Origin of the sequence: Niveispirillum lacus (assembly GCF_002251795.1) — a bacterium.
Lineage (GTDB): Bacteria > Pseudomonadota > Alphaproteobacteria > Azospirillales > Azospirillaceae > Niveispirillum > Niveispirillum lacus.
In genome coordinates this window covers 1-102,773 of record NZ_NOXU01000015.1, presented here as the reverse complement: position 1 = coordinate 102,773, position 102,773 = coordinate 1, and the positions used below count along the sequence as shown (strand labels likewise).

Annotated in this window: 84 protein-coding genes and 1 riboswitch; of the genes, 45 read left to right on the top strand and 39 right to left on the bottom strand. The window is 61.1% G+C overall.

Annotated features, from left to right (window positions below; all coding sequences use genetic code 11):
* From CHU95_RS01685 to CHU95_RS01665, 5 genes are all read left to right on the top strand, one after another.
* Positions 1-412, top strand: a 412-nt coding sequence (locus CHU95_RS01685; protein WP_207762337.1) for a hypothetical protein, incomplete at its 5' end; no start/stop codon positions are given.
* A 34-nt stretch (positions 413-446) separates the two neighbouring features.
* Complete coding sequence (locus tag CHU95_RS01680) at positions 447-2,438, top strand: TonB-dependent receptor plug domain-containing protein (RefSeq protein WP_094453081.1); 1,992 nt, start codon at positions 447-449, stop codon at positions 2,436-2,438.
* Between the two features lie 100 nt (positions 2,439-2,538).
* Entirely contained in the window at positions 2,539-4,239 is a 1,701-nt protein-coding gene (locus CHU95_RS01675; protein ID WP_165771948.1) for a methyl-accepting chemotaxis protein, read from the top strand.
* 159 nt (positions 4,240-4,398) lie between these two features.
* Positions 4,399-9,468 (top strand): leucine-rich repeat domain-containing protein, encoded by a 5,070-nt coding sequence (locus tag CHU95_RS01670; protein WP_094453077.1) that lies wholly within the window; start codon positions 4,399-4,401, stop codon positions 9,466-9,468.
* A gap of 137 nt (positions 9,469-9,605) precedes the next feature.
* Positions 9,606-9,860, top strand: a complete 255-nt coding sequence (locus CHU95_RS01665) for a hypothetical protein (RefSeq protein WP_094453075.1) — start codon at positions 9,606-9,608, stop codon at positions 9,858-9,860.
* 131 nt (positions 9,861-9,991) lie between these two features.
* Here the strand turns inward: CHU95_RS01665 and CHU95_RS01660 are convergent, their stop codons facing one another.
* Together CHU95_RS01660 and CHU95_RS01655 are read right to left on the bottom strand one after the other, a co-directional pair.
* Positions 9,992-10,741: a substrate-binding periplasmic protein gene (locus tag CHU95_RS01660; RefSeq protein ID WP_165771947.1), complete on the bottom strand. Its 750-nt coding sequence runs from the start codon at positions 10,739-10,741 to the stop codon at positions 9,992-9,994.
* Positions 10,742-10,998: 257 nt separating this feature from the next.
* Complete coding sequence (locus CHU95_RS01655; RefSeq protein ID WP_245837802.1) at positions 10,999-11,628, bottom strand: TIGR00645 family protein; 630 nt, start codon at positions 11,626-11,628, stop codon at positions 10,999-11,001.
* A 171-nt stretch (positions 11,629-11,799) separates the two neighbouring features.
* Positions 11,800-11,916, top strand: a riboswitch (guanidine-I (ykkC/yxkD leader).
* Between the two features lie 68 nt (positions 11,917-11,984).
* On the opposite strand from CHU95_RS01655, the gene CHU95_RS01650 reads away from it, so the two are divergent.
* The 9 genes from CHU95_RS01650 to secD all read left to right on the top strand — a co-directional run bounded on the left by CHU95_RS01650 (position 11,985) and on the right by secD (position 24,752).
* On the top strand, positions 11,985-13,061 hold the full coding sequence (locus tag CHU95_RS01650; RefSeq protein WP_207762336.1) for a putative urea ABC transporter substrate-binding protein: 1,077 nt from the start codon (positions 11,985-11,987) through the stop codon (positions 13,059-13,061).
* A 78-nt stretch (positions 13,062-13,139) separates the two neighbouring features.
* Entirely contained in the window at positions 13,140-13,961 is an 822-nt protein-coding gene (locus CHU95_RS01645; protein ID WP_094453071.1) for an ABC transporter permease, read from the top strand.
* On the top strand, positions 13,958-14,788 hold the full coding sequence (locus tag CHU95_RS01640) for an ABC transporter ATP-binding protein (RefSeq protein WP_094453069.1): 831 nt from the start codon (positions 13,958-13,960) through the stop codon (positions 14,786-14,788). Before CHU95_RS01645 ends, CHU95_RS01640 begins: the two co-directional genes overlap by 4 nt.
* 12 nt (positions 14,789-14,800) lie before the next feature.
* Positions 14,801-15,616, top strand: a complete 816-nt coding sequence (locus CHU95_RS01635; RefSeq protein ID WP_094453067.1) for an urea amidolyase associated protein UAAP1 — start codon at positions 14,801-14,803, stop codon at positions 15,614-15,616.
* An 18-nt stretch (positions 15,617-15,634) separates the two neighbouring features.
* Complete coding sequence (locus tag CHU95_RS01630; protein ID WP_094453065.1) at positions 15,635-16,285, top strand: urea amidolyase associated protein UAAP2; 651 nt, start codon at positions 15,635-15,637, stop codon at positions 16,283-16,285.
* Positions 16,286-16,305: 20 nt separating this feature from the next.
* On the top strand, positions 16,306-19,938 hold the full coding sequence (gene uca, locus CHU95_RS01625) for an urea carboxylase (RefSeq protein WP_094453063.1): 3,633 nt from the start codon (positions 16,306-16,308) through the stop codon (positions 19,936-19,938).
* On the top strand, positions 19,938-21,692 hold the full coding sequence (gene atzF, locus CHU95_RS01620; protein ID WP_094453061.1) for an allophanate hydrolase: 1,755 nt from the start codon (positions 19,938-19,940) through the stop codon (positions 21,690-21,692). The genes uca and atzF overlap by 1 nt, the downstream gene beginning before the upstream one ends.
* A gap of 66 nt (positions 21,693-21,758) precedes the next feature.
* The gene (locus tag CHU95_RS01615) at positions 21,759-22,133 is read left to right on the top strand and encodes a hypothetical protein (protein WP_133065375.1); all 375 of its coding nucleotides are present in this window, start codon (positions 21,759-21,761) and stop codon (positions 22,131-22,133) included.
* A gap of 75 nt (positions 22,134-22,208) precedes the next feature.
* The gene (gene secD, locus CHU95_RS01610) at positions 22,209-24,752 is read left to right on the top strand and encodes a protein translocase subunit SecD (protein WP_094453057.1); all 2,544 of its coding nucleotides are present in this window, start codon (positions 22,209-22,211) and stop codon (positions 24,750-24,752) included.
* A 115-nt stretch (positions 24,753-24,867) separates the two neighbouring features.
* Here secD and CHU95_RS01605 read toward each other — a convergent pair whose 3' ends face one another.
* The 13 genes from CHU95_RS01605 to CHU95_RS01545 form a co-directional block, all read right to left on the bottom strand.
* A complete protein-coding gene (locus CHU95_RS01605) occupies positions 24,868-25,446 on the bottom strand; it encodes a cytochrome b/b6 domain-containing protein (RefSeq protein ID WP_094453055.1) in 579 nt (192 codons plus the stop codon).
* Positions 25,446-25,754, bottom strand: a complete 309-nt coding sequence (locus CHU95_RS01600) for a PepSY domain-containing protein (protein ID WP_094453053.1) — start codon at positions 25,752-25,754, stop codon at positions 25,446-25,448. The genes CHU95_RS01605 and CHU95_RS01600 overlap by 1 nt, the downstream gene beginning before the upstream one ends.
* 155 nt (positions 25,755-25,909) lie before the next feature.
* Positions 25,910-26,938: a glycosyltransferase family 4 protein gene (locus tag CHU95_RS01595; protein ID WP_094453051.1), complete on the bottom strand. Its 1,029-nt coding sequence runs from the start codon at positions 26,936-26,938 to the stop codon at positions 25,910-25,912.
* A gap of 513 nt (positions 26,939-27,451) precedes the next feature.
* Entirely contained in the window at positions 27,452-28,840 is a 1,389-nt protein-coding gene (locus CHU95_RS01590; RefSeq protein WP_094453097.1) for an efflux transporter outer membrane subunit, read from the bottom strand.
* A gap of 5 nt (positions 28,841-28,845) precedes the next feature.
* Positions 28,846-31,968, bottom strand: a complete 3,123-nt coding sequence (locus CHU95_RS01585; protein WP_094453049.1) for an efflux RND transporter permease subunit — start codon at positions 31,966-31,968, stop codon at positions 28,846-28,848.
* A gap of 21 nt (positions 31,969-31,989) precedes the next feature.
* Complete coding sequence (locus CHU95_RS01580) at positions 31,990-33,177, bottom strand: efflux RND transporter periplasmic adaptor subunit (protein WP_094453047.1); 1,188 nt, start codon at positions 33,175-33,177, stop codon at positions 31,990-31,992.
* Positions 33,178-33,634: 457 nt separating this feature from the next.
* Positions 33,635-34,303 carry a hypothetical protein gene (locus tag CHU95_RS01575; protein ID WP_094453045.1) on the bottom strand — a complete coding sequence of 223 codons (669 nt, stop codon included), beginning with the start codon at positions 34,301-34,303 and terminating at the stop codon, positions 33,635-33,637.
* A 73-nt stretch (positions 34,304-34,376) separates the two neighbouring features.
* Entirely contained in the window at positions 34,377-35,225 is an 849-nt protein-coding gene (locus CHU95_RS01570) for a ParB/RepB/Spo0J family partition protein (protein WP_165771946.1), read from the bottom strand.
* A complete protein-coding gene (locus CHU95_RS01565) occupies positions 35,215-36,207 on the bottom strand; it encodes a ParA family protein (RefSeq protein WP_245837800.1) in 993 nt (330 codons plus the stop codon). Before CHU95_RS01565 ends, CHU95_RS01570 begins: the two co-directional genes overlap by 11 nt.
* Before the next feature lie 95 nt (positions 36,208-36,302).
* Positions 36,303-37,118, bottom strand: a complete 816-nt coding sequence (locus CHU95_RS01560) for an alpha/beta fold hydrolase (protein WP_094453041.1) — start codon at positions 37,116-37,118, stop codon at positions 36,303-36,305.
* Positions 37,119-37,214: 96 nt separating this feature from the next.
* On the bottom strand, positions 37,215-37,427 hold the full coding sequence (locus tag CHU95_RS01555) for an alkylphosphonate utilization protein (protein ID WP_094453093.1): 213 nt from the start codon (positions 37,425-37,427) through the stop codon (positions 37,215-37,217).
* A 121-nt stretch (positions 37,428-37,548) separates the two neighbouring features.
* Positions 37,549-38,865, bottom strand: coding sequence for a replication initiation protein (locus CHU95_RS01550; protein WP_094453039.1), 1,317 nt, complete (start codon positions 38,863-38,865; stop codon positions 37,549-37,551).
* Positions 38,866-39,547: 682 nt separating this feature from the next.
* Positions 39,548-40,051 (bottom strand): PAS domain-containing protein, encoded by a 504-nt coding sequence (locus CHU95_RS01545; RefSeq protein WP_165771945.1) that lies wholly within the window; start codon positions 40,049-40,051, stop codon positions 39,548-39,550.
* Positions 40,052-40,789: 738 nt separating this feature from the next.
* Between CHU95_RS01545 and CHU95_RS01535 the strand changes: the two genes are divergently transcribed.
* Positions 40,790-41,278: a copper chaperone PCu(A)C gene (locus tag CHU95_RS01535; protein ID WP_245837798.1), complete on the top strand. Its 489-nt coding sequence runs from the start codon at positions 40,790-40,792 to the stop codon at positions 41,276-41,278.
* A gap of 15 nt (positions 41,279-41,293) precedes the next feature.
* On the top strand, positions 41,294-41,908 hold the full coding sequence (locus CHU95_RS01530) for an SCO family protein (protein ID WP_094453031.1): 615 nt from the start codon (positions 41,294-41,296) through the stop codon (positions 41,906-41,908).
* 24 nt (positions 41,909-41,932) lie between these two features.
* On the opposite strand, the gene CHU95_RS01525 is transcribed toward CHU95_RS01530, so the two are convergent.
* Positions 41,933-42,856 carry a LysR substrate-binding domain-containing protein gene (locus CHU95_RS01525; RefSeq protein ID WP_094453029.1) on the bottom strand — a complete coding sequence of 308 codons (924 nt, stop codon included), beginning with the start codon at positions 42,854-42,856 and terminating at the stop codon, positions 41,933-41,935.
* 147 nt (positions 42,857-43,003) lie between these two features.
* Here CHU95_RS01525 and CHU95_RS01520 point away from each other — a divergent pair, with 147 nt between their 5' ends.
* Positions 43,004-43,456 (top strand): YbaN family protein, encoded by a 453-nt coding sequence (locus tag CHU95_RS01520; RefSeq protein WP_165771944.1) that lies wholly within the window; start codon positions 43,004-43,006, stop codon positions 43,454-43,456.
* 132 nt (positions 43,457-43,588) lie between these two features.
* Here the strand turns inward: CHU95_RS01520 and CHU95_RS01515 are convergent, their stop codons facing one another.
* From CHU95_RS01515 to CHU95_RS01500, 5 genes are all read right to left on the bottom strand, one after another.
* Positions 43,589-43,780 carry a hypothetical protein gene (locus CHU95_RS01515; protein WP_094453028.1) on the bottom strand — a complete coding sequence of 64 codons (192 nt, stop codon included), beginning with the start codon at positions 43,778-43,780 and terminating at the stop codon, positions 43,589-43,591.
* 169 nt (positions 43,781-43,949) lie between these two features.
* Positions 43,950-44,996: a ferrochelatase gene (gene hemH, locus CHU95_RS01510; protein WP_245837796.1), complete on the bottom strand. Its 1,047-nt coding sequence runs from the start codon at positions 44,994-44,996 to the stop codon at positions 43,950-43,952.
* A 40-nt stretch (positions 44,997-45,036) separates the two neighbouring features.
* Entirely contained in the window at positions 45,037-45,207 is a 171-nt protein-coding gene (locus CHU95_RS22265; protein ID WP_165771943.1) for a hypothetical protein, read from the bottom strand.
* 91 nt (positions 45,208-45,298) lie between these two features.
* Positions 45,299-45,775: a YchJ family protein gene (locus CHU95_RS01505; RefSeq protein ID WP_094453026.1), complete on the bottom strand. Its 477-nt coding sequence runs from the start codon at positions 45,773-45,775 to the stop codon at positions 45,299-45,301.
* Between the two features lie 75 nt (positions 45,776-45,850).
* Entirely contained in the window at positions 45,851-46,435 is a 585-nt protein-coding gene (locus tag CHU95_RS01500; protein ID WP_094453025.1) for a thymidine kinase, read from the bottom strand.
* A 93-nt stretch (positions 46,436-46,528) separates the two neighbouring features.
* Here CHU95_RS01500 and CHU95_RS01495 point away from each other — a divergent pair, with 93 nt between their 5' ends.
* The 7 genes from CHU95_RS01495 to CHU95_RS01465 all read left to right on the top strand — a co-directional run bounded on the left by CHU95_RS01495 (position 46,529) and on the right by CHU95_RS01465 (position 56,826).
* Complete coding sequence (locus CHU95_RS01495) at positions 46,529-48,019, top strand: class I SAM-dependent methyltransferase (RefSeq protein WP_165771942.1); 1,491 nt, start codon at positions 46,529-46,531, stop codon at positions 48,017-48,019.
* A gap of 125 nt (positions 48,020-48,144) precedes the next feature.
* Entirely contained in the window at positions 48,145-48,450 is a 306-nt protein-coding gene (locus CHU95_RS01490; RefSeq protein WP_094453022.1) for a DUF2934 domain-containing protein, read from the top strand.
* A gap of 254 nt (positions 48,451-48,704) precedes the next feature.
* Positions 48,705-50,111 carry a flagellar hook-associated protein FlgK gene (flgK, locus tag CHU95_RS01485; protein WP_094453020.1) on the top strand — a complete coding sequence of 469 codons (1,407 nt, stop codon included), beginning with the start codon at positions 48,705-48,707 and terminating at the stop codon, positions 50,109-50,111.
* The gene (locus tag CHU95_RS01480) at positions 50,108-52,174 is read left to right on the top strand and encodes a hypothetical protein (RefSeq protein WP_094453018.1); all 2,067 of its coding nucleotides are present in this window, start codon (positions 50,108-50,110) and stop codon (positions 52,172-52,174) included. The genes flgK and CHU95_RS01480 overlap by 4 nt, the downstream gene beginning before the upstream one ends.
* A gap of 31 nt (positions 52,175-52,205) precedes the next feature.
* Positions 52,206-52,490 (top strand): hypothetical protein, encoded by a 285-nt coding sequence (locus CHU95_RS01475; RefSeq protein ID WP_094453016.1) that lies wholly within the window; start codon positions 52,206-52,208, stop codon positions 52,488-52,490.
* Positions 52,491-52,762: 272 nt separating this feature from the next.
* A complete protein-coding gene (locus tag CHU95_RS01470; RefSeq protein ID WP_094453014.1) occupies positions 52,763-56,074 on the top strand; it encodes a flagellar hook-basal body complex protein in 3,312 nt (1,103 codons plus the stop codon).
* A gap of 152 nt (positions 56,075-56,226) precedes the next feature.
* Positions 56,227-56,826, top strand: coding sequence for a putative metalloprotease CJM1_0395 family protein (locus tag CHU95_RS01465; RefSeq protein ID WP_094453012.1), 600 nt, complete (start codon positions 56,227-56,229; stop codon positions 56,824-56,826).
* A 10-nt stretch (positions 56,827-56,836) separates the two neighbouring features.
* On the opposite strand, the gene CHU95_RS01460 is transcribed toward CHU95_RS01465, so the two are convergent.
* Positions 56,837-57,655, bottom strand: a complete 819-nt coding sequence (locus tag CHU95_RS01460; RefSeq protein WP_133065373.1) for a hypothetical protein — start codon at positions 57,653-57,655, stop codon at positions 56,837-56,839.
* A 182-nt stretch (positions 57,656-57,837) separates the two neighbouring features.
* The gene (locus CHU95_RS01455) at positions 57,838-58,305 is read right to left on the bottom strand and encodes a flagellar biosynthesis regulator FlaF (RefSeq protein WP_094453008.1); all 468 of its coding nucleotides are present in this window, start codon (positions 58,303-58,305) and stop codon (positions 57,838-57,840) included.
* A 141-nt stretch (positions 58,306-58,446) separates the two neighbouring features.
* Here CHU95_RS01455 and CHU95_RS01450 point away from each other — a divergent pair, with 141 nt between their 5' ends.
* Both CHU95_RS01450 and CHU95_RS01445 read left to right on the top strand, forming a co-directional pair.
* Complete coding sequence (locus tag CHU95_RS01450; protein ID WP_165771941.1) at positions 58,447-60,459, top strand: tetratricopeptide repeat protein; 2,013 nt, start codon at positions 58,447-58,449, stop codon at positions 60,457-60,459.
* Positions 60,460-60,698: 239 nt separating this feature from the next.
* Positions 60,699-63,527: an ATP-binding protein gene (locus tag CHU95_RS01445; protein WP_165771940.1), complete on the top strand. Its 2,829-nt coding sequence runs from the start codon at positions 60,699-60,701 to the stop codon at positions 63,525-63,527.
* A gap of 58 nt (positions 63,528-63,585) precedes the next feature.
* Here the strand turns inward: CHU95_RS01445 and CHU95_RS01440 are convergent, their stop codons facing one another.
* Complete coding sequence (locus CHU95_RS01440; protein ID WP_094453002.1) at positions 63,586-63,924, bottom strand: ribbon-helix-helix domain-containing protein; 339 nt, start codon at positions 63,922-63,924, stop codon at positions 63,586-63,588.
* Between the two features lie 221 nt (positions 63,925-64,145).
* Here CHU95_RS01440 and CHU95_RS01435 point away from each other — a divergent pair, with 221 nt between their 5' ends.
* From CHU95_RS01435 to CHU95_RS01400, 8 genes are all read left to right on the top strand, one after another.
* Positions 64,146-64,325 (top strand): hypothetical protein, encoded by a 180-nt coding sequence (locus tag CHU95_RS01435; protein ID WP_094453000.1) that lies wholly within the window; start codon positions 64,146-64,148, stop codon positions 64,323-64,325.
* Between the two features lie 91 nt (positions 64,326-64,416).
* The gene (locus CHU95_RS01430; protein WP_094452998.1) at positions 64,417-65,655 is read left to right on the top strand and encodes a YcaO-like family protein; all 1,239 of its coding nucleotides are present in this window, start codon (positions 64,417-64,419) and stop codon (positions 65,653-65,655) included.
* A 30-nt stretch (positions 65,656-65,685) separates the two neighbouring features.
* Positions 65,686-66,435: a TfuA-like protein gene (locus CHU95_RS01425; protein ID WP_094452996.1), complete on the top strand. Its 750-nt coding sequence runs from the start codon at positions 65,686-65,688 to the stop codon at positions 66,433-66,435.
* 82 nt (positions 66,436-66,517) lie between these two features.
* Positions 66,518-67,207 carry a Crp/Fnr family transcriptional regulator gene (locus tag CHU95_RS01420; RefSeq protein ID WP_245837794.1) on the top strand — a complete coding sequence of 230 codons (690 nt, stop codon included), beginning with the start codon at positions 66,518-66,520 and terminating at the stop codon, positions 67,205-67,207.
* A gap of 380 nt (positions 67,208-67,587) precedes the next feature.
* On the top strand, positions 67,588-69,513 hold the full coding sequence (locus tag CHU95_RS01415) for a tetratricopeptide repeat protein (RefSeq protein WP_094452992.1): 1,926 nt from the start codon (positions 67,588-67,590) through the stop codon (positions 69,511-69,513).
* A 193-nt stretch (positions 69,514-69,706) separates the two neighbouring features.
* On the top strand, positions 69,707-70,192 hold the full coding sequence (locus tag CHU95_RS01410) for a hypothetical protein (RefSeq protein ID WP_165771939.1): 486 nt from the start codon (positions 69,707-69,709) through the stop codon (positions 70,190-70,192).
* A 340-nt stretch (positions 70,193-70,532) separates the two neighbouring features.
* Complete coding sequence (locus tag CHU95_RS01405) at positions 70,533-72,422, top strand: flagellin N-terminal helical domain-containing protein (RefSeq protein WP_094452988.1); 1,890 nt, start codon at positions 70,533-70,535, stop codon at positions 72,420-72,422.
* Positions 72,423-72,640: 218 nt separating this feature from the next.
* On the top strand, positions 72,641-73,102 hold the full coding sequence (locus CHU95_RS01400; protein ID WP_094452986.1) for a flagellar biosynthesis repressor FlbT: 462 nt from the start codon (positions 72,641-72,643) through the stop codon (positions 73,100-73,102).
* Here the strand turns inward: CHU95_RS01400 and CHU95_RS01395 are convergent.
* From CHU95_RS01395 to pseI, 9 genes are all read right to left on the bottom strand, one after another.
* On the bottom strand, positions 73,086-74,123 hold the full coding sequence (locus CHU95_RS01395; protein ID WP_094452984.1) for a ketoacyl-ACP synthase III: 1,038 nt from the start codon (positions 74,121-74,123) through the stop codon (positions 73,086-73,088). The two genes, CHU95_RS01400 and CHU95_RS01395, sit on opposite strands and share 17 nt — an antisense overlap.
* A 16-nt stretch (positions 74,124-74,139) precedes the next feature.
* A complete protein-coding gene (locus tag CHU95_RS01390) occupies positions 74,140-74,868 on the bottom strand; it encodes an SDR family NAD(P)-dependent oxidoreductase (protein ID WP_094452982.1) in 729 nt (242 codons plus the stop codon).
* On the bottom strand, positions 74,865-75,881 hold the full coding sequence (locus CHU95_RS01385) for an AMP-binding protein (protein WP_245837792.1): 1,017 nt from the start codon (positions 75,879-75,881) through the stop codon (positions 74,865-74,867). The genes CHU95_RS01390 and CHU95_RS01385 overlap by 4 nt, the downstream gene beginning before the upstream one ends.
* Positions 75,882-76,060: 179 nt before the next feature.
* Positions 76,061-76,240, bottom strand: coding sequence for a hypothetical protein (locus tag CHU95_RS01380; protein ID WP_094452978.1), 180 nt, complete (start codon positions 76,238-76,240; stop codon positions 76,061-76,063).
* Positions 76,241-76,244: 4 nt separating this feature from the next.
* Positions 76,245-76,496 carry an acyl carrier protein gene (locus CHU95_RS01375; RefSeq protein WP_245837790.1) on the bottom strand — a complete coding sequence of 84 codons (252 nt, stop codon included), beginning with the start codon at positions 76,494-76,496 and terminating at the stop codon, positions 76,245-76,247.
* A complete protein-coding gene (locus CHU95_RS01370; protein ID WP_094452976.1) occupies positions 76,493-77,323 on the bottom strand; it encodes an alpha/beta fold hydrolase in 831 nt (276 codons plus the stop codon). The genes CHU95_RS01375 and CHU95_RS01370 overlap by 4 nt, the downstream gene beginning before the upstream one ends.
* Before the next feature lie 4 nt (positions 77,324-77,327).
* On the bottom strand, positions 77,328-77,558 hold the full coding sequence (locus CHU95_RS01365; RefSeq protein WP_094452974.1) for an acyl carrier protein: 231 nt from the start codon (positions 77,556-77,558) through the stop codon (positions 77,328-77,330).
* A gap of 16 nt (positions 77,559-77,574) precedes the next feature.
* Complete coding sequence (locus tag CHU95_RS01360; RefSeq protein ID WP_094452972.1) at positions 77,575-78,318, bottom strand: cytidylyltransferase domain-containing protein; 744 nt, start codon at positions 78,316-78,318, stop codon at positions 77,575-77,577.
* The gene (gene pseI, locus CHU95_RS01355) at positions 78,318-79,364 is read right to left on the bottom strand and encodes a pseudaminic acid synthase (RefSeq protein WP_094452970.1); all 1,047 of its coding nucleotides are present in this window, start codon (positions 79,362-79,364) and stop codon (positions 78,318-78,320) included. The genes CHU95_RS01360 and pseI overlap by 1 nt, the downstream gene beginning before the upstream one ends.
* A 28-nt stretch (positions 79,365-79,392) precedes the next feature.
* Between pseI and CHU95_RS01350 the strand changes: the two genes are divergently transcribed.
* Positions 79,393-80,739: a serine hydrolase domain-containing protein gene (locus CHU95_RS01350; RefSeq protein WP_165771938.1), complete on the top strand. Its 1,347-nt coding sequence runs from the start codon at positions 79,393-79,395 to the stop codon at positions 80,737-80,739.
* Positions 80,740-80,779: 40 nt separating this feature from the next.
* Here CHU95_RS01350 and CHU95_RS01345 read toward each other — a convergent pair whose 3' ends face one another.
* Positions 80,780-83,311: a glycosyl hydrolase 115 family protein gene (locus CHU95_RS01345; protein WP_165771937.1), complete on the bottom strand. Its 2,532-nt coding sequence runs from the start codon at positions 83,309-83,311 to the stop codon at positions 80,780-80,782.
* 240 nt (positions 83,312-83,551) lie between these two features.
* Complete coding sequence (locus CHU95_RS01340; RefSeq protein ID WP_165771936.1) at positions 83,552-85,519, bottom strand: S9 family peptidase; 1,968 nt, start codon at positions 85,517-85,519, stop codon at positions 83,552-83,554.
* Between the two features lie 296 nt (positions 85,520-85,815).
* Here CHU95_RS01340 and CHU95_RS01330 point away from each other — a divergent pair, with 296 nt between their 5' ends.
* From CHU95_RS01330 to CHU95_RS01320, 3 genes are all read left to right on the top strand, one after another.
* Positions 85,816-86,925 carry an aromatic ring-hydroxylating oxygenase subunit alpha gene (locus CHU95_RS01330; RefSeq protein ID WP_094452960.1) on the top strand — a complete coding sequence of 370 codons (1,110 nt, stop codon included), beginning with the start codon at positions 85,816-85,818 and terminating at the stop codon, positions 86,923-86,925.
* A 94-nt stretch (positions 86,926-87,019) separates the two neighbouring features.
* A complete protein-coding gene (locus CHU95_RS01325) occupies positions 87,020-88,018 on the top strand; it encodes a KpsF/GutQ family sugar-phosphate isomerase (RefSeq protein ID WP_094453087.1) in 999 nt (332 codons plus the stop codon).
* Between the two features lie 61 nt (positions 88,019-88,079).
* On the top strand, positions 88,080-88,439 hold the full coding sequence (locus tag CHU95_RS01320; RefSeq protein WP_133065372.1) for a hypothetical protein: 360 nt from the start codon (positions 88,080-88,082) through the stop codon (positions 88,437-88,439).
* 10 nt (positions 88,440-88,449) lie between these two features.
* Here CHU95_RS01320 and CHU95_RS01315 read toward each other — a convergent pair whose 3' ends face one another.
* A complete protein-coding gene (locus tag CHU95_RS01315; protein ID WP_094452956.1) occupies positions 88,450-89,079 on the bottom strand; it encodes a TIGR02466 family protein in 630 nt (209 codons plus the stop codon).
* A gap of 179 nt (positions 89,080-89,258) precedes the next feature.
* Here CHU95_RS01315 and purT point away from each other — a divergent pair, with 179 nt between their 5' ends.
* From purT to CHU95_RS01280, 7 genes are all read left to right on the top strand, one after another.
* A complete protein-coding gene (gene purT, locus CHU95_RS01310; RefSeq protein WP_094452954.1) occupies positions 89,259-90,431 on the top strand; it encodes a formate-dependent phosphoribosylglycinamide formyltransferase in 1,173 nt (390 codons plus the stop codon).
* A complete protein-coding gene (locus CHU95_RS01305; protein WP_094452952.1) occupies positions 90,431-91,648 on the top strand; it encodes an MFS transporter in 1,218 nt (405 codons plus the stop codon). The genes purT and CHU95_RS01305 overlap by 1 nt, the downstream gene beginning before the upstream one ends.
* 1 nt (position 91,649) lies before the next feature.
* Positions 91,650-92,591, top strand: a complete 942-nt coding sequence (locus tag CHU95_RS01300) for an AEC family transporter (RefSeq protein ID WP_094452950.1) — start codon at positions 91,650-91,652, stop codon at positions 92,589-92,591.
* A gap of 211 nt (positions 92,592-92,802) precedes the next feature.
* A complete protein-coding gene (locus tag CHU95_RS01295) occupies positions 92,803-94,080 on the top strand; it encodes an efflux RND transporter periplasmic adaptor subunit (RefSeq protein ID WP_165771935.1) in 1,278 nt (425 codons plus the stop codon).
* 26 nt (positions 94,081-94,106) lie between these two features.
* Complete coding sequence (locus tag CHU95_RS01290; RefSeq protein WP_094452946.1) at positions 94,107-97,196, top strand: efflux RND transporter permease subunit; 3,090 nt, start codon at positions 94,107-94,109, stop codon at positions 97,194-97,196.
* A 206-nt stretch (positions 97,197-97,402) separates the two neighbouring features.
* Positions 97,403-97,750 (top strand): RidA family protein, encoded by a 348-nt coding sequence (locus tag CHU95_RS01285; RefSeq protein WP_094452944.1) that lies wholly within the window; start codon positions 97,403-97,405, stop codon positions 97,748-97,750.
* A 116-nt stretch (positions 97,751-97,866) separates the two neighbouring features.
* Complete coding sequence (locus CHU95_RS01280) at positions 97,867-99,489, top strand: fumarate hydratase (RefSeq protein ID WP_094452942.1); 1,623 nt, start codon at positions 97,867-97,869, stop codon at positions 99,487-99,489.
* 41 nt (positions 99,490-99,530) lie between these two features.
* Here the strand turns inward: CHU95_RS01280 and CHU95_RS01275 are convergent, their stop codons facing one another.
* The 3 genes from CHU95_RS01275 to CHU95_RS01265 are packed head-to-tail and all read right to left on the bottom strand — an operon-like array spanning position 99,531 to position 102,612.
* The gene (locus CHU95_RS01275; RefSeq protein ID WP_094452940.1) at positions 99,531-100,076 is read right to left on the bottom strand and encodes a PadR family transcriptional regulator; all 546 of its coding nucleotides are present in this window, start codon (positions 100,074-100,076) and stop codon (positions 99,531-99,533) included.
* Positions 100,077-100,133: 57 nt separating this feature from the next.
* On the bottom strand, positions 100,134-100,571 hold the full coding sequence (locus tag CHU95_RS01270) for a nuclear transport factor 2 family protein (RefSeq protein WP_094452938.1): 438 nt from the start codon (positions 100,569-100,571) through the stop codon (positions 100,134-100,136).
* A 25-nt stretch (positions 100,572-100,596) separates the two neighbouring features.
* Complete coding sequence (locus CHU95_RS01265; protein ID WP_094453085.1) at positions 100,597-102,612, bottom strand: NADPH-dependent 2,4-dienoyl-CoA reductase; 2,016 nt, start codon at positions 102,610-102,612, stop codon at positions 100,597-100,599.
* Between the last annotated feature and the right edge of the window lie 161 nt (positions 102,613-102,773).

The following is a 102,773-nucleotide window of genomic DNA, read 5'->3' as shown; positions in this document are numbered from 1 at the left end:
GCCCTATTATAGCAGAAATCGGCAGTTTCCGGAGGTGTCCAATTTTCTGCAGCCCAAGCCTGCCAAACCGGTCGCTGTAACCATTGTGACAGAAGGCGGTCAGGGTGCGGCGGGTGATGCGGTCAAAGGTGCCTTGGGCGCTGATGTCGCCGCCAAGGTGGTGTCCGGCGCGGGCGCCGATCTGACTGGTGCTGTTGCCGTTATCGTCGTCGGCAGCGTTGACCTGTCAGGCAAGGCCGCGCCGGGCCAGTTGCTGATCGGTGATATGGCCTGCATGGAAGCGGGCAAATGCGCCTTGGCTGTGGAACGCCAGGCCTCCGGTGCTGCCAAATACCATGTGAACACGGCAGCGCTGACCAAAGCCGGTGTCAGCTTCGACAAGAATTTCCAAATGCTTGTGACCGCGCACTAATCCCGGCGCCCAAGATCACCAGGAGACACGAAAAATGAAAAAGTCTTTTCTGCTCGGTGCGACGGCCCTGCTTGCAGTTGGCGCCCAGGCACAGACAATCAACTATACGGCCCTGCAAGATGCATTTGGTCAGCCGGTGACCACGAGCGCCACTGGCAAACCACAGGTCGCCTCAGACGCCCCCGCGGCGTTGCGCATCATCACCGGCGCTGAGATCAAAGCGAGCGGCCTGGACAATCTTCCGGATATCCTGAACCGCTACAGCGGCATGGATCTTCTGCGATGGGGCAGCGGCAGCGCCGATGTGGCGGTCCGCGGTTATAACCAGGGCAGCTATCCGCGCCTGCTGGTGCTGGTCAATGGACGCCAAGTCTACAATGACCACTTTGCGATGGTGGTCTGGAACACCATTCCGGTGCAGTTGCCGGAAATCAAGCAGATCGAAATCGTCAAGGGTCCGGTCGGGGCGATCTATGGCTTCAATGCCGTTGCCGGTGTTGTCAACATCATCACCGTGAACCCGCTGTACGACGAGACCGGAACGGCGACGCTGCGTGGTGGCACCGATGGCAAGCGCGAGGCCAATATGGTCAAGACGCTGAAGCTGGGCGAGCGTGTAGGGGTGAAGCTGTCTGCCGGTTACAAGGAACAGGATGAGTTTGAAAAAGGCCCAATCACCGCTCTCGAACGCTCACGTCTGACCAGCCCCGAAGCGAACTATGTGTCCCTGTCGGGTCTGACGCAGGTCACTGACACCATCCAGTGGGGTGTGGAGCTGTCGCGGAGCTATTCGTTCCAGGCCAATTACAACACCACCAACAGCTACCTTGGCATCAAGTATGTCGCCGAGTCCGCCAAAACTGATCTGACCATCGACGCGGGTTCACTTGGCTTGGTGAGCCTGATGGCTTACCGCAACAAGATGGATTTCGACTATCTGGCGTTTGGTGCGTCAGACGTGACAACAACGGTGGTTCAGCTTGCCGATCTTTTGCAGGTCGGCTCTGACCATACCCTGAAGTTCACAGCCGAATATCGCCGCGCGGAAATGGGCCGTTGGCCGTCGCCCGGTGCCAACATCGGCTATGATGTCTATGCCGGATCGACCATGTGGGACTGGAAAGTCTCCGACAATGTGTCTTTCACCAACGCTGTTCGTCTGGACATGTTCAGCCTGGACTATTCAGGCCCGATCGCGCCTCCCTGGCGGCAGACCGACTATGACCGCGATATGACCAAGATCAGCTACAATAGCGGTCTGGTCTACAAGCCGGACGCCATCAGCACATGGCGCGCAACATTTGGGATGGCCAATCAGTTGCCCAGCCTTTTGGAACTGGGCGGGTATTACATCGTCGGAGCAATCCCGACAGTTGGCAATCCCCGCATCGATCCGTCCCGGATCACCAGTTTTGAAGTGGGCTATGACCGGACCGTCGAAGCGATCAACGGTCGGCTTGGTATCACCGCCTATCGCCAGCATACCAAGGACCTGAAGACCTTCACGGGCGGCGTCGCGGACCGGATGGTCATCAACGGTGTCCTGAGCCAGACCATGGTGAATGCCGGCAACTCCTCATCCTGGGGACTGGAAGCAGACATTAATGGTGCGTTGGCCGGTGGCTTGTCCTATTCGGCGTCCTATACCTGGACCCAAATCGATGATGACCTGACCGTGAACCGCGGTGCCAGGGCGACCCGCCCGATTAAATTCGAGGATGCAACGCCGGAGCATAAGTTACGTGGTGGGCTGGGTTGGTCTCAGGGTGGCTTCTCGGCTGACTTGGGGTTGACTTGGCAGTCAGATCGTTATCTGCTACGTCCCGGTACGGGTACGCTGGCTGGTTCCCAGGTGCCAACGAAGGTCGGTTCATTTGTCACCGGTACGGCGACCGCTGCCTACACCTTCTCCACGGGTACCGAACTCCGCGCAACCGCGTCCGACTTCTTGCGCTCGAGCACCGCGACCACAGCGTCGTTGGAGACCGAACGTCGTCTTTACGTGTCCCTGTCACAGTCGTTCTGATCTGCGGCTCGGTTGGGTTTTTCGGTCAACGGGAAACCCAACCTGTCGTGCTTAGCGTCTGGTAGCGGGCATGTGGACCGATCCAAAAGGAACTACCTCTATGCTTTCTGAGATATTCTCCCGGCTGGACCGGTTATCACTGCTGGCCAAGCTCATGGCCGGTCCTGTCGTCGCCGCGTTTGCCATGTTGATCATGGGCAGCATCTCCATTGTCGAGCTCCGTTCTCAGGCCGCAGAAACCCGTGTTCTGGTGGATGAGAAGCTGGCGCGGGCGGCGGAAATACAGAACCTGGTCAAAGAGCTGAGGGGCAGTCTCGGTTCAGCCTATTTCGCCGTCCTGTCGGTGGCCGGCGGCAACCCGGCCAGCGGCGCAATCAAGGAACTTGAGACTGTCAAGACCGCCATCGCCGAGGAGGCGAAGCGGCTGGCCGTCATTTCCGAGACGATTACGGACCCCGCGCTGAAGGAGACCGTCAAGAAGTCGGCGGTTGAACTGGACAGCTTCAGTGGTGCCGTCGATGTCGTGTCGACCATGCTGGAGGTCGACATCGCTACAGCAGCCGGCGCTGTCCTGCCCTTCAACGAAAAGGTGCAGGTCATCGTTGCCGCGCTGGACAAGGCTGCCGCGCTGATCCAGGCCGATGCGCAGGAGAGTGTTGAGCGACAGGCGCAAAGCGCTGTGACCGCTTCCTGGGCGCTGGTGCTTGGCCTTGTGATCGCCTTGGTCACGGTTGGGCTGCTGGTGTTCTTGATCACCAAACTTGTCCGCAGCGGCATTGATGGCATCGCGCAGGCCATGGGGCGGCTGGCGGCCAACGATCTCTCTGTCGATCCTGCCCGCCTGGTTCGTGCAGATGAACTGAACAGTCTTGTGGACGGGTTGTTCAGCTTCAAATCCGCTCTGCTGGACGCATCGCGGCTGTCAGCGGAAAAGGTCGAAGCGGATGCCCGCGCCCGGCAGGCCCTGCTGGCCCTTGCTGACAGTTTCGAAGCGACGGTGATGAACTCTGTCCGCACGGTGGGTGAGACCGCCGGTGCCGTGCTGAACGAGGCCGAACGTCTCGGCATGGTCGCCGAGGAGGGCCGCACAGCGGCTTCGCACGTCTCCCGCGCCGCCGAAAGCTCTGACCAGGGTGTCCAGTCGGTGGCCAGTGCCGCCGAAGAACTGGCGGTCAGCTTCAATGATGTGGCCCGCCAGGTGGAAGGGGTTACCGGCAGTACCCGTCAGGCGTCGGCGGCCGTTGAACGCTCTGACGGTCTTGTCCGCAACCTTAGCAGCGAAGCGGAAGGCATTAAGAATGTCGTCGACCTGATCTCCGCCATCGCCAGCCAGACCAACCTGCTGGCGCTGAACGCCACAATCGAGGCGGCGCGCGCTGGCGAAGCCGGCAAGGGTTTCGCGGTCGTCGCTTCGGAGGTCAAGCAGCTTGCCGGCCAGACCGCAAAGGCGACCGAAGAAATCGAACGCCGCATCAGTGCTGTCCGTCAAGCGGCCAGCGCCGTTGTGGGGGCCCTGACGGAAATCACCGACCGTATCGGTGATGTGTCGAGTGTCAGCACGACCGTGGCGGCCGCTGTAGAACAGCAACGCATGGCCACCCAGGAAATCGCGCGCTCCGTGCAGTCCGCCTCCACCGCCAGCCGCGAGGCGGCCAGCGAGGTCCAATCCCTGGCCCAGGTGGCCGCCGGTACCGGCGACGCGGCGCGTGGTCTGCGGGAGGCTGCAACCGGCCTGACCAGCGGGGCTGGACGGCTGCGTCAGGAAGTGGATGGGTTCCTTCAACGCGTACGGGCTGGTTAACCACAGTCCCACGCTAGCCGCGCAAAACCCCGCCCGCCCTCCGGCCGGCGGGGTTTTTTCATCGCGCGGCAAATTTTTCCTGCAACGAGGGCCAAAAACTTGGCCCGGCTCTTGCTTATGGGTTCCCGGTTGGTAAATCCATGAACGAAAGAGCCAGACATGGTTGCGATCAGTTCCTACAACTCCATCAGCGAAATCCCCTTGCGGGCGATGGCTTCGCTGACGGCCGAACAGATCGGCTCCTTCACCCTGGGTCAGATCGGGGAACTGTCAAAAGCGCAGGTCGGCGCCATTTCCGTCAGGCAGATTGGTGGCCTTACCGCCGCACAGATCGGTGCCCTTTCGTCCAGCCAGATCGGTTTCACAGCGGCCCAGCTTGCTGCATTGAACGACACCCAGTTCAATGCGCTGGAGGCGGAGGATTTCTCCGCCATGTCGCTCAGTCAGATCCGGGGGATGACTCCGCGAAGCGTGGCCTTGCTGACAGCGGAAAAAATTGCCGCGCTGTCGACTGAACAGGTCGCGGCCTTTACGGCACCGCAGTTGCGGGCCCTGACCGCAACCCAGATGACCTATTTCAGCGATGACCAGATCGGCGCCATGACGGCAAGCCAACTGGCGGTACTGTCATCGGCGCAGTTGAACAGTCTTGATGACAGCCAGATCGGCGTGATTGCCGGCACAAAGCTGAAAAGCCTGACCGCAGCCCAGTTGAAGTCCCTGACGAGCGACACACTGTCCCGGTTCTCGGCCACGCAATTGTCGGCCCTGACACCCACACAGATGAAGAGCCTGACCGCAACCCAGATGAACGGGCTGACCCCGGTGCAATGGGCGGGCTTTAGCGCGTCCCAGGTAGGCAGCCTGACCCCGGCACAGATCAAGGGCCTGGACAGCGACGTGATTGCGGGCCTGTTGACCAGCCAGTTAAGGGGGATGACAGCGTCACAGGTCGCGGCCCTGACCAACGACCAGTTCGCCAACCTGTCGGGTGAACAGATCGGCGAATTGTCAGTCACCCAGATCAAAGGCATGACCCAAAGCCAGATTGCGGCAATGACAGAGGGGCAGTTGGCGTCCCTGTCCCCGACGCAATTGGCTGGCTTCACGGCGACACAGGTTAAGTGGTTCCCAACCTCCAAACTCACCAGCCTGACACCTGAGCAGGTGCAAGGTTTCAATGCCGCCCAGATTTCCGCCCTGACCACCGAACAGTTCGGCGGCCTGAATGGGGAACATGTTGCAGCGCTGACCACAGCCCAGTTGGCCAATCTGTCTGCCGGCAAAATCGCCACCTTGACCGATGACAAGCTGGCCGCGTTGAGCACCGCGCAGTTGAACGGGTTGACCACCAACCAGATCCGGGCACTGACCGTCACCCAGATGGGGCAACTGTCCGAGGAGCAATTTGCCGGTCTTGGCCGGGCTCAACTGAACGCCCTGACGGCAACGCAGATCCGGGCACTGCCGGAAGGGCGGCTGGCCAGCCTCACCACGACACAAATGTCAGCACTGACCGCCAGCCAGGTTGGGGCCCTGACGGCGGAGCAGGTGGCAGGCCTGGATGCCAGCCTGGTGAGTACACTGACCCCGGAACAGCTACGGGCCCTGTCGGTGACACAGGTTAACAGCTTGCTGCCCGATCAGATCGCGGCCCTTAGCGAACGACAGGTCGCGGCCCTCAGCCCAGCCCAGGTCAGAGGTTTGTCCAGCGATAAGTTGAACGACCTTGCCGCCACGCAGTTGGGCGCCATGACCGTCGCCCAGGTGGCAGCACTTGTGCCGACACAGATTGGCGCCATGCGACCGGAACAGCTTGAAAGCCTGTCCGAGACACAGCTGCGCAATCTCACCGCGACGCAGGTGGGCGCCATCACCGCCGAACAGCTTTCTGCCATGGGCCCGACTTTGCTGTCCGGTCTGTCCAGTGCGCAGATCCGGGGCATGAGCGCCACACAGACCGCTGCTTTGAACCAGACACAGATTGAGGCACTGACCCGGACACAACTGGCCGGCCTTTCGCCTTCTGCCCTGGGCGGATTAAATAATGCACAGCTTTCCTGGCTGACGGGCGAGCAGTTGGTTGGTCTGACAGCTTCGCAGATGGCATCCTTGAATGATGGGCAGATTTCCGGCCTCACCCCCGAGAATATCGCCAATCTGAGCACCGACCAGGTCCGCAACCTGACCGTCACAGCCCTGTCTGCCCTGACCCCGGACCAGTTGGCCGTCTTGTCGGCTGACCAGATCACCACGCTGACGGCCACCCAGGTCAGGGGTCTGACAGAGGGCCAGGTGGGGATGCTGACGGTGACGCAATTGTCCGGCCTGTCGGCTGGCAATATCGGCGCCCTTTCGGTCACACAGATCAGCGCCCTGACCGGCGAGCAGATCGCCAGTCTGTCAGCCACACAATTGCTGGGTCTGACCACCACCCAGATCGGTGTCCTTCAGGCGGAAGAAATTTCCGCCCTGACCCCGGAACAGCTTGCCCAGTTGACGCCGGCACAGGTGAAAGGGCTGACAGCCGACCAGATGTCGTTGCTGACCGGTGGCCAGATCGCCCAGATGACAGGTGCACAGCTTGCCAGCTTGTCCTTGCCTCAGTTGAACGCATTGAACGGGGAACAATTGGCCAGCCTGTCCCCCGAACAGCTCGCGGCGCTGTCGACAACACAGATCACGGGCCTGTCCAGCGAACGCATCACCCAAATGTCGACAGATCAGATTGCCACCCTGTCGCCAGCCCAGGTACGGAACCTTAGCGTGACACAGCTTAACAGCCTGTCCGAACCGCAGGTCCGCGCCTTGACACCGGAGCAACTGGCGGCTCTGACCGCAAGCCAGATCGCCGGGGCCGATACGGTGTTCTTTGCCGAATTGTCCGGTGACCAGTTCACGGGCCTGTCCGCAACGCAGATCGCCGGGCTGTCCGCAACGCAACTGAACGCGTTGAGTGATCAGCGGTTCCAGGAGATCACACCCGAACAGTTGACCGGCGTGGCAGCAACCCACATTGGCAACCTGACGCCCAGCCGGATCGGCATGTTGAGTGCGAGCCAATTTGGCAGCCTGTCAGTGGCGCAGCTTCGTGCCCTCAAACCCGAACAGGTGGCGGCGTTGCCGGAAGGCAGCCTGAACCAGTTGCGCGTGTCACAGTTCACCGAATTGTCGTCGACGGTGATTGCCGGGCTGACAACGGATCAACTGTCCAATCTGCCCGATGAACTGCTGAACGGCATGACCGCCCTTCAGGTCGGGAGCCTGACCACCGATCAACTGAATGGCTTGAGCCCCGAGCGCGTGGCCGGCCTCAGCCTGAGCCAGATTGCCGGACTGACCAGCGCGCAGGTTCGGTCTTTGAGCCCGCAGCAACTCGCCGCCTTGTCGCCCGCCCAGATCGCATCCTTCCCGGCAGCAACCTTGTCTGGCCTGACAGGAACCCAGGTCAGCGCGCTGAACGAAGAGCAGATCTCCACCCTGAGTGTGACGCAGATGGCGGGCTTCAGCACGACCATGCTGGCTGCCCTGCGCCCTGACCAGGTCTCTGTTTTGAGCCCGCTCCAGCTTCAGGCCCTGACCCCGGCCCAGTTCGCCGCCATTGATGCCGTCAACATGCCGATGCTGACCCCCACTCAGTTGGCAGCGATTTCGCCGGCGCAGATCGGCGCCTTGTCTTCAGCCCAGATTGGCACGATCAGCGATCTTCAGTTCGAGCTTCTGTCCCCCAGCCAGGTGGCCGCGATCAGCACGTCGGGTATCGAGGGGCTGCGTTCTGGACAGCTTGCAACGATGAGCCCGGCCCAGTTTCAGGCGCTGTCGGCGGCCCAGGTCAAGTTCATCCAGATTTCGCAGTTTGCCGGCATCTATCCCAGTCAGGTGAGCAATCTCACCACGACGCAGATATCAGGCCTGTCGGCGGGTCAACTGAACGCCCTCAGCTACGACCATCTGGAGAATCTGTCGAACAGCCAGATTGCGGCGATCCCGCCGACCGTGGTCTCCGGCCTGTCAACCGGCCTGTTGAACTCATTCAGTGATCAACAGATCGGCGCATTGACCAATGCCCAGATTGCCGCCCTGTCACCAACACAGGTGGGGTCACTGGATGCTGCCAAGTTCCAGGCCATCGCCGGTTCTAATGCCGCTTCCTTCAGCGCTGCCCAAATCGGCACCCTGACGGCGGCGCAGTTGCAGGCCCTGACCACCACTGATCTGGCCGCGCTGACCAGCACACAACTGTCGGGACTTACCGCAACACAGGCCGGTTACCTGACGGAGACGAGGCTGGCGTCCCTCTCGGCGACGCAGATTCAGGGACTGTCCAGCAGCTTTGTCGCTGGACTGTCTGGTGCCCAGGTTGAGGTCATGACCGCCACGCAACTGTCGGCGTTGAGCGCGACACAATTCGCAGCCCTGGGCACAACACAAATCCAGGCCCTGACCACAACACAAATTTCTCAGATCGCCCCGGCCCGTCTCAACGGGTTGAGTGCCGTACAGACAAACGCATTGAGCGCAACACAGGTCGCCAGCCTGTCAACCACACAGTTGGCAAGCCTTGAGACGGGCTTCATGAGCCAGGTGAATGCAACGCAGTTGTCCGCCCTTCTGCCATCACAGTTGCAGGTCATCACGCCGACGGCCTTGGGATCGGCCCCAGCGACCGCCCTGGCCAGCCTTGGGACTGGCCATATCAGCGCTTTGACGGCGGCCCAGGTCAATGGTCTGGCCACCAGCCAGATCCAGTCCCTGACGACCACGCAGATCCAGGACCTGACCACCACGGCGATTGCCGGCATGACTGGCACCCAGTTGTCCGCCTTGCTGCGGGTCCAGTTGCGCTCACTCAGCAGCCAGCAGATCGCGGCGCTGTCGCCGACCCAGATTGGCGGCATGTCGAACACCCAGATCGCCAACCTGGCCGGCACACAGCTTCAATCCCTGACCAGCACCCAATTCGCGCAATTGTCTCCCACGCAGATCGGTGCGCTCAGCACCACCCAGTTCACCAATCTGACACCGGCACAGATCGGGCAGTTGAGCGCAGTACAGTTAACCGGGGTGAAGGTGGAACAGATTGCTGCACTGACCGCTGGACAAATCACAGCGCTGACCCCCTTCCAGTTCCAATCCATGACCGAAATCCAGTTGCGCTCTTTCACCAGTGGGCAATTGGCCAGCATGACAACGGAGCAGCAGGATGCGATTACAGCGGCATTGGCATAGCCGCGTGGCCGACGGCAGAGCGAGCGGCTGACGCGGTCGGCCCCCGCAACCATCCCGGAATGACGGCCAAGCATGGGCAGCACTTTCCATTCGCACGCAGGTTGCACTAATCTGGTCACATCTGAAGGGGTGACAGGATGAGCGACGCGATCCGGCAAATCAGGGCACGCGCCCGGCGCAAAGCGGCAGGGCTTGTGCGTCTAGAATTCTGGGTACCGGCCGACCGCCGGGATGCGGTACGCGCTGCTGTCGCCAATGTGTTGGCAGGCGATGCCGGGCCTGTGGATGGTGCCCCACCACCAATGGCTGCGGACAGCCTTCCGGCCGACACTGCACCTGTGGTGCAAAGGCGCCAGCGGCTGATGACCGATATTGACGGTCTTCTGGATTGACGCTGCAATGTATTTTCGTTGACCGGAAACAGGTTCTACCAAGCGCCCCCGCCAACCGCAGCCCGATCTGTGATTGGGCTGTACCACGGCAGTGGCTGGCGTAGCGGCACCCCAGCCGACAGAAAACCCATCTACCGACGGGAGGGGATCGGGCTGGACATGTGTAGGCCCGCGGATTGCGCCCCCGACATTTCCAGTCCGGAGGCCCGTACCAGGGCAGGAAGTGATCCATCGGCCACCAAAGATTGGATGGCGGCGTTGATTTCTGGCACAGAAGCGGGGCTGGACGGGCTGACCAAGCAGACCCGGTCCCGAACTGCCACAGGTATAACATCCTTTCGCACAAGGCCTGCTAGGCTCTGGTCCCGAGACAAGGCCAGCCGCCATGCCGCCATGGGCAGAATCACCGCATCCAGTCGTCCGCTATGGAGTTTGCGAAGATTGGCCTCGGCATTGCGTGCATCAATCCTTTCCGCCTGGTGATCTGCGAACAAGGCCTCAACCGAGGCGGGGTAGATGAAACCCAGCACCGCCCCGATCCGTGCGCCCGTCAGGCTGGACAAATCCGCCGGACCACGAAGGCCTGCTGATAGCAGAATAACATCCTGATCCGTAAACAGCGGGGTGGTGAAGTGATCCGCACTGAAGCCTGGATAGTAAGGCTGGGCTGCCAGACAATACGCATCCACTGAGCCGCCAGCGATTTCGGCCGAAATCCGGTTACGCGGCACAAACCGGAAGGCGGCCTCCATACCCAGACGGTCCGCCAGTGAACGCCCGAACTCCAGAGCGAAGCCGCCTTTCAGTTCCCCATCCTTCACGATGGCGAAGGGCGCCTCATTATGGTCGCCATAAGCAAAGGTCAGCGGACGGGCTTGCACATTTGCACACATCACGATGGCGCTGAAAACGGCCCAGAACAATCCGCACACTGCGCTATTCAGACCGCCCATCCGGGTTTACCCCTCCGCACCACGCACCAGCGCTCGCTTACATATCCCAGTATTTGGGATATTTTAAATAAATTTTTGGAAACTTGGACGGTAAATTGCACTGCTGCAATCAACGGTCACACCCACCAGCCTACCATCGGGTCCGCGTGCCTTTGTCTTGTTGCCTCCTGCCCGCGCTGCCGGGATCACGGCTTGGGCTTGCTGCCGAAGGACAGCTTATCAAGCCACCCCATGAGGACCGCAGAAACAACAAAAGTCAGATGGATGATGACGAGCCACATCAGCTTGTCGTTGGTGACCTGATCTGCGTCCATGAAACTTTTCAGCAGATGAATGGACGAAATAGCAACGATCGAGGCGGCAACCTTCACCTTCAAGGTGCCGCTGTCCAGCTTACCCAACCAGGACAGCTTTTCATCATCGTCGTCCAGTTCGATGCGGGAGACGAAATTCTCATAGCCGCTGATCATGACCATGATCACGAGGCTGCCCACCAGCACCAGATCAACAAGGGTCAGGGCGGCCAGAATTAGGTCAGCCTCACTCTCCCCGTACAGGGCGTAATCGAACAGATCGACCAGTTCCACCCCAAAACGGACCGTAAAAGCAACCAGGACCACGGCCAGACAAAGATACATCGGGACCAGCAGCCAGCGGCAGGCGTAAAGGGTGCGCTCAATAAAGCGTTCGACCACGAGGGCATACTCCGGTGGGTGAAACAGTCGCAGCAGCACATGGCCCCAGCCACCGAAGCCTGTCAACGGTGTGTGCATGACAGCAACGATACCGCCATATCCGTAGGGGGCATTGGCCATGCGGCAGGAGCGAAGCCCCGCCCACCGCCATACACGGCCCCAGAACCAGACATTGCCTATTTTTAAGGCGCGACTTGGGGGCAACCTGCACGCGGGAGCGCCATAGTCGGTTGGCAGTGTCAGCATTTCCGGCATTTACAGCGTGGCACGACGCTTGCGTTGCTCCGTGGCATTAAAGGTGGCTAGGGTTCCAGCCGTGTGATCACGGTGTTCGGTCCGAGAGCTGCCGCCAATCACCGCCGCGTACAGGCGTAGATTGGTACACGGCGGGACAAAAGCCCGGGAGATCGAGGTGGGTTGGCGCCCCCTTCTGGTCTCCGCCAACCCCAAAACCGGTTTGGAACGACAGGGGTTGGATGATGAAGACGCGCCGCTTCCTTGGAACATTGACCGCCGGCCTGGTTGCCGCCTCGCTGCTCTCCCTTCCCGCCCTTGCGGCGCCGAAAAAGGAGTTCAAGCTGGCCTGGTCCATCTATGTTGGCTGGATGCCGTGGCAGTATGCCGCCGACCAGGGCATCGTCAAGAAATGGGCCGACAAATATGGCATCAAGATCGAAGTGGTGCAGTTCAACGACTATGTTGAAAGCATCAACCAATACACAGCCGGCGCCTTCGACGCTGTCACCGTAACCAATATGGACGCTCTGTCGATCCCTGCCGCTGGCGGCGTCGACACCACTGCCGTCATCGTGGGTGATTTTTCCAACGGTAATGATGCCGTGATCCTGAAGGGCAAGGACAAGCTATCCGACATAAAGGGCCAGAAGGTTAATCTGGTAGAGTTCTCGGTCAGCCATTACCTGCTGACCCGCGCGCTGGAAAGCGTGAAAATGACAGAGAAGGACGACGTCACCGTCGTTTCCACCTCCGATGCGGATATGGTCGCTGCCTGGTCTACACCCGACGTAACGGCGGTTGTCACCTGGAACCCGCTGGTCGCCGAGATCCTGGCCACACCGGGGGCCAAGAAGGTCTTCGACAGCAGCCAGATCCCCGGCGAAATCATCGACCTGACGGTCGCCAATACCGACGTGCTGAAGGACAATCCGGCTTTTGGCAAGGCGCTGGCCGGCATCTGGTATGAAACCATGGCCCTGATGTCCGCCGACACGCCCGCCGGCATCGCCGCCCGCACCGCCATGGGTAAGGCATCGGGGACCGATCTGGCCGGTTACGAGGCGCAGTTGAAGGCCACCCGCATGTTCTACAAGCCGGCAGACGCCCTGGCCTTTGTGCGCGGGCCGGAGCCGAAGGCCACCATGCAGAAGGTGGCGGGCTTCCTGTTCGACCACGGTCTCCTGGGCAACGGCGCCCCCTCTGCAGAAGCAATCGGGATCGAATTTCCGGGCGGGGTGATCTACGGCAACAAGGCGTCGGTTAAGTTCCGCTTCACCGACGCCTACATGGCCGCCGCTGCCGACGGGAAGCTGTAAGCACGAACGCATATCCGTTCCTTGCGTCATCCCGGCAGCGCCGGGATGACGGGAGCCGGGCTGCAACGGAGTGACCCCATGCGCCTGATCAACCGACGGCCCGACCGGACTAGCTGGATGCTGCTGGCGGCCCTGCCCTTTCTGCTGGTGCTGATTGCCTATGCGCTGGGGTCGGCGGTGCGATTGGCGGAGAACCCGTCCGACAAGCTGCTGCCGGGCCTGACCTCCTTTGTCGATGCCATCGACCGGATGGCCTTCACCCCGGACAAGCGAACCGGCGATATCCTGCTGTGGTTGGATACCGCCACGTCGCTGGCGCGGCTGGTAGCAGGGATTGCCATTGCAGCGGCAGGTGGTTTGTTGGTGGGGTTGGCGGCAGGGCTGTTGCCCTATGTCCGCGCCACCCTGGCCCCGTTTGTCACGGTCGCGTCGATGGTACCGCCGCTGGCGGTTCTGCCTATTCTGTTCATTGTGGTGGGGTTGGGGGAAGCGTCCAAGATCACCCTGATCGTGGTCGGCGTTTTGCCGTGCCTGATCCGCGATCTGATGCTGAAGATCGATGATCTGCCACGTCAGCAACTGATCAAGGCGCAGACGCTGGGCGCAAATAGCTGGACCCTCGCCATCCGGGTCGTGCTACCGCAGATTCTGCCACGCCTGATCGATAGTATCCGTCTCAATCTCGGCCCCGCGTGGCTGTTCTTGATCTCGGCAGAGGCAATTGCCAGCGAGGCGGGCCTTGGTTATCGCATTTTCCTGGTCCGCCGCTATCTGGCCATGGATGTGATCCTGCCCTATGTCGCCTGGATCACCCTGCTCTGCTTCCTGATGGATCTGGGCTTGCGGGTGCTGCAACGCCGTGCCTTCCCATGGTTTGAGGATGCGAGGGCCAGCGCATGACACAGATCTCCGTCCGCAATGTCTGGAAGGAATATGGCGAGCAGGTGGTTCTGGAACAGATCAACCTGGAGATCGCGCCACGCTCCTTCGTGGCTCTGGTTGGTCCTTCCGGCTGCGGTAAAACCACATTTCTGCGGATGCTGCTGTCGCAGGAAACCCCGACCAAGGGGGAAATCCTGATCGACGGCATCCCGATCTCACCCGAACCCGGCCCCGATCGCGGGGTGGTGTTTCAGCGCTATTCCGTGTTTCCGCACCTGACGGTGCTGGGCAATGTGCTGCTGGGCGCGGAATTGAAGGGGGGCGGCGTGCTCGGCCGGTTGTTCGGGACTGCCCGGCGTCAGGCCAAGGAAGAGGCCGTCAAACTGTTGGACGCTGTGGGCCTGAGCCACGCGCTGGAAAAATATCCGGCCCAGCTTTCCGGCGGCATGCAGCAACGGCTGGCCCTGGCCCAGGCCCTGATTGCCAAGCCCAAGGTGCTGCTGCTGGATGAACCGTTCGGCGCACTGGACCCCGGCATCCGGGGCGATGTGCATAAGCTGATGCGCCAACTCTGGCACGAACATCCGATGAGTGTGGTCATGGTCACCCATGATCTGTCAGAGGCTTTCCATCTGGCCACCCGTGTCATCGCCTTTGACCGCCGCCGCAACCTGCCGGAAGAACGGCTACGGTATGGCGCCAGCATCACCAACGATATCGAGGTCTGGCCCCGCCGCGTGGCGGGCAATCCTGATTTCGGTAAGGAACCCACCCTGCCCCGCCGGGACGACCCGGCCCAAGCTGACGGGCACCCAGACCGGGACGACCCGGCCGATGCCGCGTGAGGAGGGTGCATCATGCCCCGCCAGACCCCAGAACAGATCGCTGCCAATCGCGCCCGCTACATCGAATTGAAGTCCGCCGCCGCCGGCCGGGCGCCCGTGGCCTTGCCGCCGCCGACGCCACGCGACGCCCCGCTGCCCAGCGCCGACACCGTGAAACTATCGGAAACCCTGCCCGGCGGCTGGTACTGGACCGGGATCGTCCAGCAGGGGCAGGTAGTGCGCGTTGCCAATCCGGGGGCGACACCGGGCGTGTCGCTGCTGGCCTGGAACCGGACCGATCCCTCCGAACGCTATAATCATGCCGACACGATCAAGATCCAGTGGACAGCGGAACTGCGCAAGGGACGGGTCCTGTTCTCCGACATGGGCCGCGTGCTGTTGTCGATTGTGGAGGATAGCAGCGGACGACATGACACGGTGGTAGGCGGCTCCACCCCCGCCTCCGTCGCTCGCACCTATGGCGCTGACAGTGGGGTGCGCAATGCGCGCGACAATTTCATCCTGGCCGCCGGCAAACATGGGCTGAGCCAGCGCGATATTCCCCCCTGCATCACGTTCTTCGCCCCCGTCACCGTCACGGCGGATGGCCGGTTCAGTTTTGATGCAGCGGGTGTCACGCCGGGTGATTTCGTGTCGCTGCGGGCGGAGATGGATTTGATCCTGGCCATCTCCAACACCCCCCACCCGCTGGCTCCCCGAGTGTCAGCGGTGCCCGTTGAACTGACCATCCACAGCGCGCCCGCCGCCGGTCCCGACGATCTGTGCCGGACCGCCACGGCAGAGGCCGCGCGCGGGTTCGTCAACACCGACGCCTATCTGTCGGCCTGATCGGGGGAGGGAATGACTATGAGCAACAACAGCTTCACCCCTGTCCTGTCCAGCCGTGAGATCGGCGCGGCTATCCATGACGAGGTGATCCCGGCAGAGCATCCCTGGTCCGGCATCGTGCGCAAAGGGCAGGTCTTCCGTATCATCGACAGCGAGGGCTGTCAGGCGGTGGATACGCTGTTCTACAGCCTGGCCGATCATACCGAACGCTACAGCGCCCAGGACACGGTGCTGGCCCAGGGCACACCCTATATCGGGCCGGGATCGGTGCTGTATTCCAACCGGGGCAACCCGCTGGCCACTGTCATCGCCGATACAAGCGGCAGCCATGACACCTCTGCCGGGGCCTGTTCTTGCGAAAGCAATACGGTGCGGTTTGGGCACCAGACCAAATACATGCACGCCTGTCGGGAGAACTTCCTGATTGCCGTGTCACGCCATGGCATGGACAAGCGCGATATCGTGCCCAACATCAATTTCTTCATGAATGTCCCGATCGACCCGGATGGCACGCTGGCGATTGCCGACGGTGTGTCATCGGGCGGGGATTATGTGGAGATGGTGGCGCACCAGGATCTGCTGTGCGTCATTTCCAACTGCCCGCAGGTGAACAATCCCTGCAACGGTTTCGACCCCACGCCCATCCGGGTTCTGGTCTGGGCTGACTGACGGCAATCGGGGGCACCACCATGTTCACCAAGGTCCTGATCGCCAATCGTGGCGAGATTTGCGCGCGGGTGGTCAACACCCTGCGGCGCATGGGTATCGCTTCCGTCGCCGTCTATTCCGACGCCGACCGTTTCACCCTGCCGGTCCTGTCAGCGGATGAAGCGGTGCATATCGGCCCGTCGCCGGCCAAACAGTCCTATCTGGATATCGACGCCGTCATCGCTGCCTGCCAGGCGACAGGGGCACAGGCGGTTCATCCCGGCTATGGCTTCCTGTCGGAAAATGCCGGGTTTGTGGAACGGCTGAACGCAGCGGGCATCACCTTCATCGGCCCGCGTGTGGAGCATCTGCAGGGCTTCGGCCTGAAACACACGGCCCGTGCCCTGGCCAAGGCCGCTGGCGTGCCCCTGCTGCCCGGCACCGACATTCTGGAAGATGTGGAGGCAGCCCAGGCCGCCGCGGCCGAGATCGGCTTCCCCGTCATGCTGAAAAGTACCGCGGGCGGCGGGGGCATCGGCATGCAGCTTTGCCACAGTGCCAACGAACTGGCGGCCAAGTTCGCTGCGGTACAGCGCATGGCCACCAGCAGCTTCGGCGACGCGCGCGTCTATCTGGAACGGTTCGTGGCAGAGGCGCGCCATGTCGAGGTGCAGATTTTCGGCGATGGCAAGGGCGGGGTCGTGGCGCTCGGCGAACGCGATTGTTCGCTTCAGCGTCGTAACCAGAAGGTGGTGGAAGAAACGCCCGCCCCCGGTCTGCCCGACGCGGTGCGCCTGCATCTGCGCGATGCTGCCATCGCATTGGGCCAATCGGTGAAATATGCCTCTGCCGGGACCGTGGAGTTCATCTATGACGTGGCCCGTGCCCAGGTCTATTTCCTGGAGGTGAATACACGGTTGCAGGTCGAACATCCGGTGACGGAAGCCGTTTTCGGCGTCGATCTGGTCGAATGGATGGTGCGTCAGGCCGCCGGTGATTTCACCCTGCCCGCCCAGAACAGCCTGATCCCGCAGGGGGCCGCGATTGAGGTTCGGCTTTATGCCGAAAACGCAGCCGCCGACTTCCGCCCCTCCACGGGCCTGTTGACCGAGGTGACCTTCCCCACCGATATCCGCGTCGATGGCTGGGTGTCGACGGGCACGGAGGTCACGGCCAATTACGATCCGATGCTGGCCAAGCTGATCGTACATGCCGACAGCCGTGATGGAGCCATCGACAAGCTGTCAGCGGCCCTGGCCGCCAGCCGCGTGGCGGGAATTGAAACCAACCTGTCCTACCTGTCCGCCATCATCGGGTCGGACCTATTCCGCCAGGGCAAGGTTGCTACCTCCGTCCTGAAGGATTTCGCCTTTACTCCTGCCACGGTGGAGGTGCTGTCGCCGGGTGCCCAGACATCCATCCAAGATTGGCCGGGGCGGTTGGGCTATTGGGATGTGGGCGTACCGCCATCGGGGCCGATGGATGACAAATCCTTCCGTCTGGCCAACCGGTTGCTGGGCAATGCGGAAGGGACGGCGGCGTTGGAATGCACGCTGACCGGTCCCACCCTGCGCTTTAACGCCGATGCCACCATCGCCCTGACCGGGGCAGTGATGGCGGCGACACTGGATGGCGCGCCCATCGCGCATGGCACCCCGTTGGCGGTGCGGGCCGGGCAAACCCTGGCGCTCGGCCGGATTCAGGGGGCGGGGCAGCGCACCTATCTGGCCGTTGCCGGTGGCTTTGATGCGCCAACTTATTTGGGCTCAAAGGCCACCTTCGCGCTGGGCCGGTTCGGCGGCCATGCCACAGGCTGCCTGAAGGCGGGCGATACGCTGGCGCTGGCGGGGCTGCCGGTGGGACCGGCGGAGATACCAGCCCTGCCCACCCTGTCCAATGAGTGGCACTTATCCGTCCATTATGGACCGCACGGCGCACCGGACTTTTTTCAGGAAGACGATATCGCCGATCTGTTCGCCGCCACCTATGAGGTGCATTTCAATTCCGCCCGCACCGGTGTGCGCCTGATCGGCCCCCGCCCGAAATGGGCTCGCGCCGATGGCGGTGAGGCCGGGCTGCACCCGTCCAACATCCATGACAATGCCTATGCCATTGGTGCCGTGGATTTCACCGGCGACATGCCCATCATCTTAGGGCCAGACGGTCCCAGCCTGGGCGGCTTTGTCTGCCCCGTGGTGGTGGCCAAGGACGATCTGTGGAAGGTCGGGCAGTTGCGCCCCAGCGACAAAGTGCGGTTCGTGCCGGTTGCGTTGGCTTCGGATTTGGCCTCGGATGCCACAGAATTTGCCTCCCCCGCGAAAGCGGGGGTCCATGGGCTGCTTGCACCATCGTTCGGGCCTGTGGCCCCTGGGTCCCCGCTTTCGCGGGGAAATCAGGGGGTGCGCATCACCCACACCACCCTCCCCTCCCCCATTCTCTCGCGGATCGAAGGGCCGGTGCCGGTCGTCTACCGCCGGGCAGGGAATGATTATCTGTTGGTTGAATATGGGCCGATGGCGCTGGATCTGGGCCTGCGGCTGCGCGTGCATCTGCTGGTCACGGCGCTCCGCAATCGCGCCCTGCCCGGCATCATCGACCTGACGCCCGGCATCCGTTCTCTTCAGGTTCATTACGACAGCGGAACATTGAAGTTACCCACGCTGTTGGGCGTGCTGGCGGAGATTGAGGCAGGCCTGGGCAGCATCGAACAGGCCAAGGTGCCCAGCCGCATCGTCCATCTGCCCCTGTCCTGGAACGACCCCCAGGTCCGGCTGGCCATGACCAAGTATCAGGAACTGGTGCGGGCCGATGCCCCCTGGTGCCCGGACAATATCGAGTTCATCCGCCGTATCAACGGGTTGGACAGCCAGGAAGATGTAAAGCGCATCGTCTTTGACGCCTCCTACCTCGTCTATGGGTTGGGTGACGTCTATCTGGGCGCACCCGTTGCCACCCCGCTGGACCCACGCCACCGGCTGGTGACGACCAAATACAATCCCGCCCGTACCTGGACCCCGGAGAATGCTGTCGGCATCGGCGGGGCCTATATGTGCATTTACGGGATGGAGGGGCCGGGCGGCTATCAGTTGTTTGGCCGCACCATCCAGGTCTGGAATTCCTGGCGCAGCACCCCACCGTTCAAGCAGGGCAGCCCCTGGCTGCTGCGCTTCTTTGACCAGATTCGTTTCTTTCCCGTAACAGAACAGGAACTGGCAGAAGCGCGTGAGGCCTTCCCCCATGGCCGTTACCCCGTGCGGATTGAGGAAACCACCCTGGATTATGCCGACCATCTGCGCTTCCAGGCCGACAATGCCGACAGTATCGACGGTTTCAAAACCCGCCAGCAGGCGGCGTTTGAGGCCGAACGGGAGGATTGGAAGGCCAAGGGCCTGGACCGTTTTGTCAGCGATGATGGCGGCCCAACAGCCGACGCCACCACCCTGCCCGACGGTTGTTCCGGTGTCGAAACAGGTGTGACGGGCAATGTCTGGAAAGTGATGGTGGAGCCGGGCCAGATGGTCGCCGCCGGTGACACGATCCTGATCCTGGAAAGCATGAAGATGGAGATGGAGGTCAAGGCTGCCACGGCGGGCCGGGTCCGGGAAGTGACGGTCAAGCCGGGCCGCACCGTCAATGCCGGTCAAACCGTCGCCATTCTGGAGGATATTGCCTGATGCTGCCCGAAAAGCTGACCGTCCAGAACCTGACCGACCTGTACCGCGCTGGTGCGGCCAATCCCGTGACGGTGATTGACGCGGTGTTGGAACGGCTGGCCGCCAACCCCGACCCCGCCGCCTGGATCAGCGTGGTTCCCGCCGACCAGTTGCGTGCCGAAGCGGCGGCCTTAACGGCCCAGGGCTATGACCCAGCAAAACCGCTCTGGGGCATCCCGTTTGCGGCCAAGGATAATATCGACGCGGGCGGCCTGCCCACCACGGCCGCCTGCCCGGCCTTTGCCTATCATCCCGCTGGCGACAGCACGGTGGTGGCGAAACTGCGCGCCGCCGGGGCCATCCTGGTGGGCAAGACCAACCTGGATCAGTTCGCCACGGGTCTGAACGGCACGCGCAGCCCCTATGGGGCCCCGGGCTGTGTGTTCAATACCGACTATATTTCCGGCGGGTCCAGTTCCGGGTCGGCGGTGGTGGTGGCGCGCGGACAGGTGGCCTTTGCGCTTGGAACCGACACCGCAGGTTCGGGCCGCGTTCCAGCCGCGTTCAACGATCTGGTGGGGATCAAGCCCAGCAAGGGCCTGCTTTCCACCAATGGTCTGGTGCCCGCTTGCCGGTCGCAGGACTGCATCACCGTCCTTTCCCATGATGTCGCTGATGGCGATCTGGTACGGCGTATAGCCGAAGGGTTCGATGCTGCCGATCCGTTCTCAAGACCCGCACAGACCCGGCCCCTGCGCCTGTCCGGCTTCCGCTTTGGGGTTTTGACGGGGACGGAGAAGGAGTTTCTGGGCGATCACGCCGCAGAGGTGCTGTATGATGGGGCGGTGGAACGGCTGGTATCATTGGGTGGTACGGCGGTGCCCTTTGATTACAAGCCGCTGCGCGAATGCGCCCATCTGCTCTATGGCGGTCCCTGGGTGGCCGAACGGCTGGCCGCGATTGAGGAATTCTTCGAAGGTCAGGCCGATGCCATGGACCCGACGGTGCGCAGCATCATTGCCGGTGCCCAGAGCAAAACCGCAGTTGAGGCGTTTGTCGGCCACTATTCGCTGGCGTTCTACACCCAAGAAATCGCCCGCCTCTGGGCTGATGTCGATCTGCTGCTGCTGCCGACCACGCCCACCATTTACACGGTTGCCGACATGCTGGCCGATCCTGTGCGGCTGAACAGCAATCTGGGCCGTTACACCAACTTCGTGAACTTGCTGGATTGTGCGGCGGTGGCCGTGCCCGCCGGGTTCCGGCCCAATGGCCTACCCTTCGGCGTCACGCTGGTCGGGCCTGCCTTCACTGATCCTGGTCTGGCCGTACTGGCCAGCCGTCTGCATGGTAAGGGAGAGATCATGCCAACCGTTCCCGCCGACTGGCTGCCCATCGTGGTGGTGGGTGCCCATCTGTCCGGCATGCCGCTGAACCACGAATTGACCAGTGTGGGTGGCGTGAAGCTGGCCGATGTGCGCACTGCACCGGATTATCGCTTCTATGCCCTGGCCGGAACGGTGCCGCCGAAACCCGGTCTGGTGCGCGAACCTGGTTTTGTCGGGCCGGGTATCGTAGCAGAGGAATGGGCCCTGCCCCCCGCCGCTTTCGGCCAATTTGTCGCCCGTATTCCCGCCCCCCTGGGCGTGGGCAAGGTAACACTGGAGGATGGGCGGCAGGTCACCTGCTTCCTGTGTGAGAGCCATGCGCTGACAGGAGCCACCGACATCACCGGTTTTGGTGGTTGGCGGGCCTATCGGGCCAGCTTGTCCTAACCCTGCCGCTTGCCAGCACGCCGACACAGGGGTATTCCTCCATCCTTCATGGTCTGGATGGTGGTCTTGTTGCGTCTGTCTTTCCCCCCTTGGCGTCTGTTGCTGGTGGCGGCCTTTGTGCTGCTGGCCGGCGCCATGGGCAGTAGCGGGCCGGCAGCGCGGGCCAGCATCGCACAGATCGCTGGCGACTGTTCCGACTTGGGAAACTGTCATCAGCGGCTGACCGCACCGTCGCAGCCGGCCTTGATCCAGGTCGCTCTGCGGATCGACGGCAAGGCCCTGACCGGTAATGGCGGCGGGTTCGCGGCGCTCCCCGACGCGACTGGCCTTCCGGTCCTCCCACGGATCATCACGGCAACATCCGTCCGCCTTTCCAGCCCGCCCTTGCGCAATGCCGCAAACGGCCCTGGTCAGCCGCGCGGACCGCCCACAGGCCGCTAAAGACGACCTTTCACCTTATTCCCATGATCACCAGGGCGCGGCCGTCGGGCCGCCGCCGATGATCGGACAAGTCCCATGCTTAAATTCACACGTCTGCAGACCATTGCCATTCTGCTGATCTGCTTCCTGGGCAGTGCGCTGGCCATCCCCAGTCTGGTCGGTCCGCAAAACATGCCCTCCTGGCTGCCCATGCGCCATTTCAACCTGGGCCTCGACCTGCAAGGCGGTTCGTACCTGTTGCTGGAGGTCGATGCCGAGGCGGTCAAACGCGAACGGCTGGAAAACGCCGTGGACGAAGTGCGCAGCCTGCTGCGTACCGCCGACCTGCGCGCCGCCGGTGTCGGTGTTGAAGGCAGCGGCCTGATCGTGCGTCTGGCCGATCCGGGCGATGCCCAGCGCGTCACCGACGCCCTGCGCCCGATGACCCAGGGCACCCTGCCCGGCGAGATTGCCGATTTCACCATCGTGCCGGAAGCCGGGCGTCTGCGCCTGGATTTTGGCCAGCAGGCCCTGACCAACCGCGTCAGCAAGGCCGTGGAGCAGTCGCTGGAGATCGTGCGCCGCCGTATCGATGAGACGGGCGTGAACGAACCCATCGTTGCCCGACAGGGTGCCAGCCGACTTCTGGTGCAGTTGCCCGGTATCACCGATCCGGGCCGCATCAAGCGCCTCCTGGGTCAGACCGCCAAGATGACCTTCCATCTGGTAGGCGACGCCACCGTGGCCCCGGGCACCGCAGCACCACCCGGCTTTGAATGGTTGCCAAACGCCGACCGGGGGGCCGGTGGGTCCCAGGTTCTGGTCCGCAAACGTGTCGAAGTGGATGGCGCCACGCTGACCGATGCCCAGCCCAGCGCTGACCCGCAGTCGGGACGATGGGTCGTTTCATTTAGCTTTGACAGCATCGGTGCCCGCCGCTTCGGCGACATTACCAAGGCGAATGTCGGTCGGCCCTTCGCCATCGTGCTGGATGGCCGCGTCATCTCTGCGCCTGTGATCAATGAACCGATTCTGGGCGGCCGCGGTCAGATCAGCGGCAACTTCACCGCCCAGACGGCCAATGAACTGGCCGTGCTGCTGCGTGCCGGTGCCCTGCCCGCCCCCTTGACCGTTGTCGAAGAACGCTCCATCGGGCCTGAACTGGGGGCTGACAGCATCAAAGCCGGCATCATCTCCTGTATCGTCGGTGTCGTGCTGGTGTTTGCCTATATGTGGCTGACCTATGGCTTCTTTGGTCTGATCGCCAACGCGGCCCTGGTCTTCAACCTGTTCCTCACTTTGTCCTGTCTGGCCATGCTGGAAGCGACACTGACCCTGCCTGGCATTGCCGGTGTGGTGCTAACGCTCGGCATGTCCGTGGACGCCAATATCCTGATCAACGAGCGTATCCGTGAAGAATTGCGCAAAGGTAAGTCAGCACTGTCGGCGCTGGAAACGGGCTATATCAAGGCCCGTGGCACCATCATGGACAGTAACCTGACGACCCTGATCAAGATGGTGCTGCTCTACATCGTGGGTACCGGTTCGGTGAAGGGTTTTGCGGTCACCACCTCGCTGGGCATCATCACCTCGATGTTCACAGCGACCGTTGTGGCCCGCCTGCTGACTGCGATGTGGTACAAGCGCACCCGCGCCAAGGACCTGCCCGTTTTCGGCCCCATCAAGCTGAAAACCGCCGGTCTGAAGATCAACTTCATGAATGGCCGCCATATCGGTCTGATCGTGTCGGTGGTTGTATCCACGGCGTCCGTCATCATGTTCTTTAAGCCGGGCCTGAATTACGGCATCGATTTCGCGGGCGGCATCGTCATGGAGGTGCGGACGGCGGAAACCACCGACTTCCCCAAGATGCGTGAGGTTATGGCCGGCGTGAATGTCGGACCGGTTGCTTTGCAGGCCTTCGGCACCGACCGCGACGTCATCTTGCGCATGGAACGACAGGAGGGGCCAGAGAGCAACCAGCAGCTCGCCATCAAGGCCGTGACCGCCGCCCTGGAACAGAATTTCCCGGGGTCGGAAGTCCGCCGGGTGGAAGCGGTGGGGGCATCAGTGTCGGCAGAGCTGTTCAGCGACGGCATGCTGGCCCTGGCTCTCGCGGCCTTCTTTATGCTGCTCTACATCACCTTCCGCTTTGAATGGCAGTTCGGTGTAGGAGCGGTGGTGACCATGATGCTGGACGTTACCAAAACGGTCGGCTTCTACGCCCTGTCGGGGCTGCAGTTTAACCTGACAGCCGTGGCAGCGATGCTGACCATCATGGGCTTCTCCATCAATGACAAGGTCGTGGTCTATGATCGCGTGCGCGAAAATCTGCGGCTTTACCGTAAAATGCCGCTGCGTGAGTTGATCGACCGGTCGATCAACGAGACCATGACCCGTACCATCAACACCAACATCGCCGTATTCCTGTCCATTGTGCCGCTGGCGCTTTATGGCGGTGAAGCCCTGCGTGAGTTTGCCTGGGCACTGTTGTTCGGTATCCTGCTGGCAACCTCTTCCTCCATCTTCATCGCAGCCCCAATCCTGCTGTATCTGGGGGAGAACCGACTGCGCAAGACCATGGATGCGGAAGATCCGCCGCCCCCCGAAGGGAACGAGGGCGAGGCCGCCAAGGCCTGACCCCCGTCTGAAACGACAAAACCCCGGCACCGTGCGGTGCCGGGGTTTTTGTTTGGACGAAGGCAGAGCTTACAGCAATCCGCCTTGATCGTGATCGATGCGAATGCCGCTGGTATTACCCAGCCCGCTTGCGCCCCGTCAGCATGGCGCGGACCAGATTCTCCCGGTGCAGCAGGCTGCTGACCAACACCCCAGCCAGATGCAACCCCACCAGGACCAGGGTACCATTGGCCAGGACCTCATGTGCCTCTTCCAGGAGATGACCATAAGGGCGGAGTGCCAGAAGGGGATAGCGGGTGAACAAGCCCAGCGCCGCCGTCCCCAGAAGACCGAACCAAAGCAGCAAGGCCATGGCCCCGCCGGCGGGATTATGCCCCAGATGCCGATCTGCACGTCCCCGGATCATCGCCCGAAGATAGCCCAGAAGGCCGGGCACAGTCGGGACGAAATCGGTGAAGCGGGCATGGTTGCTGCCAACCAAGCCCCAAAGCGCGCGAAAGCCCACCAAGGCGATGATGATCAGACCGGCGGCCTCATGCAGGGCCATCACCTCTTCTGCCGACAGCCAAGCGGTCAGAAAGGCGGCGGCGATACCCCAATGGGCAAGACGTTGCAGCCGATCCCAGACACGAACCGTGGCGGAACCGGATGGGGTGATGGCCCCTTCCCCCGGTGGGAATGTCGTGTCGGCCATCAGTCATGCTCCACTTTCAGGACGTCACCCGTGCGGGCATCGACATAGAGTTCCTGGCGGCGGCCATCGGGACCAATAGCCTTTACCTCCACCAGCTTATCGCTTTTCCGTTCCACGGCATGGGCGTCCCGGTAACCCTGGGCCGACAGCTTGTCCAGCAGGGCCGGGAGGGACAGCGTGTCGCTGGCAGTAGCAGGGCCCACGGTCGGGGCGCCGACACCGGTGCCGGCGCCTTGAGCATAGGCATAGGCACCAGCAGCCAAAGAGCCGGTCAGCAGCAGGCCGGCGAGAAGACGGGGATAAGGCATGTTTGGGTTCCTTCCTGTGGGATCGATGATGGAACCGATCCTGGCAGGGCGGCGCTGAACCCAAGCTGAATGCACCGCGTCAACAAAACGGTGGGGAGATTTCCCGACCGCTCATCCTTCAGACCAAATGCAGAGGTGCCCAGCGGAACCTTAACTCACCGCAGATCGCCGCCAACAACCGCCGGAGCCGGAACAGCCGCCGTGCGGGCAATGGCGAAACGATACATCAGAAGGGTCAGACCGACGGTCAGAGCAAAACCGGAAACACCACCGACCAGCACGCCCGCCATATTCGGCACCGCCACGATTGACCAGTAAGCCAGGGCAGTACGGGTGGGCGACACCAGCCAGCGCAGGAGGTAATGGTGGAGATGCTCCCGGTCGGGGGAGAAGGGCGCCCGCCCCGCACGCAAGCGGCTGACGATTAGACGCAGACAATCGATCACGGGCAACAAAAACAGGCCCATTAACTGCATGTTGGTGAGGCTGCTGTCGGCTTGGCCGGTGATGGCCAGACCCAGCAGGCCCATCACTGCCGAGATCCCATAAGCCCCGCTGTCGCCCAGGAAAATACGACCGCGCATGTTAAAGGCCAGGAACACCGCCCCACCCGCCACAATCAGCAGCGCCAGCATGGACAATGTGCCGGTACCGGCCATGGCAAAGAACAGGGCCCAAATCATAGCCATGCCAGACGCCACGCCATTGGCCCCGTCGCTCATGTTGAACGCATATTGAAAGCCAACCAGGCTGATGATGGTCAGCATGGCGCCCATGAAGGGCGGGACATCAATGCGTGTGCCACCGCCAAAATCCAACGAGGTCAGGGCCAGTTGCGGTGCCAGAATGATGGCGAACGAAAACATCACCAGCGACACGGACAGCCGCACCACCGGGGGCAAATGCTGGCGATCATCCAGCATGCCCATAACGAACAGGATCGTCATCACCGGCACAATGACCCAGTGCAGACCCACACCATCCAGATAGGAGAGGCCGCCACCAATGAGCGTTGCTGGCAGAAGAATGGCAAGACCACCAACCAGCGGTACGGCACCACGATGCAGCTTACGAAGGCTATCAGGCTTATCCATGATGCCCAGCGCGTTGCCAATCGGGGCTGCCGCAAAACAGATAATGGCAGACAGGGCGATCTGCAGGACCAGGGCCACAAGATATTCCAATTTTGCCACCCTTCTGGCGCGGGTTTGCGAGCTTTCTTAACGGCAGCAACAACACGCCTTACCGGTCCGTCTGAACCGATAAAAAGCAGCGTATCGTCGTGTCGGAAGACGCTCCTTCTCTGAGATGTCCCGCGGTCCGCCCCTTCGTACCGCAGTGCCGAAGCCGTGGCAGGTTTACCATAGGCCTCGATCTATCGGAAAGACATTACCGTAGGGAAGGTCTGCGTTGGAAGCGCAGACGGACAAAAACAACTTACTGACATGAAGATTATCATGTCTGATGCCGGAATAGCACAGTCTTTCGGCGAGCCCGCCTATGACTTTTCGTAGAGGTATGGCCCGAAAACAGCCAAGACCAAAGGGGTTCCGGGGGACGACACCAACAGCATAGCCGGTACGGGCCAGCGCCTCCGTGGCGACTCCGAGGCAGTAACGGCGCTCGAATGGCAAAGGGCGGGCCCCCACAGGGGAGGCCCGCCCATCACCTCGTTGCGTATATTGCAGTGCGGAAATTCAGGTCGGTGCCCGGTCAGATAGTCCACCGCCAAGAGCCTTGTACAAGGTGACCAGATTGGACAAGCGTTGTTGACGCAAAGCGATCAGGGTGCTTTCGGCAGCGTAAAGGCTGCGCTGCGCGTCCAGCACCTGCAAGTAGCTGTCGACGCCCTTCTCATAGCGCAGCTTGGCCAGATCGTGGCTTTCCCGCGTGGCTGCAACCAACGCCGTCTGGGCAGCCACCTGGTCGTCCAGGGTCGATCGGGCAACCAGGGCATCGGCAACTTCGCGGAAGCCAGTGCGCACCGCCCCCTGGTAATTGGCAACCGCGATGTCGCGGTCGGCCTTGGCCACGTCCAGATTGGCTTGGTTGGCACCAAAATCAAAGATCGGCAGACTGGCATCCGCCCCGACATTCCAGACTTTGCTACCGCCGTCAAACAGGCCAGACAAAGAACGGCTGGCCGTTCCCAGCGCGCTGGTCAGGCTGATGCGGGGGAAAAAGGCGGCCCGTGCCGCCCCGATATTGGCGTTGGCGGCACGCAGATTATGTTCGGCCTGGGCAATGTCGGGCCGGCGGGCCAGCAGATCCGAGGGCAGACCTTCCGGCAACCCCGGCAGCAGCAGACTGCCATCTTCGCCAAGCTGTTTATCAGGGCTCACCCTCACCGGGGAACCGACCAGCAGGGCCAAGGCATTTTCGTCCTGTGCCACCTGCCGACGCAACGCGGCCTGATCGGCACGCGCTGTCTCAAGCGCAGTTTCAGCCTGACGGAGGTCCAGCAAGGAACTGGTTCCACGATCATAGGCCTGCTTGATCAGATCATAGCTCTCCTTCTGAGCATGAAAGGTCCGTTCCGTGAGGGCTAACTGCTCCCGGTCGGACAGCAGGGCCAGATAGGCATTCGCCACCTCGGCCACGAGGGCCAGACGCACCGTTTCCCGCGCGGCGGCCGTGGCGAAGTACGTTTCAAGTGCGGCGTCCGACAGGTTACGGACCCGGCCAAAGAAATCGAGCTCAAACGCCGTGACCCCGGCATTGACCTGATACTGGTTGGCGATGGCGGGCGCTGGTTCGTTGGCACGGGACCGACTGGCCGTTGCACCCGCACTAACCGTCGGCAACTGCGCCGATCGCTCAACACGGTAGAGGGCACGCGCGCGCTCCACATTCGTCGTGGCCACGATCAGGTCATGGTTTTGCGCCAGGGCCTGATCAATCAGTCCGCGGAGGCCTTCATCCAGGAAAAATTCGCGCCAGCCCAGATCAGCCACTGGCATGACCGGCCTGTCAACCTGCGGGTATCGTTCGGCAATGCCTGTCGACGGCGCCTGATAATCCGGGGCCATACTGCACCCGGCCAGCAGGAGCGGCAGCAGGGGCAGAGCGAAAAAACACTTGTTCATGATGGTCACTCCCGTCCTGCATCCGGCTTCTTGGGGCTGAAACGCATGACCAGCTTTTCCACACCGACAAAGAAGATCGGCACAAAGAAAATGGCCAGCACCGTGGCAGACAACATGCCACCAACCACACCGATACCGATTGCGTTTTGGCTGCCTGATCCGGCACCCGATGCCAAAGCCAGCGGCATAACGCCCAGAATGAACGCCAAGGACGTCATCACAATCGGACGCAGACGCTGGCGCGCCGCCTCCAGGGTGGCCTCCATCAGCCCCATGCCCTTTTCATAATATTCCTTGGCGAACTCCACGATCAGGATGGCGTTCTTGGCGGACAGACCGATGGTTGTGAGCAAACCGACCTGGAAATAGATGTCGTTCGACATGCCGGTCAGGGTAGCAGCCACCACAGCACCCAACACTCCCAACGGCACCACCAGCATCACCGCCAACGGGATCGACCAGCTTTCATACAAGGCGGCCAGACAAAGGAAGACCACCAGCAGCGAGATCGCATAAAGGGCCGGTGCCTGAGATCCAGACAAACGTTCCTCATAAGACAGACCGGTCCACGCCAGTCCCACGCCAGGCGGCAACTGCGCCACCAACTGTTCCACAGCCGCCATCGCCTCGCCAGAACTGTATCCCGGCGCAGGCTGCCCCTGGATATTCATGGAAGACGTCCCCATGAACCGTTCAAGCTTGGGCGGCCCATAGGACCAGTGCGCCGTGGCAAAGGCCGAGAAGGGCACCATCTCGCCTTGGTTATTGCGCACATGCAGCTTGCCGATATCGTCTGGCAGCATGCGGAACGGCGCATCGGCCTGTACAAATACCCGCTTCACCCGGCCCCGGTCGACGAAATCATCGACATAGGTGGAGCCCCAGAATGTGGTGAGGGTATTGTTGATATCGGCAATCTCCAGCCCCAGTGCCGCCGCCTTCTGCTTGTCCACATCGACACGCAACTGTGCGGTGTCCTCCAGGCCATTGGGGCGCACGCCGGCCAGGGCGGGATGTTGCGCCGCCATACCCAGAAATTGGTTTCGTGCTGCCAAGAGCGCTTCATGGCCGGCACCCGCCTCATCCAACAACTGGAAATCAAAGCCGGTGGCGTTGCCGAGTTCCATGACGGCCGGCGGCGTGAAGGCGAAGACCATCGCGTCCTTCAGACCCATAAAGGCGCCCATCGACCGCATGGCAATGGCCTGGGCCGTTGCGTCCGCGCCGTGGCGCTGCGACCAGTCCTTCAGCCGGATAAAGATCATAGCGGAGTTCTGGCCGCTGCCTGCAAAGCTGAAGCCGCCGACGGAGAACACGCCCTCGATATGGGCCGCTTCTTGGGTCAGCAGATAATCCTCTACCTGCTTTACCGTCTGCATGGTGCGTTCCTGGGTGGAACCGGGCGGCGCCATGACCATGGCAAAGACGATGCCCTGGTCCTCTTCCGGCAGAAAGGCCGTGGGCAAGCGCATGAACAGGAACGCCAGGATGGCAACCAGACCGGCGAAGACCAGCAGAAAACGTTTGCTGCGTCGCAATACCCCACCGGTTGCCGTCACATAGCGTTCGTTGGCCCGGTTGAAGTTGCGGTTGAACCAACCGAAAAATCCACGCCGGTCATTGTGATCCTGGGGCTTCAACAGACTGGCGCAGAGTGCCGGCGTCAGTATCAGGGCCACCAGAACCGACAGCACCATGGCCGAGACGATGGTGATGGAGAACTGGCGATAGATTACACCGGTGGACCCCGGAAAAAACGCCATGGGAACAAACACAGCCGATAGGACCAGACCGATACCGACCAGCGCGCCTGTGATCTGTTCCATGGATTTGCGGGTGGCTTCGCGGGGGGACAACCCCTCCTCCGCCATCACACGCTCAACATTCTCGACCACCACGATGGCATCATCGACGAGCAGGCCGATGGCCAGCACCACCCCGAACAAGGTCAGGGTGTTGATGGAAAAGCCGAACGCCGACAGGATACCAAAGGTGCCCAACAGCACGACCGGCACCGCGATGGTAGGGATCAGTGTGGCCCGGAGGCTTTGCAGAAACAGGTACATGACCAGGAAGACCAGTACGACGGCTTCCGCCAGGGTCTTCACCACTTCCTGGATCGACAGTTTCACGAACGGCGTTGTCTCATATGGATATTCAATATCAACACCCGCCGGGAAACTGGGGCGCAGCGTCTCGATGGCCTGCTTTACAGCCGCCGCTGTTTCCAGGGCATTAGCCCCGGTCGCCAGATTGACGGCCAAGCCGACTGCGTTCAGGCGATTATAGCGGGATACGAAATCATAGCTTTCGCCGCCCAGTTCCACCCGAGCCACATCACCCAGATGCACCGCCGAACCGTTCCGGGCAGACTTCAGCAGAATGGTGCGAAACTGTTCAGGCGTCTGCAGGCGGCTTTGTGCCGTGACGGTGGCATTCAACTGCTGCCCCTTCACCGACGGCGTGCCACCGACCTGACCGGCGGATACCTGGGCGTTCTGCGCCCGGATTGCAGCGGAGACTTCGTCCACCGTAATCCCGAAACCCGCCATCTTGATCGGGTCCAGCCAGATTCGCATGGCATAGCCGCCACCAAACACCTGGACGGAGCCGACACCGTTTACCCGGCTGATCGGATCCTGCACACGGGAGGCAACAAAATCGCCCAGATCATTGCCGTCCAACCGTCCGTCCCTGGACACAAAACCTGCCACCATCAGAAAGCTGGCAGCCGATTTCGAGACGACCACGCCACGCTGCTGCACTTCTGAGGGAAGTGATGACAAGGCCGGCGTCACCTTGTTCTGCACCTGTACCTGCGCAATGTCGGGATCGGTGCCGGCATTGAAGGTCAGGGTGATCGTCACACTGCCCGAGGCATCGCTGCTGGACGACAGATAACGCAGATTATCGATACCCTTCAGGTTCTGCTCGATCACCTGTGTCACTGTCTTTTCCAGCGTCTCTGCCGACGCACCCGGATAAGAGGCGGTAACGGCAATCGACGGCGGAGCAATGGCGGGATATTGCTCGATCGGCAGGCGCATGATGGACAGCGCGCCAGCCAGCATGATGACAATGGCGATCACCCAGGCAAAGACCGGGCGATCAATGAAAAATTTCGCCATTTCCGTTCACTCCGGGAACGATCAGCGGGCCGGCGCTGGGGCAGGACCCGCAGCGGCCGGGGCCGGATTATAGGGAACAGGCTTGACCTGTGCGCCGGGGGCCGCCTTCAACACGCCCTCTACAATCACGCGGTCATTCGCGGTCAGCCCAGTGGTGACCACCCACTGGTCCCCCACGGCCTTGACCGCAGAGACAGGACGTATTTCCACCTTGTCGTCGGCGCCGACAACCATGGTGGTCGCCACACCGCCGGGTCCAATGATCACCGCCTGCTGTGGGACCAAGATGGCGTCGGCTCGGGTTGCCTGATCGACAATCGCACGGACGAACATACCTGGCAGCAATTCCAAATTTCGGTTCGGGAACGTGGCGCGCAGACCAACAGTGCCCGTACCCTCATCCACAGTGATGTCAGAGAAGTCGAGGACGCCCTCTTCGGCATAGGGCGTGCCATCGGGCATGATCAGTTTCACTTTCAGCTTGCCGCCGTCAGCGATCGTCGCTTCACCCGATGCCACCTGGCGGCGCAGTGCGGCAACGGCATCGGCGGACTGCGTCAGGTCAATATAGATCGGATCAAGCTGCGTGACGCTGGTCATCATCTCCGCCTGCCCCGCGGTCACCAGCGCCCCCGGCGTGACACGCGAACGGCCGATGCGGCCGTCGATCGGGGACGATAAACTGGCGTAGTCCAGGTTGATCCGTGCGGTTTCCACAGCGGCGCGGCCGGCGGCGACCGCCGCCTCGCGTGCGCCAAGGTCGGAAATGGCATCATCATATTCCTGCTGGCTGACGCCCCGCACCGCGACCAAATCCTTGTAGCGGGCGGCCTTGGCCCGAACAGCCGTCAATTGTGCTTCTGCACTTTTCAGGTCGGCCTGTGCTTGTGCCAGGGCAGCGCGATAGGGGGCCGGATCGATCTGGTAAAGCGGCTGCCCCGCCTTGACATCTGTCCCCTCGATGAACAGCCGGTCTTTGATAATGCCAGAGACCTGTGGCCGTATTTCCGCCACACGATAAGGCGTGACGCGACCGGTCAACTCCGCTGTCAAGGTAAACGGCGCTTGTTTCACGGCCACAACCGCCACCTCCGGCGGCGGCATTGCCCCCATCATGCCCTGCCCACCGCCACCTGTATCCTGACCGCAGGCGGTAAGTGTCAGAGCCAGGAGGATGAGGGGGCCAGAAAGCCGCGGGGTGATCTGCATGATGAATTCCTTGAACGAGGTCGTTACCAGCGTCGCTGGTCATGTAATTACATCCGATGTCGGATGTATCACGAAGCGACGTCGATGGGTATGGTGACAAAAGCCAAACCCTTTACCACTTTCGTGATAAAGCGCCTGGATTGTGCCATTGGTCGCCCTGCCGAGACGGCGGCCTGTTAGGTTGCGGGGTCTTTATCGGCCTACCAGGGGCCATTTCAAGTGATCGCAATCACAAAACGGCCGTACGGGTTCCCCGCAATGGGCAAAGCCCCGTTGCAAAATTACCTATGTTGAAGCAAAAAAATCTGTGTACAAAGCGCCGCGCTTGCCAGCCGCCGGGCAAACCCTTGGCAACTCCCGGAAAGACGGATGGCAAACCGGGAATCCGACAGGCCCGCCGCGCATTCTGTCTGCCCCCGAACGGTAAGGATTCCCCCCGCCGGTAAGGATGGGGTGATCAGAACCCGCCTGGGACCCGGTAGATATCAGGTTCAGCCGGCTTTTCCACATAGGACAAGCGCAAACTGGCACCGGCGATTTCCGGCTGGGCATCTGGCTGAGCTGGGGGCTTTTTCAGGATGCCCAGAACCAATTCCGTCAGGCGGCCCTGCTGATCGGTGCCTTGGAAGACCAGAATATTGTCAGGGCCCAATGATTGATTGAGGATCAGACCTTCCTGGCGATAACCTTGTGCCACCAGATAGTTCCGTAAAGAATTCGCGGTCCCCACTATCTGCTGTGGCTTCGTGGGTGATCCGATTTCCTGCCCCCAGATCACGTTCACCCGGAAGAGTTTTTTGGATTTGTACCCCAAGAGGTAAGCAACCACCGCAGGGCCGCTATCCGGCAGCAGATCATTGACCTTGACGATCAAGGCGCTGGTGCGTTCTGTCGGGTCTTCCAGCTTCTGGATTGCGTCTCCCGACAGCTTAAAATCCTTACCAATGGCATCACGCACCTGCGCCTCGGTCATGCCGAAGCGTGCATTGCGGAACCCTTCGACTTTAACCTGCTTTGCGGATTGTACCACGGGTGGTTGGCCGGAACTGGCGGTATTCTGCGCCATTGTAGGCGCCGTGAACCATAGGCCCGCCAGCACCACAGCGATCCATGTCCGCATCACCATCCTCATCCTTACGTCCTGGGGGAACGACCACCGATCCTTACCGTCTGGGGGCTTACTTGCGACGTCGCAACCGTCACCCCTGGATCAAACGATCAATCCGGTCCCGCAGGGCCCGCAACGAGGCCACCTCATCGTCGGCCAACCGACCCGCACGGTCTGAGAGCTTATCCAGGCTGCGACCCAACTTGCGGGCAACAGCCAGCACCGAGTTTTCCGTCGCCGCCACTGGCACCGCCGGTTTTTGTTTGGCGACGCGCAATTCCTTGATGGTGGCGCCATCTTTGATGCGCGCCCACAGCGCCAAACGCGCGTCTTCCCCTTCGGTGTCCGCCAATACAAACAGGTGACTTTTTGTCACCCGGTCACGAAAGGCCGGATACTCGGTCTGCACTTTTTCCGGCAAGCCACGCAGCGCCAGCAGGCGCGAAACCTCCGATTTGGACAGCCCGACAATGGCCGCCAACTGTTCCTGCGCGTAATTATGCCGTTCACCCAGCCGAGCCAGAGCGGATGCGGTTTCAAGTGCATCCAGGTCCCGACGCTGGAGATTTTCCACCAACGCCACTTCTTCAATGTCGCCTTTGGTGACGACAGCAAAAATCGTGGGTTTGCCCAGCAGGCCATGGGCGCGCCACCGCCGCTCCCCCGCCGCGATGATATAGCCACCTTCGCTATGCTTCTTCACCAGGATTGGCTGCAAAAGGCCGTTATGCCGAATGCTGTCAGCCAGTTCCAACAAGGCAGCGGGGTCAAAATGCCGACGGGGCTGTTCGGGATTGGGGCGGACCTGATCCAGGTCCAATTCCACCAGTTCCGGAAAATCCGCTGATGTTCCAAACAACCGGTTCAGCCCGCTGTCGCGTGGCACCAGGGCCGTGGCCGGCGCCAGCGCCGGGTTGGTGCGGGCAAGTTTACGCGACACGGGCTTCCTCCGTCTGGTCGGCTTCAATCAGGGAATTGGCCACTTCGCGGAAGGGAGCAACAAGCGCCTGATCGGTTGCCACATCCACCGTCGGCATAGCAGCGGCTACGGATTGCGGGAAAATTGTGGATCGTGGGACCGGTGCGAAGATCCGTAACGACCCACCGAACCGCTCCGTCAGATCGGCCAGCGTGGCCCGATCCTGGGTATGGCGTGACGTGAACATGGTGGGCAGAATACCAATAATCGACAGGTCCGGATTGCCCCGGCGCCGCACCTTGGCGATCGTGTCCAACAGCAGCGGCACACCCATCATGGCCAGCATCTCCGTCTGAACAGGGATCAGCACACCGGTCGCGGCGGCCAAAGCGTTTAAGGTCATCATGCCCAGATGCGGCGGACAATCCAGCAGGATATAGTCATAAGAGCGCGCAACGCTGGACAGTTTCTCCCGCAAAACCAGCGTGCCCATCGGTTCGGCCATCAGTTCGGTTTCCGCCGCCGACAGCAGGATGGTGGACGGCAGCAGATGAAAACGCCCATCGCAGACCGGCATCACCGCACCGGACACGGGCTGATCCTTGAGCATGACATGATAGGTGGTGCGCCCGGCATCGGAGGCATCAGCCTGCGAAATCCCCAGATGGACGGTGGCGCTGGCCTGCGGATCGGCATCAACCAGAAGCACCCGCTGACCCAACGCGGCCAGGGCGGCCGCGATGTTGACGGCAGCGCTGGTCTTGCCCACCCCACCTTTCTGGTTCGAGATGGCAATAATGGTCGCACGGTCCCGCTGCCGCCGAGCCGGCGCCACGACAATATCGGCCACGGCCTGCGGGATCTTCTCTGTTCCGCCTTCCCAGCGTGAAACCCGGCCCTTGTCATACCGGCGGCCCAGGCGGGCATTCAGCCACTCGGCAAAGGCCTGTTGCGTATCCCCCCGCGCTTCCCGCGCAGCCCGCAACGCCGCCCCATCCATCATCGCCCCCAACCGCTTGTGGCTGCTTCTCAACCGGCAGCATAGGGATCGGTTGACGGTATGTCAACTGGTGGGGTTGTGAGGCGTCAACAGGGCCTTCAGTAATCCACCCCCTGCAGGAAGTCTGCTGCGGCGTTGGCCCATTCGACTGGGTGTTGGTCCAGAATGTCGATGCCGCCGCCTTCGATAGCATGGAAGGCAAAATCGGGGCGCAGGCGGTGGGCTTCTAAGGCAGCCTGATAGATCATGTCACCGGTATTGGTCAGTATCAGGGTGGGCTGACGTAGGGCTATCAGGGGGGCTTCCTGACGATATGCAAAGGCGGCGGCGTGGCCGTACCAGTAGGCGCCCATGGCGTAAGCCTGCATCGCCTGCACCACATACTCGGTGATGCGATCCAGACTGACGGTACCGGCGGCATATCGCTCGCGGAGCTTGGCCACCTCCACCATATGGGCGGCATCAGGTTTTGCTCTGAACGCCTTTTCCCGCGTCACGATGTCGTCGATCAAAGCCTGACGAACATTGTCCGGGATCAGCAGTGGCCCCCCCAGGATGCAGGCGCTGATCCGGTCTGGGTAAAGATTGGCGGCCTCGTTAGCAACCAGCGCGCCCGTATGATGGCCACCGATCGCGGCACGTTCGATGCCCAGGGCATTCAGAAGCGCCGGAATGGCAGCGGCGTAATCAGCGATGCTGGGCGGTGTCGCAGGCGGGTCGGAAAGGCCGAATCCAGGCAGGTCCAGCGCAATCGGGCGTATGCCGCGCGTTAGGAAGGGCTGGAATACATGATCGTATTCGTTGGCCGACATGATGGCCTGGTGCACCAGAACCAGCGGTTTACCAACAGCCCCGTCCCAGAAATGGATTTGGCCAAAGGGACCATCCGCATATCCGCGCCGTAACCGCACCATCGCCCTCTCCTTGATCCTGATATGGCGCCGGCAGCATCACCGGAACCGTGTCAGGGAACATCCAGGCTTTCGCCCCCTGTTCAGCAGGCGGTCAGATCAGGCCTTCTTGACGAAGCAGGTTTTCAATACGAGGCCCTTCACCTTCTCCACCTTGCCTTCAATTTCTTCAGGATCGCTGGTCAGGTGGATATTCTTCACCACTGTGCCGCGCTTCAACGTGACATTGGCACCCTTGACCTTCAGATCCTTGATCAGGGTGACGCTGTCACCCTCGGCCAGGATATTGCCGTTGCAATCCTTGACGTCCATCACCTGCACCCTTTCTGCTTTCAGCGGTGCGGGACCATAGAACAGCGGTGTGGGCGGACTGGATTGAAGAATGCACATCGCCAACCGGCTTCAATGTGCATCTGTTGAAATGCTGACCAGATCAACGTCCGTTGCGTGCAGCAAGAAACTCGACCTCAGCAATGGAACCTGAGGTCAGCGAGGACAGGACTAAACGCACCGTGGGCTCGTGGCTGCGCCGCGCAGTTTCCGCCGTCGCAGCATGGCCAGCGCGCAGAACCAACTTGCGGGTACCCCTTGCCGTTTCCTCAATACCCACCACGCTGAGATCGCGCAGCAGAGGCCCTGGTACCTGCTTCTGGCTCAACGCATGGCGGGCAGCAGCCCATAGCGCTTCGGCATCATCCGCATCCGGAAGCGGCGGAGCCGGTTCAGGCAGCGAACGGGACAGTGTCAGTCCGGGCTTGGCGGATTCAACCGGTTCGCGCCGCGTCTTACGGCCTGTGGAACTACGCTCACGCTCCAGGAACGTATCGGCCGCCTCATCCTCATCTTTGGCGTGGAAATCAAGGGTCACTTCCTCAATCTTGCGGCCCTTGCGTTTCATTTTGTCTTCCGGCATCTCCACCCGGAACGGGGCAAGCTGGTTCACCTCTGCCATAGCGCGGTCGATGGTGCGGGTGCGGAGAATGCCAAAATCCTTGTATGCCCCCTCCGGCACATTCAGCAGTTTACGCAGGGTTTCGATATCCAGTGTCAAGGACGGGTGGTCCATCTGATAGCGCTGCATCCCGATCTCATAGAGCTTCAGAGCATAGGTGCTGGTGACCTTCACCATGGCCGGCCCGGAGAGGCGTGCCCAAAGCTGTGAGGAACGTTGGAGTTCCAGAAAGGCATCGGTGAATTGAAAATGAATATCAGCGCTATCGATCTCCACCTCATCCTCTGGCCGGACATAGGAGGAAAGGATACGCAGTTCAGCACGGCTGCGGCGACCGCGAAACGGGCCAATGACGACCAGGGAACTTTCGTAGATCTCCTTCAATGCATCGAAAATACGTTCATTGCCCTTGTGATTGCCCCGGACCACCTTTTTGGGCAGGCGGTACAGTTTGTTGGCGAAGTTCTGGCTGCCGGCCAGATGGATCATAAAATTCAACATCTTCTGCGCAGGCAAGGACAGACGTGAACCATTAGCCGGGTAGGAATAGACGGCTTCAGCCGCCTTGATCAGGTGTTTATATCCATCGCGCTCAAACGTGGCCGCAGCAACCCGTGCCGTCTGTCCTGCCCTATCAAGCGCTGGCAGGTTCTGCGCCGCTTCTGCGTCGACGGGGCTACCGTCAACATCAATGACCACACCGGGATCGCCAGCGTTGGGTACATAGGGTACAATGGCGGCCAACGCCTGATCGCGCACCGGATCGGCAATACTGGTCTTTCTCCGGCTCGATGGCATGCTGGTTCCCCTGTTCCCTACCGGCAAGCTAGTCCCTTCCTTACAGCCAAGGCAAGTAAGGAAAGGTGTTTTCCACAGGGAATCACACGGCCTTACCGGGTGGGGGCGCACCTTACGCCCCGGGGCGCAGGGTAAACGCCCCCGGCAGGTATGAATACACACCCCCAACCTGTAAGGAATATCGCTGAAAACAGCAGCAAATCCGCGGCTCTCCGAGGCCTAGAATCTTTAGTTAGAATCTTGGAACAAAATCAGGAGAGGATTTAATGTGAGGAAGAGAGGGACATGCATAGGCACCGTGTCCTCAACTACTCGCGACTCGCGGCAACCATTCCTTACGCATCGGGGGATTGGCGACTCCGGCACCAGTATCCGCCTGGCATCCTTACAGCGTGGGGGCGTCCTTACGGCTTGGGGGTCATGGGGGATTTGGCCCTTCTCCCGCAAGAGGTAAGGAATGCAATCCCCCAGGATGTAAGGATAGGTGTCGCGGATGATGGTGGACACAGCCAATCCAGATGCAACAACCATGGTAATCCGCGTGTTTTTTGTCCCCAAGCGGTAAGGACTGACGATTAAACATATAGACTGGCCGCCGCAATCGCGCCTGCCCCCAGCCCGTAAGGATTATCCGATTCCCTTACCGTTTGGGGGCGCCCCCAAACGGTAAGGATGATCGGTGTCAGTCCAGAGAGCGCAGCGCCTGGGCCAGATCCAATTCCATTTCAAGCACCCGCCACTCCGCGGCCGAACGCAGTTCGCCCTTGGGGAGCAGCATCAACATGGCGAATCCGATTTCATGCCGGTCGTCAAGTAAAGGCAAAAGCAGCCGGTGATAGCCCAGTTTTTTCCTGAAGACCCGGAAACGCCGGTCACTGAAAACAGGGCCCGCCACGCTCAGCATCCGGCGATAAGCCTCGCGGACTTCCTTTAAAGTCTGCCCACTATAGCAATGCGACAGAAGCCGTCCGGTCAAGGGGCTGCCAAATAGCTCTACCAGCTTCGGTCCAGCCCATAGATAGCGGGCGTGATCGACACCAAGGCGTAGATCAACCAGGGCCAGATTGCCCGCCATATTACGCAGGGCGACCGGGGTAAAGTCCATCGCCTGAGGAATTTCGCTGCCGCTGCTACAGCTACGCCAGTGGTCACACAGGGTCACCATCATGTCGGGTGTATCGGCCATCGGCTCCGGTGCATGGGTTTCCCACATGCCGAACGGTGCGGCCAGACGAGTGAGAATGACGGTACCCATGAGAAACCTGACTGGTTGGCCGAGACAAGATGACGGGCCCTACCAAGGCTGGCAACTCGGAATATCGTCTCATAATAAGTCGCAGTAGCGATATCTGGTTGCGACGTCGCATTTACCGACAAACCTGAAGCTGGTTTACGCCATGGCCGCCAGCGCGGAGAAGGACCGGACGCGGTCAATCATTGCGACAACTGAGCATTGGACAGGCAGGCTCAGACATGGCATCGCATGTGGCATGAACAGCGCCATGATGATCAGACAGGGCGGGTGGCAAAGCTGGGCAGTGTGGGGGCTGCTGACGGCATTGCTATTTGTTGCGCTGATACCGCGTGGCTATATGCCGGACGTTCAGGCCTTACGCCGTGGCGCATTATCCTTAACAATTTGTGGCTTGGTTGAACCAGGCCAGGGTGATGCGAAAACGGCGACGCACCTGGATCAGGTCGCAGCGTGCCCGTTTGGTTTATTGCCATCCCTGTCGGCACCGACCGGGTCTGTTGCAATGCCCCTGCCCCGGCAGTGGGGTGTAATGGCGGCCGGCATCGTCACCGCCTTGGTGAGCGGCCAACGGGTCTGGATTGCCGGGTTGGGTGCGCGAGGGCCGCCGGGTCTTTGATCCGCCCTGCCCTTCCCACTGCATCCAATCAATCACCCATGGGAATACTGACCATGCGTACTTTTGCCCGTAACCTCGTTGTCTCTGCTGCCGCCGCTTTGCTTTTCGTTGGTGCGGCTCAGGCAGAAATCAGCGTTTCCAATCCCTTCTCACGCGCCTCGGCACCGCAAGCTAAGGCCGGTGCCGCTTTCATGACTTTGTCGATCGATGCTGGGGCTGACAAGCTGCTGGGCGCCAGCAGCCCGGTGGCTGAAACCGTCGAGCTTCACACCCATCTGATGGAAGGCGGTATCGCGCGGATGCGGCCCGTGGAAGGCGGTATCGCTGTAACTGCCGGCACGCCGACAGAACTGAAGCCCGGCGGTCTGCATATCATGTTGATGGGTCTGAAGGCCCCCCTTAAACAGGGTGAGAGCTTCCCCCTGACCTTGAAGTTTGAGAAGGCTGGCGAGGTGCCGGTGACTGTTCCGGTTCAGGGTCCGGGGGCGATGGCGCCCATGAAGGGCCATGGTCATGACGGCCATGCCGGCCATCATCATTAAGCCAATCGCCTGCTGATGAGGCGCCGGACCTTCTGGACCGGCCTGGCCGTACTGGCGACTGCCGTACTGCTGGGCTCCATAGCCCTGATTGCCGACCGACTGTCACCGCAGCGGACAGAGCAGGGGCATGGGCGGGCCGCCATTGGCGGCCCCTTCACCCTGACTGACCATCTGGGGCAGCCAGTCACCCAGGACATTCTGAAAGGCAAACTCTCCCTGGTCTATTTCGGGTACAGTTTCTGCCCGGATATCTGCCCCACGGATCTGCAACTGATTGCACAAGCATTGGATCAGCTTACGCCAGAAGAACTGGCTGACACCCAAGCGCTGTTCGTCAGTATCGATCCGGAGCGGGATACGGTGGCGCAGTTGGCCGGCTATGTCGGCCTGTTTCATCCCGCGATCCGCGGTCTGACCGGTACACCGGAACAGATAGATGCAGCGACCAAATCCTATCGCGCCTACTACAAGAAAATCTCGGCGGAGGAAGCAGGAACCACGGACTATCTGATGGACCATTCCGCCTTCATCTACCTGATGAACCGCGACGGCGATTTTGTCCGTGTCTTCGGCCATGGGGTGAATCCCGGTGAAATGGTCGAATGGATCCGGCGGGTGCGGGCGGGTTAGCGACGGGTTGGACGTGTGATCGCCTCAAATGGAAGCATTTTGGGTGATCACATGTCCCCCTCCCCCAAGCCGTAAGGATTGAATACTTTCTGCTACCGCTTCGACAGCGCCGCGTCGAGGGAAGGTCGTGCGGAACGCGAGGCGCACAGTACGCCCTGCTATGCCAGGGAGCAGCGGGCGGGCAACGGTTCCCGGCACCGGCACATTGCGCCCTGCCACGACCAGGGCGGGCGCCAGGGTGCAGCCATAACCAGCAGCCACCATATTGAGCAGCATCTCCAGGCTTGTGGCCCGCAGGTCAGCACGACCGGGCCCCGCTTGATGACATGCCGCCAGGGCCTGGTCACGCAGGCAGTGTCCATCGGCCAGAACCAGCATCTCAACACCCTGCAGCGCGGCCTCCGAGATCACCGGTTGTTCCGCCAGCGGATGCGCGTCGGGAACCACCAGCAGGAATGGTTCCTCAAACAGCGCCAGACTGTGGATATCGTCATCATCCACCTCTGTTGCCAGCAGCACCGCATCGAGATCGTGTCGCCGCAGTCTGCTCAACAGATTGTCGGTGATGTCCTCCCACAGGACGAGGTCCAATTGCGGATACTCGCGTTTCAATGGACCCAGAAGCCGGGGGATCAGATAGGGACCAAGGGTTGGAATGACCCCAAGCCGTAAGGAACCGGAAAGTGGGTCGCGCCATCCTTGCGCCAGTGCCGCGATGGCGTCCGCATTTTCCACAGCGGCCCGGGCCAAGGGTACAATCTGCGCCGCAGCCGGTGTGGCGATAACCGATTTGTTCGTCCGCTCGAACAGGGTGATCCCCAACATTTCTTCCAGTTTGCGGATTTGGCCCGACAGGGTTGGCTGACTGACATTGCAGGCCTCAGCCGCCCGCCCAAAATGCCGGTGGTCGGCAACGGCGATGACATAGCGCAGGTCACGCAGATTCATCTTTTCTCTCGCAGATGCGCAATAGGTGGCACCAATCATAACCATCTGAACAATCAATTGTACCGGTCAATCCGAGGGCGATACGGTCAGATATTGGTTTTGTCATGCCATGGTTGCGACGTCGCAAGTGCTGGCAGGAGGATCATCATGAAGTCTCATCGGGCACCGCCCGCTATCCTGACGCGGGCCGTCTATCGGCTAGGGGCAAGTGTCTTTCTGCTGCTGGGTATGGTCGGAATGGTGGTGCCGGTGATGCCAACAACCGTGTTTCTGCTGTTGTCCGTCTGGTGTTTGCTGCGTTTAGGCGATCATCGTGCGGAACGGTTGCTAAACCATCCCCGATTTGGGGCGCCTCTGAGACTGTTCATGGAGCAGGGGGCCATGACAAGGCGGGCAAAACTGGCGGCGTTGAGCAGCCTGCTTCTGGCCGCCGTGCTGCTTGTGTTCAGTGCCGGTCCGCATTCCTGGCTGGCTGGTGCTGGTATCGGCGTCATGGTCCTTGCCGGACTTTACTTAGTGACGCGACCAGAGCCGCCGCAAACCCGAAAGGTGAGGATTCTGGGTCGAGCAGAGTTTCGCAGAAACATTGACCGTCTATAGACCTGCGCTCGGTCGTGCGCGTTAGACATTAAAAGATATGTATTAGGCGACCGGACCTTGGACGGCGCGCTTCACAAGGAAACTTCAAAAGCCCATGGTCGCCAACACATGGGCTTTCTTTTTGCCCGCCCCTCATGGCTTCGCGGTCCGGCCCAGCATCGTTTGCAAGAGTTTCTCGCCGGGGGCCTTCGCTGGTGGAGCCAGTTCCAGACGGTGATCAGCTGTCAGAAAAACCGACAATTTTTCGCCCGGCCGTGTGCGCAGATGCGCCAGCATCTCAGCCGTTAAACTGATGGTGCCATCGGGCCCGATGGTGACTTCCATGGCATTGATCCGCGAATAATGAGGCCTCAGAATAGTCGGCCTTTTCGGTCACGGCAATCATCACGACTGTGCCGGCCTGTCCGACAAGATTTGGGGGCAGCAGCGACAACCAGAGTGCGGGCAAAGTGACATGCCGCTCTGTTGGTGCCCCCCAAACGGTAAGGATAAATTACAGCCAGCCGGCCAGTTCGCGTTCCACGATGGCACGCAGCAGGTTGATATGGTCAGGATGCTCATTCAGGCACGGAATGTAGGTAAAGTCGGTCCCCCCAGCGGTAAGGAAGGTCTCCCGGATGCCCTGGTTCACTTCTTCCAACGTCTCGACGCAATCGCTGACAAAGGCGGGGGCGAGAATAGCCAACTTCTTCACGCCCTGTTCCGGTAGCGCCTTGACCATCGGTTCCAGATAGGGCTGCAGCCATTCTGTCCGGCCGAAACGGGATTGGAATGCGTGGGTCAACCTGTCGGCATCCATGCCCAGCCTCTCCCGCAGCAGACGGGCGGTTTTTAGGCAGTAGCAATGGTATGGATCACCCTTGTCCAGATACATCTTTGGCAGCCCGTGGAAGGAAGCGATGATGCGATCAGGCTTCCAGGACAGGCTATCAAGGTGGCGCGTAACCCCAGCGGCCAGCGCGTCAATATAGGCGGGGTCGTCATGATAGGTCGGAACCGTGCGGATCGCCGGTTGGCGGCGCAAGGTCATCAAATGCCGGAATGCCTGGTCACAGGCGGTGGCCGTGGTGGTGGCACTGTACTGCGGATACAGCGGAAATAGCAGAATACGCTCACACCCCTTGGCAATCAGGCTGTCGATACCCGCGGCTGTTGATGGTTGACCATAGCGCATGCCCCATTCCACCAGGACGGAGCCTGCGGGCCCCCCATGCAGTGCCGCGCGCAACCCTTCAGCCTGCGCGCGGGTGAAGGTCTTCAGGGGGCTCTCATTTAACTCGCGGTTCCAGATGCCGGCATAGGCATGGCCACTCTTCCGGGGACGGAAGGTCAGGATGATGCCCTGAAGAATTGGTTGCCAGATGGCCTGGGGTACTTCCACCACCCGTCGGTCCGACAGGAATTCGGACAGGTATCGACGCATGGACCAGTAGTCAGTCGCCTCCGGTGTTCCCAGATTAATCAGCAACACACCGATCTTGGGTGCCCGGACAGGCGGATGACCAGCGGGCAGGGGGGACGAGGGGTTGTTCTGGGTCAATTCTGAAAACACTCTGGCAGGAATGGGGTCGCCGTTCCGGTCAGGAACGGGCGCGCACCATTGCCGCCAGGGCTTTGCGGTGACGGTGCGCCTGCATCAAGATATCCGCTGGGGCCAAACCTTCAATGACCAAACAGCCATTTTCAGATGAAAGTCCCGCACCATAGCGGTGCAGGGACTGTATCAGCTTTTCCAGGGATTTGCGTTGCATCGTCCTTCCTCCATCGCGATGGTCGCAGGATGTCAGGAAGGACGGCAACAGGGAAATCGATTGAACAAATGGCAATGATAGGCCCTGCCTATCAGGCGCCGCAGCACTTCTTGAATTTCTTGCCCGATCCACAGATGCAGGGATCGTTGCGGCCAACCTTGATGACCGTACGGGGACGTTGGCCCATCACGCCATCGACATACCACCAGCGACCATCCTGTTGCTTGAAACGGCCGGTTTCGTGATGGATCAGGTCCTTGCCGTCCATCGTAAACTTGGCCACGAACTCCACATAGGCCTCGTCCGGGGTCTGGCCGTCAGCCGTGGAACGAACTTCCAGGCCGGTCCAGATGCTTTTGGATGCCCATTCGGTGACCTGGGCCACATCGAAATCATCCTGTGTGCCCGGCAGCAGGGTTTCGCCCAGGTAGTTGACATCCTGCTTGGCAAAGGCGGTGTAGCGCGACCGCATCAGCGCTTCGGGCGTCGGGGCTGGTTCGGTACGGGCCAGATAGGGGCCACAGCAGGCATCAAATTCACGGCCGCTGTCGCAGGGGCACTTGCTCATTTGCTCACTCATTCTTGGAAGTCGATCACTTGCGGGCGGGATAGCGTATTGGGCACAGGTTCACCAGTGCGCTTATCACAGATCCAGTGACAGTTCGCGACCCGGCGCCTCGCTATGGTCATGCCAATGCAGGTTGCAGCGTGGTTCATAGAGATCGGCCTGCCCCAGTTCGACGGTGCGGTCATTGCGGTGCTTCTTGAAGGTTTTGTGCGCTTCATGCCCGCAGACGGCGCAGCGGGACTTCAGCTTCCACAGCCCATCCGCCATGGCCGCCAGCGTAGCTGTCACCGGGAAGGCCCGGCCGCGCCAGTCCAGATCCAGGCCGGACACGGCGACATCAATGCCCCTGTGCAGCAATGTGCGCACATCCTCGATCACATCGCCGTGGTAGTGTGGGTCCACGCAGAACTGTACCTCGTCGATGAAGACAGCCTTGATTGTGTCCGGTACGGCAGGCATGCGGGTGATGGGCAGGGCGTCAAAACCGATACCATCGTGATTGACGACCCGGTTCTCCGCATAACGTACGTCAAAGGCTGGCTTCAGCAGCATGATGTGAGAGCCGGTGCCGTGCGTGTACCAGATCGCGCGCTTCAAGATTTCCGTGGACTTGCCGGAGAACATGGGTCCGCAGATGACTTCCAGCTTTCCGTAGCGCATGCCTGTTTCCTGTCGATGGGTCGGGGCTTTCCATAGCCGACTTCACGTGATCGTGCCATGAAAACAGGGTGGACCGGGCCGGGGAAGGGGATCATGCAGGGGTGGACCGATGGGTATGTGACAGAGATCGGGTATACCTACAGCTTTCATCCGGAGTTGCAGCCATGGCCCATGGCCGAGGTTCTAGGCAAACGGTCGCCGATCAGTCCGGGGGAGCCGTTTGATTATTGTGAACTGGGCTTTGGCCAGGGCTTCAGCTTGGCGCTGCTGGCTGCGGCCAATCCACAGGCGCGGTTCTGGGGCAATGACATCAACACTGCCCATGTTGAGCATGCGCGATGGTTGGCCGATGGTGCGGGCCTATCAAACCTGTCGGTCAGTTCGCTGGGTTTTGCCGATTATGCCGCAGCCGACCTTCCTGCCTTTGATATTGTCGCCCTGCATGGTGTCTGGTCCTGGGTAGGGCAGCAACAGCGTGCGGAGATCGTAACCTTCCTGGACCGGCACCTGAAGCCCGGCGGGCTGGTCTATCTGGGCTATAATGTTTTGCCAGGTTGGGCGCAGTATCTGCCCTTACGGGAACTGATGCTGGCCGGAGCCAAACGGGGGCAGGGGGGATTGTCTGCGCGGATCGCCGGCGCCCTGGCACTGGCCGACAGGCTGCGTGCCCATGATGCCGGCTACTTCCGGGTCAATCCCACGGTGACCACAAGGCTGGAAGCGTTGATGGAGCGCCCCGTGGATTACCTGGCCCACGAATATTTCAATGAGAGCTGGCATCCCGCTTACTTCACGGATGTGGCACAGGCGCTGGCCTCTGCTGGTCTGCGACTGGTGGCACAGGGCCGGGCGGCTGATCGGTGGGAGGAGGCGGCGCTCAGCGAGATCATCCTTACCGTTGGGGGGCAAACGGCCGCCGATGATCCGAACTTTGCCGAACTTTTGCGCGACTACCTGACCAACCGGCCCTTCCGTCGGGACCTGTTCATCCGCGACGGTAGCGGTGACCGCGCGGTACCGGAACGTCGCTGGGCCGCTGTGGGGCATCCGCGCGATCTCCCTCGCCGGGCAACCGTGGCAACCCGTCCTATCGACGTGCCGTTCGACACGGCCCATGCGGCGTTGACGGTGTTGCTGTCGGGCCCCCGGACGGAAGCAGACCTGCTTTCCGGGCTTGATGGAGAGGGGCAGGCGGCATTGGCGACCCTGCGGGCGTTGGAGCTGATTGCACCTTGTTTGCCGGACGACGGGCTGAGTGCGCGGCAGGAGAGCTGTTCCCGGCTGAATGACCTGCTTCTGGCCGATGCTGCGACCGCCGACCGGATGCCAGCACTGGCCAGCCCGGTCACCGGTGGTGGCATTGCGGTGGATCGGGTGGGCAAGCTGTTCCTCGCCGCCCTGTCCAGCGGAACGGACCCCGTGCTTCATGCCTTTCATAGGCTGGAGAAGGTGGGCCAGCGGGTGCTACGCGATGGCAAACCCATCACGACAGCCGATCGGCATAAGGCGGAACTGGGTGAACGCTGGGAAGTGTTTGCCAAGCGTCGCCTGCCGATCCTGCAGATGTTGGGTGCGGCGCGGTAATACTACGGTATGAGGTGGCCAGAAAATCGGCCTAATCCTAAGGATCTGTGTGGATATTTGTGCGGTTGCAGTGCACCATCATTTCTGCGCCCAGCCGCCTAGGCCCCTGCGATGGAGAGACGCCCATGCCGCGCAAAACCGCCAAGTCCGACGCCCTGTCCGTATCTGACACTGAACCCGTGGTGACCGCCCCACCAGCGAAGAAGTCAAAGGCCCCTGCCAAGCCCCGTGTGAAGAAGTCAGCGCCTCCCGCTGTCTTGTCTAGCGCCGCTGTTGTGGAGCCGACGACGGACCAAGTTGCTGAAGAGGCCTATCTGCTGTGGCTTTCCGAGGGGCAGCCCGCAGGCCGCGATCTAGAACATTGGCTGCTGGCCGAGCAGATTGTGCGCAGCCGCCTGTCACTGCTGTCTGCGGCGGTCCATTCGGCTTGATCCGTATGGTCGCAGCCTCCTATACCCCCGCCTCTTCCGGCGGGGGTTCGCTTTTTCAGACCCGGCCATCCTTGCCGTTTCCAGCATTTTCCAGGGGGCAGATTCTGCCCAGGGTCGATCCTGCCCCCCTGAAGACACCTGTAAATCCATAAAAATCAATGACATCGTGAGTTGGCCCGCCTGTTGCATTTGATGGTGCGGGCCGGTCATGGGGATCGGTCCTGACGTTTTCGTCAGAACAAGGGACCCGTCCGATGACCAGCCTCTTCGGCGTTCTCAATCACTCCAGCAACGGTCTGCGCCTGATCCAGGGGCAGTTGGGGTTGGTTGCTGAGAATGTGGCCCGTGCGGAAGATCCCAACCGTTCCCGGCACTCGCTGGAACAGACCGTCGACAATCAGGGTAACTCTACCATCGCGCAGTACAAGCGCCAGGTGGATGTTGCCCTTCGCGTACAGCTTGAACAGACCATTTCGGAAGAGTCGAGCGCCACCACCTTGTCCTCCTATATGCAGCGGGCGACTGACCTGCTGGGGACGACCGGCGGTACGCCGCCGCTCAGCGATGCGGTGGACAAGTTCCAGACGGCCTGGAAGGAACTGGCAGCAACGCCGGAAAGCACCGTGGCCAAGGGTCAGGTTGTGGTCTATGGCGAGGATCTGTCCCGCGAACTGCGCCGCTTGAATGATGGCATTGGCGCTATCGAGAAGCAGCTTGATGCTGACATTAGCAACGCAGTGCAGGAACTGAACCGGTCTCTCGCCGATATTGACAACTTGAATGCCGACATCATGTCGACGCGGGCTGCCGGTGATCCGACCATGAATTTGGAAGATCGCCGCGATGAGTTGGTCCGTAAGGTCGCCAGCATGATGAGTGTGCGCACGATCGAGCGGGCAGACGGCAAACTGTCGATCTTCACCACTTCGGGCATGTCGCTGCTGGACGCCGCCCCTGTCACGTTCAGCTATGATAAGGGCCAGTTGCGTTCATCCGCTTCTGACCGCGACCTGACCAGCATGGTGCGTGACGGCAAGTTGGGTGCGCTGCTCGAACTGCGCGCCGACGGGTCCACCTTGGACCCGCCGCAGACGGCAGCGGCATTGCCTGGCGCTGAGATCCTGCGCAAGCTGCGTTCCCAGGTACAAGCGGTTGCCGAGGCATTCCTCGGTACCACCAAGCCGGGTGAGCCAACCAGTTTCGCCGACGCTTATAACAGCGCCAGTCCGGTAGCAGAGGGCGAGTTGCCCAACCGCTTCTTCATCGGCACCGGTGCCGGCAATATCGAACTGAACCCCGGTCTTCTGTCGGGCGATCTGGTGGTGAAGACCAGTGCTGCTCAAGGCGTCTCTGCTGCCATGGAAGCCACGGGTCGCTCGCTGAACGCCGATGGCCTGCGGGCGTCCGGGGTTTCCTATGCCTCCATGGTCAGCACGATCATTGGCCAATGGAGCACCAATTCAAAGGTGGCCAGTGAACAGGCGACGATTGCCACCGATTTCAAGGACGAACTGGACACCCGCTACAAGAACAATGTCGGCGTCAACATGGATGAAGAAATCGCCATGTTGCAGGTGCTTCAGCGCAACTACTCCGCCGCCGCCCGCGTGATGCAGACGGTCAACAACATGTTGGATGCCATTGAGGGGATCGTCAGATGACCCGCATTAGTGCCTATGGCAGCTACATCAACACCATCCGTACACTTACCGGTGGCCAGAGCACCATCGACGACCTGTCGGCGCAGCTCAATACCGGCAAGAAATCCACGGACGTCTCCTTTTACGGCACGCAGTCGCAGCGACTGCTGGACCTCAAGTCGGAGCTGGTGCGGCGGCAGAGCTACTCGCAGACCATCGACCAGACGATGACGCGAGTGAAATCGTACGACAAGCTGATGGAACGGATGGCCGACATGGCCACCGAACTGGCCAGCACGACCCGCCTGCCGCAGGGCCCTGGTGCGCCCCGCGTCAGCACGGTTGTCAATCAGTCCAGCGGCGCCATGAAAGTGGCTGTCGATCTCACCAATAGCAGCTTCAAGGCCGAAGCCACCTACACCGTTACCTCGACCCCCAGCCGCAATGGGCCTGTCGGCAGCTTCGATGTCACCGTCACCGATGGTTTGGGTGGCCGGGCCACCAATACGATCAACCTGAAACAGATACCGCCGCAGGTGGATTCCGACCGTTTCATCATCAGCGGTGGACCGGGCGATGGCGCAGTCATCAAACTGAATGTCGAAAGCCTGGAAGGTTCCGGCATCTCCAGTTTTGATGTCACCTGGCCTGAGCTTGCCTCCACTCGTGAGGTGGTGCGCGGCATGACGGTGGAACTGGAATCCCTGCTGAATGAGCGGGTTGGCGACCGCTACCTGTTCGCGGGTTCCCGTTACAACACCAAACCCGTGGACGATATCGTCGCGGCCAAACAGATCACCCGGTCGACGTTGATCGGGGAACGCGGCAATGTCGGCGACACCTATGAAATGGTGTTAAACGGCAAGCGCTTTACCTACACGACCACAGGCAACGAAGGCTCGTTGGAAGAGGCGCTGACCAACAGCAGCGGCACCGGCCTTGTCGATCAGATGAGGGCGTTCAGTGATCCGCCGTTCAATGTCACCCTTTCGGTGTCCAATGGCATGGTGACGGCCATCGGCAATGACGTGAAGGAACGGTTCACGCTGACCAGCAGTGTCTACGAGAGTGGCACACATGCCAATACGGTGCTGCCGGCCGTTGCCGCCATTGATGCCGATAATGCGCCTTTCACCGTGCAGGAAGCGAGCGACAGCCAGCCTCAGATCGACAATGTCAAACTGCACAGCGCCCAGGCTGATATCGGCGATGTGTTCAATATGTCGGTTGGCGCCCGCACCATCGTTCAGAATGAAAATGCGCCGCCGCAAATCATCATTACACCGCCGACTAAGTATAGCTATGTGGTCGGGCCGAAGGATTTTGACGAGCTTAAAGAGTATAACGCCACACAGCCGGCAAATGCCCAATTGTCGATGTCAGGCTGGGTGGCGCAGAAGCTGACGGGCCAGATCAACGCGGACAGCACGTCAACCGTGACGGCCAGCATCGATCCTGCCGATGAAACCAACATTATCTTGACGGCCAAGAACAATAACAGCCAGTTCCAGACCACGGCGGATATCAACAATTCCGGCAATCGGACAAAGCTGATCACCCGGGAAATCCCGCCGCTGGCCGAACAGGATACGTTTGAAGGCATTGTCGATCCGCCGGGCCTGCCGTTCTACGATACCCAGTATCAGACGAGCCGGCAGGTTTCCGCAGCCTACGACACCGCGCAGTTGCAGGTCGATGACAACCTCACCGTGCGCTATGGGGTCAGCAGCAATGATCCGGCGATCCAGAAGCTGGTCAGTGGCCTGCGCCGGCTGACCGCCGCGATCTCGCGCCCTGGCGATTATTCCAAGCTGATGGAGGAAGGGCGCAATCTGCTGACCGATGCGCAGAACCAGCTGCGCGGGGTCCATGCCCGCGTCGTCAATGCCGCCGCCACCATGGATAACGCCCAAAGCCGCCACCAGGACGGTGTTGCCAAGGCGCAGAACGAACTGGCCGGTATCGAAGGTATCGACCAGAACGAGGTCGCCGTGCGCCTGCAGGCCGCCCTGTCAACCCAACAGGCCAGCTACACCATCACTGGCAGGTTGCAGTCCCTTTCTCTGATCAACTTTCTTGCCTGAAGCACAACCAGCCCATCAAAGGAGAACCGACATGAACGCCTTTTCCCCCCACGGTTTTGACGCGACCCCCGCCCCGTCCAGTGCGCCCAGCACGGATGAAGCCATCCGCACGCGGCTCTTTGACCAGTTCAACGCCTTCTGGGTGAATGCAGCGCGCGAGGGTGTTCCCTATGACATGATTGGCACCATGTCTGTGACGGCAGCCATTTATGGTCTGCTGGCCAAGCATGGGGTGGGCACCACGGCGGAGTTCCTGGAAGGGATGGCCAATGATGTGCGCACGGGGGTGTTCGCCGTGCCGCCACGCCCCAACTGACTGTTAACATCAATTCGCCCGCGTTCGCGCAAGGGGCCGAACCACGTGCCAGGTGGTTCGGCCCCTTTCCTGTTTGTCCCGGCAAAAAGGCACCGCAGGCCCCGGCAAATTCCGCCCAGTGCGCTGTGACCAAGGCCCAGAGGGCAGGGAATGCCGGGGGGCTCTTATTTAAAAAGTACAATGAAAACAAATATTTGATGGATATTCCCTCAGTTGGCATCGAACTTGCTCAATAGGCTGCGACACGCCATCATCCCAACGGGAGCCCTTCCATGAGCATCTTCGGATCCTTGACCACCGGTATCTCCGGCCTTCAGGCCCAGGCCGCCGCACTGGGTCATATCTCGGACAATATCGCCAACGCCCGCACCACCGGTTACAAGCGCGTCGATACCGCCTTCACCAACCTGGTGCTGCAATCCAATTCCCGGGTTCACAATCCCGGCGGCGTGGTCGCCCGTCCCAGCTATGCCAACAGCGTGGCCGGCAATATCGAAACGGTGGACCGTACAACGAACCTCGCGATCCGCGGACAGGGCTTCTTTAATGTCAGCCGTCTCACGGAAGTGAATGGCGTCTCGATCCCGACCGGTGAGCGCTATTATACCCGCGACGGTTCGTTTGAACTGAATGATGAACGCATTCTCGTCAACCGCTCTGGCTTCGCCCTGAACGGCTATATCTACAGTGAAGCGACGAACTCATTCTCCACTTCGGCGACGCCAATCCAGGTCACGGCTGATATCGACAGCCCCGTCTCTACCAAGACGATCGAGCTGCGCGCCAACCTGCCGACCAACCCAACGCCGGGTCAGCCGATCCAGCCGACCACCATTCCGATCTATGACGCTGCCGGTACCCGCCGTGATATCACGCTGGGCTGGCGCCCTGGTCAGACCGACGGCGCCTGGCGCTTGTCCATTGATACGCCGGGCGCGCTGGGCAGTCTGCCGCTGTCCGGCAATCTGGATGGTTTCCCGGTGTCGGCCCAGTCCACCTCGCTGACCCAGGGCGTGGCCCCGCGCAAGCAGATCGAAGAAGTGCAGTTCACCTCGCCCAACGGCGATGGCGCCTTCAAGATTGGCGATACGTACCGTGTCAATGTCAACGGCGTCGAATTCGCTGAAACCGTGTCCACCAACAATGCCTCGCAGTTATCCAACCTGAGCGGGGTTGCCCAGTCGCTGGCCGACAAGATCAACGGTGCCGTGCCGCCCGTGGGTGTGACGGCGACCGTGTCCAACGGCCGCCTGCGTATTGCTTCGACCACGGCGGGCGACGATTTCACGCTGACGACCAGCGTCGCCAACGCCACGCCCACCGTCAACACCGCTAACGCGCCGGTGACGACAGCAGCCACAGCCAGTCAGCAGCAGCAGTCGGTGATTACATTTGCTGGCAGCTCCGTTGATATCGGCGACACGTTTACGCTGAATGTCGACAATAACACCACCCAGACCTATACGGTGAAGGTCACGGCAGCCAATATCGGACAGCTAAAAGATCTGAATGGTGTGGTTACGGCGCTTGCTGCGCAGATTAACGCCAACTCCTCCACTGAGAAAGTGATCGCATCGGTTACCGGCAACACCCTGACCCTGCGCGGGACGACAGTTGGGGACAGCTTCAGTGTCGGTGAACAGTCGGGCACGACGACGACGGTGGCATCCTCCTCGGCGTCCCAGGTGACAGAACTGGCCTATCCTAATCGGGATATCACCAGCGACGAAAACGACATGTCGGTGACGATCAACGGCACGATCATCACCTACTCGCCGGTCGCCGGCAACGACATGAACACTGAACTGACCGCGTTCGCGGCAGATATCAACGCACAGTCGCTGGGTGTCACGGCCACTGTGACCAACAGCAAGCTGATCCTGACGGCCGATGCCACCAATACGGCCTTCACCGTCAGCGCCCGTGACCGTTTCATGCAGGCCAATGTCAGCAATGCCCCGCCGGCGGACAACACCACCTTTGTCAGTGCGGTTCAGGGAAATATTACCGGTTCGCGCCAGACCCAGCGCATTTCGATCACCGGTGTCCCAGGTGATGTCGGCGCTACCTATTCGGTGACGTTGCGCAGTCCGACCACGACACAGGTTGATCCGATTGCTCTGGAAGGCACGACCACGACCCAGCCATCGGCCACGGCGGCACAGGTGACCGAAGTGTCCTATCCCAACACCGCTCCCAAGGTCGGTGATGTCTACAGCGTTACCATCAACGGTACGGCCTATAATTACGGTCCGCTGACCCAGGCCGACCTGGACGGTCTACCGACGCAGCCGCCGACGCAGTCCGATGCCCTGACCAACCTGTTCCTCCCGGCGATCACCAGCGCCGACGTCACGGCGACGGTCAGCGGTACCAAGCTGGTGCTGACTGCTGGTGCGGTCGACACCCCGTTCCGGGTGACCGGCACGGATGACCGCGCCACCGACCCCTCGTCCTCCTTCTTCGATTTTTCGTCCACCACCGCTGCTCCCGTGGTTGGCAACCGCTATGCAGTGACCATGAACGGCACCACCTATGCGGTGCAGATCACTGAACAGAATATCGGTGATTTCCCCACGGCAGCGAGCGTTCTGGATAACATCATTACCCGGATTGGCAATGATTTCGGAGCCCCGTTCACGGCGTCCGCCGTCAAGGATGATGGTGTAACCACAGGTATCCTGCTGACGGCCAAGGATGCCAGTATCACTCTGAATGGGACACAGGAGGTCGCGCCGAACTTCAACCGGACCATCACCTACACCACGACCGGCAACGAAGTGTCGCTGGACGAAATCGCCGCCAACCTGGCCCTGAAGGTCAATCAGGAAAGCGGTATTCCGGTGCAGGCCACTTCGGTTGGCGGTGTCATCACCATGACCAGTAACCAGGATGGTATCGCTTTCCTGGGTGAGCCCAGCTCCAACATCGGGACGACGCCGCCGCACATCACCCTGAATTTCGGCGGTAGCCTGCCCAATGGCGAAGAGGCCAAAGCTGGTACCCTGTCCAGCCTGTCCTCGGCCAATATCGGCACCGGCAACGCCACGGTGAGCGCTGTCACCGAAAGCGGTCAGCCGGCGCAGGTCACCTTTACGGTGGATTATGGCAACGGGCCGCAGCGTATCACGCTGGATCTGGGTACGTTCGGTGAGGCCACTGGTCTGACGCAGTATGAAGGCAGTTCGATCAACGTCACTTCCCTGCTTCAGGACGGCAGCGCCCAGGGCACGTTCCGTGACGTTGAAATCCGCGAAAATGGTGATGTGGTCGCCAATTATGATAATGGCCGCAAGCGGGTGATCGCCCAGGTTCCCCTGGTGCTGTTTAACAACGCCAACGCCCTGTCCCGTGAAACGGGCGGTACCTTCACTGAAACGGCGGATAGTGGTCGTGCCCGATTCACCTCTACCGGTGTCAATGGCGCCGGTGTGATCGCCGCCAGTTCCATCGAAGGATCGAACGTTGATATCGCGCAGGAGTTCACCAAACTGATCGTGGCACAGCGTTCCTATACGGCAAATACCCGCGTGATCACGACCACCGACGAAATGTTGACGGAGACGATCAACCTGAAGCGGTAAATTGACGGGTGGCAGCGGCCCCTTACCCCTAGCTGCATGGCGTGTCGATCCCGGCCTCCCTCCTGTGGGGCCGGGATTTCGCATTTTCGGGTTTGGTGTCATCGAATGGGGCGGTATCATGGTCGCATCAGCTTCCATCCTGATGCGAGACCATGGTCGCCTTGTCCGGCATTTCGTCCGCTTTGTTCACACCGCCGGGTGGCGGTGGCAGGGCCGCACGTGCCGGAGGGGGAGGGGAAGGGGCATCTGCGCCGCCGGGCACCCCGGCGACGGAAAGGAACCTGAGCAGCGAACAGCAGGCACAGCTTCGGGAACTGAAGCAGATTGATGCGCAGGTTCGGGCGCACGAGCAGGCGCATAAGACGGCCGGTGGCCCTTATGCGGGCAGTATTCAGCTTGAATATACCACCGGCCCCGATGGCCGGAAATATGCCACCGCAGGTGAAGTCCCGATTGATGTTTCGCCCGTGCGCGGCAATCCGGAGGCCACGATCACCAAGATGGAGGTGGTCAAGCGGGCCGCCTTGGCACCGCAGGACCCTTCCCCACAAGACCGCGCCGTTGCGGCCCAGGCCGACGCCACAAAGGCCCAGGCCCAGACGGAACTGCGCCAGTCGAGAAATGCCGATACCGGAGAACAGGAAGAAGGGACAAGCGGCAGCAGCCTATCGGCCGCCCGGCAGGCCGCCGAAAATTACAGGCGCGCTGCCGCTGTCACGCAGCCCGCCTTTTCATTTGCCATCTCTGCCTGAAATCAAAACGTCAGCCGAACAGCGCGTTGTTCAGTTTTGCTGTACCGGAAAGGCCGGTATCAAAGTTCTGGGCGGCCGTCAGCATATTCTGCAGCTCCAGAGCGGCTGCCGATTGCTGCGGCATACCATCACCGGCTTTCGGTTGCTGTGCTACCGTATCGTAATCCTTGCGGTAGACACCCATGGACAATTGCAGCGCATAGTTTTTAGAGGTTACAGCCTTGCCCTTGCTGTCCCTTGTCGGTGTATTGCCATCATTGGTGACACGGACATAATATTCGCCGGCCCCAAGCTTCAATTCACCCTTCTGCAGCTTGGCATAATTGTCGCTGGTGGAACCCTGGCCTTCCTTGCTATCGGCGACGACAGCGCCAAAACGGGTCACAAGTTGCAAGCGCAGGCCGGGATCACCCAGCACACCGAGTTGGGCTTCCCCACTGGTCTGCACCCGGAACTTGAACACGTCACCTTTATCGTCCGACTTGATATTGCTGTAAACATTCAGCCGCGTACTGTCCTTCACCAGCGTACCGATATCGGTCGCAGCACCATTGGTGGAGTAGGGCGACTTGCGCACCTGTTTCTCGAATGTCTGCACCTGAATTTTGGACTGCGCTTCGGCCTTTTTGTTGGCCTTGGCGGTGCTGGCCGCAAATTCAGCCAACTGCCTTTCGATCTCTGACAGCTTCTTGGTGGTGCCGGAGATGGCGGCGCTAGCAGCAGCAGCACCAGTCGCGGTCGTGGTGTTCGTGGCATTGACAGAGGCACCAGTCAGCGTACTGCTGCTGGGTGTCAAAACCGAACTCGTTCCGCTAACGGAAGAGACCATGTCGCGTCTCCTTCTAACTGGCGTCTGGAACCCAGAACGTTGCTGATACGCCCCCTCCAAGACCGTAAACTAGCAGCCGCTTTGATAAAATGCAATCTAATCCGACCGTTTTCTCAAGGAATCGCCCTGAGAAGGCGGTCGGATTACCCCTACGGTCACGATTCTTGAGAATCGACGCTGACTCAGATGGAAATGCTGAGTTTGCCGGATGGGCTGGGTGGTGGGGCCTGCGGCGGCTTGGGCACCGGTGCTGCCATCGTCGGCTGCGCCGCGGGCGATGCAGCCGCACCAGGGGCAGGCCGTTGCGACAAGCCGGTTGCCACCGCGCGATTAATATCGATCAACCGATCCAGCTTATTGACATCCAGATCAATCAACCGGTCAAAGGTCTGACGGTCGACGATGATCGACAGAGCTAAGACATTGTCGCGGATATCCTTGGGTAACGGACATTCCGGATCAACCATTGATGTCTGGAAAATTGTCCAGAGTCGTTGGTTCAGCGACAGCGCCTGCCGCAGAAGATCCACATTATCCGGCGTCTGCCGGGCGTGGATCAGCCGGCGAGCCGCTTCTGTGAGGCCCCAGGCCTCCACGTCGCGGGGATCATCGGAGGTGGGACGATTGCTGTAACCCGTCGCAGGCTTCATAACGGTCGCCGTGCCCTTTGAACGGTAAAACCATGGGTGGGATTATTTCACATCGGGGTACGCCCGACAAGGATAATGCCCTAGGATGCGGCGCAGGGCGGAAACCCGATGTTGGTGCATAGGGATAGGATGGGGGTAGGGATGGGTTCGGGCCGGGCGGTTCTGACGGCGGAGCAGGCGGTGCGGCTGCACCAAGCCGGTGATGTGGCTGGTGCGGCCGCTGCCTATCGTGCCTTGCTGCTGACCGATCCGCGAAACGCTCAACTGCTTAATTTGCTTGGGGTTGCCTGTCTGCAGCAAGGTGACCCGGCCGAAGCCGTCCGACTGCTGACCGACGCCGTGCGTCGGCAACCGTCTGCCCCTGACTTTCATGACAATCTGGGCAGTGCCTTGCGTGCCCAGGGTAACCCGGCGCCGGCGGTAGAGGCGCACCGCAAGGCATTGCGGCTACGTCCGGATCATGCGCCCTATCTGTTCAACCTTGGCAACGCCCTGGCGGCCATGGGTGCCCATCGTCAGGCTGCTGATGCCTATGTCAAGTCACTGGCTGTCAGGCCAGGGCATGCCGGTGCCATGTTCAACTTAGCCAATAGCCGGCGTGCCCTCGGCGATCTGGATGAAGCGGCGGCCAGCTATCGCGCCCTGCTGGCGCAGCAGCCGGACCACGCCCAGGCCTGGAACAATCTGGGAGCGGTTTTGGCCACGCGGGGAGAACTGGCGGGAGCAGAGGACGCCTATCGCCATGCGCTCGCGGCCCGGCCCGGACATGCGGAGACTTTGTCAAACCTGGGGAATGTCCTGGTGGAACGCGGTCGCCTGGGCGAGGGACTGCAATACCACCTTGCTGCGGTCGCTGCTGCGCCTGATCGCGCCGATGCTCATATCTTCCTCGGGGTGGCCCTTCAGGAAATGGACAAACTGGAGGCTGCGATTGCTGCCTATCAGCAGGGGTTGCGGCTTGATCCAGACAATATTCAGGGGCTGACCAATTTGGGTGCGGCCCTGGAACTATCCGGCCAGTTGGCAGAGGCTGACACGGTGTTGTCTCATGCCCTTACCTTGGCCCCGACCTCCGCGGAGGTCTGGGGTAATCTGGGACTGTGCAGGTTGGCGCAGGGGGACCGGCGCCGGGCGCGTCAGGCCTTTGATCGCGCCCTGGATATCAATCCGGAGTTGGCGCGATCTCGGGTTTGCCGTGCTTTGTTGCGACTGGGTGATGGTGATCTGGCGGAGGGTTGGAAAGACTATGCTTGGCGTTTTGCGGCTGGTGATGCGCTGCCCGACCGCCAGTTCGCCATACCCCAATGGCAAGGCACGCCCTTACCGCGGGGGCGGCTGCTGATCTGGCGGGAGCAGGGACTGGGCGACGAACTGATGTTCGCCAGTCTTTACAACGAGATGATTGAAATGGCGGGCGGGCCTCCGGGTGCCGTGGTCATTGAATGCGACCCGCGTTTACTGGGCCTGTTTACGCGCAGTTTTCCAAAGGCAACGGTGCGTATACAACGGCTGCCGCCGGGCAACAGTGATGCGGCGGAGTGTCCCGACATGGATGCACATATCCCGGCCGGAGGTGCCGTACCACTTCTTCGCTCCACGCTTGCCCAGTATCCCGGTGTCGCTTATCTGGTCCCTGACAAAGGTGCCAGTGCCCGCGCGCGGGCTTGGCTGGATGGATTGCCATGGGGCCTGAAGGTTGGTGTCTGCTGGCGGTCACGGATGATCACTACGCGTCGCCAGTCCAGCTATGCCACGGCGCCGGACTGGGCGCCGATTGCTGCCCATCCGGGTATCCAGGTGATCAATCTTCAGTATGGCGCACAGCCGGAAGAGATTGCAGCGTTGGAGGCGGCAGCCGGCCGTCCGGTTCACGTGATGCCGGGACTTGATCTGAAAGACGATCTGGAAGGGCTTGCCGGTCTGATCGCGGAACTGGACCTGGTGATTACGGCGCCGACGGCTGTCGGTGAGTTTGCCGGCGCGATCGGTACCCCTGTCTGGCGCATCACTGGGGCGACGGACTGGTCAACCTTGGGTACGGCGGTCCGCCCGTGGTTCGCCTCAATGCGTGTGTTTTCCCATTCCGCAGGTGTTCTTTCCGGGATTGCCGAAGTGGCGGGCCTTCTCGACAGAAAATTACCATTGCATGGCTGACATTTTATCCTAGACCAGTTTTCTTATGTCCAACGTGATGCTATCGTATGCCTGATGGCTGAAATCAAGAGTATGGGGGCTCTGGATTTCAGCGTGCGGTGTGTTTCCAGACCATCGATTGGCTTCGGCGGGCAACGAACATGTCACTGGCGGGTGAAAGTCGGTTAACCGACGCACACGATGGCATTCATGCCTTCCCCTTGGGCTCACGTCCGGGGTTGGTACGTGCTGACCGCCGCATGGTCACAGCCTTTTTCTGCGACATCATCAACTCAAGCTACATGGTGATTCCGCAGGATCCCGAAGACGCCTACGACCAGCTATCGGGTCTGATTGATATCATGCGCCGTCATGTTGCGGCCTTTGGTGGCACCATCTGTCAGACACTGGGCGATGGTGTCTATGCGGTTTTCGGGGCCCCTGTGGCATTGGAAAACCACGCGGTTCGCGCCTGTTTCGCCGCAGACGGCATCTTGCGCGAGGTGGCGCGCAGTGGCCGGGCCGTGCGGATCGGCATGGCGTCCGGCGAAGTGCTCTGGGACCATGATAGCGGTGCCCAGACCGGCAACCCCGCGACCGGCGCCACGATCCATATCGCGGCCAAACTACAGCAGATGGCCGCCCCGAACCGTGCGGTCATGACCGATGCCACAGCCCGTCTGGCAGCGGACTGGGTGGAAACGGAGGAATCGTCTTTAGTTGTGCTGGCGGGGGAGGAACCGCTTCAGACCCACCAGCTAACATCGGTGCGGTCCAGACGGCGACAGGACGAAGAGGTGTTGCCGATGGTGGGCCGCGAAAACATCCGGTCCTACCTGCTATCGACGCTTGAGGGTATGGCAACAGGAAATGGTGGTTTCTCTGCCCACCTTGTCCAGGCGGCACCTGGCCTCGGCAAGACCAGGCTGGTGCGATCGCTGGCAGCCTCTGCGCGCAAGACGGGCATTCGGGTTCTGGAGTTGCAGGTACCCCCGGTGGAACCAGTGGGGGCAGTCGGCCCGCTGCACCAATTGGTTGCGGCGTTACTGGACGGACCGCTGCCCCGCACACCGGAAGGTTTGTCGGCAATGCTGCGCGCGGCCGGGGCACAGCCGGAACAGGCTGATGCCTTGGCGCGGATTCTGCTGCCGACATTGACCGATAATCAGGATCGCGGAACATCGGCCATCTTGTCGCTTGCCGCCTCTGCGATGGCCATGCTTGTCCGGTCCGTGGCGGAGCGGCGGACACTGCTCCTCCTGGTCGAAGATATGCATTGGGCGGATACTGCGGTCCAGGCGACTGCGTTGTCCCTGCTGGATCTGCCGGAGAGCACCCGCCTTCTGCTGGTGCTGACCAGCCGGGAAGAGGGGCTGAATGCCACCATTGCGACCCATCGCCGGTTAGGACAGCACACGCTTGGTCCCCTTAGCATCTCCGACACAACCAGCCTGCTGGACCATTGGCTGGGCCGTTATCCGGGGCTGGATAAAATCAAGCTGGACCTGTCGCGGCGTGCGCGCGGCAATCCGTTTTTTCTGGTCGAATGTATCCGTGTCCTGATGATGAACGGGACGTTGCAGGGTGATGTCGGCAACATGCGACCGGGCGAAATGCCAGCCTATCCGCTGCCGGACTCGGTTCAGGCCCTGTTATCGGTACGTATCGATATGTTGGGGGAGGCGGCCAGGCGGGTTCTGCGCTTTGCAGCAGTGGCCGGTCCGACCTTTGATGTCGCGCTCCTGTCCCGTCTGATCGGGGCAGAGGATGCCGGGCGGTATCTTCCCGAGCTTGCGCGCCTGGGCCTGATTGACGAAACCCGGTTATTGCCGCGGCAGGAATATTCCTTCCATCATGCTTTGCTGCATGAAGCGGTTTACGCCTGTATCACACGTCGGGATCGTCGGCAGATCCATGGGCGCCTGGCCGAACTTCTGGATCAGGAGGCGTTCACGGAACTGTCAGGGCGGCTGGCGGCGCAGGCACGCCATGCGGCCGCAGGCGCGCTTTGGACCATGGCTGTCCGCGCAGGGGTTGCTGCTGGGCGAGAGGCGTTGAACCGGTCGCTGGCGGCAGAAGCGGTTTCGCTACTCTCCATCGCTGTCGAGGCGAATGAGAACCTGCCCGTCAACCAGGACAGTCTTGAAGCAGGCATTGATCTGCGTATTGCACTGGCCAAGGCGGCAATGCCGGCCGGCATGGGTGATAGGGCAATGACCGAACTTGACCGGGCCGTGTCCTTGGCGCGGCAGGCGGGCGATCAGTCCCGGGCAATGGTCGGTCTGGTGCAGCAGATCAATTATGAATGGGTCTATGGCAGTCTGGCGCAGGCGCTGCTGCTGGCGGGTTCCGCCATCAGCTATTCCGGCGGTGAAATGTCGGCCCACCCCGAACTGTTGATCATTGCAGCCTCATGCCATATCGAAAATGACGATCCCGAGAATGCGCTGCGCCTGCTTGAGATTGCCGCCGGTGTCAGTGGAAGGGACCAGCATGTCGCCGGTCGCTATACGATGCTGAATGTCGACATGATGATCAGTATCAAGAAGGCGCGTTGTCGAGCGTTGCTGGGGCAATTGCATGAGGCTGAGCCGCTGATCCAACATGCCCTTCGGCTGGCGGATGGCGACCGGTTCCCCTTCAATCGTGTATTTGTGCGGGCGGATATTGCGGAAATCCGGCTGCGGCAGCGCCGTTTTGGCGATGTATTGGCCTATAGTTCGGAAAGCCTGTCATTGTCCCGGTCAACGGGAGCGCCGTTATTCGATGCCGTCAATCTGGCCCGGCGGGGTCTGGCATTGTCTTACATGGGACGCGGGATCGCTGGCCTTGCCGATATCGACCAGGGTTTGGGCATCGCCATTGCGCGGGGGGCGGCCCTTCATATCGCCAAGGCCAGACAATGCCGGGCGGTTGCCTTTGCCCTGACCGGACAACTTCAGCAGGCCCAACAGGAAAGGGCCTCTGCGGCTGTGCTGGCGGATGAGCGGGGTTTCAGACTGTTGGGCCGGCAACTGCCCAGCCTTGCGGAACTGACCGACATCGCCGCCCAGGCACGCTCGAACCTTAACCTGCTGTCAATCCGATAAAAGCGACACGGCCCCGAACAAAACTGTCCGGGGCCGTGTGGTCACGCTGCGTTTCCTGTCAGATCCTCATATCTGCGGGCAGGTCGGGCGCATCCCTCAGCAGTAAGGTCGACACGCCGCGGGACACAGCCCGGTAATAGGCGACCAGGAATGCCCGGATTGTGGCCGTCAGCGATGCATTCTGATGCTGGCGGCGCGATACAATGGTGATGACCTGGTGGATGCTCAGCGCTTCACGTTCAGCGATCTCATGCAGCGCCTGCCACATCACCGCTTCCAGCCGTACGCTTGTCCGGTGTCCATCGACCCAGACATTGTGGCTGATAAGCTGGCCGTCAACCTCCAGGTCGTGCGGCTCATATACGGTGATGTCATTCTTGGATTGCGGAGCGTTCATCGGCGACCTCGCCTTCCTTCGTCATTTCCTGGCCGGTCGCGAACACCCTGGGTCAGGCTGCGCTCGGTAAGCACACCATAGCGTTCCTTCTGCATACGCCGCTGTGAAGCACTTCACACACCAAAACGCCGTGTCAGCATTACCGTTAGTAGCGAAGAAAAGCCCACACTGCTGGGAAATCTTCGGAATACGGAAGTAACCATTCATCAGGAGGAGTAGACATGCTGACCCGTGGTGCAGATGGCCGCCTGTATCGAGTTGCCCCGAACGGCGCGGTTGTTGTCGCAGAAGAAGCCCAAAACCAGAGCGTGAGCCGCGTTCAAGCGCCGCGTTCGATGGATGTCGGCGCCAGCGCCGAAATCTTTGCCTCCAGCGCTGAAATCTTCTCCGCGAAGATGTAACGCCATGGGACGCCGGTCCGTGGCAACGCCCCGGACCGGCCCCAGACATCTTGAACCTTGATAAAGCGAACCGCGTGATAGGGGAACGGCAATGGATCAGGTCCGTTTGACCGAATGGGACAATCTTGAGATGCCGCAATGGCGCCGGTTGGTCTCTGCCGAGGAAACGCTGGCCCGGGTCAAGCCCCTGTTTCCCCTGTTTGGCATCACCCGTGTCGCCAATGTCACCGGCTTGGATACGATCGGCATTCCGGTTGTGATGGTCAACCGGCCGAATTCGCGTGCGCTGGCGGTTTCCCAGGGTAAGGGGGTGACCCTGGCCGCTGCCAAGGCATCGGCCGTGATGGAATCCATCGAAAGCTGGCACGCAGAGCGGTGTACGCACCTGTCCCTGCGTATCGGTTCCTATGAGGATCTGCGCTACGCGTTGCCGGTGGTCGATCCCGACCTTCTGCCGGCGACCATGGATAGTGTTTACAGCCCGCATCACCAGATGTTGTGGGCGGAGGGCACCAATCTGCGGGATGGGAACAGCCTGTGGATACCGTACGAGATGGTCCACACCAACTATACCTTGCCGCTACCCACCGGTCATGGCTGTTTCCAGGCCACCTCTAATGGGCTGGCCTCCGGCAATCACTGGGTAGAAGCCGTCATTCATGGACTTTCCGAGGTCATTGAACGGGATGCGCGTACCCTGTGGAACCTGCTGCCGGAAGAGGCGCGGGACGAAACGCGCATTGATCTGGAAACCATTGCCGATCCGACCTGCCGCGCCCTTCTGGCCCGGTTTGCCCGTGCTGGTGTGGCCGTTGGTGTCTGGGACATGACGTCCGATGTCGGCGTTCCGACATTCCTGGCCCGTATTGTCCAGGCTGATGCCGGACCCGGTACGACGGTGCGTCCGGCAACGGGCTACGGAAGCCACCTGGTGCCAGAGATCGCCTTGTCCCGTGCATTGACCGAGGCGGCGCAGAGCCGATTGACCTTCATCTCTGGCGCGCGCGATGACATGCGCCGGGACGAATATGACCATTTCCTGGCAGAGGAACAGCAGGCGCTGTGGCTTAACCATATCCGGCTGGGCGCGACGGTGCGCGACTTCAATCAGATCCGTGGGTGGCGCGGTCAGTCGTTGCGTGGCGACCTGGTCGAACTGCGCCAGCGTCTGGCACAGGTCGGGATCGAAGATGTTGTTGTGGTCGATCTGACCCGGGCGGAGATCGGCATTCCGGTGGTCCGGGTCGTTGTGCCCGGGTTGGAAGGGGTCGACCATACCACCAACTACGCGCTTGGGGCCCGTGCCCGACAGGTCGCGGGTTTGGTTTGACCGTGTCAGATATGGCTGAAAGGGACTGTCATGAACAACCCTGTCATTGTTTTCCTGGGGCCGACCCTGCCGGTTGCGACCGCGTCCCGCGTTCTTAATGCCGACTATCGCCCGCCGGTAGCCCAAGGTGATGTGCTGCGGGCGGTCATGGACCGCCCAGCCGCCATCGCCATCATCGACGGTTATTTCGAAAATGTGCCCGCCGTCTGGCACAAGGAAATCCTTTTCGCGATGTCCATGGGCATACCGGTCCTTGGTGCTGCCAGCATGGGAGCATTACGTGCGGCTGAATTGGCGACATTCGGGATGGAGGGTGTGGGCGCGATCTTTGATGCCTACGCCGATGGCCGGCTGGAAGATGATGATGAGGTGGCAGTCACCCATGGGCCGGCGGAACTGGGTTATCCATGCCTTTCCGAGGCCATGGTGAATATCCGCCGGACACTCTCCGACGCCTTTGCCGCCGGCATCCTGTCGATATCTTCCCGTCGTCGGCTTGAGGAGGTTGCCAAGGACCTCAGCTATCGTGAGCGCAACTATGGCCGCATCCTGCGCGAGGCAGGGGAGGAGGGCGAGGTCGACCCCGCCGAGATTGAGGCGTTCCGTGAGTGGCTGCCAGTCGGGCGGGCGGATCAGAAACGCGAGGATGCTGTTACCCTGCTGACCCGACTGCGTGATAAGATCACATCCGGGACCTTGGGCGTCCGGCCGCTCTACGCTTTCGAACATACGACCATGTGGGAGCAGGTGGCGCGTCCCGTTCTGCGAACGCCCGTTTGACTTGCATTCTGAAGCCACGGAATCAATCCTGAGGCGATGGTGCGGCTCAGCCCGGACCAGCGCCAATGACAGGGAGATTGCCTTGGTATCCCTTATAGAGCCTGGCCTCCTTCGCCGTAACCGTTTGTTCGGCGTGTTGAATGACGCGGAGATGCAGGCCGTCCTTGACTTTGCCAAGGTGCGGCGGGCGGTGGCCGAGGAACGCATTTTCGCCAAGGGTGATCCCGGAGACAGCCTTTACGTGATCCTGCGCGGCCGTGTCGCGGTACAGACCGAGTCGCAGGACGCCAAAGTCATGCTGTTGAACATCATGGACACCGGTGCCGTCTTTGGCGAAATCGCCATGCTGGATGGTGGTGAACGCACGGCAACCGTTGTCGCCCAAGAGCCCACAGAGCTTCTCCGTATTGATCGGCGGGACTTCATGCCCTTTTTAGAGCAGCGTGCCGATCTGTGTATCCGGTTGATGAGCGTTTTATGCGAACGGGTGCGCTGGACCAGTTCGATCATCGAAGACACCGTGTTCCTGAATGTCACACGCCGTCTGGCCAAACGGATTTTGATGCTGGCGCAGAATTATGGGCGACAGACTGACACAGGTACCCGGATCGCAGCCTTTGTCAGCCAGGAAGACCTAGCCAATATGTTAGGGGTGTCGCGGGAGATTGTGAACAAGACGCTGAAGAGCTTTCAGGCGTCAGGCGCTATCATCTACCGCAACGGCTACATTGTCGTTCAGGACGAGGGTTTTCTGGACAAAATCTCCCGCTGACATGCGCGCATGGTTTTCATAGACCGCGAGCCATCATGATTCCGGTTCAACCCCTGGCGGGCCGGGCGTAGTCTGTGCTGACCGGATCGCAGAAGGGTGACGTGGCGTGGCTAGAAATCGGATTGTGTTCCCGCTGCTTGTTCTAGGTTTTGCTGCGGGGCTTGGTGCCTGCGCCAGCCATGAGGGGCAGGTGAACGACAATTATATGTATGTGCCGTCGCGCCCGCCATCACCGGCGGAGCCGCCGCCTGTACCAACCGTCAACCCGACGCCGGCACCCGTTCCACCCCCCGTACCTGTGCCCGCTCCGCCGCCGGCCGGAGCGGCCAAGCCCGCCGTCCCGGCTAAGGCCGCCCCCTCGCCGAAGACAGGTATCTGATATGACAATCAATGCCCTGATCGACCGGGCCGTCTTGTCGCATCAGGCTGGCGACCTGGCGGGGGCGGAGGCTCTTTACCGTGAGATCCTGGTCTCGGCCCCCGGTCTTGCGGATGTTCACTATTTACTGGGCATGGCAACCCTTGGCCAAAAGAAGCCAGGAGCTGCGGTGAAGTCACTGCGCACCGCCATCCGGCTCAAACCCGGGGTTGGTGAGTGGCTGCTCAATCTGGGCATTGCCCTGCGACAGACCGGCGATAACATCGCCGCCCTGGAGTCGCTGGCACAGGCAGCGGACCTGTTTGCCGCCATTCCTGTCCGTCGCGCGGAGGCGCTGGCCGAAAGTGGCGCGATCCTGGCAGCGCTGGGCCGGGAATCGGAGGCCGAGAAAACCCTGCGCGAGGTCCTGTCGCTGGTGCCACAGCACCCGGCGGCGAAGAATAATCTGGCCGCGACATTATATAATCGGCATGCGGGTGCCGATGGTTTGGAGCGACCTGATGCGGTCGAGCACCTGCGGGAAGCACATCTTCTGGCGCCGGAGCGAGGTCCCATCTCGTACCGGTTGGGACAAGCACTTCTGCGGCGGGAGAAGCATCAAGAGGCGCTACTGGCCTTTGAAGCGGGGTTGCAGCGCGCGCCGACCGACAGTGATCTGCTGCTGGGAAGATCTGACACTCTGGCCATCCTGGGTCGGTTTGAGGAAGCGCGCGATGCTGCCCTCACTGTAATCAGGCAACCAGGTGCCCCGGCCCGCGCGGGTATAGCACTTGCCGTTGCCCAGCATGGGCTGGGCTTGCTGGCAGAGGCGGTGCAGTCGTTGCAGGCTGTGCTTGATGCCGAGCCTGACAACATCCCAGCCTTGCTCAATCTTGGTAATGTGTGGGGCGACCTGGGTGATGATGCGGGCGCAGAGGCCTGTTATCGCCGTGTTCTGACCTTGTCCCCCGCACTCGCCGTCGGTCACTGGCAGAGGGCGCAGGCGAGGCTGCGGGCCGGTGATCTGGCTGAGGGGTGGCGTGAGTATGAGTGGCGTTGGCACATGCCGGGATTTGGCCTGAACCCAGCGTTACAGGCCCTGCCGGTTTGGGATGGTGTCGCCCAGCCGCCCGGTGGGCGTCTGTTGGTCCATGCCGAACAAGGCCATGGCGATAGTCTGCAGTTCATACGCTACGTTCCGCGCCTGCTGGATATGGGGATTGAGGTCGCCCTGCAGGTGCAGCCGGCCTTGGTCCGGTTATTCCGTGACAGTTTGCCAGCGGCCACCAGTGTGACGCGATTGGGGGAGCCAATCCCTGCCGGTTTTACATGCCGCTGTCCATTGCTCGGGCTGCCGTTGCGGCTGGACACCGACAGGCTTGCTGCCATCCCGGCGCAGATCCCCTATTTGCGCGTGCCGGCGGATCGGCGGCAGCCCTGGCGGGAACGCCTTCTTGCCCTGCCCGGTCTGAAGGTAGGGTTAGTGTGGGCTGGTGATGGACGTGCGGATGATCCAAGGGCCGCAGCCACTGATCGCCGCCGAAGCCTTGCCTTGCCGCAGCTAGACGGCTTGATGGGCATAGCCGGGATCAGTCTGGTCAGCCTGCAGAAAGGGCCAAAAGCAGCCCAACAGGCGCAGTCCTTGCTGACCATTGCGGATTGGACCAGCGACCTTTCTGACTTTGCCGATACAGCAGCGCTGGCTGCCGAGTTGGACCTGGTGATCGGCGTGGATACGGCTGTCATCCATCTGTCGGCAGCCCTCGGGCGGCCGACCTGGGTATTGTCCCGATACGATGGTTGCTGGCGCTGGCTGCGATCACGGGAGGATAATCCCTGGTACCCTGGGTTGCGGCTGTTTCGCCAAACTGAATGGGGTAACTGGCAGCCCGTAATCGCCAAATTGGTTAATTCGATTTCAGTATGGGCCTTGGAAAGATCGAATTAAGTCTAAAGGTTGTATTCAAAGAAAAAAACGACTCCACCCGAACGATCGCGAAATGATTTCAGTTGTTGGCCCGACTAGGGAGCAATGCTCGGACTCCCTGGTGATTCAGCCAACTTGCCGACACTGAAGAATCCGTTTGCGCTTCCTCTGCAGCTGCGATATGGTGGTAAGGTAGAGAAGAAGGCTTCCGGCCATGCAGATTGAGGGGATCAGGACTGTTTTGCCACCTGTTGTGCCCGCGGTAGCGCAGAGCAGCGTCGCGGCACCAGAGACCTCGACTCCTCCTCAGGCGGTCCGGGCCGCCCAACTTCCTTTTATCAGCCCCGTCGTGCAGTATGACAGTGACGCCGCAGTTGCCATTCTGCAGTTCCGTGATGGGGGCAGTGGCGATGTTGAGGCGCAGTACCCGTCCAAGCAGGTTGTTCGCGAATACCAACTGCGTGGCCGGGAGGGCCTGGGTTTCGAAGGTTCTGATAGCCGTTCCGCTGACCCTGAAGCGCGCAGCAACAGGCTATTGTCCTTGGCGCGGGAGGGCGTGAGTGCACTCTCCGCCTCATCCGGCTCTGCGGTTCCGGGTTTTGGTGTGTCGCGCGGCGTAACGCCGACGGTGGCAGCCTCTCCGACCGTGTCCATTGCCGGTGGCGGCAATGTGGTCAGTTCCGTCAATTTTGTAGCCTGAATGTCTTGGTTTCGGTTACGGGTGATTGCGCATGTGGTGTAGTGTCCCGCATTTTATTTAATTTTTGAGCAATATTGCTAAAGCCATTGGCTTAAAATACTCCGCAGGCCGCTTTGACAGCTATGAGGGGCAGCTTGTTGTGGCCTTTGGGTGCGCTCCTCCAGCCATGAACCGGCTTATGGACAGAAGGTGCGGTCAGGCCGCTTGTGGGTCGGCACCCTGACCCTCCGTATAGTTGCCTGCTCGAGCGCTTAAACGGCTTGACTCTTTCCGGATAAGGGTGTTCCCTGTCCTCAACCCGAAAAATTCGGGTAAACCATACCTCCAAAGGAGAGATACTATGTCTTCCAGTGACGTCAGCCTTACCGCTGGTATGCGTAACAACCTTCTGCTCCTGCAGAAGACGAATAAGCAGGTCGAAGGGATTCAGTCCCGTCTTGCGACCGGCAACAAGGTCAACAGCGCCCTTGACGGCCCCACTTCGTTCTTTGCTGCGAAGGGTTTGAATACCCGCGCCGGCGATTTGTCGAGCCTCAAGGAGGCGATGGGCCAAGCGATCAGCACGATCCAGGCCGGTGATAAGGGTATCACCGCCATCGAAGATCTGGTCCAGCAGGCCAAGGGTCTCACCACGACCGCTTACTCCAACCTTGGCAATGACGCTGCCTCCATCGCGACCCGTAAGTCGCTGGCTGAGCAGTTCAACCGCATTAAGGAGCAGATCGACAAGATCGCCGGCGACAGCGGTTACCAGGGTAAGAACCTGCTGGCAGGCAATGGCCTGACGCTGGACAGCACCTCCGAGAGCCGCGCCGACGTTAACGAACTGGCTGGCCTGTCGAACAGCAGTGTCACGAACGTTATTCGCGCCGACACCTACGCGGTCAAAGTTTCGGGTTCTGGCGCGATCAGCGCCGATCTGGAAGACATTGCCAATGCCGAAAATTCTCGCGGCATCGCTTCGTTGAAAGTGTCGGGCACCCTGTCCTCCACCTCCGGCAACTTTGCTGATATCAGCATTGAGCTGCGTGGTAACACCGGCCGCGAGCGCACGGCGATTGTGACCGAGAACGGCGAATCGCGCACGTTCAAGTTCTTCGACAACACCCAGTCCGCGGTGGCCAGCACGACGACCGCTGGTGTCAACAATGGCTCTTCGGGCGTTGCGCAGGTTTCGCGGATCAATATCGGTGGCGCGATCGAAGAAGGTGACACCTTCACGGCGACGGTCAACGGTCAGTCCTTCGTGTATGAGGCGACCGCTTCCGATGTCAACTCGGCGGATCCGGCTGATCGTCGTGAGGCGGTTCGTACGGCCCTTCAGGGTCTGGTCGAGGCCGGTGTCGGCGCGACTGGTTCTAACCGGTTCACGATTGCGGATGGCCCGGCCAATGATGATGGCAGCGTAACCAGCTTCACCATCACCTCCAACGAAACGTCAGGTACCGGCACCAGCTTCAGCATCGGTGCGACGACCTCTAACGCGGCGACGAAGAATGTCTCGCTGACCTTCTCGTCGGGTACAACGGTCTCCTTCACGGTTGACCGTACGCAGCTCGAGGCTCTGGGCACGTCGGCAAACGGTGTCTCCACCATTGAAAAGAATGTCGACATCACTCTGTCGGCTACGAACCTCAATGGCGTGACCGTGGAGCGCTCTGGCAATAATGCCCGTGGCAACGCGAAGCTGGCAGATGGTGAAAACTCGCTGACCTTCGACAGCGGTACGGTCCGTGTCACGGTCGACAGCAAGACGGTGAAGCAGACGGCGTCGACGAACGCTTCGGCCAATCTGACCACGGTGCAGCGTACAGACGCCAACACCGAAAATGACCTGGCCGTTCAGTTCAACGCCGACAACACCTCGAACATCCAGGTGGTCAGCCGTAACGTTACGACCGATGGCCAGGGCCTGCGTATCGACTATGCGCAGAACAACTTCCTGGACCGTGCGGATATCGACAAGGCTGTCGCCAGCCTGGATTTTGCGACCTCCACCCTGCGTGGCGCTTCGCAGGCTCTGTCGACAAACCTGAACGTCATCCAGACGCGCGAGAGCTTCACTAACGAGTTCTCCAACGTGTTGGTTGAAGGTGCGAACAAGCTGGTCCAGGCCGACCAGAACGAGGAAGGTGCAAACCTGCTGCTGTTGCAGACCCGTCAGCAGTTGGGCACCATCTCCCTCTCGCTGGCCAACCAGGCTCAGCAGTCGATCCTGCGGTTGTTCTAAGCCAAAGGGCCGTAAGGCAAGGGAAACGGCGGGCCAAAAGCCCGCCGTTCCTGATTCAGGCTCATCCCACCGACAGCCATCCATCGGACCTGGGGCAAAAAGTTGCGATGCCTTTGGTCTTTTTTTGATGACCAGCAAGGGGTGGGTGGCTTACTTCCTAGTGTTACCCGGGGCGGTTATCTTCTGCTGCTGGGTATGCCGAAACAGGAAAAGACGCCGTGCCTTTAAAACTTGTCCTGAGACCGGGTGAAAAACTGATCGTGAATGGTGCCGTGCTTGGCGTCGGCGATCATCCTGTTTCGTTGTTCTTCTATAACAAGGTGAATTTCCTGCGCGGGCGGGAAATCCTGAAGGAAGAAAACTGCGATACCATTGAAAAGAAACTCTATTTCATTATTCAGCTTATTTACATCTTTCCAGAGGATGCAGAACTTAACCTGATCAAATTTGGAATTATTCTGGAAGAAGCGCGTCTGGCGCGGCCAGAAGAGAATGCGATATTTGATGAGATCCAGACCCTGGTTCAGTCCGGGAACTACTATCGCGCCTTGAAAATCTGCCGCAAACTGTTCCCAGCCGAGTCGTCCAGCATGAGTGCCGATGGGGTGGAAAAAGCAGCAAAAGCGCCCGTGGTTGTGACCAAGGTACGCCGTCGCCCCTTGCTCAATCAGCCGGAATAGCTGACCCATCCGGGTCAACCAGCAAGGTTTGGCTGATCAGGGCCGGACCGGTGTCCCAGATGGCTGTCCCCCAGGACCATCCAACCCCGAATCCGCAGAGAAGAAGGCGCCGTCGGCCACTTGTCAGCGATGCGGACAGGGCGTCGGTCATAGCCAACGGGATCGTCGCGGAACTGGTGTTGCCCCGATCCGCCATGGCCAAGACCAATTGATCCGTGTGGGCCCCGATCTTGGCACCCAGTCGCTTCAGCATCATTTCGTTGGCTTGGTGCAGGACGACATGGTCGATATCGCTCATCGCGCAGGCAGCGGCCGCCAGGGTGGCGCTGATGGCCTTGGGCACCTCCCGCAGGGTGAAGGCGAAGACCTGGGTGCCATCCATGAACAGTAACGGGCCGTCGGGTTGCCGTGCGCCCCCACCGGGCTGGATCAGGTAGGGCCCACCCGTTCCGTCCGTGCCGACATCCACAGTCAACAGTCCGCCACCAGGGTTCCATTCCAAAGCGGTAGCCGTGGCGGCGTCACCAAACAGCGGTGCAACCGACCGGTCGGCGCGATCCAGGGTAACGCTGGTTGTATCGCCAGCGATCAAGAGGGCGCGTCCCCTGCCCATACCGGCCAGAAGGGAAGCCGCAAGCCAGAGGCCATAAACATAACCGGAGCAGCCAAGTCCGACATCGAAGGACGCGCATTGTTTACTCAGCCCCAGGCGCTGCTGAAGCAGACAGGCGGTGGCGGGTAGCGGGTGGTCGGGTGTCTGTGTCACACAGATCAGGAGATCAACATTGTCACCGGCCCAGCCCAGGCCATCCAATAGATGGCGGGCAGCGGGGACAGCAAGGTCCGACATGCATTGGCCGTCGGCTGCAATATGGCGGCGGCGAATACCGGTGGCGGCGGCAATGCGTTCCGCCTGATCCGCACCGAATCGGGTAGCTAAGTCGGCAACATCTTCGACTCGCGACGGTAGAGCAGAGACAATACCGCGAAGCGCAATGCCGTTGATGCGGGCCTGGGCCATGCGTCGTTCCCTTCGTTCAGCAGGTGATACCGCCATCAATGGTCAATGTTTGACCGGTGATGAAACGCGCCCCATCACCAAGAAGGAAAAGGATAGACGGCACCACATCCGCAGCCGTACCCAGCCGCCCCATTGGGGTTCGCCGGACGATTTGTTCGCGCTGCCCACCGGATAAAGTGCCCGACATTTCGGTGTCCAGGTAGCCTGGGGCGATACTGTTGATCGTGATCTGTCGGCGCCCCACTTCCCGCGCCAATGCGCGGGTCAGCCCGTCCAGCCCTGCCTTTGTCGCGGCATAGGCGGCAAGGCCGGTATAGCCGCGCTGGCCGATGATCGAGGAAATGTTGATAATCCGGCCGCCGCCGGGTCGTGTCAGCATATGGCGCAGAACCGCGCGTGCCACCTGGATCGCACCGGTCAGGTTGGTTTGGATCAGGTGATCCACCTCAACCAGAGGCAGGGTGGCCAGAATGCCTTCGCGCGCGATACCGGCATTATTAATCAGTGCCCATGGCACTCCGAAACGCTGGACGGCAGCCTCAATAAAGGCATGGGTTGATTCGGCATCGCCAATGGTCGCCTGATGCCAGAACAAAGTGTCTGGATACGCCGCCAGCAGCGCCGGCAATTCATCGCCCGGCTGCCGGCTGCAGGTCGCGACCCGGTATCCACCATCGAGCAGCGCCCGCGCTACCGCCAAGCCCAGACCGCGGCTGCCGCCGGTGACAATCACAGTACGGCTCATGTTTCCTCCGCAAGACGACGTTTCTTGCCAGCTGCCGATAAGGGAAGACGGTCCAACAGACGCAGCCGTCTTGGCCGTGCCGCTGCCGGCAGATCAGCCAACGACCCGGTCACACGCGATTGCCAGTGTTCATCGCCCCGCCAATCCGATGCAACGATATCGGCCACCAGGATGGTGCCGGTTATAGGATTGGGGACGCCATACACCACGGCATCATCGACACCGGGCAATGCCAGTATTCGCGCTTCAGCCAAAGCTGGGTTCACTTTACTACCGCCAACATTCAGGACCATATCATTCCGGCCCCGGAATAGAACCCGATCACCAACAAGCTCAACCAGATCACCGGTATCGCACCACATCCCGTTAATCGCCACCTGCAGAATATCATTCCATATTCGAAATGAATAAGGTCCAGGGGTATGCGACAGCCACGCGGCCGGAAATCCCGCTTTTCCATCGGTGACGGTGAATAATCGACCGAGTTCTGTCGATGCATAGATGCAGCGGATCGGGATGGACGGAAAACAGCGAGCCAATGCGTCCAGCAGCGGTTGGTCTGCGGCTTCCCCTCCCAACGTGATGCGCGCCAGGGGAGGGTGGGCGCCTGACAAAAGCATTAACCGCCAGAAACTGGGTGTCGCACTGATATGGGTTGCCTGCTGTTGTGCAGCCAGCCTGACCAGGGTCGCCGCATCGGCGCCAGGTTCGGCCAGCAGCGTGCCGCCCCCGGACATCACGGTGAGCAGCACCTGCAGACCCGCGAACCCGCTGGCATCATAGGTTAGCAGCCAACGGCCGCCGTCACCATCGCGCGGGACGGCAATCCCGGACAAAATGGCGTCGAACGGTCGGCTGATGCGCTTTGGTGTGCCGGTGGTGCCAGATGTTTCCAGCAGGAGTACACGCCCAGTCACCGCGCGTAGATCCGGTGCTGGCAGACCACCTCGCAGCAGTGCCAGCGGCACGCCCCGCTGCCAGGCCGCGATCAGCGCTGCGGCTAGGCCCGCCACATCCTGTCCATCGGCCGTCAACCCGCCATGTGGCCATGTTTGGGCCCTGTTAAGGAGGTCAGGCCCGCTCCATTCCCTTCCGCCCGTGATCAGACGGAAGTGGGGATGAAACCAGGAAGGTGCGGTAGCAGTCTGCATCAACGCATCATGGGGCAGGCGAGGACGGCAATCCACGGCTTTCACCCACCAGCCAGCTTGATCCAGGTCCAGATGACGCCGCCGATAAGACCGATCAAGCCCATGACGATCCCGAGACCCCACAGGAACTGTTTGAATTCCCCCTGTTTCCAGGCGCTGCGGGCCAGAAGCAGAAGATAGAGAACGACGCCCCCGCCGATCCATTCCCAGGTACTGGGCATCGGCTCATCCCGCCGCATATAGAGCGGCAAGCTCGCCGGCTGTGGTGAACTGTCTGAAACCCTGCCGGAACGGGTCTTTACCCGTCACCCCCTCCAACGCCACGATCAGGGTGGCCAGGTCGAGACTGTCGAAGGGCAAAGGGCCATCCAGAAAGGCAGTGTCGGCCGTGACCGGGGCAACGGCCTCGCCCTTGTCCGCCAGGATACGGGCGGTTTCGCGCGCGATCAGAGCCAGCATGGCGTCAATGTCGGTCAATGGAAGCTCCTGATCAGGGCGTTGACCCGGCTCGCCGCTTCGACATGCGGCATGTGGCCGGCACCGGGCACAAGATGGAAAGGAATCGCGGCGGGGATAAGATCAGCAGGCGGTGCGGGCACAATGCTGTCCGACGTGCCCCATATCAGTTGAATTGGCACCGAGGGTGCCCAATCGCGCGTGACCAGCCGTTGCGACAGGTCGGCGCGATTCGCGGCCAGCAGCGCCTTGATTGCCGCACGATTGGCCGGCACGGATTGGCGCAGGGTCAGAGCCCTGGCCATTGGCTCGATCAGAGGCCCAGGTTCGGCAAACAGTTTAGCCGCTGCCAGGCGTGATTGGTCCAGGTCAGAGGCATCGCCTAACCTGTCCAGAAACTGATGATCCAAATCGCTTCCCAGACCGGCGCAGGCGATCAGGGTCGCCCGCCCGATGCTCTGGGGACGCTGATGCGCCAAGGACAAGGCCACGCGGGCACCAAGCGAGTGTCCGACCAGATCCACCTGCGTCAGGCCCCAGGCGTCGATCAGGCCGCCCACCCAACGGGCCAGATCGTCAACATGGCCACGGCCGACATTCAGCGTGCTGGAACCATGTCCTGGCAGATCGGGCGCCAGCACAGCCCGATCGGTGCCCAGGGCGGCCAGATTAAACTGCCAGGTCAAGGCATCACCGGCCAGACCGTGAAGCAGCACCAGGGGACGCTCCCCGCCTTCACCCATCCCCAGGCGACCGCCATTGATCCAGGCTGCCGGGCCATCGGCGAGCGTGATCACCTGTCGCCGGGTGCGGCCTACGGGAATGGCGGGGCGGGGAAGGGCCGACATGTGATCAGGCGAGGTCAGCACCAGTCAGCGCCAGCAGATCGCTGACGGTCTTGGCTTTTGCCAGATCCTCGCCTGCAACGACATGGTCAAAATGTTCATCGACCAGAGCAATGAAGCTGATCACCGCCAAGCTGTCCCAGCTATCCAAGCTGTCCAGCGCGGCATCAGGCGACAGGCTGCCGGCATCCAGTTCCAGCATTTCTTCCAAGGCGGCCAGGAATTCAGCGCGCGTCATGGCAACTCTCCTCACATCATGTCGGGGGAAGGGTCTTTTGCACCACATCCCTGTTGATCAGCGCCCAATCGGGATGGGCACGCATGGCCCTCTCCGCGTCACGCCAGCCGAATGCTGGATTAGCGGGCAAAAGTGTTTCCAGCAAGTGCCGTACCAGGATCAGATCCTGTTCGGTATCCACACACCAACGCCAGGGTGCCTCAATCGCAGGATCGCTCAGCCAGGCCAAGCGAAATCGATCCGGTCGGCGCCAGAGGAATGGCATGACATGTTCGCGTTCAAAATCCATCCGCGCCTCAGTCCAGGCGGCGCGCAGTGCCGCAATGCCAGTCACTTCCGCATCCAGGCCCCGTGGGTACCGCGACACATCAATGGCGGCATAGGCCAGCGGTGGATCGGCAATACGATACAGGTTGATCAATTCATCAACCAGGGCTGGGTCAATCAGGGGGCAATCGCCGGTGAACCGAACGGCAACATCCGCCTTCTGGGCAAGCGCTGCCCGGTAAAAACGATCCAGAACATCCTGTTCACTGCCCCGGAATACGGCAATGCCCAGACCGGCAACATGGTTGGCCAACGCATCGTCGCCTGCAAGATCGCTGGTGGCAACACATAGGCCGGTCAGGTGTCGGGACCGGCGTAGCCGGTCAATCTGGTGGGCGATCAGGCTTTTGCCCGCCACCTCCCTCATCACCTTGCCGGGCAGACGGGTCGAGCCCATGCGAGCCTGGATGATGCCGATGATGCGCGATGACATCAGGGCGCCTTGCCCAGCATGGTCCAACTGACCGGCTCACCCCGCGTCAGGTCCCTTGCTGCGGTTTGGCCCAGAACATCTGGCAGATATTTGGGTGCCAGACCCAGACCGGGGCGGATTGACCGTATATCGGCAGCGGTTAGCACGGTGCCGGCCGGCACATCGCGATCGATATACAAAGAACGGCGGAAGGTCCGCCCCCCCGCTTCCGACGCTTTCAACGCGTAGGAAACGGTCCCCAATGCTGCGTGCGCGACCCGGCACGCCTCCGCCATTGCCTTGAATTCGGCCGGTTCAAGAGAGAAGGCGCAATCCGGTCCGCCATCGGCCCGCGCCAGAGTGAAATGCTTTTCGATGATGATCGCGCCAAGGGCAACGGCTGCCACCGGCACAGCGACACCCATCGTGTGATCTGACAGTCCCACGGGCAGGTTGAATGCCTGTGCCATGTGGGGAATGGTCCGCAGGTCACAATCCTCCACCGGAGTCGGATAGCCTGAGACACAATGCAACAGCGTGATGTTGGTGTTGCCTGCGTCCTGTGCGGTGGCCACAGCTTCGGCAATCTCCCCCAAGGAAGCCATACCTGTGGACATGATCAGGGGTTTGCCGGTGGCGGCGGCCTTGGCGATCAGCGGCAGGTCGATCAGCTCAAAGCTGGCGATCTTGTAGGCGGGGGTATTCAGGCTTTCCAGAAGGTCGATGGCGGTGGGATCGAACGGGCTGCTGAACAGGGCGATGCCGGCATCGCGTGCATGGGCAAACAGGGCCTCATGCCAGTCCCAGGGTGTGTGAGCCTCCTGATAAAGCTCGTACAGTGTCTTTCCAGCCCATAATCCGCCTTCTAACCGGAACTCCGGTCGGTCAACATTCATGGTGATGGTGTCGGCCGTATAGGTCTGAATCTTCACGGCATCGGCCCCGCAGTCTCGTGCCGCATCAATTAAGCGGCGGGCGCGGTCGATGTCGCCGTTATGATTGCCGGACATCTCCGCGATCAGAAACGGGCGTTGGCCGGGCAGAAACTGGTCGGGGAAGCGGGTCATGCCTGATACCGGATCGGAAGGTGATAGAATGATGGTAGCATCGCCCATGGCCAAAGCGGAAGCGGGGTGGGTGGTGAGACGGAGTGCGGCAATCCTGCTGGGGTTCCTGTTGTTGGCAATGCCCAGCAGAGCGGCGGACTGGCAGCCCCTGCGTGAGGCGATGGTTGGGCTGGTGACCGGACCTGAGGCCCCCGTCAGTGGTGTGGCCGTGATTGTGGTGCGGGACGGAAAGACCGTCTTTGCCCAGGCCGCCGGCCGCGCTGTGATCGACCCGACCAATCCGACCCGTGAACGGCCCCTGACCTTGGACACGCCGGTGCGGGTTGCCTCTCTCTCCAAATTGCCGGTGGGTATTGCCGTTCATCAACTGGCCGCTGCCGGCAAGCTTGATCTGGATGCAGACCTTTCACCCTTGCTGGGGTTTCGCCTTCGCAATCCCCATCATCCCGATCATCCGATCACCACACGGATGCTGCTGACCCATACGTCTTCGCTGCGTGATGCAGAGATCTATGGTTTGCCACCGCCCTACAGTCTGGAAGAACTGGTCAGGCCCGGTGGGGCCTTTGACCCTGGCGGTACACGCTGGGCGGATGAGGTGCCAGGCACGCGTTTCACCTATACCAATCTGAATTACGGAGTGATGGCGACCCTGATCGAACGGCTGACCGGGCAACGATTCGACGCGGTGGTCACCACTCAGGTTCTACGGCCACTGGGCATGCGGGCTGCCTATGATGTGCGCCTTCTGGATGTAGACCGTTTCCAACAACTGGCCCCGGTCTACAGGCGACAGCCCGATGGAAGCTGGCTGGCCACTGTCGATGATTATCAGGGCAGACGCCCTGATGACCGATTGACGATCTTTGGTGTCAAGGCGCTGGTGCCGCTTGCGCATATCGTGCCGGGTCGCAACGGCACCAGCCTGTCGCCGCAGGGGGGGATGCGGGCATCGGCCCGCGATCTGGCGATGTTGCTGCACTTCCTGCTGGACCGGGGCGGGGGGCTGTTACCTGCAACCGCGTTTGATCGAATGCTGACCCCGCACTGGACCTATGATCCGGCGGTTGGCAATGGCGATGTGGATGGTGGGTTGCTGCGGCAATGGGCGCTGGGCATCCACTGCACCACCCATGGCGGCGGTCCGGGCGCCGGTGACCGCTGGCAGGCAGGGGCCAAAGATCCCCGCCTGTGTGGGCATTTTGGCGATGCCTACGGGCTGTTGGGGGCAGTCATGGCCGATCCGGGCGGGCGATGGGGCTTTGTGTACCTGCTGACCGGAACGCCAATGATCCGGGTCACGGGTCCTGTGTCTTCGTTAACGGTCTGGGAACAGACGGTGGTGGACGGTATCCTGGCCGGCGTAAATTCGTAGCTGCCCGTTGGAATGTAGCAGATGTGTCGGTCTGTTCAATTTATGATTGATTGCGGCGTCGCAACACCAACGCGTCCAGTACCGGTCCCGGATCACGCATTTCCAGGCGTAGCTGATGGGTGCGGCCGCCGAGCAGGGTAATGCCGGTTTCTTGCCGAATTCGACCATCCAGCACGCCTTCAGCCCAGGTCGAATCTCCAACGTCCCGTGTCAGGGAAAGCGTGACGGGTGACATCCCGGTCACCAGCACAGCCAGTTGCTGCTTTCCACTGGGCGTAACCGGGAAGGTAGGGATTAGATCCAACGACAGGTCCCAGTCACCCGGCGGCAGATTGAGGGTGTAGGTCAAGGCCGGCCCCTCTGTGCTCGACGCGACTGCCGTTACCGGTCCCGCTGCCATGGACCCCTCTCCGCGGCCGAGGCCAGGGATCAGCGTCCAGGCAGAGTCATGGGTCGCGACACTTTCCGCTTCGATGCTGATCACGGCGTTATCGGCCACCGGTTTGCGCGGATGCAGGGGCGGTGGGGCGTTGGATGGCAGGGTGAGACCTGTTGCCGGCAGGACAGGCGGGGTCAAACGATAGGACCGCCATTGTCCATCGGCGGGTTCCATCGCCATCATACCCCGCCATTTACCGCCAGCGACCTCCTCGTTATAGCGACGGGTCAGGGCGTGCAGGGACTGATCGGCCTTGTGGGCCGCCTGTCCGCGTTGGCGCGCGGTATAGGGATCGGCATTGAATAGCCTTTCATAGGCTTCCGCGTGAAAGAACCGCTGATTGGCCAGCGATGCTGCCCGCACCGGATAGGCGACCAGTTGGAAAAAGGCATCCTGGGCCTTTGCCGGGATCTGCCGGTGGATCGTGTCCAGGTCCCTTTCCAGGTCAGCGAACCTGCCAAGGCGCGCTTGCGCGGCCTCTATGCCCAGGTCACTGCGACGGTATTTCTGCCCGGGCAGCCACCATTGCAGATGCTCGGGCTTGCGTTCGAAATTCAGTTGATGGTGGTGCTGAAGAAGGTCTGTGACCGCAGGCGCGATGTCCCGGCCGAACTCACGCCCGGCCCAGGCGGTCAGAAAACCCGTGGTTCCACCGGTGGCGCGGAAGCCAGGCATGTCCCATCCCATGGTCAGGAACAGTTCGATGTTTGTTTCTGCTGGCTTGATATCGCCAACATTCGCCACCCAAACCCGGTCTGCGCCGAGATCATAGGCGCGGCCCATTTCCAGTGCGATCAGTGAAGGCGGCACGGTGGAGAGCCAAAGATACGATAATGGCGCCCCAAGATAGGAGAGGTGGTAATACACGCCCGACCCGCCGGATCGTGCCCGTTCACGCGGGCCTGGGAACTGGCGGATATAGCCAAAATTGTCGTCTGGCCAGACCAGCGTGACATCATCGGGCAGATCCAGGCCAGCTCGGTAGATCTCCAGCACCTCCTTGTAGGGGGTGAAGACCTGCGGGATGCGGTCCAGCGCGGGCGATACATGGTCGGACAGTAATTGCCGCTGATCGGCGATGATACGGTTCAACAAGGCGCGCCGGGCTGGCAGATCTTCGGCCCCGACCATACCGCTGTCATGGATGCCGCGCATGCCCAACGTATAGATATTCTCATACTGTCCATTCGTTACCACCCTGTCGCGCCAATAGCTGCGTACAGGGCCAGCATGGGTGGCATAGTTGAACGCTGTTGGCGTGTCTTTCCATTCCCCCACATTGTTGCGCAGCATCGGTTCGGCGTGGGACGAACCCATGATGATGGCGTAACGGTCGGCCAGTTGGGCATTGGCAGGGTCGGCGTTGAACGGTTGGGTGACCTCATGCATGGCTGGCCATAACAGATTGGCACGTAAGCGCAGCAGCAGACCAAAGACTTTCTCATACGTCTTCGGCCCGATATCGCCGCGCGCGGGATCAAAATGATTGGCGGCCCAGGGATGCAGGCCCCAATCTTCGTCATTGATGAAAATTCCGCGATATTTAACCGATGGTGGCCCGAACCGCCGGGTTCCTGCCTCGACATAGAGGCTCGGCCGATATGGCGGCGGTACATCGGCCCACCAGATCCAGGGCGATACCCCAGTGGCGCGTGACAATTCATAGGCACCATAGGCCGTGCCACGCCGATCGCTGCCAATGATGACCAGGGCCTGCTCGACGCCTGGAACCGGGTCGGGAACGCCGATGATGATGTAACTTTCCCAGGCGCCGCGCAGCTCTGTGACATCAACCTTGCCGGTGGCGACCAGCCCGTCAATCAGGGAGGAACGCCCCAGCGTGCCGACCCATATCTCTGTTCTTTGGTAAGCTCCGCCGGTGACTGGTTCAGCCTTTCCACCTGTTACCTGGGCCAGATCCCCGGCAAGATCGGCAGCGGCGATAGCAACCACGGGATGGTCGTGTGCATCATGGCGGATCGTTGCCAACCGGCCACGTACAGCCACTGGAAATGCACCAGGGGCGGGCTTGTCCATGATCCAGTCTGCCGGGCCAACAGAAGCCAGCGCCGAGCATGGGGAGGTGCAGAGCAGCGGCAGCAGCAGAAGCAGGACCAAAGCCAGAGAGCGCATTGCCGGTTCCATATAATGGCATCAGCTCTTATTATATGACAAATCACCGGCGCCGCAAACATCCAGCATGATCGAATTGTGAAGGGCCGAACGGTGCGGGTCTCAACTCTCGCAGAGGCCTCTGACAACTGGTGCGGACGTCAGGAAGGAGGGGCGGTTGGCTGGCCAACAGCGCTCGCGTCGCCAGCATCACCGGAGGTAATCGGGGGCGGAGCCAAAGCCACCCGCCCCCGCCCTTGTTCATTGGGTCTGGCCAAACACTTTCCGGAAGAACTGCGCCTGGGCCATTTGGGCCACGAACTGGTTCGACTTCTTGCGGAAGCCATGACCTTCGTCCATGGCCAGGACATAGCCGACCTCGCCGCCATTTTTGCGAATGGCAGCCACCATCTGTTCGGCCTCGCCCACCGGCACGCGCGGGTCATTATAGCCCTGGATGATCAGCATGGGCTTGCTGATCTTTGAAACGTTGGTCAATGGCGAGATCTTCTGCAAGAAGGCGCGCATTGCCGGGTCACGCTCATCCCCATATTCAGGTCGGCGCAGGTCGCGGCGATATTCAGCCGTGGCCTCCAGGAATGTGATGAAATTGGAGATGCCGACGGTGCTGGCCCCGCCTGCCAGCTTGTCATTGTAATGGGTCATGGCGGCCAGGGTGGCATAGCCACCATAGGACCCGCCGGCCACCACGATCCTGTCCTTGTCCAGGTCAGGCTGGGTCGCGACCCAGTCAATCAGGGCGCCGATATCCTTGATGCTGTCCTCGCGCTTGAAGCCATTATCCAGGCCCAGATAGGTCTTCCCGTACCCATCCGACCCCCGGATATTGGGCAGCAGCACGGCCGCACCCAGCTCATTGGCCCAGAACTGGACGGTCGCGCTGAAATTGGGGCGGCTCTGCCCTTCCGGGCCGCCATGAATCAGCATGATGACGGGCAGCTTGCCCTTGGCATTCTTGGGCTTGAACAGGAAGGCCGGGATCTGCCGCTGATCAAAGGTGGGGAACTGCACCAGGGTGGCGTCGGCGAAATTCTCCGTGTTGAGACCGCCCACCTCGCTCTTGGTCCATTGCTCCACGTTACCCTTGCCCAGATCGACAACATGCACATCGGCGGGGGCCGTGGGTGTGGTCAGCGACAGGGCCAGCTTCGACCCGTCCGGGCTGAAGGCAATGCCGCCAATCACACCCTTGGGTAAGGTCGGCAACTTCACAGGCTTCAGCGTCTTGGTGTCAATGACCCGCACCGTGGACCAGCCGCCCTCGTTCAGGACATAGGCCAGCCGCTTGCCGTCATGCGACAGGACCGCCTCTTCCACGTCCCACGGATCGTTTGCGGTGATCCAGTTGGTCTTGCCCGATGCCAGATCATGCAGGCCCAGACGCTTGAACTCACCCTCCTCGTCCGATGTCAGGAACACGCCCTTGGCGTCCGGCGTGAAGCCGACCCCCGTCAAGGCGATGGTGTCCTTCTCCGGCTTGATGCGGGTCAGTTGGCCCGTCCCGACATCGACCACCGACAGGTAGGACTTGGTGATGGCGATATACTGGCCGACCAGCAGCTTCTGATCATCCTGGGAGAAGGCGACCGCGCTCCACGACCCGGTCTGCGCCACCAGCGGGGCGACCGTCGCGGCGTCTTTCAGGCCGCCGACATAGACATCGGTGTTCTTGCCGTCGCGCCGCGTGCTGGAAAAGGCGAACTTGTCGCCCTTATGGTTCCAGACCAGTCCCTGATTGCGGGACTTGCCGTCGGTGACCAGCGACGTTTTGCCCGTGGCGACATCCAGATGGAAGAACTGGAAATTCTCCGACCCGCCCTTGTCCCAAACATAGACCAGATCGGTGGAACCCTTGGCCGGGCTGAACGCCGCGGAGGTGATGGGTTCCGCCGCGAAAGTCAATTGTTGGCGGGCCATCATCGGGCCATTCACCAAGTGAAGCTGCGCGGTCTCGCCGAACCGGGTGCTGATGAGGATGCCTTTGCCATCGGGCGTCCAGTCCAGCATGCCGGCGGAACGGGCGGACAGATAGGCCGACAGGCGTTCACCCAGAGCGGCGTCAATGGCCGGGATATTCTCTGTGATGATATTGCCGTTCTGAATCCGCTCCACCTTGACCGGCTCGGTCTGCGCGGGGGCGGTGACGGCTGACAGGGTCAGCACCAGGGCCAATGCGCTACCGCGCATGAAATGTCGGATGATCCGCACGTTACCCGTTCCTTGGATGATGATGCCCGTTAGGGCGTGTTGGACTGCGTGTGTGACGGTAGCGCATCCGCCATGCATATCAAGAACCCGATGGGCACAAGACCTGCGATAGTGGTGGCCTTACCGTTCAGCCCATCCGATCACCACGATGTAATCCTGGGCTGGTTTGGGACGGCCGCGCACACGGTGGTGGTAAAGGCGGCTGACGACGTTTTCTGGGCACGGCACATTACCGGCTTGCCGGGCGCAGGGCGGATGGTACAGGCTGGCGTCCTAACCGTCTCCGGTGCATCCCGATGCTGGCCCGCCCTGCCGCCCTGAACGCCGCTGATTACCGCGACCCCGCCCGATTTGCCGCAGAACGCCGGCTGTTTGCCAAGCATTGGCACTTTGTTGGCTTCAGCGACGATCTGGCGCTGCCCGGTTCCTGGCTGGCGCGGGACATTGCCGGCATACCGGTGCTGGTGCAGGATTTCGACGGTGAGTTGCAGGCCCTGCTTAATGTCTGTTCCCATCGTTTCGCCCGGTTGCGGGCGGGGGAGGCGGGGGTAGCATCAGGTCCGCTGCGCTGTCCCTATCATGGCTGGACCTATGACCGCGAGGGCGTGCCAGTGGGCATTCCCGGCAATGCCGAGTGTTTCGGCCTGGATCGGGAGGATAAGCGGGCCCTGGCGCTGAAGCGCTACGAACTGGATCGGATCGGCCGTTTTCTGTTTGTCCGGTTAGAGCCGGGTGGGCCGTCACTGATGGACTGGGTTGGCCCGCATGCCGACCTGCTGCGAGCCCTGTCCGATGGCATGTCCGCCCCCTTTGCCCAGGAAGCCCAGCACTGGGCCGCAAACTGGAAGGTCGGGGTGGAAAATGTGCTGGAGGTCTATCACGTCGATGCTGTGCATGCGGGGAGCTTCCGCACAGTTGTGGATGGGTCCTGGCGTGTGGTGCCATCGGGCCTGCATTCCGTTGGCTATGCCGGTATGCGGCCGGAGGCCCAACGCTGGTGGGAGGGGGCGGGCAAGCGTTTGGGCCTGATGCCGGTCGAGGCCGTGTCGGGTGTCGAAGGATATGTCCATCTACTGCTGTTCCCCAACCTCGCCATCGGCATCACGGCGGGGCGTATGATGAGTGTGCAGACGCTGGAGCCGACGGGACCGGAAAGCTTTACCCTGCGTTATCGTCTTTGCCTTGCCAAGGCCCGTGAAGGCGCCAGTCAGGCGGCACTGGCCGCGGTTACCAGCCATCTCGCCGCGCTGAATGGCCAGCTTCTGTCAGAGGATCGGGAGGTCTGCGCGGCGGTTGGCGCCGGTTTGCGCCATGCGGAGGGGGCCGCTCTCCTGGGCGTGAATGAGGACCGTATCCGCCACTTCCATGACATGATCCTGGCGCAGATGGACGCGAGCGCCGACTGACCGCACGCCTGTCCCCCGCCAAATGGGGGATGCGGCGACAAGATTGGTCCCTTACATCCGTGCCAGCATCAACCTGCCGTTCCCTGGAACCATCATGACGTCCGATCAAGACACCGCCCTGACTGCCGCTGCCGATTTGCTACGGATCGAAGCCAAGGCCGTATTGGCACAGCTCGACAGTCTGGACGCCGATTTTCTGGCCACAGTGGACTACATTGCTGCGGGGGCGGGTAATACCCTGGTTGCCGGTGTCGGCAAATCCGGCCTGATCGCCCGTCTCCTGGCATCGAAACTGGCGTCGGTGGGGGTGCCGGCCTTCTATTATTCGGCGCTGGATGCGCTGCATGGGGAACTGGGCGCGTTGCGGAACGGGGATATGGTGATCCTGTTGTCGAACAGCGGTCAAACCCAGGAACTGGTTGACCTGGGCAAGGCGGCATCGCGCCGCGGCGTCAAGGTCGCGGCCATGGTGTCGCGTGTGCCGTCCAGTCTTTCCCGTATCGCTGATTGGACCTTGCGTTGCCATGTGGAACGGGAAGCGACCGAGACCAAACTGCCGACCGCCAGCACAACGGCTATGCTGGCCCTGGGTGACGCGCTGGTGGTGGCGGTGGCCAAACGGCGCGGTTTCACCATCGCCCATTATGGCGAGAACCATCCCGGCGGCACCTTGGGTATCGTGTTGGCTGGCAAGGTTGGTGACCTGATGGTTAAGGCCCCTGACCGTGTGGGGCTGGTGTCACCGACGCAGCCGATCTTCGAGACGCTGCTGGCCATGACCCGCCATCCCAATGGTGCCGCCCTGGTGGTCGATACGCAGGGTCAGCTTTGTGGGATCGTGACGGAAGGTGATATTCGCCGTGGTCTGGCGGCGCATGGCAAATCCTTTCTGGAACGGGATACGCAAGCCTGTATGACGGCGCCGGTGAGGCGCACCTGCGGCCCCGACGCAACGGCGCTGGAGGCGCTGGAGATCATGGAAACACCTCACCAGATCAATGTCCTGCCGGTGGTTTCCGATACTGGCGCTGTCCTGGGCCTGCTGCGCCTGCACGATATTGCGGGGCTGGAGGTCGAAAAATCGCTGGGTTGACCAGCAGCTTTCAGCCTACTCTCGTGCAAGGTACTGTTGCGGAAACGAGAAGGGGCACCGCGTGAAAGAGATGCGCACGCTGGGCTTCACGGAGCGTGAGGCCATTCAGGCGATCGTTGACCTGATGCGCAAACAACGCCTGCACCTGCCGGTTGGTCAGGTGGTTGAGCTGGAACTGCATGAAGATCCGGTCAGCGCCACCTTGATCATCGAGGATGATGCGGGTAACCAGCACCGTGTGTCCCGCAACGTTGCCGAACTGGCGGCTTCGCTGGTCAATTACTGCATTGAGCGAAAAATCCGTCTGCCCACCATGGCAAACAAATTTGTAGAGGTGATCGCCGGTTCGCTGAACCTGATCATCTATATAGACGATGTGGAAAGTGCCACGTCGAAAAAAGCCAGCACCCGTCGCGGCTGACCGGCTAATTCTAACGCCAAGCGTAGTTAAAGCTGATGGAAATGCGCTCGCTCTCCGCCTGGTTCAGCACCACTTCATGCCGCAGCCAGCTTTCCCACATCATCAAAGTGCCGGCCTTCGGGGTGACGGGAATGCTGTGCAGCAATTCGCGCGCCGCCTTCGGCTTGCGTGGGGGGCTTGCCATCATCAGGGCCAATCGCGGGTCTTCAAACCGGATGGAAGAGGCGCCATCGGGGATCTCAACGTAATAGGTGCCGCTGATCACGCTGTTAGGATGAATATGCGATCCGTGGAAGCCGCCAGGGTCCAGCACATTGATCCACAGGCTGTCCAGTTCCAGCTTTTTGTCTCCCAGGTTCCATTCCTGCAGCTTCGCGAATGCCTTCGCATGCCGATCCAGGTGCGATTTCAGCGACTTGACAGCGGGAAAGCGCCAGGGCAGGTCGTCCAACGAAGCGTAAGAAGTGTATCCCGTATAGCCGTTCTTGGCCGACCATTTCTGACCGGCAATATCGTCCTCGGCCGCTGACCGGCAACAAGCGGCCAGTTCGTCATTCATCGCCTCCATCCCGTCCAGTTCGGCACGGTAAAGGCGGGTCACGAACAGGGTGTCAATCTGGGGGGCGCTGGGCTCAGTCATGATGCTACAGGCTTACGGTGTGATGGCGGGTGCGTCAATGCCTACACAGAATGGTACCAGTGGCGGCGGCATGCCACCCGCGCGCGGTGCCCCCGTTGCGAAACCGCAGTCTTCGCCCTAGGGTCATGGGCCAAGGGGGGCGCCTTTGGACGGGCAGCCCGACAACGATAAGGTGGCCCATGCCCTTCACCGCGAAGATCCTTCTGCTCGGCTCTGGTGAGTTGGGGCGCGAATTTGTCATTTCCGCCAAGCGACTGGGTGCCCAGGTCATCGCCTGCGATGCTTATGACCACGCTCCCGCCATGCAGGTGGCCGATGGGCGTGAAGTGTTCCCCATGTTGGACGGGGAGAAGTTGCGCGCCGCTGTGGAAAAGCACAAGCCCGACTTCATTGTCCCGGAAGTCGAGGCCATCCGCACTGAAATGCTGGCCGAACTGGAAGCGGAAGGCTTCACCGTGGTGCCGTCGGCTCGGGCCACCCAGATGACCATGAACCGCGACCGCATCCGTGAACTGGCGGCAGTCGACCTGGGTCTGCGCACCAGCAGATACCGCTATGCCGAAAGTTTTGACGAGGTGAAGGCGGCCATCGCCCACACCGGCCTGCCCTGCGTGATCAAACCGGTAATGTCATCGTCTGGCAAGGGCCAGAGCACTGTAAAGGAGGAGGGCGCGCTTGAAGCCGCCTGGACTTACGCTGTGGCCAACATGCGCGGCGACCGGGCTAAGGTGATTGTCGAGGAATTCATCCCCTTCGAGTATGAGATCACCTTGCTGACCGTCCGCACCAAGGATGGCATCGTTTTCTGCCCGCCAATCGGCCACCGGCAGGAACGTGGTGACTATCAGGAAAGCTGGCAGCCGATGGGCATGCGTCCAGACCTGTTGCAGGATGCACAAGACATGGCCGCCAAGGTGGTCAATGACCTGGGCGGCCACGGCATTTTCGGCGTGGAGTTTTTTGTGACCAAGGATGAGGTCATCTTTTCCGAACTGTCCCCGCGGCCCCATGATACCGGCATGGTCACGCTGACGTCGCAAAACCTCTCAGAATTTGACCTGCATGCCCGTGCTGTTTTGGGTTTGCCCATCCCGGCCGTGGAACTTTATGGCCCATCGGCGAGTGCAGTGATTCTGGCTGACCGCGAGGCCAAGGAGTTTGGCTTTTCCGGTCTGGCCATGGCTTTGTTTACCGGGCGTCCAGATCAGGCAGTGGATGTGCGGCTTTTCGGCAAGCCGACCACCCGCCCCTATCGACGGATGGGCGTGACCCTGGCACGCGGCACCGATACGGATGAGGCCCGTGCCACTGCCCGCGAGGCTGCATCCCGTATCCGCATCGATTATACCTGATGACGGTAAGCCCACCGTCATCGCCCGCCCTGGCGGGCATCCAGACCGGAACCCCAGCATTTCGACGGGTCTCCCTGGCGTTGTTCGCGGCGGGTTTTGCAACTTTTGCTCTTCTTTATCACGTGCAGCCGCTGCTGCCTTTGTTGGCCAGCACGTTCAAGGTGGCCCCGGCTGAATCCGCTCTGGCTCTCTCCCTTGCTACCGGTTTCCTGTCGGTCTCCCTGCTCCTCTCCGGTGCTCTGGCCGATCTGTTCGGTCGCAAGCCTGTGATGGTGGCTTCGCTGGCCCTTTCGGCGCTGCTGACCCTGGTGACGGCGATCATCCCGTCCTGGCATGGGCTTTTGCTGGCGCGTGCCCTGTTTGGCGTCACACTGGCCGGATTGCCAGCAGTCGCCATGGCCTATCTGGGGGAAGAAATGGACCCAGCGGCCCTGGATCGCGCCATGGGGCTTTATATCGCCGGCTCGGCCATGGGCGGGATGGCCGGGCGATTGGTGACGGGCGTGTTGGTTGATTTTCTGCCATGGCAGATGGCAACCATCGGCATCGGATTACTGGGGCTGGCATCGGCGGCGGCAGTGTGGCGGTTCCTGCCGGTATCGGTGGGTTTTGTCCGGCGCCCGTCCCGGCCGGGGTCACTGCTGCGCGCCCTGGCGGCTCCGCTGGCGCAGCCTGACCTGCGGCTGTTGTTTATGCTCGGTTTCCTGCTGATGGGCGGGTTCATTACGATCTTCAATTACATGGGGTTCCGCCTCCTTCTGCCGCCTTTCGACCTGCCGCAGTCCGTGGTCGGGCTGATTTTCGGCGCCTATTTGCTGGGCATGGGCTCGTCCTCTTCCATCGGACAGTTGACAGCGCGGTGGGGACGTTCACGGGTAATGGCAGGGGCGGTCCTGGTAATGGCGGCTGGCGTGGGCTTGACGGTCGCCGATAGCCTCTACGCTGTCGTTCCTGGCATTGGCCTGATGACATTTGGCTTTTTCGGTGCCCATTCCATCGCCAGCGGCTGGGTGGGGGCCCTGGCGCCCACCAGTGGCAAGGCCCAGTCGTCATCGCTGTATCTGTTTTCCTATTATATGGGATCCAGTTTGATTGGGGTGGTGGGCGGTGTTGTCTGGACGTCACTGGGCTGGGGCGGGCTGGTAGCATTGGTGTCCGCCATGCTGGTATTGTCGCTGACTGCCATCGGACTGTTATCCCGTGCGAGGCAGATGTGACATGGACACGATCCTGAACATCATCCTGCCCGTGTTCGGCCTGGTGGCTGTCGGGTTTATGGTTGGTCGACCGCCCCTGTTCCCGGCAAATTTCGCCAAATCACTGTCTAACTTCATCTTTTACCTGGCGCTGCCCTGTCTTCTGTTCCGGTCGATGGCTTCCAGGGGCCTGCCGCACGGCGACGAGATGAGCCTTGTCGCTGCCTATTATCTGGCCCTTACCACTGTTATGGTCGCCAGTTTCCTTTATGCGCGCTGGGTCTACCGGGAAACATTGGGCGGGGCGGCGACCCTGATGCTGGGCTCCTGCTTTTCCAATACGGTTCTGGTGGGTGTGCCTTTGATGCTGGCGGCCTTTGGGCAACCGGGGTTACAGCAGATGTTGCTGCTGGTCACGGGGCACGCTGCCTGGCTGATCGGCATCGCTACTATTCTGGCAGAGGCCTCGAAGGCTGGCCAGGGCGGTGGGCCGCTGCGCATTGTTGCTCAGACGCTGCTGGCGCTGGTCAAGAACCCGGTCATCATCGCCATCCTGTCCGGTCTGCTCTTCGGTGCCCTGGGTTTGCGCATTCCCAGTCCGGTGGACAGCGCCATGCGCATGTTGGGTGAGGCGGCAGTGCCCTGTTCACTGTTTGCCCTGGGTGCCAGTCTGGTTGGCCTGAAAGTCACTGACCTGTTGGGTCGAACATTGTTCATGACGCTGGTCAAGCTCTTCATCCTGCCCGCCGCAGTGTTTGTGTCCGGCCATTACATATTCGAGTTGCCGCCCTTGGCCCTTGCCGTGGCCGTCACAACGGCCAGTATGCCGGGCGGTATGAATGTATTTCTCTTCGCTCAGCGGTACGAAACCCATGTGGCGCGCACGGCCAGCTCGACGCTTTTGACCACGTTGTTTTCAGCCCTGACGACCGGTTTCATTATTGATGTTTTCCGCAACACCTGAAACGGGCGGCCCGTGAGGGGTTGCACGGCGCCTGGTGCAATAATTCGTTACATCTCTGAAACCATGTGTGACTTTCCGTGATAATCTTCCGCATGTAATGTCCGGCACAAGGACGGGGGGGCGCTGTTCATCGCAGGGGGCGGTGTACAGCGATGGCTCGCCCTTGCCCGGAAACCGCGCCCGCTGTCGCGGCCCGACAATGGTGAAAAATATGACGGTGCAGCCTCTTCACACCCGCCCTGGACCTGACGGTGGCGACAGCCGGCCCAAAACGGGCGGCCAGCGCTGGGCTCCGCCGGGCGGTGGTCGCCCGTCCAAACTAAAATGGATACTGCTGGGTGCGGCGGTCGTGGCCCTTGTCGGCACGGGCGCTTATGTGGCGTTCAAGCCCAAGTCTAGCGCCGATGGCAAGCCCGCTGCCGCTACCGAGAATGGCGAAAAGGACAGCTCCTCCATCCTGACCGTCACCACGGTGAAGGCAGAGGCCAGCGATGTCCCGCGACAATTGTTGGTGACGGGGTCGCTGGCCTCCTGGGACGAGCTGCCGATTGGCACTCAGACATCCGGCCTGGCCATCGTCGAGGTGCTGGTGGATGAGGGCGACAAGGTAAAAGCCGGACAGTTGCTGGCCCGGTTTGACGACAAGGTGTTGCGCGCCGATCTTTTGTCACGCGAGGCATCCCTGCGTGAGGCGCAGGCTCTGGCGACAGAGGCCGAAGCCAATATCCGCCGCGCCGAAGAACTGGCCCGGACCGGCGCTATCTCCACCCGTGACCTGGACGCCCGCCGTTCGGCGGCGCTGACCACCAAGGCCCGTGTCGGTGTGGCAGAGGCGGCGCGCGCACAGGCTGTTGCACGTCTGGCCCAAACGGAAGTGCGCAGCCCTACAGACGGGACCATCGCGAAGCGCAATGCCCGACTGGGTGCCGTCATGTCGGCGGGCGGGACGGAACTGTTCCGCATCATCCGCGACGACCGTGTCGAACTGCTGGCCGAAGTGCCGGAGATCGATCTGCGTCAGCTGATCGTGGGGCAAAAAGCGGAATTGTCGGCGGTGGATATCAACGGGCAACCCTTTGTCGGCACTGTGCGTATCATCTCCCCTATCGTTGATACCAAGACGCGTATCGGCACGGTGAAGATCGATGTGCCGCAAGACCCTTATCTGCGCCCTGGCATGTTCCTGACCGCCCGTGTCCGGACAGGCACACAAAGCGCACCGGTCCTGCCGGAGGAAGCGGTGATTTACCGTGATGCCAAGAGCTGGGCCGTGGTTGTGGATGCTGCGAAGGATGACAAGGGCCATCATACCGTGACCGCGCGGGAGGTGGAGACCGGCCCGCGTGATGGCAACCGTCTGGCCATCCTGTCCGGTCTGAAGCCGGGTGAGGACGTGGTCTTGACTGGGGCCGGTTATCTTAAAACCGGCGACAAGGTCATCATCACCCAAGCGCCGACGGACAAGGTCAATCCGCTTCCCGCCAACTGACCGCCGATTAGAGAAAGGCACCGGACATGAGCCGCGGCAATATCTCGGCGGTTGCCATCCGCCATCCCGTCCCACCGATTGTCCTTTTCATCATTCTCACCCTGGCCGGCCTGATTTCCTTCTGGAAGATGGACATCACCGGAAATCCCGACATTGATTTCCCTATTGTCAATGTCGGCGTGTCGCGTCCGGGCGCGGCCCCCTCGGAACTTGAACAGGAAGTGACGAAGAAGATCGAAGATGCGGTGTCCAACATCACGGGCATCGATCATGTGTCTTCCAACATCACCGACGGCTATTCCAACACCACCATCGAATTCAAGATCGGTTACAATACGGACCGCGCCGTCAATGACGTACGCGATGCGGTCAGTCGTATTCGTTCCGACCTGCCACAAGACATCTACGAACCACAGGTTCAGCGTCTGGACGTGACGGGCGACGCCATCCTCTATTATGCTGTGACCTCCTCCCACCGCACCGTCGAACAGCTATCCTGGCTGATCGACAGTGACCTGTCCCGTGCGCTCAAGCGTGTGGACGGCGTGGGCGAGGTGGAGCGGCTGGGAGGCCAGAACCGCGAAATTCGGGTCAATCTGGTGCCTGAGCGCATGATGGCGCTGGGGGTCACCGCCGGCGAAGTCAATTCACAGTTGATGCAGTTGAACATCGACATGCCCGGTGGGCGTGGCGAGATTGGTGCTGCTGAACAGTCCATCCGCACCTTGGGCCGAACCCAAAGCGTGGACGATCTGCGCAACATGGAAATTGCCGTCGCTGGCGGCCGCAAGGTGCGCTTGTCGGATATTGCCGATGTCGTGGATGGGACCTCAGAACTACGTGGCGTGTCCCGTCTCGACGGTGTGCCGACCGTGGGCTTTGCTATCAGCCGTTCGCCTAATTCGTCGGAAGTGACGATTGCCAGGGGCGTGGACGCGGTTATTGAGCAGCTCCGTAAGGAATATCCCGACCTTACGTTCAAGCTGATCATCTCCAACGTGAAATACACGGTCGACAGCTACCTCGCGTCGATCGAGGCCCTGGTGATCGGTGCTTTGCTGGCAGTCGGCGTGGTCTGGTGGTTCCTGCGCGATATGCGCGCCACCCTGATTTCTGCACTGGCCATGCCGTTGTCGACCATCCCGACCTTCCTGGTCATGGAATGGTTCGGTTTTACGCTGAACGGCATCACCATGCTGGCTTTGGCGTTGGTGGTTGGCATTTTGGTTGATGATGCCATTGTCGAGATTGAGAATATTGTTCGCCATATCCGCCAGGGCAAACGCCCCTATGAGGCCGCTCTGGAAGCGGCGGACGAGATCGGCCTGGCGGTGGTCGCGACCACGATGACCATCGTTGTTGTGTTTCTGCCCGTCTCCTTCATGCCGGGGATTGCCGGGCAGTTCTTCAAGTCTTTCGGCGTTACGGTTGCCGTGGCGGTGCTGTTTTCGCTGTTGGTCGCGCGACTGCTTACCCCGTTGATGGCCGCCTATTTCCTGAAACCTGCCCAGCCGGATGAACACAAGGAAGGGCCCTGGTCCCACCGCTATATGGTGCTGCTGAATTGGTGCATTACACATCGGTGGAAGACCATCGCGGCCGGGACGCTATTCTTTGTTGCGTCGTTGGGGCTGACTCTGGCCCTGCCGTCGGGCTTCATGCCAGCGCAGGATATCGGCTTTTCCAACCTTCAGATGGAGATGGCGCCGGGTGTGAACCTGGAACAGATGGACGCTGCCGTTCAGCGTGCGGCCCTGGTGCTGAAGGCCCAGCCCGAAGTGGAGACCACCTGGGCCCGTGCCGGGCGCGGCGGACAGGTGCGTCGTGGTTCCATCATCGTCATGTTGAAGCCGCGGGGTGACCGTGTTCATCAGAAAGAGTTTGAGACCCGGGTCCTGACTGAGTTGCAGAAAATTCCCGGTGTGCGTTTCTCCTTTAACTCTACTGGCGGCTTCGGTAACCGAGATGTCTCTATCATGCTGACCTCGGAGAATGGTCCGCTGCTGGATGCTCATGCCAACATCGTTCTGGCCGAAATGCGGACATTGCCGCAGCTCAAGAATGTCACCTCCACAGCCGCTCTGCAGCGCCCGGAGATCCAGATCCGGCCGATGTTCGAACGGGCGGCTGAACAGGGCGTATCGGTAATCTCCATTGGCCAGGTCGCCAAGGTGGCAACCCTGGGCGAGATCGACACCAATTCGGCCAAGTTCAACCTGGGCGACCGGCTGGTGCCGATCCGGGTGCAGTTGGATCATGCTGCCCGCGGTGACTTGGACACCATCGCCAATCTAAGGGTGCGCACCAATACCGGTGCCACCGTGCCCCTGTCCGCCGTTGCTAAGCTGGAGATGGGGTCGGGTGCGGTTCAGATCGACCGGTTCGACCGCGCCCGCCGCATCTCCGTGCAGGCCGACCTGAACGGCGCGGAACTGGGCGAGGCCACGAAAGCCATCAACAATCTGCCCTCCATGGCCCACCTCCCGGCAGGCGTGTCCAAGCCGGCCTATGGCGGGTCTGAACAGATGCAGATCATGATGATGGGTTTCGCGGTGGCGCTGGGCACGGCCTTCCTGCTGATCATTGCGGTGCTGATCCTGCTGTTCCACAATTTCTTCCAGCCGGTGACCATCATGACGGCGCTACCCTTGTCGCTGGGCGGGGCGGTGATCGGGCTTCTGATGTGCAACATGGCGCTGTCGCTGCCGGCCCTGATCGGTATCCTGATGTTGATGGGGATCGTGACCAAGAACTCCATCCTGCTGGTCGAATATGCGATTGTGGCGATGCGTGACCATGGGATGGACCGCCGCACGGCTCTGTTGGATGCCGGGGCCAAGCGTGCCCGCCCCATCATCATGACCACCATCGCCATGGTGGCCGGCATGGTGCCCATCGCCTTCGGCTGGGGTGCGGACACGGAGTTCCGTCAGCCCATGGCGGTGGCCGTTATCGGCGGGTTGATCACGTCGACGGCTCTGTCCCTTGTCTTTGTGCCGACCATGTTCACCCTGATGGATGATTTCCAGAACTGGATCGGGCCGAAACTGGGCCGGATGCTGACCAACCGGGAGCCTGAACTGCCCCTGCATGTGCGCCCGGTTGACGGGGAGTAATCCGCATGTAGGGCTGACGATACGCCCGGATGTCCCCATCCGGGCGTAATCTTTTTACAGATTCTGGCAGGCATTTTGTAACAAGCGGCACAGTCTGCATGACTGGCATTTGCCACCGGCCTCTTGCAGGCGGGGGCGCTTGCCCCTATCCCGGCTTGTTACCGGCCGCCCATTGGGTGCGGCCCCCATCGGAAAGGACCTGTACGGTGAGCATCACCCGCCTGCATCCCGGCCGCCGCATGAGCGAAGCCGCCATTCATAACGGCACCGTCTATCTGGCGGGCCAGGTGGCCGCCGACACCAGCGCCGACGTCAAGGGCCAGACGGCCCAGGTCCTGGCCGCCATCGACAAGCTGTTGGCCGAGGCTGGGTCCTCCAAGTCCAAGATCCTGTCCACCACCATCTATCTTTCCTCCATCGGCAATTTCGCCGCCATGAACGAGGTGTGGGATGCCTGGGTGGACCAGTCCAACCCGCCGGCCCGTGCGACTGTGGAGGCCCGCATGGCCGCTCCCGGCTATCTGGTGGAGATCGTCTGCGTGGCCGCGATCTGATCTGTTGTCACACGACCAACGGCCCTCTGGCGGTGGGCCGTTGGCTGCGCTATCTGGACGGCATGAAAGGCGGCCCTCGTCCCGCCACCACGCACAAGACCCGGAGCTGACCCAAGATGCCCGATGATGTTGTGAAGCAGAGCTTCAGCCTGTTCCCCCTGGGTGCCGACACCACGCCCTATCGCAAGCTGACCAGCGATTATGTCTCCACGGTCGAATTCGATGGCGAGACTGTGCTGAAGGTGGAGCCGGAAGGTCTGCGCCTGCTGGCCGAAGCCGCCTTCATGGACATCAACCATTTCCTGCGCCCCGGCCATTTGGGTCAGTTGCGCGCCATCCTGGAAGACCCCGAAGCATCGCCCAACGACCGCTTTGTGGCACTCGACCTGCTGAAGAACGCCTCCATCGCTGCTGGTGGCATTTTGCCCATGTGTCAGGATACGGGCACGGCTATTGTCATGGGCAAGAAGGGCCGCAAGGTCTGGACCAAGGGTGCAGACGAGGCCGCCCTGTCCGATGGGATTCGCGATGCGTATCTGAAGCGTAACCTGCGCTACAGTCAGGTCGCCCCCCTGTCGATGTATGAGGAAAAGAACACCCGCACCAACCTGCCAGGCCAGATCGAGATCTTCGCCGAGGGTGAGGATGCCTATAAGTTCCTGTTCATGGCCAAGGGTGGTGGGTCCGCCAACAAGACCTTCCTGTTCCAGGCCACGCCGTCGGTCCTGGCGCCGGACCGGCTGATCCCCTTTATCGAGGAAAAGATGGCGTCCCTGGGCACCAGCGCCTGCCCGCCCTATCACCTGTCAGTGGTCATCGGCGGCCTGTCGGCGGAGCAGAACCTGAAAACAGTAAAGCTGGCCTCAGCCCGCTATTATGACAGCCTGCCGACCCAGGGGTCGGAGAGCGGCCATGCCTATCGTGACCTGGAGATGGAACAGGCCCTGTTCAAGGCGGCCCAGGGGCTGGGCATCGGGGCACAGTTCGGCGGCAAGTATTTCTGCCACGATGTCCGTGTCATCCGCCTGCCGCGCCATGGCGCCTCCATGCCCATCGGCATCGGCGTCTCCTGCTCGGCTGACCGTCAGGCCCTGGCCAAGATCACCAAGGATGGCATCTATCTGGAGCAGTTGGAAACCGATCCTGCCCGCTTCCTGCCGGAAGTGGACGAGGCGGCGCTGTCAGGCGAGGTGGTAAAGATCGACCTGACCCAGCCCATGGATCAGATCCGCAAGCTGCTGAGCCAGTACCCGATCCGCACCCGCGTCTCCCTGACCGGCCCGCTGATCGTGGCGCGTGACAGTGCCCACGCCAAGCTGCGCGCCCTGCTGGACGCCGGCCAGCCGCTGCCCGACTATTTCAAGAACCACCCGATCTACTATGCCGGCCCCGCCAAGACGCCAGAGGGCTACGCCTCCGGTTCCTTCGGTCCCACGACGGCCGGCCGTATGGACAGTTTCGTCGATCAGTTCCAGGCGGCGGGTGGTTCCTTCGTCATGCTGGCCAAGGGCAATCGTTCGCCCGCCGTCAAGAATGCCTGCCAGAAGCATGGCGGCTTTTATCTGGGCTCCATCGGCGGGGCGGCGGCCCGTCTGGCCCAGGACTGCATCAAGAAGGTCGAATGCATCGCCTATCCCGAGCTGGGAATGGAGGCGATCTGGCGCATCGAGGTGGAGGATTTCCCCGCCTTCATCATCACCGATGACAAGGGCAACGACTTCTTCGACGCCGCCAAATAACAGCCCAAGCGCCCCATCCACACGGATGGGGCGCTTTGCATTCAGGTCCGTCCTTCCGATGACGGGGACAGCAGCGCCATTGCCTGTTCGCAGAACGCGGCCCGATGCCGCTCATATTCGATACCGGCCTTAAGGACCAGATGGCGTAGCTGCTGGCCTTTGTCGGTTGGCGGTGGGGTGAAGTCCCGGTTCTCGATATCCTGATAGGTCTTCAGCCGGTCGCGATGGTGCCTTGCCAGTTCCGCAAGCGTCTGAGGCAAGCTTGTCGGGCCCACCATCGCCTCTGCCCGCAACCGCACCATCATCTCATCCCGGATCGGCAGGGGTTCCTGGCTTTCCGCTGTCCAGCGGGCCAGTTCCGCCCGTCCCGCCGGTAAAACCCGATACGCGCGTTTGCGCCCACGGGCGCCATCGACGGCCATCCCTTCGATCAGGCCTGCTGCTTCCATCCGCGCCAACTCGCGATAGATCTGCTGATGCGTGGCTTGCCAGAAATAACCGATGGAACGATCGAAACGTCCCGCCAGTTCCGAACCGGCGCCGGGGCGTTCGATCAGGGCGGTCAGCAGAGCGTGTGGCAGGGACATGCGGGCGATCCAAGTGATGGGTCCGGGGGAGGGGGCCTTAACCGTCCCTCCTCGATATCAGGCCTTGGCCTTGAAGGCCGCAATGTCTTGGCCGACCCGCCTCCCCATCTCGGCCGCCAGGGCCTGCAATCCGCTCAAGGGACGGATCATCACTTCGAACTCCCGGATCAGCCCGTGCTCGTCAAAGCGGATGAAGTCGATGCCCTTAACCTGCTTTCCTTCCACAGTGGCGGCGAATTCCAGCACGACATTCAGCCCATCCGCCGTTACCGCGGTGCGATGATAGGTGAAGTCGCCGAAGACCCGCATGACGGTGCCGATGGCCAGCAGCAGGGCGTCCGCCCCCTCATAGGCGGTATGGGCTACGGGGGACCGGAAGATCGCCTTTTCATGGGTGATGGCACGCAGGGCACTGGTCGACTGGTTGGCGACAATCTCGTGCCAGATGGCCAGCGAGGCGGCAGCAGTCGGGTGCAGGCCGGACGGTATGGTCATGGCTTCTTTCCTTCCGTCAGATGTATCAGATGGCGGCAGCCAGGCGCGTGCCCTGATTGATGGCCCGCTTTGCATCCAGTTCTGCGGCCACATCGGCCCCGCCGATCAGGTGAACGCGAAGGCCGCGCGCCTCCAGGTCGGCCTGCAATTCCCGTTGCGGCTCCTGGCCTGCACAGATAACGACATGATCGACCTCCAGCACCTGATCCTGGCCGCCGATGGTCACATGCAGGCCGGCATCATCAATCCGGCGATAGGTGACGCCGCCCATGGTGGCCACACCATGCATTTTCAGCACGGTCCGGTGAATCCAGCCTGTGGTGCGGCCCAGATTCTCCCCCAGCTTGCCCTCCGTACGCTGCATCAGGAAAACCTGTCGGCCATTATGCTCCACTTCCGGTTTGGTGCAGCCGCCAGCATAGCGATAGTTCGGGTCAACACCCCACTGCTTGAAGAAGCGCTCGGTTGAGGGCTCCTCATGCCGCTCCACCAGATAGGTGCTGACATCAAAGCCGATGCCGCCGGCCCCGATGACGGCCACCTTGCGGCCTACCGGCACCTCGTCTCGCAGGACATCCAGGTAGCCCAGAACCTTGGGATGGTCGATCCCCTCGATCGTCGGCTTGCGCGGGACCACGCCGGTGGCCAGCACCACCTCATCAAACCCGCCCTGTGCCAGCGTAGCGGCATCGGCACGGGTGTTGAGCCGCACTGTGACGCCCTTCAGCTCCAACTGCCGGCGGAAATAGCGCAGGGTCTCGTTGAACTCTTCCTTACCGGGGATTTTGCGGGCGATGTTGAACTGCCCGCCCACCTGTGCCGATGCTTCGAACAGGGTGACCTTGTGCCCACGCTCCGCCGCTGTCACGGCAAAGGATAGGCCCGCCGGTCCGGCGCCCACCACCGCGATGTTTTTGGGTGCCGCTGTCGGTGCGATGATCAGCTTGGTTTCGTGGCAAGCGCGCGGGTTGACCAGACAGGAGGTGATCTTGCCGCTGAACGTATGGTCCAGGCAGGCCTGGTTGCAGGCGATGCAGGTATTGATCTCGTCGGCCCGGTTCTCGCGCGCCTTGGCGACAAAATGCGCATCGGCCAGGAACGGGCGGGCCATCGACACCATGTCGCAATAGCCCTCGGCCAGCAGCTTCTCGGCCACGTCGGGCGTATTGATGCGGTTGGTGGCGATCAGCGGGATCGACACCTTGCCCTTCAGTTCCTTGGTCACCCAGGCAAAGGCCGCGCGTGGCACAGAGGTGGCGATGGTGGGGATGCGCGCCTCATGCCAACCGATACCGGTATTCAGGATGGTGGCCCCGGCCGCCTCAATGGCCTGACCCAGTTGCACCACCTCTTCCAGGGTCGATCCGCCTTCCACCAGATCCAGCATCGACAGGCGATAGATGATGATGAAGTCGGGGCCAATCTTCTCACGGATGCGGCGGACGATCTCAATGGGCAGGCGGATACGGTTCTCATAAGACCCGCCCCATTCATCGTCGCGATGATTGGTGCGGGCTGCGATGAACTCATTGATCAGGTACCCTTCCGACCCCATCACCTCCACCCCGTCATAGCCCGCATAATGCGCCAGGGCCGCGCAGCGCACGAAATCGGCGATGGTCTGTTCCACCTCCTCCCCCGTCAGGGCATGGGGAACGAAATGGTTGATGGGCGCCTTGATGGCGGAGGGGGCGACAAGGTCCTGCTGATAGGAATAGCGACCGAAATGCAGAATCTGCATCGCGATCTTGCCGCCTTCCTGATGGACGGCATCCGTGACGATGCGGTGATGCGCGGCCTCTTCCTCGGTCGCCAGCACCGCGCCAAAGGGAGCGGGGCGCCCCCGCTCATTCGGGGCGATGCCGCCGGTGACGATCAGCCCGACTTCGCCACGCGCCCGTTCCGCGTAAAAGGCAGCCATCCGTTCGAAACCGTTCGGTGCCTCCTCCAGCCCCACATGCATGGACCCCATCAGGACGCGATTGCGCAGGGTGGTGAAGCCAAGGTCGAGCGGCTGAAGCAGGTTGGGATAGGCGGTCATGTCGGGGCCCTTTATGCAACTGGTTGAATAAACCATGATCGCCCGCGTGATCATCCGCAACCTGTTTCAAAACATGACCCGCGGGGCGCCGCCTGCGTGCCCCTCATGGCCGGGGTTACGGGCCTATTTCAGAAAAGTGACGTTTATCTGCAGAATGTTGT

What these genes read in the sequence shown, in the direction of transcription:
- CHU95_RS01680 (WP_094453081.1), top strand. Translation starts at nt 447, where the DNA reads ATGAAAAAGTCTTTTCTGCTCGGTGCGACGGCCCTGCTTGCAGTTGGC.
- CHU95_RS01675 (WP_165771948.1), top strand. Translation starts at nt 2,539, where the DNA reads ATGCTTTCTGAGATATTCTCCCGGCTGGACCGGTTATCACTGCTGGCC.
- CHU95_RS01670 (WP_094453077.1), top strand. Translation starts at nt 4,399, where the DNA reads ATGGTTGCGATCAGTTCCTACAACTCCATCAGCGAAATCCCCTTGCGG.
- CHU95_RS01665 (WP_094453075.1), top strand. Translation starts at nt 9,606, where the DNA reads ATGAGCGACGCGATCCGGCAAATCAGGGCACGCGCCCGGCGCAAAGCG.
- CHU95_RS01655 (WP_245837802.1), bottom strand. Translation starts at nt 11,628, where the DNA reads ATGGCCAATGCCCCCTACGGATATGGCGGTATCGTTGCTGTCATGCAC.
- CHU95_RS01650 (WP_207762336.1), top strand. Translation starts at nt 11,985, where the DNA reads ATGATGAAGACGCGCCGCTTCCTTGGAACATTGACCGCCGGCCTGGTT.
- CHU95_RS01645 (WP_094453071.1), top strand. Translation starts at nt 13,140, where the DNA reads ATGCGCCTGATCAACCGACGGCCCGACCGGACTAGCTGGATGCTGCTG.
- CHU95_RS01640 (WP_094453069.1), top strand. Translation starts at nt 13,958, where the DNA reads ATGACACAGATCTCCGTCCGCAATGTCTGGAAGGAATATGGCGAGCAG.
- CHU95_RS01635 (WP_094453067.1), top strand. Translation starts at nt 14,801, where the DNA reads ATGCCCCGCCAGACCCCAGAACAGATCGCTGCCAATCGCGCCCGCTAC.
- CHU95_RS01630 (WP_094453065.1), top strand. Translation starts at nt 15,635, where the DNA reads ATGAGCAACAACAGCTTCACCCCTGTCCTGTCCAGCCGTGAGATCGGC.
- uca (WP_094453063.1), top strand. Translation starts at nt 16,306, where the DNA reads ATGTTCACCAAGGTCCTGATCGCCAATCGTGGCGAGATTTGCGCGCGG.
- atzF (WP_094453061.1), top strand. Translation starts at nt 19,938, where the DNA reads ATGCTGCCCGAAAAGCTGACCGTCCAGAACCTGACCGACCTGTACCGC.
- secD (WP_094453057.1), top strand. Translation starts at nt 22,209, where the DNA reads ATGCTTAAATTCACACGTCTGCAGACCATTGCCATTCTGCTGATCTGC.
- CHU95_RS01605 (WP_094453055.1), bottom strand. Translation starts at nt 25,446, where the DNA reads ATGGCCGACACGACATTCCCACCGGGGGAAGGGGCCATCACCCCATCC.
- CHU95_RS01600 (WP_094453053.1), bottom strand. Translation starts at nt 25,754, where the DNA reads ATGCCTTATCCCCGTCTTCTCGCCGGCCTGCTGCTGACCGGCTCTTTG.
- CHU95_RS01590 (WP_094453097.1), bottom strand. Translation starts at nt 28,840, where the DNA reads ATGAACAAGTGTTTTTTCGCTCTGCCCCTGCTGCCGCTCCTGCTGGCC.
- CHU95_RS01585 (WP_094453049.1), bottom strand. Translation starts at nt 31,968, where the DNA reads ATGGCGAAATTTTTCATTGATCGCCCGGTCTTTGCCTGGGTGATCGCC.
- CHU95_RS01580 (WP_094453047.1), bottom strand. Translation starts at nt 33,177, where the DNA reads ATGCAGATCACCCCGCGGCTTTCTGGCCCCCTCATCCTCCTGGCTCTG.
- CHU95_RS01575 (WP_094453045.1), bottom strand. Translation starts at nt 34,303, where the DNA reads ATGGTGATGCGGACATGGATCGCTGTGGTGCTGGCGGGCCTATGGTTC.
- CHU95_RS01565 (WP_245837800.1), bottom strand. Translation starts at nt 36,207, where the DNA reads ATGATGGATGGGGCGGCGTTGCGGGCTGCGCGGGAAGCGCGGGGGGAT.
- CHU95_RS01560 (WP_094453041.1), bottom strand. Translation starts at nt 37,118, where the DNA reads ATGGTGCGGTTACGGCGCGGATATGCGGATGGTCCCTTTGGCCAAATC.
- CHU95_RS01555 (WP_094453093.1), bottom strand. Translation starts at nt 37,427, where the DNA reads ATGGACGTCAAGGATTGCAACGGCAATATCCTGGCCGAGGGTGACAGC.
- CHU95_RS01550 (WP_094453039.1), bottom strand. Translation starts at nt 38,865, where the DNA reads ATGCCATCGAGCCGGAGAAAGACCAGTATTGCCGATCCGGTGCGCGAT.
- CHU95_RS01545 (WP_165771945.1), bottom strand. Translation starts at nt 40,051, where the DNA reads ATGGCCGATACACCCGACATGATGGTGACCCTGTGTGACCACTGGCGT.
- CHU95_RS01535 (WP_245837798.1), top strand. Translation starts at nt 40,790, where the DNA reads ATGCGTACTTTTGCCCGTAACCTCGTTGTCTCTGCTGCCGCCGCTTTG.
- CHU95_RS01530 (WP_094453031.1), top strand. Translation starts at nt 41,294, where the DNA reads ATGAGGCGCCGGACCTTCTGGACCGGCCTGGCCGTACTGGCGACTGCC.
- CHU95_RS01525 (WP_094453029.1), bottom strand. Translation starts at nt 42,856, where the DNA reads ATGAATCTGCGTGACCTGCGCTATGTCATCGCCGTTGCCGACCACCGG.
- CHU95_RS01520 (WP_165771944.1), top strand. Translation starts at nt 43,004, where the DNA reads ATGAAGTCTCATCGGGCACCGCCCGCTATCCTGACGCGGGCCGTCTAT.
- CHU95_RS01515 (WP_094453028.1), bottom strand. Translation starts at nt 43,780, where the DNA reads ATGGAAGTCACCATCGGGCCCGATGGCACCATCAGTTTAACGGCTGAG.
- CHU95_RS22265 (WP_165771943.1), bottom strand. Translation starts at nt 45,207, where the DNA reads ATGCAACGCAAATCCCTGGAAAAGCTGATACAGTCCCTGCACCGCTAT.
- CHU95_RS01505 (WP_094453026.1), bottom strand. Translation starts at nt 45,775, where the DNA reads ATGAGCAAGTGCCCCTGCGACAGCGGCCGTGAATTTGATGCCTGCTGT.
- CHU95_RS01500 (WP_094453025.1), bottom strand. Translation starts at nt 46,435, where the DNA reads ATGCGCTACGGAAAGCTGGAAGTCATCTGCGGACCCATGTTCTCCGGC.
- CHU95_RS01495 (WP_165771942.1), top strand. Translation starts at nt 46,529, where the DNA reads ATGCAGGGGTGGACCGATGGGTATGTGACAGAGATCGGGTATACCTAC.
- CHU95_RS01490 (WP_094453022.1), top strand. Translation starts at nt 48,145, where the DNA reads ATGCCGCGCAAAACCGCCAAGTCCGACGCCCTGTCCGTATCTGACACT.
- flgK (WP_094453020.1), top strand. Translation starts at nt 48,705, where the DNA reads ATGACCAGCCTCTTCGGCGTTCTCAATCACTCCAGCAACGGTCTGCGC.
- CHU95_RS01480 (WP_094453018.1), top strand. Translation starts at nt 50,108, where the DNA reads ATGACCCGCATTAGTGCCTATGGCAGCTACATCAACACCATCCGTACA.
- CHU95_RS01475 (WP_094453016.1), top strand. Translation starts at nt 52,206, where the DNA reads ATGAACGCCTTTTCCCCCCACGGTTTTGACGCGACCCCCGCCCCGTCC.
- CHU95_RS01470 (WP_094453014.1), top strand. Translation starts at nt 52,763, where the DNA reads ATGAGCATCTTCGGATCCTTGACCACCGGTATCTCCGGCCTTCAGGCC.
- CHU95_RS01465 (WP_094453012.1), top strand. Translation starts at nt 56,227, where the DNA reads ATGGTCGCCTTGTCCGGCATTTCGTCCGCTTTGTTCACACCGCCGGGT.
- CHU95_RS01460 (WP_133065373.1), bottom strand. Translation starts at nt 57,655, where the DNA reads ATGGTCTCTTCCGTTAGCGGAACGAGTTCGGTTTTGACACCCAGCAGC.
- CHU95_RS01455 (WP_094453008.1), bottom strand. Translation starts at nt 58,305, where the DNA reads ATGAAGCCTGCGACGGGTTACAGCAATCGTCCCACCTCCGATGATCCC.
- CHU95_RS01450 (WP_165771941.1), top strand. Translation starts at nt 58,447, where the DNA reads ATGGGTTCGGGCCGGGCGGTTCTGACGGCGGAGCAGGCGGTGCGGCTG.
- CHU95_RS01445 (WP_165771940.1), top strand. Translation starts at nt 60,699, where the DNA reads ATGGTCACAGCCTTTTTCTGCGACATCATCAACTCAAGCTACATGGTG.
- CHU95_RS01440 (WP_094453002.1), bottom strand. Translation starts at nt 63,924, where the DNA reads ATGAACGCTCCGCAATCCAAGAATGACATCACCGTATATGAGCCGCAC.
- CHU95_RS01435 (WP_094453000.1), top strand. Translation starts at nt 64,146, where the DNA reads ATGCTGACCCGTGGTGCAGATGGCCGCCTGTATCGAGTTGCCCCGAAC.
- CHU95_RS01430 (WP_094452998.1), top strand. Translation starts at nt 64,417, where the DNA reads ATGGATCAGGTCCGTTTGACCGAATGGGACAATCTTGAGATGCCGCAA.
- CHU95_RS01425 (WP_094452996.1), top strand. Translation starts at nt 65,686, where the DNA reads ATGAACAACCCTGTCATTGTTTTCCTGGGGCCGACCCTGCCGGTTGCG.
- CHU95_RS01415 (WP_094452992.1), top strand. Translation starts at nt 67,588, where the DNA reads ATGACAATCAATGCCCTGATCGACCGGGCCGTCTTGTCGCATCAGGCT.
- CHU95_RS01410 (WP_165771939.1), top strand. Translation starts at nt 69,707, where the DNA reads ATGCAGATTGAGGGGATCAGGACTGTTTTGCCACCTGTTGTGCCCGCG.
- CHU95_RS01405 (WP_094452988.1), top strand. Translation starts at nt 70,533, where the DNA reads ATGTCTTCCAGTGACGTCAGCCTTACCGCTGGTATGCGTAACAACCTT.
- CHU95_RS01395 (WP_094452984.1), bottom strand. Translation starts at nt 74,123, where the DNA reads ATGGCCCAGGCCCGCATCAACGGCATTGCGCTTCGCGGTATTGTCTCT.
- CHU95_RS01390 (WP_094452982.1), bottom strand. Translation starts at nt 74,868, where the DNA reads ATGAGCCGTACTGTGATTGTCACCGGCGGCAGCCGCGGTCTGGGCTTG.
- CHU95_RS01380 (WP_094452978.1), bottom strand. Translation starts at nt 76,240, where the DNA reads ATGCCCAGTACCTGGGAATGGATCGGCGGGGGCGTCGTTCTCTATCTT.
- CHU95_RS01370 (WP_094452976.1), bottom strand. Translation starts at nt 77,323, where the DNA reads ATGTCGGCCCTTCCCCGCCCCGCCATTCCCGTAGGCCGCACCCGGCGA.
- CHU95_RS01365 (WP_094452974.1), bottom strand. Translation starts at nt 77,558, where the DNA reads ATGACGCGCGCTGAATTCCTGGCCGCCTTGGAAGAAATGCTGGAACTG.
- CHU95_RS01360 (WP_094452972.1), bottom strand. Translation starts at nt 78,318, where the DNA reads ATGTCATCGCGCATCATCGGCATCATCCAGGCTCGCATGGGCTCGACC.
- pseI (WP_094452970.1), bottom strand. Translation starts at nt 79,364, where the DNA reads ATGACCCGCTTCCCCGACCAGTTTCTGCCCGGCCAACGCCCGTTTCTG.
- CHU95_RS01350 (WP_165771938.1), top strand. Translation starts at nt 79,393, where the DNA reads ATGATGGTAGCATCGCCCATGGCCAAAGCGGAAGCGGGGTGGGTGGTG.
- CHU95_RS01345 (WP_165771937.1), bottom strand. Translation starts at nt 83,311, where the DNA reads ATGCGCTCTCTGGCTTTGGTCCTGCTTCTGCTGCTGCCGCTGCTCTGC.
- CHU95_RS01330 (WP_094452960.1), top strand. Translation starts at nt 85,816, where the DNA reads ATGCTGGCCCGCCCTGCCGCCCTGAACGCCGCTGATTACCGCGACCCC.
- CHU95_RS01325 (WP_094453087.1), top strand. Translation starts at nt 87,020, where the DNA reads ATGACGTCCGATCAAGACACCGCCCTGACTGCCGCTGCCGATTTGCTA.
- CHU95_RS01315 (WP_094452956.1), bottom strand. Translation starts at nt 89,079, where the DNA reads ATGACTGAGCCCAGCGCCCCCCAGATTGACACCCTGTTCGTGACCCGC.
- purT (WP_094452954.1), top strand. Translation starts at nt 89,259, where the DNA reads ATGCCCTTCACCGCGAAGATCCTTCTGCTCGGCTCTGGTGAGTTGGGG.
- CHU95_RS01305 (WP_094452952.1), top strand. Translation starts at nt 90,431, where the DNA reads ATGACGGTAAGCCCACCGTCATCGCCCGCCCTGGCGGGCATCCAGACC.
- CHU95_RS01300 (WP_094452950.1), top strand. Translation starts at nt 91,650, where the DNA reads ATGGACACGATCCTGAACATCATCCTGCCCGTGTTCGGCCTGGTGGCT.
- CHU95_RS01295 (WP_165771935.1), top strand. Translation starts at nt 92,803, where the DNA reads ATGACGGTGCAGCCTCTTCACACCCGCCCTGGACCTGACGGTGGCGAC.
- CHU95_RS01290 (WP_094452946.1), top strand. Translation starts at nt 94,107, where the DNA reads ATGAGCCGCGGCAATATCTCGGCGGTTGCCATCCGCCATCCCGTCCCA.
- CHU95_RS01280 (WP_094452942.1), top strand. Translation starts at nt 97,867, where the DNA reads ATGCCCGATGATGTTGTGAAGCAGAGCTTCAGCCTGTTCCCCCTGGGT.
- CHU95_RS01275 (WP_094452940.1), bottom strand. Translation starts at nt 100,076, where the DNA reads ATGTCCCTGCCACACGCTCTGCTGACCGCCCTGATCGAACGCCCCGGC.
- CHU95_RS01270 (WP_094452938.1), bottom strand. Translation starts at nt 100,571, where the DNA reads ATGACCATACCGTCCGGCCTGCACCCGACTGCTGCCGCCTCGCTGGCC.
- CHU95_RS01265 (WP_094453085.1), bottom strand. Translation starts at nt 102,612, where the DNA reads ATGACCGCCTATCCCAACCTGCTTCAGCCGCTCGACCTTGGCTTCACC.